The 112564-nt window shown below is 72.8% G+C and carries 104 protein-coding genes (2 of these 104 running past the window's edge); 61 read left to right on the top strand and 43 right to left on the bottom strand.

The window, feature by feature from the left end; all coding sequences use genetic code 11:
* The 3 genes from arfB to CRV15_RS12135 form a co-directional block, all read right to left on the bottom strand.
* A protein-coding gene (gene arfB / locus CRV15_RS12145) for an alternative ribosome rescue aminoacyl-tRNA hydrolase ArfB (RefSeq protein WP_003953449.1) crosses the window boundary here: on the bottom strand, positions 1-109 show its start. 320 nt of this gene lie to the left of the window's left edge; 109 of the gene's 429 nt are visible here — the first part of the coding sequence; it begins with the start codon at positions 107-109; the stop codon falls past the left edge of the window.
* A gap of 117 nt (positions 110-226) precedes the next feature.
* Positions 227-1699, bottom strand: a complete 1473-nt coding sequence (locus tag CRV15_RS12140; protein ID WP_003961299.1) for a M1 family metallopeptidase — start codon at positions 1697-1699, stop codon at positions 227-229.
* A gap of 199 nt (positions 1700-1898) precedes the next feature.
* Positions 1899-2456: a GlcG/HbpS family heme-binding protein gene (locus tag CRV15_RS12135; RefSeq protein ID WP_003953447.1), complete on the bottom strand. Its 558-nt coding sequence runs from the start codon at positions 2454-2456 to the stop codon at positions 1899-1901.
* Positions 2457-2748: 292 nt separating this feature from the next.
* Here CRV15_RS12135 and CRV15_RS12130 point away from each other — a divergent pair, with 292 nt between their 5' ends.
* The 3 genes from CRV15_RS12130 to CRV15_RS12120 all read left to right on the top strand — a co-directional run bounded on the left by CRV15_RS12130 (position 2749) and on the right by CRV15_RS12120 (position 5287).
* Positions 2749-4077, top strand: coding sequence for a sensor histidine kinase (locus tag CRV15_RS12130; protein ID WP_009997142.1), 1329 nt, complete (start codon positions 2749-2751; stop codon positions 4075-4077).
* A complete protein-coding gene (locus CRV15_RS12125) occupies positions 4074-4697 on the top strand; it encodes a response regulator (RefSeq protein WP_003953445.1) in 624 nt (207 codons plus the stop codon). The genes CRV15_RS12130 and CRV15_RS12125 overlap by 4 nt, the downstream gene beginning before the upstream one ends.
* A gap of 179 nt (positions 4698-4876) precedes the next feature.
* Positions 4877-5287 carry a RidA family protein gene (locus CRV15_RS12120; RefSeq protein ID WP_009997144.1) on the top strand — a complete coding sequence of 137 codons (411 nt, stop codon included), beginning with the start codon at positions 4877-4879 and terminating at the stop codon, positions 5285-5287.
* Positions 5288-5380: 93 nt separating this feature from the next.
* Here CRV15_RS12120 and CRV15_RS12115 read toward each other — a convergent pair whose 3' ends face one another.
* Entirely contained in the window at positions 5381-6007 is a 627-nt protein-coding gene (locus CRV15_RS12115) for a VOC family protein (protein WP_009997146.1), read from the bottom strand.
* Between the two features lie 377 nt (positions 6008-6384).
* Between CRV15_RS12115 and CRV15_RS12110 the strand changes: the two genes are divergently transcribed.
* The 3 genes from CRV15_RS12110 (at position 6385) to CRV15_RS12100 (ending at position 10204) form a co-directional block, all read left to right on the top strand.
* Positions 6385-7662, top strand: a complete 1278-nt coding sequence (locus tag CRV15_RS12110; RefSeq protein ID WP_003953442.1) for a Clp protease N-terminal domain-containing protein — start codon at positions 6385-6387, stop codon at positions 7660-7662.
* A 193-nt stretch (positions 7663-7855) separates the two neighbouring features.
* Positions 7856-8491 (top strand): gamma subclass chorismate mutase AroQ, encoded by a 636-nt coding sequence (aroQ, locus tag CRV15_RS12105; RefSeq protein ID WP_009997148.1) that lies wholly within the window; start codon positions 7856-7858, stop codon positions 8489-8491.
* A 264-nt stretch (positions 8492-8755) separates the two neighbouring features.
* A complete protein-coding gene (locus CRV15_RS12100; protein ID WP_003961303.1) occupies positions 8756-10204 on the top strand; it encodes an aldehyde dehydrogenase family protein in 1449 nt (482 codons plus the stop codon).
* On the opposite strand, the gene CRV15_RS12095 is transcribed toward CRV15_RS12100, so the two are convergent.
* Genes CRV15_RS12095 through CRV15_RS12085 form a run of 3 tightly spaced genes read right to left on the bottom strand, consistent with a single transcriptional unit; the run spans position 10194 to position 14112 of the window.
* Positions 10194-11870, bottom strand: a complete 1677-nt coding sequence (locus tag CRV15_RS12095; protein ID WP_003953439.1) for a PTS transporter subunit EIIC — start codon at positions 11868-11870, stop codon at positions 10194-10196. The two genes, CRV15_RS12100 and CRV15_RS12095, sit on opposite strands and share 11 nt — an antisense overlap.
* 34 nt (positions 11871-11904) lie before the next feature.
* Positions 11905-12996, bottom strand: coding sequence for an N-acetylmuramic acid 6-phosphate etherase (gene murQ / locus CRV15_RS12090; protein ID WP_003953438.1), 1092 nt, complete (start codon positions 12994-12996; stop codon positions 11905-11907).
* 39 nt (positions 12997-13035) lie between these two features.
* Positions 13036-14112 carry a MurR/RpiR family transcriptional regulator gene (locus tag CRV15_RS12085; protein ID WP_106428601.1) on the bottom strand — a complete coding sequence of 359 codons (1077 nt, stop codon included), beginning with the start codon at positions 14110-14112 and terminating at the stop codon, positions 13036-13038.
* Positions 14113-14199: 87 nt separating this feature from the next.
* Between CRV15_RS12085 and CRV15_RS12080 the strand changes: the two genes are divergently transcribed.
* Together CRV15_RS12080 and CRV15_RS12075 are read left to right on the top strand one after the other, a co-directional pair.
* Entirely contained in the window at positions 14200-14556 is a 357-nt protein-coding gene (locus CRV15_RS12080; RefSeq protein WP_003961306.1) for a hypothetical protein, read from the top strand.
* Positions 14553-14819, top strand: a complete 267-nt coding sequence (locus CRV15_RS12075) for a DUF4031 domain-containing protein (RefSeq protein WP_003953435.1) — start codon at positions 14553-14555, stop codon at positions 14817-14819. The genes CRV15_RS12080 and CRV15_RS12075 overlap by 4 nt, the downstream gene beginning before the upstream one ends.
* A gap of 215 nt (positions 14820-15034) precedes the next feature.
* Here CRV15_RS12075 and CRV15_RS12070 read toward each other — a convergent pair whose 3' ends face one another.
* Together CRV15_RS12070 and CRV15_RS12065 are read right to left on the bottom strand one after the other, a co-directional pair.
* Positions 15035-16273, bottom strand: coding sequence for a Cmx/CmrA family chloramphenicol efflux MFS transporter (locus CRV15_RS12070; protein WP_003953434.1), 1239 nt, complete (start codon positions 16271-16273; stop codon positions 15035-15037).
* A 294-nt stretch (positions 16274-16567) separates the two neighbouring features.
* Positions 16568-17278 carry an HD domain-containing protein gene (locus CRV15_RS12065; protein ID WP_003953433.1) on the bottom strand — a complete coding sequence of 237 codons (711 nt, stop codon included), beginning with the start codon at positions 17276-17278 and terminating at the stop codon, positions 16568-16570.
* 135 nt (positions 17279-17413) lie between these two features.
* Here CRV15_RS12065 and CRV15_RS12060 point away from each other — a divergent pair, with 135 nt between their 5' ends.
* On the top strand, positions 17414-17794 hold the full coding sequence (locus CRV15_RS12060) for a DUF6479 family protein (RefSeq protein ID WP_009997152.1): 381 nt from the start codon (positions 17414-17416) through the stop codon (positions 17792-17794).
* A 172-nt stretch (positions 17795-17966) separates the two neighbouring features.
* Here the strand turns inward: CRV15_RS12060 and CRV15_RS12055 are convergent, their stop codons facing one another.
* Positions 17967-20180 carry a heavy metal translocating P-type ATPase gene (locus tag CRV15_RS12055; RefSeq protein ID WP_003961308.1) on the bottom strand — a complete coding sequence of 738 codons (2214 nt, stop codon included), beginning with the start codon at positions 20178-20180 and terminating at the stop codon, positions 17967-17969.
* A gap of 373 nt (positions 20181-20553) precedes the next feature.
* Between CRV15_RS12055 and CRV15_RS12050 the strand changes: the two genes are divergently transcribed.
* Both CRV15_RS12050 and CRV15_RS12045 read left to right on the top strand, forming a co-directional pair.
* The gene (locus CRV15_RS12050; RefSeq protein ID WP_003958569.1) at positions 20554-21252 is read left to right on the top strand and encodes a copper homeostasis protein CutC; all 699 of its coding nucleotides are present in this window, start codon (positions 20554-20556) and stop codon (positions 21250-21252) included.
* Between the two features lie 173 nt (positions 21253-21425).
* A complete protein-coding gene (locus CRV15_RS12045) occupies positions 21426-21833 on the top strand; it encodes a VOC family protein (RefSeq protein WP_003961309.1) in 408 nt (135 codons plus the stop codon).
* Between the two features lie 69 nt (positions 21834-21902).
* Here the strand turns inward: CRV15_RS12045 and CRV15_RS12040 are convergent, their stop codons facing one another.
* A complete protein-coding gene (locus CRV15_RS12040; RefSeq protein ID WP_003958567.1) occupies positions 21903-23099 on the bottom strand; it encodes an alpha/beta hydrolase family protein in 1197 nt (398 codons plus the stop codon).
* Between the two features lie 733 nt (positions 23100-23832).
* Between CRV15_RS12040 and CRV15_RS12030 the strand changes: the two genes are divergently transcribed.
* The 4 genes from CRV15_RS12030 to CRV15_RS12015 are packed head-to-tail and all read left to right on the top strand — an operon-like array spanning position 23833 to position 25300.
* Positions 23833-24675, top strand: coding sequence for a helix-turn-helix domain-containing protein (locus CRV15_RS12030; protein WP_003958565.1), 843 nt, complete (start codon positions 23833-23835; stop codon positions 24673-24675).
* Entirely contained in the window at positions 24659-24865 is a 207-nt protein-coding gene (locus CRV15_RS12025; RefSeq protein ID WP_003958564.1) for a DUF397 domain-containing protein, read from the top strand. The genes CRV15_RS12030 and CRV15_RS12025 overlap by 17 nt, the downstream gene beginning before the upstream one ends.
* 16 nt (positions 24866-24881) lie before the next feature.
* Positions 24882-25082, top strand: a complete 201-nt coding sequence (locus CRV15_RS12020; RefSeq protein ID WP_003961312.1) for a DUF397 domain-containing protein — start codon at positions 24882-24884, stop codon at positions 25080-25082.
* A 17-nt stretch (positions 25083-25099) separates the two neighbouring features.
* Positions 25100-25300: a DUF397 domain-containing protein gene (locus CRV15_RS12015; protein ID WP_003958562.1), complete on the top strand. Its 201-nt coding sequence runs from the start codon at positions 25100-25102 to the stop codon at positions 25298-25300.
* Between the two features lie 54 nt (positions 25301-25354).
* Here the strand turns inward: CRV15_RS12015 and CRV15_RS12010 are convergent, their stop codons facing one another.
* Positions 25355-25558 carry a hypothetical protein gene (locus CRV15_RS12010; RefSeq protein WP_230864152.1) on the bottom strand — a complete coding sequence of 68 codons (204 nt, stop codon included), beginning with the start codon at positions 25556-25558 and terminating at the stop codon, positions 25355-25357.
* 148 nt (positions 25559-25706) lie between these two features.
* Between CRV15_RS12010 and CRV15_RS12005 the strand changes: the two genes are divergently transcribed.
* Positions 25707-26294 (top strand): RNA polymerase sigma factor, encoded by a 588-nt coding sequence (locus CRV15_RS12005; RefSeq protein WP_003958560.1) that lies wholly within the window; start codon positions 25707-25709, stop codon positions 26292-26294.
* Positions 26291-26968, top strand: a complete 678-nt coding sequence (locus CRV15_RS12000; protein ID WP_003958559.1) for a hypothetical protein — start codon at positions 26291-26293, stop codon at positions 26966-26968. The genes CRV15_RS12005 and CRV15_RS12000 overlap by 4 nt, the downstream gene beginning before the upstream one ends.
* Positions 26969-27019: 51 nt before the next feature.
* On the opposite strand, the gene CRV15_RS11995 is transcribed toward CRV15_RS12000, so the two are convergent.
* Positions 27020-27856 (bottom strand): hypothetical protein, encoded by an 837-nt coding sequence (locus tag CRV15_RS11995; RefSeq protein ID WP_003958558.1) that lies wholly within the window; start codon positions 27854-27856, stop codon positions 27020-27022.
* Between the two features lie 192 nt (positions 27857-28048).
* The gene (locus tag CRV15_RS11990; protein ID WP_003958555.1) at positions 28049-30352 is read right to left on the bottom strand and encodes a HelD family protein; all 2304 of its coding nucleotides are present in this window, start codon (positions 30350-30352) and stop codon (positions 28049-28051) included.
* Positions 30353-30626: 274 nt separating this feature from the next.
* On the opposite strand from CRV15_RS11990, the gene CRV15_RS11985 reads away from it, so the two are divergent.
* Positions 30627-30812, top strand: a complete 186-nt coding sequence (locus tag CRV15_RS11985) for a hypothetical protein (protein ID WP_003958554.1) — start codon at positions 30627-30629, stop codon at positions 30810-30812.
* A 131-nt stretch (positions 30813-30943) separates the two neighbouring features.
* Here the strand turns inward: CRV15_RS11985 and CRV15_RS11980 are convergent, their stop codons facing one another.
* On the bottom strand, positions 30944-32581 hold the full coding sequence (locus CRV15_RS11980; protein WP_003958553.1) for a DNA repair helicase XPB: 1638 nt from the start codon (positions 32579-32581) through the stop codon (positions 30944-30946).
* Between the two features lie 360 nt (positions 32582-32941).
* Between CRV15_RS11980 and CRV15_RS11975 the strand changes: the two genes are divergently transcribed.
* Positions 32942-33196, top strand: a complete 255-nt coding sequence (locus CRV15_RS11975; RefSeq protein WP_231405994.1) for a hypothetical protein — start codon at positions 32942-32944, stop codon at positions 33194-33196.
* Positions 33197-33216: 20 nt separating this feature from the next.
* On the opposite strand, the gene CRV15_RS11970 is transcribed toward CRV15_RS11975, so the two are convergent.
* On the bottom strand, positions 33217-35898 hold the full coding sequence (locus CRV15_RS11970) for a helicase C-terminal domain-containing protein (RefSeq protein ID WP_003961313.1): 2682 nt from the start codon (positions 35896-35898) through the stop codon (positions 33217-33219).
* A 138-nt stretch (positions 35899-36036) separates the two neighbouring features.
* On the opposite strand from CRV15_RS11970, the gene CRV15_RS11965 reads away from it, so the two are divergent.
* From CRV15_RS11965 to CRV15_RS11955, 3 genes are all read left to right on the top strand, one after another.
* Positions 36037-37266 (top strand): hypothetical protein, encoded by a 1230-nt coding sequence (locus CRV15_RS11965; RefSeq protein ID WP_003961314.1) that lies wholly within the window; start codon positions 36037-36039, stop codon positions 37264-37266.
* 869 nt (positions 37267-38135) lie between these two features.
* On the top strand, positions 38136-38459 hold the full coding sequence (locus CRV15_RS11960) for a hydrophobin family protein (RefSeq protein WP_009997172.1): 324 nt from the start codon (positions 38136-38138) through the stop codon (positions 38457-38459).
* Between the two features lie 590 nt (positions 38460-39049).
* Positions 39050-39670: an HAD family hydrolase gene (locus tag CRV15_RS11955; protein WP_003961316.1), complete on the top strand. Its 621-nt coding sequence runs from the start codon at positions 39050-39052 to the stop codon at positions 39668-39670.
* Between the two features lie 13 nt (positions 39671-39683).
* Here the strand turns inward: CRV15_RS11955 and CRV15_RS11950 are convergent, their stop codons facing one another.
* On the bottom strand, positions 39684-39923 hold the full coding sequence (locus CRV15_RS11950; protein ID WP_003958996.1) for a hypothetical protein: 240 nt from the start codon (positions 39921-39923) through the stop codon (positions 39684-39686).
* 189 nt (positions 39924-40112) lie between these two features.
* Between CRV15_RS11950 and CRV15_RS37400 the strand changes: the two genes are divergently transcribed.
* Positions 40113-40496 carry a cold-shock protein gene (locus tag CRV15_RS37400; RefSeq protein WP_003958997.1) on the top strand — a complete coding sequence of 128 codons (384 nt, stop codon included), beginning with the start codon at positions 40113-40115 and terminating at the stop codon, positions 40494-40496.
* 199 nt (positions 40497-40695) lie between these two features.
* On the opposite strand, the gene CRV15_RS11940 is transcribed toward CRV15_RS37400, so the two are convergent.
* From CRV15_RS11940 to CRV15_RS11925, 4 genes are all read right to left on the bottom strand, one after another.
* The gene (locus CRV15_RS11940; RefSeq protein WP_003958998.1) at positions 40696-41535 is read right to left on the bottom strand and encodes a 1,4-dihydroxy-6-naphtoate synthase; all 840 of its coding nucleotides are present in this window, start codon (positions 41533-41535) and stop codon (positions 40696-40698) included.
* Positions 41532-42278, bottom strand: coding sequence for a futalosine hydrolase (locus CRV15_RS11935; protein ID WP_009997173.1), 747 nt, complete (start codon positions 42276-42278; stop codon positions 41532-41534). The genes CRV15_RS11940 and CRV15_RS11935 overlap by 4 nt, the downstream gene beginning before the upstream one ends.
* A 76-nt stretch (positions 42279-42354) precedes the next feature.
* Positions 42355-42831, bottom strand: coding sequence for a hypothetical protein (locus tag CRV15_RS11930; RefSeq protein WP_003959000.1), 477 nt, complete (start codon positions 42829-42831; stop codon positions 42355-42357).
* A 141-nt stretch (positions 42832-42972) separates the two neighbouring features.
* Positions 42973-44325 (bottom strand): MFS transporter, encoded by a 1353-nt coding sequence (locus tag CRV15_RS11925; protein WP_003961319.1) that lies wholly within the window; start codon positions 44323-44325, stop codon positions 42973-42975.
* A 316-nt stretch (positions 44326-44641) separates the two neighbouring features.
* Between CRV15_RS11925 and CRV15_RS11915 the strand changes: the two genes are divergently transcribed.
* Positions 44642-45541, top strand: a complete 900-nt coding sequence (locus tag CRV15_RS11915) for a DUF3027 domain-containing protein (protein WP_003959003.1) — start codon at positions 44642-44644, stop codon at positions 45539-45541.
* A 921-nt stretch (positions 45542-46462) separates the two neighbouring features.
* Complete coding sequence (locus CRV15_RS11910) at positions 46463-49702, top strand: sacsin N-terminal ATP-binding-like domain-containing protein (RefSeq protein ID WP_003961321.1); 3240 nt, start codon at positions 46463-46465, stop codon at positions 49700-49702.
* A 1018-nt stretch (positions 49703-50720) separates the two neighbouring features.
* On the opposite strand, the gene CRV15_RS11905 is transcribed toward CRV15_RS11910, so the two are convergent.
* From CRV15_RS11905 to CRV15_RS11895, 3 genes are all read right to left on the bottom strand, one after another.
* On the bottom strand, positions 50721-53294 hold the full coding sequence (locus CRV15_RS11905) for an RHS repeat domain-containing protein (RefSeq protein ID WP_230864153.1): 2574 nt from the start codon (positions 53292-53294) through the stop codon (positions 50721-50723).
* 360 nt (positions 53295-53654) lie between these two features.
* Positions 53655-56552, bottom strand: coding sequence for an HAD-IC family P-type ATPase (locus tag CRV15_RS11900; RefSeq protein ID WP_003961323.1), 2898 nt, complete (start codon positions 56550-56552; stop codon positions 53655-53657).
* 95 nt (positions 56553-56647) lie between these two features.
* Positions 56648-56935 (bottom strand): DUF2530 domain-containing protein, encoded by a 288-nt coding sequence (locus tag CRV15_RS11895; RefSeq protein WP_003957796.1) that lies wholly within the window; start codon positions 56933-56935, stop codon positions 56648-56650.
* Between the two features lie 151 nt (positions 56936-57086).
* Between CRV15_RS11895 and CRV15_RS11890 the strand changes: the two genes are divergently transcribed.
* Positions 57087-58535, top strand: coding sequence for an NCS2 family permease (locus CRV15_RS11890; protein ID WP_003957795.1), 1449 nt, complete (start codon positions 57087-57089; stop codon positions 58533-58535).
* A 195-nt stretch (positions 58536-58730) separates the two neighbouring features.
* Here CRV15_RS11890 and CRV15_RS11885 read toward each other — a convergent pair whose 3' ends face one another.
* The gene (locus CRV15_RS11885) at positions 58731-58913 is read right to left on the bottom strand and encodes a hypothetical protein (protein WP_003957794.1); all 183 of its coding nucleotides are present in this window, start codon (positions 58911-58913) and stop codon (positions 58731-58733) included.
* 116 nt (positions 58914-59029) lie between these two features.
* Between CRV15_RS11885 and CRV15_RS11880 the strand changes: the two genes are divergently transcribed.
* The 5 genes from CRV15_RS11880 (at position 59030) to CRV15_RS11860 (ending at position 62865) form a co-directional block, all read left to right on the top strand.
* Positions 59030-59497, top strand: coding sequence for a MarR family winged helix-turn-helix transcriptional regulator (locus tag CRV15_RS11880; protein ID WP_003957793.1), 468 nt, complete (start codon positions 59030-59032; stop codon positions 59495-59497).
* 24 nt (positions 59498-59521) lie between these two features.
* Positions 59522-60862: an MFS transporter gene (locus tag CRV15_RS11875; protein WP_003957792.1), complete on the top strand. Its 1341-nt coding sequence runs from the start codon at positions 59522-59524 to the stop codon at positions 60860-60862.
* Positions 60863-60971: 109 nt separating this feature from the next.
* Complete coding sequence (gene thpR, locus CRV15_RS11870) at positions 60972-61556, top strand: RNA 2',3'-cyclic phosphodiesterase (protein ID WP_003961325.1); 585 nt, start codon at positions 60972-60974, stop codon at positions 61554-61556.
* Between the two features lie 359 nt (positions 61557-61915).
* Entirely contained in the window at positions 61916-62281 is a 366-nt protein-coding gene (locus CRV15_RS11865) for a beta/gamma crystallin domain-containing protein (RefSeq protein ID WP_003961327.1), read from the top strand.
* Positions 62282-62418: 137 nt separating this feature from the next.
* Positions 62419-62865, top strand: a complete 447-nt coding sequence (locus tag CRV15_RS11860; RefSeq protein ID WP_230864154.1) for a hypothetical protein — start codon at positions 62419-62421, stop codon at positions 62863-62865.
* A 118-nt stretch (positions 62866-62983) separates the two neighbouring features.
* On the opposite strand, the gene CRV15_RS11855 is transcribed toward CRV15_RS11860, so the two are convergent.
* A complete protein-coding gene (locus CRV15_RS11855) occupies positions 62984-63973 on the bottom strand; it encodes an aldo/keto reductase (protein WP_003957787.1) in 990 nt (329 codons plus the stop codon).
* Between the two features lie 165 nt (positions 63974-64138).
* On the opposite strand from CRV15_RS11855, the gene CRV15_RS11850 reads away from it, so the two are divergent.
* From CRV15_RS11850 to CRV15_RS11835, 4 genes are all read left to right on the top strand, one after another.
* The gene (locus tag CRV15_RS11850; RefSeq protein ID WP_003957786.1) at positions 64139-64633 is read left to right on the top strand and encodes a hypothetical protein; all 495 of its coding nucleotides are present in this window, start codon (positions 64139-64141) and stop codon (positions 64631-64633) included.
* A gap of 276 nt (positions 64634-64909) precedes the next feature.
* Positions 64910-65974, top strand: coding sequence for a hypothetical protein (locus CRV15_RS11845; RefSeq protein WP_003961329.1), 1065 nt, complete (start codon positions 64910-64912; stop codon positions 65972-65974).
* Positions 65971-66555, top strand: a complete 585-nt coding sequence (locus CRV15_RS11840; protein WP_003957784.1) for a hypothetical protein — start codon at positions 65971-65973, stop codon at positions 66553-66555. Before CRV15_RS11845 ends, CRV15_RS11840 begins: the two co-directional genes overlap by 4 nt.
* A complete protein-coding gene (locus CRV15_RS11835; protein ID WP_003957783.1) occupies positions 66552-67286 on the top strand; it encodes an ATP-binding cassette domain-containing protein in 735 nt (244 codons plus the stop codon). The genes CRV15_RS11840 and CRV15_RS11835 overlap by 4 nt, the downstream gene beginning before the upstream one ends.
* Before the next feature lie 79 nt (positions 67287-67365).
* On the opposite strand, the gene CRV15_RS11830 is transcribed toward CRV15_RS11835, so the two are convergent.
* The 6 genes from CRV15_RS11830 to CRV15_RS11805 all read right to left on the bottom strand — a co-directional run bounded on the left by CRV15_RS11830 (position 67366) and on the right by CRV15_RS11805 (position 70508).
* Complete coding sequence (locus tag CRV15_RS11830; protein ID WP_003961330.1) at positions 67366-67758, bottom strand: hypothetical protein; 393 nt, start codon at positions 67756-67758, stop codon at positions 67366-67368.
* A 289-nt stretch (positions 67759-68047) separates the two neighbouring features.
* A complete protein-coding gene (locus CRV15_RS11825; RefSeq protein ID WP_003961332.1) occupies positions 68048-68440 on the bottom strand; it encodes a hypothetical protein in 393 nt (130 codons plus the stop codon).
* A gap of 283 nt (positions 68441-68723) precedes the next feature.
* Complete coding sequence (locus CRV15_RS11820) at positions 68724-69113, bottom strand: hypothetical protein (RefSeq protein ID WP_009997194.1); 390 nt, start codon at positions 69111-69113, stop codon at positions 68724-68726.
* 171 nt (positions 69114-69284) lie between these two features.
* On the bottom strand, positions 69285-69470 hold the full coding sequence (locus CRV15_RS11815) for a DUF397 domain-containing protein (RefSeq protein WP_003961334.1): 186 nt from the start codon (positions 69468-69470) through the stop codon (positions 69285-69287).
* Between the two features lie 14 nt (positions 69471-69484).
* Entirely contained in the window at positions 69485-69682 is a 198-nt protein-coding gene (locus CRV15_RS11810) for a DUF397 domain-containing protein (RefSeq protein WP_003957779.1), read from the bottom strand.
* Positions 69672-70508: a helix-turn-helix domain-containing protein gene (locus tag CRV15_RS11805; RefSeq protein ID WP_003957778.1), complete on the bottom strand. Its 837-nt coding sequence runs from the start codon at positions 70506-70508 to the stop codon at positions 69672-69674. The genes CRV15_RS11810 and CRV15_RS11805 overlap by 11 nt, the downstream gene beginning before the upstream one ends.
* A 120-nt stretch (positions 70509-70628) precedes the next feature.
* Here CRV15_RS11805 and CRV15_RS11800 point away from each other — a divergent pair, with 120 nt between their 5' ends.
* From CRV15_RS11800 to CRV15_RS11760, 8 genes are all read left to right on the top strand, one after another.
* A complete protein-coding gene (locus tag CRV15_RS11800) occupies positions 70629-70961 on the top strand; it encodes a hypothetical protein (protein ID WP_003957777.1) in 333 nt (110 codons plus the stop codon).
* A gap of 383 nt (positions 70962-71344) precedes the next feature.
* Positions 71345-72199 (top strand): methionyl-tRNA formyltransferase, encoded by an 855-nt coding sequence (locus CRV15_RS11795; RefSeq protein WP_003957775.1) that lies wholly within the window; start codon positions 71345-71347, stop codon positions 72197-72199.
* Positions 72200-72324: 125 nt separating this feature from the next.
* Complete coding sequence (locus tag CRV15_RS11790; protein WP_003957774.1) at positions 72325-72594, top strand: hypothetical protein; 270 nt, start codon at positions 72325-72327, stop codon at positions 72592-72594.
* On the top strand, positions 72587-73225 hold the full coding sequence (locus CRV15_RS11785; protein WP_003961335.1) for a DUF6879 family protein: 639 nt from the start codon (positions 72587-72589) through the stop codon (positions 73223-73225). The genes CRV15_RS11790 and CRV15_RS11785 overlap by 8 nt, the downstream gene beginning before the upstream one ends.
* A gap of 25 nt (positions 73226-73250) precedes the next feature.
* Complete coding sequence (locus CRV15_RS11780) at positions 73251-75677, top strand: ATP-binding protein (protein ID WP_003961336.1); 2427 nt, start codon at positions 73251-73253, stop codon at positions 75675-75677.
* 189 nt (positions 75678-75866) lie between these two features.
* Positions 75867-76250, top strand: a complete 384-nt coding sequence (locus CRV15_RS11775; protein WP_230864155.1) for a hypothetical protein — start codon at positions 75867-75869, stop codon at positions 76248-76250.
* A gap of 559 nt (positions 76251-76809) precedes the next feature.
* Positions 76810-77892, top strand: coding sequence for a glycosyltransferase family 2 protein (locus CRV15_RS11765; RefSeq protein WP_003961338.1), 1083 nt, complete (start codon positions 76810-76812; stop codon positions 77890-77892).
* Positions 77892-79409 carry a DUF6056 family protein gene (locus tag CRV15_RS11760; protein WP_003961339.1) on the top strand — a complete coding sequence of 506 codons (1518 nt, stop codon included), beginning with the start codon at positions 77892-77894 and terminating at the stop codon, positions 79407-79409. Before CRV15_RS11765 ends, CRV15_RS11760 begins: the two co-directional genes overlap by 1 nt.
* A 36-nt stretch (positions 79410-79445) precedes the next feature.
* Here the strand turns inward: CRV15_RS11760 and CRV15_RS11755 are convergent, their stop codons facing one another.
* Positions 79446-80132: a GDSL-type esterase/lipase family protein gene (locus CRV15_RS11755; protein WP_003957767.1), complete on the bottom strand. Its 687-nt coding sequence runs from the start codon at positions 80130-80132 to the stop codon at positions 79446-79448.
* A gap of 129 nt (positions 80133-80261) precedes the next feature.
* Between CRV15_RS11755 and CRV15_RS11750 the strand changes: the two genes are divergently transcribed.
* The gene (locus CRV15_RS11750) at positions 80262-81248 is read left to right on the top strand and encodes an SdiA-regulated/phytase-like domain-containing protein (RefSeq protein ID WP_003961341.1); all 987 of its coding nucleotides are present in this window, start codon (positions 80262-80264) and stop codon (positions 81246-81248) included.
* Positions 81249-81363: 115 nt separating this feature from the next.
* Here CRV15_RS11750 and CRV15_RS11745 read toward each other — a convergent pair whose 3' ends face one another.
* The gene (locus tag CRV15_RS11745) at positions 81364-82338 is read right to left on the bottom strand and encodes a TetR/AcrR family transcriptional regulator (protein WP_003957765.1); all 975 of its coding nucleotides are present in this window, start codon (positions 82336-82338) and stop codon (positions 81364-81366) included.
* Positions 82339-82525: 187 nt separating this feature from the next.
* Here CRV15_RS11745 and CRV15_RS11740 point away from each other — a divergent pair, with 187 nt between their 5' ends.
* Together CRV15_RS11740 and CRV15_RS11735 are read left to right on the top strand one after the other, a co-directional pair.
* A complete protein-coding gene (locus CRV15_RS11740) occupies positions 82526-83605 on the top strand; it encodes a daunorubicin/doxorubicin resistance ABC transporter ATP-binding protein DrrA (RefSeq protein WP_009997199.1) in 1080 nt (359 codons plus the stop codon).
* On the top strand, positions 83602-84621 hold the full coding sequence (locus CRV15_RS11735) for an ABC transporter permease (protein ID WP_003961343.1): 1020 nt from the start codon (positions 83602-83604) through the stop codon (positions 84619-84621). Before CRV15_RS11740 ends, CRV15_RS11735 begins: the two co-directional genes overlap by 4 nt.
* Positions 84622-84673: 52 nt before the next feature.
* On the opposite strand, the gene CRV15_RS11730 is transcribed toward CRV15_RS11735, so the two are convergent.
* The 3 genes from CRV15_RS11730 to CRV15_RS11720 all read right to left on the bottom strand — a co-directional run bounded on the left by CRV15_RS11730 (position 84674) and on the right by CRV15_RS11720 (position 87383).
* Complete coding sequence (locus CRV15_RS11730) at positions 84674-85291, bottom strand: Uma2 family endonuclease (protein ID WP_003957761.1); 618 nt, start codon at positions 85289-85291, stop codon at positions 84674-84676.
* 168 nt (positions 85292-85459) lie between these two features.
* On the bottom strand, positions 85460-86578 hold the full coding sequence (serC, locus tag CRV15_RS11725; protein WP_003961344.1) for a phosphoserine transaminase: 1119 nt from the start codon (positions 86576-86578) through the stop codon (positions 85460-85462).
* A gap of 193 nt (positions 86579-86771) precedes the next feature.
* Positions 86772-87383 (bottom strand): GTP-binding protein, encoded by a 612-nt coding sequence (locus CRV15_RS11720; RefSeq protein ID WP_009997200.1) that lies wholly within the window; start codon positions 87381-87383, stop codon positions 86772-86774.
* A gap of 206 nt (positions 87384-87589) precedes the next feature.
* On the opposite strand from CRV15_RS11720, the gene CRV15_RS11715 reads away from it, so the two are divergent.
* The 6 genes from CRV15_RS11715 to CRV15_RS11680 all read left to right on the top strand — a co-directional run bounded on the left by CRV15_RS11715 (position 87590) and on the right by CRV15_RS11680 (position 96428).
* Positions 87590-90595 (top strand): FAD-binding and (Fe-S)-binding domain-containing protein, encoded by a 3006-nt coding sequence (locus CRV15_RS11715; RefSeq protein ID WP_003961346.1) that lies wholly within the window; start codon positions 87590-87592, stop codon positions 90593-90595.
* A gap of 377 nt (positions 90596-90972) precedes the next feature.
* Positions 90973-91356, top strand: coding sequence for a hypothetical protein (locus CRV15_RS11710; protein WP_003961348.1), 384 nt, complete (start codon positions 90973-90975; stop codon positions 91354-91356).
* Positions 91357-91462: 106 nt separating this feature from the next.
* Positions 91463-91852, top strand: coding sequence for a hypothetical protein (locus CRV15_RS35905; protein WP_003961349.1), 390 nt, complete (start codon positions 91463-91465; stop codon positions 91850-91852).
* 157 nt (positions 91853-92009) lie between these two features.
* Entirely contained in the window at positions 92010-92729 is a 720-nt protein-coding gene (locus CRV15_RS11700) for a response regulator transcription factor (protein ID WP_003961350.1), read from the top strand.
* Positions 92726-94375 (top strand): sensor histidine kinase, encoded by a 1650-nt coding sequence (locus CRV15_RS11695; RefSeq protein ID WP_003961351.1) that lies wholly within the window; start codon positions 92726-92728, stop codon positions 94373-94375. Before CRV15_RS11700 ends, CRV15_RS11695 begins: the two co-directional genes overlap by 4 nt.
* Positions 94376-95078: 703 nt before the next feature.
* Positions 95079-96428 (top strand): NsdA family TPR-like regulatory protein, encoded by a 1350-nt coding sequence (locus tag CRV15_RS11680; protein ID WP_009997203.1) that lies wholly within the window; start codon positions 95079-95081, stop codon positions 96426-96428.
* Between the two features lie 471 nt (positions 96429-96899).
* On the opposite strand, the gene CRV15_RS11675 is transcribed toward CRV15_RS11680, so the two are convergent.
* The gene (locus CRV15_RS11675) at positions 96900-97862 is read right to left on the bottom strand and encodes an EamA family transporter (protein ID WP_003961355.1); all 963 of its coding nucleotides are present in this window, start codon (positions 97860-97862) and stop codon (positions 96900-96902) included.
* A gap of 138 nt (positions 97863-98000) precedes the next feature.
* Between CRV15_RS11675 and CRV15_RS11670 the strand changes: the two genes are divergently transcribed.
* Positions 98001-98864, top strand: coding sequence for a LysR family transcriptional regulator (locus tag CRV15_RS11670; protein ID WP_009997205.1), 864 nt, complete (start codon positions 98001-98003; stop codon positions 98862-98864).
* A 63-nt stretch (positions 98865-98927) separates the two neighbouring features.
* Here CRV15_RS11670 and CRV15_RS11665 read toward each other — a convergent pair whose 3' ends face one another.
* Positions 98928-99377, bottom strand: a complete 450-nt coding sequence (locus tag CRV15_RS11665; protein WP_003961357.1) for a hypothetical protein — start codon at positions 99375-99377, stop codon at positions 98928-98930.
* A 3-nt stretch (positions 99378-99380) separates the two neighbouring features.
* Positions 99381-100196, bottom strand: a complete 816-nt coding sequence (locus tag CRV15_RS11660) for a hypothetical protein (protein WP_009997206.1) — start codon at positions 100194-100196, stop codon at positions 99381-99383.
* 546 nt (positions 100197-100742) lie between these two features.
* Between CRV15_RS11660 and CRV15_RS11650 the strand changes: the two genes are divergently transcribed.
* The 6 genes from CRV15_RS11650 (at position 100743) to CRV15_RS11625 (ending at position 107254) form a co-directional block, all read left to right on the top strand.
* The gene (locus CRV15_RS11650; RefSeq protein WP_003953418.1) at positions 100743-102140 is read left to right on the top strand and encodes an NsdA family TPR-like regulatory protein; all 1398 of its coding nucleotides are present in this window, start codon (positions 100743-100745) and stop codon (positions 102138-102140) included.
* Positions 102137-103093, top strand: coding sequence for an NAD(P)-dependent oxidoreductase (locus CRV15_RS11645; protein ID WP_009997207.1), 957 nt, complete (start codon positions 102137-102139; stop codon positions 103091-103093). Before CRV15_RS11650 ends, CRV15_RS11645 begins: the two co-directional genes overlap by 4 nt.
* 100 nt (positions 103094-103193) lie before the next feature.
* Positions 103194-103820: a hypothetical protein gene (locus CRV15_RS11640; RefSeq protein ID WP_009997208.1), complete on the top strand. Its 627-nt coding sequence runs from the start codon at positions 103194-103196 to the stop codon at positions 103818-103820.
* 28 nt (positions 103821-103848) lie between these two features.
* Complete coding sequence (locus CRV15_RS11635) at positions 103849-105261, top strand: peptidoglycan-binding domain-containing protein (protein ID WP_003961362.1); 1413 nt, start codon at positions 103849-103851, stop codon at positions 105259-105261.
* Positions 105262-105284: 23 nt separating this feature from the next.
* The gene (locus tag CRV15_RS11630) at positions 105285-106046 is read left to right on the top strand and encodes an ABC transporter ATP-binding protein (protein WP_009997210.1); all 762 of its coding nucleotides are present in this window, start codon (positions 105285-105287) and stop codon (positions 106044-106046) included.
* Complete coding sequence (locus tag CRV15_RS11625) at positions 106043-107254, top strand: ABC transporter permease (protein WP_003953414.1); 1212 nt, start codon at positions 106043-106045, stop codon at positions 107252-107254. The genes CRV15_RS11630 and CRV15_RS11625 overlap by 4 nt, the downstream gene beginning before the upstream one ends.
* Positions 107255-107273: 19 nt before the next feature.
* Here CRV15_RS11625 and CRV15_RS11620 read toward each other — a convergent pair whose 3' ends face one another.
* The gene (locus tag CRV15_RS11620) at positions 107274-107756 is read right to left on the bottom strand and encodes a hypothetical protein (RefSeq protein WP_003961364.1); all 483 of its coding nucleotides are present in this window, start codon (positions 107754-107756) and stop codon (positions 107274-107276) included.
* A gap of 9 nt (positions 107757-107765) precedes the next feature.
* Positions 107766-109205 carry an NsdA family TPR-like regulatory protein gene (locus CRV15_RS11615; protein WP_003953412.1) on the bottom strand — a complete coding sequence of 480 codons (1440 nt, stop codon included), beginning with the start codon at positions 109203-109205 and terminating at the stop codon, positions 107766-107768.
* A 154-nt stretch (positions 109206-109359) separates the two neighbouring features.
* Between CRV15_RS11615 and CRV15_RS11610 the strand changes: the two genes are divergently transcribed.
* A complete protein-coding gene (locus CRV15_RS11610) occupies positions 109360-109596 on the top strand; it encodes a DUF7848 domain-containing protein (protein WP_003953411.1) in 237 nt (78 codons plus the stop codon).
* A gap of 1026 nt (positions 109597-110622) precedes the next feature.
* The gene (locus CRV15_RS11600; RefSeq protein WP_003961366.1) at positions 110623-111483 is read left to right on the top strand and encodes a glycosyltransferase family 2 protein; all 861 of its coding nucleotides are present in this window, start codon (positions 110623-110625) and stop codon (positions 111481-111483) included.
* Positions 111484-111588: 105 nt separating this feature from the next.
* On the opposite strand, the gene CRV15_RS11595 is transcribed toward CRV15_RS11600, so the two are convergent.
* A protein-coding gene (locus tag CRV15_RS11595; protein ID WP_003953407.1) for an amidohydrolase family protein crosses the window boundary here: on the bottom strand, positions 111589-112564 show its 3' portion. It continues 263 nt past the right edge of the window; the window shows 976 of its 1239 coding nt (coding positions 264-1239); its start codon lies beyond the right edge, outside the window; it ends in the stop codon at positions 111589-111591.

Below are 112564 nucleotides of genomic sequence, written 5' to 3'. Positions count from 1 at the left end.
CACTGGTGTTGACATGCTGGCCGCCGGGCCCGGACGACCTGGAGAAGCGCCAGATCAGCTCGGCCTCCGGGAGACAGACCGAGCCTCGGATGACATAGGGACCGGACATGCCCCTATGGTCCCGTGTCCGAGATGTTCATGTCATCTCGGTTTCACGGGAAACCAAAGATCTTCTCCGGGAACGGGGGCGGAACGGGGGCGGGGCCCGGTACTCGGCTCAGTCCGCTCAGTCCGCGTCGGCGGGGCGCTCGGCGCCGTACAGCCAGACGTCCCACACCGCGTCCAGGCTCCGCCCCGCCGCACGTTCCGCGTACGCGGTGAAGTCCTCCGTCGACGCGTTCCCGTGCCGGTGCTCCGCCGCCCAGCCGCGCAGGACGCGGAAGAAGACGGCGTCCCCCACGGCCCGCCGCACCCGGTGCAGCACCATCGCGCCCCGCCCGTACACCGGCGCGTCGAAGAGACGGGCGGCGGAGGGCGGTTCGGCGGGCGGGAAGGCCCAGTTGGCGCGGTCGGCGAACGCCTTGTCGAAGCTCCGGCGGACCGGGACGCCCTCGTTCTCCTCGGCCCACAGCCACTCCGCGTAGGTGGCGAAGCCCTCGTTGAGCCAGATGTCCCGCCAGCTCCTCGGGGTGACCGAGTCGCCGTACCACTGGTGGGCGAGTTCGTGCACCACGGTCAGAGGGGTGTAGTCGCCCACCGGGAACACCGGCCGGGACTGGGTCTCCAACGCGTACCCGACCATGTCGTCGGGGACCACGATCGCTCCGGCGGCGGCGAACGGATACGGGCCGAAGACCCGTTCCGCCCAGCTCAGGAACGCGGGGATACGCGCGGACAGCCGCCGGGTCGCGGCCCGGTCGGCGGCGGGCGCCACGGCGGTGACGAGTGGCAGCCCCGTGCCGGTCCGGGACCGGGTGAGCGCATACGGGCCGATCGCCAGCGTCGCGAGATACGTGGCCATCGGCTCCGGGGAGCGCCAGACGAAGGTGGTGCGGGCACCGCGGGTGGTCTCGCGGGCCAGGACGCCGTTGGAGACGGCCTTCAGCCCGCGGGGCACGGTGACCGTGAGTTCCTGACTCGCCTTGTCCACGGGGTGGTGATTGCCGGGGAACCAGGTCATCGACCCCGCGGGCTCCCCGACCGCGAGCGCCCCCGCCCGGGGGTCGGTGAGCCAGCCCTCCCGGGAGCCGTCCGCGTCGGTGAGGGCGCGCGGGGTGCCGCTGTAGCGGACGACGGTACGGAAGAGGGCGCCCTCGCCGAGGGGCGCGCGCGGACGGACGATCAGTTCGTCCCCCGAGCGGCGGGCCGTGGCCGGGGCCCCGTCGACGGTGACCTCCGAGACCGTCAGCCGGTCCAGATCCAGATGGAACGAGCCGAGCCCGGCGGTCGCGCGCGCCAGGATCTCGGCCGTGCCCTCGATGTGCCGTCGCCGCGGGTCGTACTCCAGGGCGAGGCGGTAGTGGCGGACGTCGTAGCCGCCGTTGCCGAGCCGGGGGAACAGCCGGTCGCCGACGCCCGCGCCGCCCTCCCGCCCCTGGACACCGCCGCCCCCGCCCCCGCCCCCGCCGCCGGTGCACCCCGCGAGCAGGGCCAGCGCCAGGGCGGCGGGCGTGAGCGTGCGTGCGAGACGTGCGAGACCTGCGGTGCGCGTGGTGCGCGCGGTGCGCGTACGGGGTGACGCGGAGGGTGACCGGCCCACGCGGCGATCCTAGGCGCGCGGGCCGCCCGTGCGAAGGGTGCCGCGAGGGCAGGCTGCCGCCGACGGGGCGCCGGCGGTCAGCGGGGCGTCGGCGGCAGCGGGACGGCGGCCGGTGGGGCGACGGCCCGCGGCGGGGGTGCCGTCGGCGGTGGGGTGGCGGCCGGTGGCGCGGGCGCTGTCGGCGGTGGGGTGGCGGCGGTCAGCGGTTCAGGGCCGCGATGCCCGCCTTCGCGAACTCCTCGTCCTGGGCGCCGCTGGGCGCGCCCGCCACGCCGATACCCGCGATCGGTGCGCCCTTGACCTGCACCGGGGCACCGCCCGGCAGGAAGAGGGTGCCCGGGATGTCCTTCAGCGTCGGGGCCGACTCCAGACGCTTGACCAGCTCGGAGGTGGGCGCGTTCCAGGAGACCGCGGTGAACGCCTTCTTCTCGGCGGACTCGTACGACTGCGGGCCCGCGCCGTTGCCGCGCAGGGTCACCAGGGTGTTGCCGTTGCGGTCGACCACCGCGACCGACACCCGCTGACCGGCCCGCTCGGCGGCGTCCAGGGTGGCCTGCGCGGCCCTCGACGCGGCGTCGACGGTGAGGTGCGTGGTCTGCTGGAGGTGGCGGCTGGAGGTGTCGGACGTGACCGCCGCACGCGACTCGGCCGCCGGGGCGGAGGCGTTCGCGCTGACCGCGCCGAAGGTTCCGGCGCTGAGCGCGACGGCGACGGCGGTGCCGGTGAGGACGCGGGCCCGGGTGGAGAGCTTCTTCATGATCGTTCACTCCTGGCTGGGTGGCGGAGGGGTGGGTGACACCGGGGGTCGGTGACCTTCTGGAACGATCCTCGGCCCGTTCCCCGCCCCGTACGGTCGGCGTACCGGCTCCCCCGCGCAGGCATGATGGTGGAGCGCCGGGTCGGCCGAATGGCTGATGCGCCCGGGGTCCGGACAGGTGAGGATCGACAGAGGACCCAGGTCCCCGGAGGGCTCCGGGGAGCCGTCGGGCCGTGCCCCGCCCCGGACCGGGGCGCGCGAGACCCAGCAGGAGAGCCAGGAGAGCAGAGCGATGTCCCACCCCCCTCGGCCCGCCGCGGCGGGCCCGGACATGGCTCCGCCCGCCGGGGGCACCCATGGCGCCGACCGCGACGACCGCCGTCTCGACGCGGTCATGAACACCGCGTTCATCGCCCTGCTCGCCGCCGCCCTGAGCCGCTTCCTGACCAACCACTGGGGCAGTGCCGAGGCGCCCTTCGTGATCGGTCTGAGCGCCGCGCTCGCCGTGCTCCAGCTCGCCGGGCAGCACCCGGCGGTCCGCGCCCGCCCCGGGACGGAACGGCTCCGCTTCGCGCTGGTCGTCGGCTGCTGGGCGGTCACCGTCGCCCTCGCCCCCAGCTTCGCCTGGTGCGCCGTCCCGCTCATCTACACGGGGCTGCGCTCCCTGCCCACCCGCGCCGCCGTCGCCCTCGTCGCCGTGGTCTGCGTCTGGGTCGTGATCGCCGAGTACCGTCTCAGCCAGGCGTTCGACCCCATACTCTTCCTGCTGCCGCCCGTGGTCGCGGCGCTCGCCACCGCCGTCTTCGTCCATATGCGCCGCCAGGCCGACCGGCTGCGCGCGCTGATCGACGATCTGATCCGCACCCGCCGGGAGCTGGCCGCCACCGAACGGCGCGAAGGCACCCTGGCCGAGCGGCAGCGCCTCTCCATGGAGATCCACGACACCCTGGCACAGAGCCTGTCCAGCCAGCAGATGCTGCTCCAGGCCGCCGAACGGCTGTGGGACGCGGACCCGGCGCGGTCCCGGGAGCATGTCCGCACCGCCGAGTCGATCGCCGAGCGCAGCCTCGTCGAGGCCCGGCGCTTCGTCCACGACCTGGCCCCCGCCGATCTCGCGGAGGGCGGCGGGCTCGCGCAGGCGCTGCGGGCGCTCGCCGGGCGGGAGTCCACCGACGCGCTGCGGGTCCGCTTCCATCTGGAAGGGACGGCCGTGGCCCTGCCGGACCAGGCGCAGTCGGCGCTGCTGCGGATCGCCCAGGGCGCGCTCGCGAACGTACGGGAGCACGCGGACGCGTCGGACGCCGCGCTGACCCTCAGCCATCTGGACGACCAGGTCGTCCTGGACATCGCCGACAACGGCGGCGGCTTCGTCCCGGCGGAGGTCGCCGCCCCCGGCGCGCGCGGCCATGGGCTGGCCGCGATGCGGGCCCGGGTGCGGCAGCTCGGCGGCACGCTGACGGTCGAGTCGGCGCCGGGTGAGGGCACGGTCGTCTCGGCGGCGGTGCCGCTGGGGCGGAGCACCGACCACCCCCACCCGGACCCGGCCCCCACTTCGGACGCCGCTCCGGCTCCCGCCCCGGAGGCCGCCCCGGGCCCGGACCGTTCCCAGGAGGACCGATGACCGCCGTACGCATCCTGCTCTGCGACGACCACGCCGTCGTCCGCGCCGGGCTGCTCGCGCTGCTCGGCAGCGAACCCGATATCGAGGTCGTCGGGGAGGCGGGCAGCGGTGAGGAGGCGGTGGCGATGGCGGCCAAGCTGAGACCCGCCGTGGTCCTCATGGACCTCCAGCTCGGCGAGGGCATCGACGGTGTCGAGGCCACCCGCCGGATCGCCGCACTGGAGGTCCATGTGCTGGTGCTGACCACCTATGACACGGACGCCGACATCACCCGCGCCATCGAGGCGGGCGCGACGGGCTATCTGCTGAAGGCGGAGCGCCCCGAGGAGCTGTTCGCCGCGATCCGGGCGGCGGCCCAGGGGCGTACAGCCCTGTCCGCGCCGGTCGCCACCCGGGTGATGGACCGGATGCGGGGCGGGGGCCGCCCCTCCCTCACCGAGCGGGAGCTGGACATCCTCGGACAGCTCGCCCGGGGCCTCGGCAACCGGGAGATCGCCCGCGCGCTCTTCATCAGCGAGGCGACGGTAAAGACCCATCTCGGCCGGATCTATGCCAAGTTGGGCGTCGACACCCGGGCGGGCGCCGTCTCCGTCGCGAAGGAACAGCGGCTGCTGTCCTGAGGGCCGTGGAGCCGGTGCGGAGCGCGCGGGCCATGGCGGCGCGGTCGGCCTTACGGCTCCGTACGCCGCGCACAGCGGACGAGCGCACGGCGCGCACCCCGTCCGGCAGCGCTGCCGACGCCCCGGCCGTGCCGGGAAAAGCCGGTGCGGCCTGGGCGTTCTCCAGTGAGACTCACCGTATGAACCTCAGGATCGACCGCATCAACTCCGAAGGACTCCATCCCACCCCCGGCTATCACCACGTCACCGTCGTGGAGGCCGGACGTACCGCTTATCTCGCCGGTCAGTGCCCGCTCGACCCCACCGGCGCCGTCGTCGGACTCGGCGATCTGGGCCGCCAGATCGACCAGATCGCGGCGAACGCCCATGCCGCGCTGGCCGTCGTGGGTGCCCGTCCCGAAGATGTGATCCGTACCGTGATCTATGTGGTCAGCACCGATGTCGAGGTGCTGGCTGACGCGTGGCGACGGCTCAACAGCTCGGTCGTCGGCGCCGCGTTCACCAGCGCGAGCACCCTGCTGGGGGTGGCCCAGCTCGGCTTCCCCGGCCAGCTCATAGAAGTCGACTTCACGGCCGCGCTGCCCGACTGAGCCACCGTTCCCTCCGTATCCCTCTCCGTCTCCCGGTGTCCCTCGGTATTCCTCCGTATGCGCCGTGCCCCGGAAGAAGGGCGTCGGACCGGGTCAGATCCGGTCGAGCAGCAGGGCCGGACCCACCGCTTCGGGGGGACGCACCTCATGGACCACCGGCGTCTCCCGCACCCCGATGACCAGCCGCCAGCCCGGCCCGTCGCCGAGGACGAAGCGGTCGCGGGGTATCCGGACGCCCAGGGTCCCGTCGTAGAAGCGATGGGCGGCGTCCGGGTCCCCGGAGGTGTGCAGCGCGCGCAGCGGGGCGCCGGGGGTGCCCGGCGGGAAGGTCCAGCCGGTGAACTCCCGCGCCTCCCAGAGCGAGACCGCCGCCCCGTACGGGTCGACCAGGGTCGTCATCCGGCCCTGGTCGCCCGCGTCGAACGGCGGCACCACGAGCCGGGCCCCGGCGGCGACGGCGGCCTCGGCCCCGCGTCCGGCGTCGGCGACCGCGAGGTAGTGGGCGATGTGCGGTTCGGTGCCCGGCGGATAGACCGGCGCGGACAGATCGCTCACCCCGCCGATCCGGTACGGCCCCACCGAGATCTTGGTGGCGCGTCGCCAGTCGTTCTCGTCCACGGCGAACCGCCACCCCAGCGCCGTGCCGAAGAACGCGGCGGCACCGGCCGGGTCATGGGTCTTGAGATCCAGCCAGCAGAACCCGTCCACGGTGTCGTTCACGGCGACCCGCTCCTCTCCTCGTACCTCTGGTGATCCCGTGCCTTCGGCGATCCCCGTACCCCTGGCGATCCCGTACCTCCGGCGATCCCCGTACCGCTGGTGATCGCTCTCCGTCCGGCTGTCGTACCCCGCCCGGTCGGCGGGGCGCAAAAGCTTTCGGGAGCGCTCTGCCACCTTCGGGGGTGCTCTGCCACCGGGGCAGCGACTTTCGATGACGGCGGGCGCACCGGTCGTCTCCATCGGCGGATACGAAGGGGGACACCGGGATGCGACGTCGGACGGACGCGGCGACCGGCTCCGGAACGGGAGGGTGATGTCTGTCGACGGGGTGCCGCGGGGGTGCCACGGGGAGCGACGGCGAAAAGCGGGAGGGCACGATGGGGACGACGGCCACGGGGGCGGCGGACAGGGGCGCCACGTCGGACGAGGGGGATCCGGTCGTGGAGATCGGCCTGCGGGTGTCGGGCGTCCTGGGCGCGGCCTGGGGCGCGGTGCCCGACGGCGGCGACATCATCGGCACCGAGCAGTTGCTGATGGCGATCGCCGGGACCAAGTCCCCCGCGGGCCGGGCGCTCATCGCGTCGGGGGCGACGCTCGCCGCCCAGTCGGCCGTGGTCACCGCCCGTGAGACCGGCGACACTCCGGGCACCGGGAGTGAGGTGTGGGAGAGCGGGGACGACCGTGACGCGAGTGTCCCCTCGACGGAGGTACTGGGTGACGACGGCGACACGGGCCGCCGACTCTCCGGCGCGGCGGCGCGCGCCCTCGTCGCGGCGCTGGAACGGGCCCGGCGGGAGGGCGCCGCGAAGCTCACCGCCGAGCATGTGCTGCGGGGGCTGCTGGCCGACGGGGAGAGCCGGGCCACGGAGACGCTGCGGATCTGCCACACCTCGCCCGAACGGGTCGCGCGGCGGCTGGACGGGGGCGACCCGGGGCCGGAGGACGACGGTCTCGACCAGGCCCTGTGGCCGACGCGGGACCTGCTGCTCCGCCGGGAGCGGCCCCGTGACGCCCCGTTCTTCGAGGGGCTCGTCCTGAAGCTGGCCAAGGGCGGCAACATGGCGCGGCTGCCCGCGTACTGGATCACGCTGGACTGCCGGGAGCAGGCCCGGAGGCTGGCCCAGCCGAAGGGGACCGAGCACGTTCTGCTCTCCGTGCTCGCCACCCATGAAGTCGCCCTGGCCTACCCGCACATGGCGTACGCGGACACCGACGATGCGGCGGAGCGCTTCGCGGGCGGCGCCCGGCTGCTCGCCCGGGGGCTCGACTACGCGCTGGTCCGCCAGGCGCTGGAGGACCGCCCCGAACTGGGGGAGGACGACCGGGACGCCGATGCCTGTCTGGACGGGGTCGTCGAGCGCGACGGCGGGACCGGCCCGCTGGTGGACGCGCTGCTGCGGGGTGACACCCGGGCCCGTCGGCTGCTGGAACTGCTGCTCGGCGACGACAGCGAGGACGAGAGGGGCGACGAGGCGCGGGATTGGGCCGACGACCTGGCCGAAGGCGCGATCGTGAGTACGGAGGCGGTTTCGGCGGCGGGTTCCGGAAGCGGTGGGGCTGTGGAGGGAACCATCGCGGCGGTGGAATCCATCCTCAACGGTGGCATCGGCCTGGCCAGGCGGGTGGGCCGGACCCTGTTCGACACCTTGAACTGAACGGGACGGGACGGGTGGGACGGGTGGGGCGGAAGGGGGGGGGCGAGCCGTTCGCGCGTCCGCCCGTTCCGGCCGCCGCCCCGGACCCGACCGCATGACCGATCGCATGACCGACCGCATGGCTTGACGCACGACCGTACGCGCGCATGACCGCGTGGACGACCGCACGACGGACGCAAGGGGAACCACTCACGTGAAGCGCCGCACCTCCATACGCCTCTCCGCGATCGCCGCAGCCGCGGGTACGGCGCTGTTCGCCGGGGCGGCGCCCGCACCGGCCGCACCCGCTCCAGGTCCGTCGGACGTGGTGCGGTCCCAGGGCCACCACCCGGGTTCCCTCGCCCAACTGCGCCCGATCGCCGAGCTGTCCGCCGACCGGCTGGCCACGGCGGACCTGGTCGCCGCGTCCAAGTGGGGCACGGACAAGCCGATCGACGACCCCGAGCGGGAGCGGATCGTGCTCGACACGGTGCGGAAACAGGCGCTGGAGGCGGGCGCCGACCCCGAGGAGACCGTGCGGATCTTCCGCGATCAGATCGAGGCGAACAAGCTGGTCCAGCGGGGTCTGTACCGGCTGTGGACAGCCGATCCGGCCAAGGCCCCGGTCGAGCGACCCGACCTTTCTCAGGTGCGCGAGGAGATCAACCGCATCAACACCGCTCTGGTGCGGGCGATCGCGGACTCGGAGAACGCACGCTCCTCGGCGCACTGCCGTGGCGTTCTCGCCGTCTCCGCGTTCCAGGTGCGTCAGGAGAAGGGGCTCGACCGGCTGCACACGAGGGGACTGCTGCGGGCTGTTCCGTCGGTGTGCGCGGGTGACGACGACTGATCTCCCGTCCGTCGCCCGGCAGTGGTCCGGGGCCCTCCTTCCTTGGGCCCCGGACCACTGTCTTTTCGCTCTCGACGGCCGGCCCGCTCCGGCCGTTGACATGTCTTCAACGAGGGTTTTCCACAGGGGATTCGGGTTGCTTGACGGTCCGGATGCGCCGCTGAATCATCGTGTGTGTCCGGGCTCCAGGGATCGGGGGATCTTCCGCTCCGGGGGCGTGGGCGACGGTACGGCCTGTACGCACGGACTGGAGGAGCCTGCCCCATGACGACCCCGACACCCGAGCGCCAACCGCTGTTCATCGCCGGTGAGTACGGTGAGGGCACCGGCGGCGGGAGTTTCGCCGTCATCAGTCCCGCGACCGGTGAGCGGGTCGGGACGCTGCCGCTGCCCTCGGCCGAGGACCTCGACACCGCCGTGGCGGCGGCACACACCGCCCAGCGCGCCTGGGCCGCCGTGAATGTGTGGGAGCGGGCCGCCGTCTGCCACCGCGTCGCCGACGAGATCGACGCGCGCCGGGCGGAGCTGGCCCGGTTGCAGACGCTGGAGCAGGGCAAGCCGCTGGCCGAGTCGATCGCCGATGTCACCGAGGCCGCGCAGCTCTTCCGGCTGCACGCCGAGGACGCCGTACGGCTCGGCGGCGAGACCCTGCCCTCCCGCGACGGCTCCAAGCGGATGTTCACCTTCCATCGCCCGGTGGGCACCTGGGGGATCATCACGCCCTGGAACTTCCCGCTGCTGATGTTCGCCGAGTTCGCCGCCCCCGGGCTCGCCACGGGGAACGCCGTGCTGGTGAAGCCCCCGGCGCACACCCCGCTCACCGTGCTGCGGGCCATGGAGGCGCTGGTCGCGGCCGGGCTGCCCCGGGGGCTGGTCAGCGTGCTGCCCGGCGAGGGCGATTTCGGTGACGCGCTGGTGCGCCACCCGGGCATCCACGCCATCGGGTTCATCGGCTCCTCCGCCACCGGGGCGAAGATCGCGGCGGCGGCCGGGCTGAAGCGCTCCCTGATGGAGTGCTCGGGCAACGGCCCGCTGGTGGTCCTCGCCGACGCCGACGTGGACGCGGCGGCGAAAGCGGCTGTCGACGGGGCCTATCCCTGTGCCGGACAGGTGTGCTGTGCCACCGAGCGGGTCGTCGTCCACACCGAGGTCCACGACGCGTTCGTGGCGGCGGTGCTGCGCGAGTCGGAGCGGGTGGTGCTCGGCGACCCACTGGCCGAGGGGACGGTGCTCGGCCCGCTCAACAACGAGGCGGTGGCCCGGAAGATGGACCGCCATGTCGCCGACGCGCGCGAGCGCGGGGCGGATGTGCTGCTCGGCGGCGGGCGCCGGGCCGGGATGCCCACCGACCTCTACTACGAGTTCACCGTCGTGGACGGGGTGCCTGAGGACAGCCTGCTGGCGAAGGAGGAGTCCTTCGGACCCGTCGTCCCGATCATCACCGGACGGGACGAGGACGATCTGCTGCGGATAGCCAACGACGACGCCCTCGGCCTCCAGGGCGCGGTCTTCACCCGCAGCATGACGTCCGCCTTCCGCTTCATCGAGGAGATGGAGGTCGGACAGGTCATCGTGAACGAGACCAACAACTGGTGGGACATCAATATGCCGTTCGGGGGCGCCGGGGCCCGGTCCACCGGCTGGGGCCGCATCGGTGGCAAGTGGACGCTGCTCGACATGACCGACACCCGGACCGGGGTGATCAGTCTGTAGCCCGCTCCACAGGGGCGCCCGCCGGGCCCGCCGGGATGTCCGGCACGGTGCTCCCCGAAGCCCCCGAAGCCCCCGAAGCCCCCGAAGCCCCCGAAGCCCCCGAGGCATCCGGAGATCCCGGGGCCCGCAGGGCGTCGGCGGGCGCGGTGCGGCGCGGGCGCAGGCCGAACCAGTAGGTGATCAGGAAGCCCGCCGCGTAGCCGGTGAGCAGCCCGCCGCCGTAGACGGCGAGCGACGTCAGCGGCGAGCCGCCGCCGTGGAGAAGGGGGAAGAGCGCCCAGCCGGAGGGGCCGATCGCGGTCGCGCCCACCGGGTGGCCCAGCGAGTGGAAGAGCCCGACGAAGGCACCGCCGAAGGCCCCGCCCACGCACGCCGTCACAAAGGGGCGGCCCAGCGGCAGCGAGACTCCGTAGATCAAGGGCTCCCCGACGCCCAGCAGCCCGGCGGGGAGCGCCGAGCGGATGGTGGAGCGCAGGGCGCGGTCCTGCGGCAGCCGCAGATAGACGGCGACCGCCGCGCCGACCTGGCCCGCGCCCGCCATCGCCAGGATCGGCAGCAGCACGGTGTGGCCGTACTGCTCGATCAGCGTGGCATGGATCGGGATCAGCGCCTGATGCAGCCCCAGCATCACCAGAGGGAGGAAGAGCCCACCGAGGACGAACCCCGCGACCGCGCCGCCGCCGGAGAGCAGCGCCTGTGCGGCGGTGCCGATGGCGCGGGAGACCGCGCCCGCCGCGAACATCAGCCCGTAGACGGTGGCGAGCCCCGCGACCAGCACCGTCACCGCCGGGGTCACCAGGACGTCGAGGACGTCCGGGAGTCTGCGGCGGCACGCCTTCTCCACCTGCACGGCGAGCACGGCGGCGGCGAGGGCGCCGAGGACTCCGCCCTGGCCGGGGGAGAGCCGCTGGCCGAAGACCTCGATCTTCTCCACCCCGGGGAAGACCACGATCGCCCCGACCACCCCGCCCAGCACCGGGGTGCCGCCGAACTCCCGGGCGGCGCTCCAGCCCACGAAGACCGGAAGGAGCGTCATGAAGCCACCCGCCAGCGCGGCGATCACCGGGGTGAGGCCGGGCAGCAGACCGAGGTTGACCAGGACACCGCCGAGCCCGGCGAGGATGCCGCAGCCGATCAGGGCGGGGATCAGCGGGACGAAGACCCCGGCGATCCGCCGCAGCAGGAGTTTTCCGGGGGTCGCGTTGCGGGCCTTCCGCGCGGCCCGCAGCGCCGCGCCCCGCCGGGCGACCGCCCCGCCGGACGCCTCCTCGGGAGCACCGTGCGCCGCCTGTGACGCCTGCGCCGCCCGTGATCCAGGCGCCACCTGCGGGACCTGCGATGTCTGCGGCTCCTGCGGTGCCTCCGGCCCCCGTGCCCCCGGGGTGGCCGGCTGCGGGGACGCGGCGGCCCGGGTCAGCAGTGCCTCGAACTCCGGGGCGACCCGGGCGACCGTCCCCGGCCCCAGGACGATCTGGTACGTGTCGCCGCCCCCGACCACCCCCAGGACGGCGGGGAGCGCCCGTAGCTCCGCCTCCCGTACGGCGGACCGGTCCCGCAGCCCCAGCCGCAGCCGGGTCATGCAGTGGGCGACGGAGGAGACGTTCGCCGCGCCGCCGACGAGCGGAAGGATCGCGGCGGCGATGGCGTGGTGGGGGGTGTCGGCCATGGTGCGGTGCCTCGCTGTGCTGGGTGGGGGGTGGTTACTCCCGGGACACCCCGGGAGCGGGTCTGGTGGGCACGGTGGGGTCCGGTGCCGGGGCCGCCTCGGCGGATTCGGCCGCCGCCGCCCGCAGGGCGGCGCGCAGTTGCCCCCGGCTCTCGCGCAGCAGCCGGGCGGCGGCCGGGCCGTCGACGGAGCCGAGGACGATGAGGATCGCGTTCTTCACCTCGCCGTCGGCGGCGGCGAGCGCCCGCTCGATCTCCTCGTCGTCCGCGCCGGTGGCGAGGGCGACGATCCGGCGGGAGCGGGCGCGCAGCTTCTCGTTCGAGGCCCGGAGGTCGACCATGAGATTTCCGTAGGTCTTGCCGAGCCGGATCATGGTGGTCGTCGAGATCATGTTGAGTACCAGCTTCTGCGCGGTGCCCGCCTTCAGCCGGGTGGAGCCGGTGAGCAGTTCGGGCCCGGTGACGACCTCGATGCCGTGGTCGGCCGCCGCCGCGAGCGGGCTGCCCGCGTTGCAGGACAGACCGATCGTCAGCGCGCCCAGGGAGCGGGCGTGGGCCACCGCGCCGACCGCGTAGGGGGTGCGCCCGGAGGCGGAGATCCCCACGACGGTGTCGTCGGCGGTCAGCCCGAGCGCGTCCAGGTCGACGGTGGCGAGCCGTTCGCTGTCCTCGGCGCCCTCGGCGGCGCTGAGGACAGCGGTCGGCCCGCCCGCGATCAGTCCGACCACCTCGGTGGGCCCGGTGTTGAAGGTCGGCGGGCACTCGCTCGCGTCGAGGACCCCCATCCGCCCCGCCGTGCCCGCGCCCGCGTAGATCAGCCGTCCGCCGCGCGCCATCCGCTCGGCGGTGGCGTCGATCGCGGCGGCGATCAGCGGGAGCTGCGCGGCGACCGCGTCCGGCACGGTCCGGTCCTCACCGTTCATCAGCCGGACGATGTCGAGCGTCGGCAGCCGGTCGATGTCGGCGAGTTCGGGCCGGAACGCCTCGGTGGTGAGGACGTCGAGCTGGGCGCGGAGCGCTCCGTACGAGCCGCCCGGGGCGGCGGAGCCGTCCGGTCCATCTGGTCCGGACGGGCCGTCCGCGCTGCCGGGACCGTGCGAGCCGTACGAATACGAGGTGGAGGTCATCGAGCACGCTTTCTCTGAGGTCGTCCCGTCCGGAGGCCGTCAGCGGGTGTGGCGCGGGCTGTGCCGGTGGGCGAGGGCTTCGTAGGAGGCGGCGAGCGCGGGCGCGGCGGACGCGTAGGTCCGCTGGGCCACGCCTATGAACAGGCAGTCCACGACCAGGAGCTGTCCGGTGCGGGAGGACATGGCCGCGGGCCGCAGTTCGCTCTCCCGGGAGGTGGACGTGGTCAGCACATGGTCGGCGTACTGCGTCACCGGGCCGTCCGCGCGTCCGGTTATCGCGATCGTGGTGGCCCCGCGTTCGAAGGCGGCGCGCAGTGGCTCGATGACGTCGCCGGTGGAGCCGGAGTGGGTGATGGCGACGGCGACATCGCCGGTCCGGAGCTGGACGGCGTTGGTGACGGCGAGGTGGGGATCGGTGTGGGCGTGGGCGATCAGCCCGATGCGGAGGAGTTTCTGTGCCAGGTCGAGTCCGACGAGGGAGGAGGCGCCGACACCGTAGATGTCGATGCGGCGGGCAGTGGCGGCTGCGCTGACGGCGGCGGCGAGCGCGGCGGTGTCGAGGGTCGCGGCGGTGTCCGCGAGGGTCTGCTGTTCGTCGCGGGCGAGTTTGGCGACGACGTCCGGCAGGGGGTCGTCGACGGAGATGTCGGCGGTGACGCTGGGGGAGCGGCCCGACTGCTGATGGGCGGCGAGCCCGGCGAGGGCGAGGCGCAGATCGCGGTAGCCGGGGTAGCCCAGGAGACGGGCGGTGCGGACGACGGTCGCCTCGCTGGTGCCGGTGCGTTCCGCGAGCCCGGTGACGGTGAGCGCCGCGCAGCCCGCGGGGTCGTCGGCGACGGCTTCGGCGACGCGCTGCATGGAGCGGGTCATGGAGGGGACGAGTGTCCGGACCTTCGAGGCGAGGGCGGCGGGCGCGGGCGGTGCCTCGTTCTGCGGTGGCGAGGAGGGGGCGCCGGTGCCCCCGCCGGTACGGCGGCGGCCACCCGGTGCGGTCCGGCCGGAGGGTCCGGACGATCGGGTCGGTTCGGTGGCCCCGGCGGAGCCGCTGGCTCCGGTCGCCCGTGACGGACCGCTCGGTGCCCCCGTGCTGAAAATTTCCTTCACTGATTCGGTCACGCACTGGAAAGTATTTTCAACAGGGGGTGAGGTCAACCCCCACTGCTGCGGACGGGCGTGTGCCGGACAGCGGGGGACAATGGCTCCATGGCTGACACCAACCTCCTTGAGCAGGCCCTTCATACGGCCCGAGCCCTGGTTCTCGCCGATCTGGCCGCCCGGGATGTGGCTGACGCGGAGGTGGTGTCCCTGGTGGAGGAGTCGGTGACGCACCGCCGCTGGTGGGCCGAGCAGTGGCCGCAGGGACGGGAGTTTCTGACGGGGCTCGTCGCGCAGGACGTCCAGGACGCCCTGCTGGAACGGTACGGGCGCTGGCCGCTCTGCCCGGTCTGCGACCAGGGCGATCCGCATGCGCTGGAGGTCGAACCGGAGCTGGGTCCCGACCCCCGCTGGGTCTGTCACCGGGCGGGGGTCGTGGTCGCGCCCGTCGGGCGCCTGGCATGACCCTGTACATAGATCCGCCGACCTGGCCCGGGCACGGGCGGATGTGGTCGCATCTGATCAGCGATGTCTCGTTCGACGAGCTGCACGCGTTCGCCGTGTCGATCGGCTGCCCCCGCCGGGCCTTCGACGGCGATCACTACGACCTTCCGTCGCACCGCTACCCGGACGCGGTGGCGGCGGGTGCGGTCGAGGTCCCCAGCCGTGAGGTCGTCCGCCTCCTGGTTCACGCGGGCCTGCGCCGCCCGAAGCGCCGCCCCGCCTGACCCGAGCGCCCGTCTGACCCGGCCGTCACACCGGACCCGAGTGCCGCACGGCACCGAGCACTGGGCTCGGCCGTCCCGCCCGACCGGCCGTCGCACTGGACTCAGTGCCTGACCTGAGTGCCGCACGGGACCGGGCACCGGGCCCGGCCCGGGTGCCCGCGCCGGACCCGGTCATGCCCCGGGGCGGCCGGTGGGCGCGGCCCCGGGGCGCGGGGTCAGCGGGTGGCGGAGTGCTGCGCGCCCTCGGTCACAGCGGCACCAGCCGCACCCGTGGAGACGGGGACGGGGACGGAACGCGCCACCACCCGGGAGGCGCTGTGGAGCCGCAGGGAGAGTGCGAGGAGACCGAGCGCGAGCACGGTCATGGCCGCGCCGGCCCAGGCTGTTGCGGCATAGCCGAAGTCCGCGTCGATCACGGTGCCGCCGAGCCAGGGGCCGCCGGTGTTGCCCAGGTTGAACGCGGCGGTGGTGGTCGCGCCCGCGAGGGTCGGCGCGGCGCCCGCCACGTTGAACATCCGGGCGTTGAGCGCCGGAGCCGTCCAGAAGGCGGAGACGCCGAGCAGGAACGAGATCGTCACCGCCGCCGCCGGGGCCCCGCCGAAGAGCGCGAGCGCCACGAGCAGCACGGTGGAGGCCGCGGTACCGCTCAGCAGCACCCCGAAGAGGTGCGCGTCGGCGACCCGGCCGCCCACGGTCGTGCCGACCAGCGCGCCCAGCCCGAAGAGTCCGAGGACCCAGGGCACCCAGCTCTTGTCCATCCCCGCGACATCGGTCAGCAGCGGCGCGAGATAGGAGAACGCGCAGAAGACGCCGCCCGCCGCCAGGGCGGTGACCGCGACGGACAGCCAGACCTGCCGGTCGCGGTAGATCCCGAGTTCCCGCCGGAGCTGCGGGCGCTGCTCGGGCAGCGGAATCCGGGGGATCAGCGTGACCACGCCGACCAGGGCGACCGCGGACGCGAGACCGACCGCCCAGAACGCGGACCGCCAGCCGAACTGGTCCCCGAGGAAGGCCCCCGCCGGGACCCCGAGCACATTGGCGATGGAGAGTCCGCCGATCATCACGGCCATGGCCCGCGCCCGCGCGTTCACCGGCACCATCGCGATGGCGACGGCCGCGCCGAGCGCCCAGAAACCGGCACAGGCGAACGCGCTCACCACGCGGGACACGAAGAGGATCTCGTAGGTCGGCGCCAGCGCACCGGCCACCTGGCCGAGCCCGAAGACGGTGATCAGCGCGATCAGCGTGGTCTTGCGGGGCAGTCGCAGCGTGGCCACGGCCAGCAGCGGGGCGCCGACGACCATGCCGATCGCGAACGCGGATATCAGCAGTCCGGCCTGCGGGATCGAGACGTTCATGTCCTCGGCGATCGGCGGCAGCAGCCCGGAGAGCATGAACTCGCTGGTGCCGAGCGCGAAGACGGAGAGGCCGAGGATGTAGACGGCCAGCGGCATCCGGGAGCGGGAGCCGGAGGAGCCAGGGCCGGAGGGGCCGGAGGGGCCGGAGGGGCCGGAGGGGTCGGAAGAGTCGGGGGCGGGATCGGTCGGTGATTCAGCGGCGGAACGGGACATGCCAGGGGCAACAGCCCCGGACGCGCTGATCATTCCCGTTCCCGCCCCGTTCCCGCGCCCGTTTCGGACCCTGTAGCCGTAGCCGTAGCCGTAGCCGTAGCCGTAGCCGTAGCCGTAGCCGTAGCCGTAGCCGTAGCCGTACCGCTCCCGCCCCGCGCCCTCCCGGAGCGGGCGGTGTCACCCCAGGGTCTCCAGCTCCTCCGTCATATTGCGGCGTGCTCGCTCCTCCCAGTTCCGCCGCCCGTGCGGGGTGTGGAACAGCCGCGGCAGCGCGAGGAGTTGGCGCAGGACGCCCGCCCGTCCGGCGCGGAAGGCGTCGTCCGGGACGAAGCCGTACTCCTCCCGCACGGCCCCCGTGTACGCGGCGTATCGTTCCGGCTCCGCCGCCAGGATCGCGAGGTCCGCGTCGCACAGCACCGCGCCGTTGCCGTCGGACTCCCCGGGCGCGTGCGTGACGGTGAGCCGGACCAGCCGGGCGACCTCCGCCACGGCTCCGGCGGGCAGCCCCGCCTCGGTCAGCGCGCGCTCGGCGAGCCGCGCCGAGCGCTCCTCGTTCTCGGAGCGCTCCGGGAGGTAGACGGCGTCGTGGAACCAGGCCGCGAGCCGCACCAGATCCGGTTCCCCGGCGTGCGCGGCGAGGGTGTCTATGTGGTCGAGGACGGCGGTCAGATGCGCGGTCGTGTGATAGCGGCGCTGCGGCTCGGCCCAGCGGGCCAGCAGATTCTCGGCGTAGGGAAGCGGGTCGAGGGGAAGCGGATCGGGGGGAAGCCGATCGGGCGGCGTACGAGGCGGAAGCGGATCGGGCTCCTCCGCGAGGGCGCCCGTGAACGGGGCGGAGCGCGCGGAGAGCAGGGCCTCGGCCCAGCGGTCACGGAGATCGGGGCTCATACGCCGACTCTAGGTCGTGCCCCGCCGTGCCATACGGAATGCGCCGGGAGCGGCCGGGAGCGGCGGTAAAGACAGATCTCGCACCCCGCGAACCGCCCAAAAATGGAGAAATGGGGTAACACTGGGTTCAGGGAGATGGACGACGTCCCCCTGACGGATGTGTGCCATCCCTGTGACGGAGCGGAGGCAGCCACCATGGTCACCACGATCGTCATCTTTGGGCTCGTCATTGTGTTCCTGCTGACCGGGGCCATGTGGTGGGACTCGATCCGCAGGGAGAAGTACGTACCGCCGCGCCCCGATGAGCAGCCGCACAAGCCCGATCACCGGGAGCACATCGAGGAGGTCCGCGAGGCGGACACCGGTGACTTCCCGGAGGCGGGCGAGGACCGGCTGATGCCGTACAACCTCAAGGCCCACAGCACCCACAGCACGGGCAGGGGCCGCGAGGCCCGCCCGGACCACGGCCCGAATGTGGGCGGCGGGGCGTTCGGCAGCGGCGGCCTGGGCGGCTGACCACGCCGCGAGCACCAGAAAGCCGGACAGACACAGGCCCGGACAGACACAGGCCCGGACAGACACAGACACAGACAGAGACGGAGGCGGGGCCCGGGCATCACGCCCGAGCCCCGCCCCCTCCCGTCTGTCCGGTGCCGTCGGCCACGGCGGCCTGTCCGGCGCCGACGGCCTACGCGGCGGCCTTGAAGCGGCGGAGCCGGAGGCTGTTGCCGACCACGAAGACCGAGGAGAAGGCCATCGCCGCCCCCGCGATCATCGGGCTGAGCAGCCCCAGCGCCGCCAGCGGCAGGGCCGCGACGTTGTAGGCGAAGGCCCAGAACAGGTTCCCCTTGATCGTGCCCAGGGTCCGGCGCGCCAGCCGGATGGCGTCGGCGGCGGCCCGCAGGTCCCCGCGGACGAGGGTCAGATCCCCGGCCTCGATGGCGGCGTCGGTGCCGGTGCCCATCGCGAGCCCCAGATCGGCCTGGGCGAGCGCGGCGGCGTCGTTGACCCCGTCGCCGACCATCGCCACGCTGCGCCCCTCGGCCTGGAGCCGCTTGACGACGTCGACCTTGTCCTCCGGCATGACCTCGGCGATCACCTCGTCGATGCCCACCTCGGCGGCGACCGCCTCGGCCACGGCCTTGTTGTCACCGGTCAGCAGGATCGGGGTGAGGCCGAGCTTCCGCAGCCGTTGGATCGCCTCGGCGCTGGTGTCCTTGACCGCGTCGGCGACCTCCAGGACCGCACGGGCCTCGCCGTCCCAGGCCACCGCGATGGCGGTCCGGCCGGCGGCCTCGGCCTCCCGCTTGGCCCGGAGCAGGGCGGGCGGGAGATGGATCTCCCACTCGGCGAGCAGCTTCTCCCGGCCGACGAGGACGGCGTGGCCCTCGACGACGCCCTGGACGCCGAGTCCGGGGATGTTGGCGAAGTCCTCGGGGGCGGTCAGGGTCCCGACGCGCTCCCGGGCCCCGGTGGCCACGGCCTGGGCGATGGGGTGCTCGGAGGCGTTCTCCAGGGCCCCGGCCAGCCGCAGCACCTCGTCCTCGGTCGCGTTCTCGTCGTTGTGGACGGCGAGCAGGGTCATCTTCCCGGTGGTGACGGTGCCGGTCTTGTCGAGGACGACGGTGTCGACCTTGCGGGTGGACTCCAGCACCTCGGGGCCCTTGATCAGGATGCCGAGCTGGGCGCCGCGGCCGGTGCCGACCATGAGCGCGGTGGGCGTGGCCAGGCCGAGGGCGCAGGGGCAGGCGATGATCAGGACGGCGACGGCGGCGGTGAAGGCGGCGGCCCAGCCCTCGCCGGTGGCGAGCCAGACACCGAGGGTGCCGAGCGCCAGCAGGATCACGACGGGGACGAAGATCCCGGAGATCCGGTCGGCGAGCCGCTGGGCGGCGGCCTTGCCGTTCTGGGCGTCCTCGACCAGCTTGGCCATCCGGGCGAGCTGGGTGTCGGCGCCGATCCGGCTGGCCTCGACGACGAGACGGCCGCCCGCGTTCAGGGTGGCTCCGGTGACGCTGTCGCCAGGGGCGACCTCGACGGGCACGGACTCGCCGGTGAGCATGGAGGCGTCCACGGCGGACGAGCCCTCGACCACGACACCGTCGGTGGCGATCTTCTCCCCCGGGCGGACGACGAAGCGGTCGCCGACCTTCAGCTCAGCGGTCGGTATCCGGACCTCCTGGCCGCCGCGGAGGACGGTGACCTCCTTGGCGCCCAGCTCCATCAGGGCGCGCAGCGCCGCCCCGGCCTTCCGCTTGGAACGGGCCTCGAAGTAGCGCCCGGCCAGGATGAAGGCGGTGACACCCGCCGCGGCCTCCAGATAGATGTTCGACGCCCCGTCGGAACGGGAGATCGTCAGCTCGAACGGGTGGGTCATCCCGGGCATTCCGGCGTGGCCCCAGAAGAGCGCGTACAGCGACCAGAGGAACGCGGCCGACGTACCGACCGACACCAGGGTGTCCATGGTGGCGGCGCCGTGCTTGAGGTTGGTCCACGCCGCCTTGTGGAACGGCCATCCGGCGTAGGTGACGACCGGGGCGGCGAGGGTGAGGGAGAGCCACTGCCAGTACTGGAACTGGAGCGCCGGGATCATCGCCATCGCGATGACCGGGACGGAGAGGACCACGGCGGTGATCATCCGCTCGCGCAGGGTGCGCAGCTCGTGATCGTCCTCCTCCGGCTCACCGCCGTCGGCGGTGCCACCGGGGGCCGCCTCGGCCTTGGGCTTGGGCTCGGTGGCGCTGTAGCCGGTCTTCTCGACGGTTCCGATCAGATCCTGGACGGAGACGCCCTCGGCAAAGCTGACCTTGGCCTTCTCGGTGGCGTAGTTGACCGTGGCCTCGACGCCCTCCATGCGGTTGAGCTTCTTCTCGATGCGTGCCGCGCAGGAGGCGCACGTCATCCCGCCGATGGCGAGTTCGACCTCCTGGTGGGTGGCTGTGTCCGCCACGGTTCCTCCCTGTCCCGTGATTCATACCCCTGGGGGGTATCCCTTCTGGATTCATATATACCCCCTCTAGGTATGGAAAGCAAGTGCGGGCCCCTCATGCTTCCCTCCTGGGGGCCGGGCCCGCGTCCCTCGCACGTGTGGAACCTGTGCGCTTCTCCCGGGGTGATGGTGCGCTCGCGGTACGTGCGCACTAGTCTTGGCATTGGACTAGACCATCGCAGCAGTCCGTCAGTGCGGCGTGCCCGCCCCTGCGCAGCCGCCGCTGCCCCGGCGGGCACAGGCGGCACATCGGCGGTTCGTCTCCCACAGGAGGAATGGGGTTCCCATGAGCAATCGCGCTCTACTCGAAGTGATCGCTCTGGACGAGACGGACGCGGTCGCGGCGCAGTCCGGCGGCGCCGACCGGCTGGAGCTGGTCGCCGACATGGACAAGGACGGCCTGACCCCGTCCCGGGAGACCTTCGGACGCATCCGCGCCGCCGTGGACATCCCCCTGCGGGTGATGCTGCGGCTCGCCGACGGCTTCTCCGCGGGGTCCCACGAGGATGTGGAAGCGCTGGTCGGAGCCGCGCGCGAGCTGCGCGCGGAGGGTGCTGACGAGTTTGTCCTCGGCTTCCTGGACGAGGGCGGCCACCCCGACCTCGTCACCGTGGAGCGGCTGATCGCCGAGATCAACGGCTGCCACTGGACCTTCCACCGGGCGATCGACCGCGCCGCGGACCGGGACGCCCTCCGCAAGAGCCTCGCCGACCTGCCCGGCCTGGACACCTACCTCACCGCCGGTGCGGCGGCCGGGGTCGACGCCGGTCTCCCGACCCTCGTCGCCGAGGCCGCGCGCGGCGGCGAGCCCGGCTACCGGGCCCGGATTCTCGTCGGCGGCGGCCTCCGCCTCGACCATGTCCCCGAGCTGCTCGCCGCCGGGATCGACGGCTTCCACATCGGCGGCGCGGCCCGTCCGGCGGGCTGGTCGGGCCCGGTCGACGCGGCGGCGGTGCGCGAGTGGCGCGAGACGCTCGACGCCTGACGCTCGCGCCTGCCGTCTGCGGCTGGACGTCTGGCGTCCGACGGCCGACGGTCGACGTCCGGCGCCTGCGGCAGTGAACGCCCGACACCCGACGCCCGGCCCGCCGACCGCACCGACCGCACCGAGCAGTTTTGGATAAGTTTTCTTCAGGACTGCTCACTAACGTGGTGCACATGTTCAACGCAATCACGCACTCCGCGCTCTACGTCCTCGACCAGAACGAAGCCCTCGACTTCTACGTCGGCAAACTGGGACTGGAGGTCGCGGCCGATGTCGACATGGGCCTCATGCGCTGGCTGACCGTCTCCGTCCCCGGTCACCCCGAGCGCCAGATCCTGCTGGAGAAGCCGTCTCCCCCGGCGATGTCGGAGGAGACGGCGGAGCAGGTCCGCGAGCTGGTGACCAAGGGCGCCACGGCGGGTTGGCTCATCCTCACCACGGACGACTGCCGCAAGACGTACGAGACGCTGCTCGCGAAGGGCGTCGAGTTCACCGAGGAGCCCACGGAGCGCCCCTACGGCATCGACTGCGGGCTGCGCGACCCGTTCGGCAACCGCATTCGCTTCACCCAGCCGAAGTAACGATCCGGCGCCCCGCGCCCTGCCCGTTCAGGGACGTCCGCTCAGGGGCGCCCGCCCGGGGACGCCCGCTCAGGGACGGTGGAAGACGACCTCCGGGTGAGCGGGGGACGGGCCGTTCAGCAGGGGCTGCGGGACGCCCTTGAGGTGGAGGTCGAAGAAGGCGACCGCATGGGCGCGGGTGATCTCGGCGGAACGCCGGCCCGACGGGGTGCCCGGGAAGCTGGGGGCGCCGTCGGCCCCGTCCGCGAGAGCGGGGGCGTCGATGAAGCTGAAGTGATGGCCGCCGGTCACGGTCAGCCAGCGCTTCCAGCCGTCGAGGCGGGGCCAGGTCGCGTCCCAGGTCGGGTCTGTCCCGGGTGCCGCCCGCTCCGCTCCGAGCAGCAGGAACGGCCGCCCGTCCAGTCCCGTCGCGGGCACCTCGCCGAAGAACGACCCGTCCATGTTGATCCCCGCCCGCACCCGGCGGTCCTCCGCCATGGCGCTCGCGGCGCTGTTCCCGCCGATGGAGTGGCCCGCCATACCGATCCGGGAGCGGTCGATCATCCGGGCGTGCCGCCAGGCCGGGTCCCGTCCGGTGAGCCGGTCCAGCAGGAACGAGACGTCCTTCGCCCGGGTCTCGGGCACGGCGGAACGCGGCTCCTCCTTGGACTCGTCCACCTTCCGGCAGGCGGTACAGGGGAGGACGGCCTCACCGGGGAAGGCCGTCGCCTCGGATTCGTGGGCGTGGTCGACCGACGCCACGACATAGCCCCGGCTGGCGAGTTCGTCACCGAGCAGGCTCAGCGTCGTTCGCGGCAGCCCGAACCCGGGCGAGAGCACGACCAGCGGAAACCTTCCGTGCGCGGGCCGGGCCTCCACCCGCGCGTGGGTACGGGTCGCGGCGAGCCGGTCGGCGTTCCCCACGGGGATCAGCACCCCGTAACCCGTCCTCTCCAGCAGCGCCCGCGCCTCCTCGGCCGACATGGCCGCCTGCCGTGGCTCCCCGCCGCCCGGCCGCGCCGGGTAACGGATGTCGACGAGCAGTCTGCGCGGCCCGGAGGACGGCTCCCAGCGGTCGGGACGGTCGGTGTCGGTCAGCGGGAGAGTGGTGACGCCGACGGTGTACGGGCCGGTGGGACGCGGGAGTTCGAGCGGGACGACGGCCCGCGCCGCGATCCGCTCGGGGCCCGTGGCCGTGGGCCCTTCGGCCTGGGCGGGGGCGGTGGCAGCAAGAGGCAGGGACAGGGCGAGCAGCGCGGCGGCAGTGCCCCGGCGTATGGGTGTCATGCCTGGTGAACCTAGGCAACGGACGGCCTTGGGTCGTCGCCGGACAGGATGACGTGGCGTCATACCCGAGTCGGTATCCACCACTTCGTGTCCCCCGTTCGGCTGAATCACAAGGACGGAGCCCCGGCCGCAGGTGCGGGGGTACAGCCGGGGCCCCGTGACCCGGCCCGGAGCAGGAGACCGGCGGGCCGGGGGTGCCGTCCACCGGGGCGGGCACCGGATCAGTGCGAGGCGCGGGGCACTGACCTGGGCCACAGCCGCGGCGGACGGCGGCTCAGAGTCGTTCCAGCAGGCCCCATGCTATGAATCCGACCGAGAGTGAGCAGGCTGTCAGGGCGTTGACCACTCCGGCGAGGGGCTCGATTCCAGGACGACGGCGTTTCACGGAGATTCCTTCACACATTCTCAGCGACCGTAGTTGCCGAATTGATGGCGGCGTTGGATATCCTCCTGCATTCGGGCACGCAGGCTTGCGAGTACGGGGGACTCGGGGGGTCGGGGATTGGCCGATTTGAGCGTGCAATCGGGGTTGGGGCATTCGCAGGGCGGATACCTCAGCACGTTCAGATCGGTGTAGATGGCATTTCTTGGTGGGGGCTGGCTCACGCCCAACTCTCTTTGCTTCTCCCGGGGGCTGGCGCTTTCTCGATTGCACTGCAATCATCCCTCACGGTCCCTACGATGACCACCAGATCTGGTCCCAACATCCGCGCTGGGAATGGGGGTTGTGTACATGCCGCGTGCTAATGACCTGACACCTGATCGAAGTGCCCGACATTTGTTCGGGGCGAAGCTGAGGAAGTACCGGGAGGCCAAGAACTGGAAGCTGGAGGATCTCTCGAAGAGAGTGCAGGTCAGCAAGAGTCACCTGTCCCGCATCGAGAACGCGACGTTCATGCCGCCGCCGGACCTGCCGGCGAGGCTCGACGCGCTGTTCGGTTTGGACGGGACGTTCCAGGAGCTGTTCGAGATCGCGAGGAACGAGCTGCATCCGGATCAGTTCAAGCGCCGGAACGAGCTGGAGGAGAAGGCGACGGTCATCAAGGAGTACGCCTCGCAGATCGTGCCGGGTCTGCTCCAGACCGAGGAGTACGCCCGGGCACAGTTTCTGACGCACAACTACAAGGCGACGCCCGAGGAGATCGACAAGCTGCTGAACGGCCGGATCGCGCGTCAGTCGCTGCTGTGGGCGAATCCGAATCCGGACTACTCCATCGTTCTGGATGAGTCGGTGCTCCGCCGCTCGTTCGGTGGACCGGGGATACTGCGCCGACAGTTGGCGCACTTGATCGACTGCGCCCTCACTCGGCCTTCGCACACTATTCAGGTCATGCCGTTCAGCCACGGAGCACATGGACTGATGGGCGGCTTGCTCGCGCTCTGGACGCTCAAGGGCGGGCAGCACGTCGCGTACGAAGAGTCCATTACCACTGGCACGCTGCTGGAGGACAAGACAGTCGTCAGCGATCGTGTCCGGCGCTACGATCGGCTCAGTGCGGCTGCACTGCCCCCAAAGATGTCGGTGGACTTTCTCCGGTCCGTGATGGAGGCACTACCTGATGAGCACCACCCCTGACCTCGTGTGGGTCAAATCCTCGTACAGCGGTAACGGTGGCGGCAGTTGCGTTGAGTGGGCTCCGGCTTTCGCTCATGCGCAGGGTGTCGTTCCGGTGCGGGACAGCAAGCAGGAGAGCGGCCCGGTTCTGATGGTCTCTGCCGATGCGTTCGCGGGTCTGGTGACCCTTGCCCGGGGCGTTCAGCTCTAGCTATCAGGGAGGCACGATGCGTCCTGACCTCGTATGGGTCAAGTCTTCGTACAGCGGCAATGGCGGCGGTAACTGCGTTGAGTGGGCTCCGGCTTTCGCTCACGCGCGGGGTGTGGTCCCGGTGCGGGACAGCAAGCAGGAGACTGGCCCGGTTCTGATGGTCTCTGCCGATGCGTTCGCGGGTCTGGTGACCCTTGCCCGGGGCGTTCAGCTCTAGCTATCAGGGAGGCACTGATGCGTCCTGACCTCGTGTGGGTCAAGTCTTCGTACAGTACGAACGGTGGCGGCAACTGCGTTGAGTGGGCTCCGGCTTTCGCTCACGCGCGGGGTGTCGTCCCGGTGCGGGACAGCAAGCAGCAGAACGGCCCCGTCCTGATGGTCTCCGCCGACGCGTTCGCGGGACTCGTGCGGCTGGCCCGCGACACCCGCCCGTAGCGTCGCGCTCGGCAGAAGCCCCGTCCGGTTCCCGGGCGGGGCTTTCGCGTGTCGTCAGTGGAGCCCGGACGAGCACGGGCCCCGTTCGATCGACATCTGGTTTCCGTCGTCGTCGTACACGGTGGTGACCTTCACGGACCCATGGCATCCGGGGTCCGCACACGGCTCGGTGAGTTCAATGACAGCGCCCATCGTGCGCACCCGCTCCCAGGAGTGTCCGCAACGGCCACAACGGCCGTAGAAATAGATACCGACCATGCAGTGATCGCAGCGCCGCCCCGGGGCGGACCGGGGAGTCTGGCTCGGGTACATGGGGTTCTCCCTTCACTCTCACGATGCCCGCCCAGGGACCGGGTGAACGTTCGCGGGGGCTTCTCCGTCGTAGGGGAAACGAGAAGGGCGAGGGATGCGCGGACGACGCGGCGACACCCGGCTGAAAGTGGTCGACGGGGCCGCAGCCGAGGACGGGGCGGTGGACATCGGCCGGCTGCGGGCGGTCCTGCTCATGAGCGGGTTGCCCTGGGGGGAACTGGACGACGGAGTGCAGCAGGTCAGGCTCAAACTCCTGGAGGAGAAGGCCAGAAGAGGAGCGGACGGCATCCGCGACGAACGGGCGTGGACGTCCGTCGTCGCCTCGCGCGTCGCCATCGACTGGCACCGGCAGCGGACGCGTGAGACCGGTCTGCGTGAACGTCTCGCCGCGCGCTGGGCCGTCCGCCCGCCGGTGGAGCATCCGCAGGAGCACCGCGCCCTCGCGCTGTCCGTCGCCGACGGGCTGGCCCGGCTGACGGACAACCAGCGGCAGGCGCTCGTCCTCCGTTACTACGGGGATCTGTCCGTACGGGACATCGCACGGCTGCTCGACATCCCCGAAGGCACGGTCAAGAGCAGACTGTCGAAAGCGTCGGCGGCGCTGCGGAACGTCCTCGGGGCACAAGCCGCTGCGGAAACGGAAGCGGAACAGGGACGAGAAGGGGAGAGGAAGACGTCATGACCGGGCCCGAGGAGCTGAGCGGAGCGGAGCGGGAGCGCCTTCGTCTCGCGCTGCGGATGATCGCCGAGGAGGCGGACCGCCCCGAGCCCGTGGCGGCGGCGCCCCGGCGGGCACCGGGATGGCGGCGGAGGGCGGTGTTCTTCACCGCGGGCATGGCGGCGGCGGCAGCGCTCGCGGGGACCCTCGTCCACGAGAAGGTCAGGCCCTACGACGGGGGAGCCCGGAAGCAGGCGGCGCAGGCGGACGGGGAGATCGAGAACCAGCGAGGGGTGGCGTCGGGAGCGGAGCTGGACGAGACGCGGACGGGGTGGCGGAACGGCGGGGAGTTGAGCGACGCGGAGTGGGTGGCCTGTGCCCGGGTCGTCGTCGACGGTGAGGTGACGGCCGTCCGCAAGGGCGCGCGGGAGGGCCGTATCCGGGTGACGATGGACGTCCGCGAGTGGATCAAACCGGCGCGCGGCGGGAAGCGGCTCGAACTGGACGTGGTCGATCCGGCGGTCGCGGAGGAGGCCCAGGAGCCCTGGCGGCTTGGCCGGAACACGTTGGCCGTCGTACCGCAGCGGCGCGAGTCGGCGGCGGATGTCTTCCATGACGAGGAACGGACGTTTGCCCGTCGTGCCATCGACCGAGTGCTGTCCGCGCAGAAGGCCACCACCTGCCGGGGGGACAGGTAGCGGCCTTCAGCGGCTGTGCGCGGTCGGTGCGTCAGCGGACGTCAGTTGCCGTCAGTTGACGTCGATGTAGTCGCCCGCGGTGGTGACCGGCTTGGTGGTGGAGGTGCCCGCGAAGCTGTAGCGGTAGTAGCCGTCGGCGGTGGCCTTCACGGTGGTCTTCAGCTTGCCGACGCTGTCGGTGGTGACCGTCTTGACGGTGGTGTAGGTCTTGGCGTCCTTGGCGCGGTACTGGAGCTTGACCGGCTGGGCGGAGTAGCCCGTGTAGCGGTCGACGTCCCAGTTGGCGCGGGTGAGGGCGCCGGTGACGGTCAGGTTCGCGTTCTTCTTCACCGGCTCAGGGGCGGCGTCCACGGTCAGCCGGGAGTCACGCTGGACGTGGGTGTGGGCCGCCCGGAACTTCTGGACGAGGTTGCCGTCGTTGCCCACGGCGATGGCGAGGGCGTTCCAGCGGCCCGCGTAGGTGTTGCTGAAGTACGCGGGGTCGACGTTGACGGTCGCGGTGCAGGAGACCGAGCGGCCCGTGCCGCACTGCGCCAGCGTGTGGCTGCCGTAGAGGACCGCGTCGGGCCGGTTGAAGTTCGCGCCGCGCCACAGGGCCGCGCTGGCCCCCTCGATCCCGGACCGGTCCGAGACCTTGAACGTGATCGAGATCTTCTGGGTGCCGGAGAGCTTGACCACGATCGGTTTGCCGCCGTTGACGACGACGTCGGAGATGCGGATGTCGCCCTCCTGGACGTCGGTGATCCGCTGCTTCGACGCCGTGAGGGCCGAGGCGGCCCGCTCGGCCCGGTCGTCGGCCAGGGCGGCGGGCGCCGCCAGGGTGGTGACGGCCAGCGTGCCGCCGATGGCGAGGGCGGCGACGGAAGCGGTACGGCGAACAGATCTCATGAATCTCCTTGACGCATACGTGTGAGGCGCGGGGTACGAAGTACGAAGTACGAGGCACCGGAAAGGGCTGCGGGGGCGCGTGCCTGCGGTCTCCCCGCGTCCCGGCGGCCGTGAGCACGGAGGCGGTTTTCAGCCATGATCGCGCACACGTTCGTGCGAGCATACGGGGTGTTGATCAACACCCCAAGGGGATTACGGGGTGACGGGTGCCACGGCCGGGAGGTCGTCCATCCGCCTGGACTCGGCCAACTGCTCCGGCAGCCGCCGCGCGTGCACCACGGTCAGTCCGGAGACCGCGCGGGTGAGGGCGACGTACAGCCGCCGCAGACCGGTGCGTTCGTCGGGTTCGCCCGCGACGACGGCGGCCGGTTCGGCGAGGACCACGTAGTCGTACTCCAGGCCCTTCGCGAGCGACACCGGCACCAGGGTGAGCCGGGAGACGGCGGTGGTCTCCTCGCCCGGGGCGAGAGGGGTGTGGCCCGCCGCCGCCAGGGCCTCGGACACCTCCGGGAGGAGGGCGTCCGGGACGATGAGGCCGATCGAGCCCTCGTGGCGGAGGGATTCCTCGCAGGCGGCGACGGCGGCGGCGACCAGGGCGCCCACACCGTCCGAATGCTCCGGGGCGGGCGCCTCCACCTCCGCCGGTACGGCTTCCGGAGCCCCCGTCTCCGCCGGTACGTCCTCCGGAGCCGCCGCCTCCTCGCCCGCCGCCGCCTCCTGCGGCACGGCTTCCTGCGGCACGGTCTCCTGCGGCACGGCTTCCGCCACCGCGCGGATCTCCAGGGAGCCCGGGGACTCACGGACCGAGGTGACCTCCGTCAGCCCGGGAGACATGTACGGCAGCAGCCGGGACGCGTACGCGATCACCTCGCGCGGCACCCGGAAACCGGCCGTCAGCTCCTCCACCGCCGCGTCCGGCTTGCCCAGATGCGCCAGGGCCTCGGTCCAGCTCCCCGTGGCCCAGGGCGTCGTGCCCTGCGCGAGATCGCCGAGGACCGTGGCCGAACCCGTCGTACAGCGCCGTCCCACGGCCCGGTACTGCATCGGCGACAGATCCTGCGCCTCGTCCAGGACCACATGGCCGAGCGAGTGCGTCCGTTCCACGAGATCCCTGGCCTCGTCGATGAGGACCGCGTCCGCGGCCGACCACTTCGCCGAGCGCACGCTCCGCGCGGGCTTCGCCCACAGGGCCGCCCGCTGTTCGTCCTCGTCGAGGACCCCGTCGGCGTGCTCGGCGAGGAACGCGGGGTCGGAGAGGAGCCGCAGCACCAGCTTCGCGGGGTCGACCGGCGGCCAGACCGCCTTCACGGCCGCCTTGACGGCGGGGTTGCGGGCCACCGCGTCCTGCACCCGGTCGTCAGGGGCCTCGCCCGCCTCCTCCATCCGGGTCAGGACGGCGTGCGCGATCCGCCGCGGCAGGGCCTCACGGGCCGCCCCGTACCGCATGTCGCGGGCGAGCAGCTCGTCGACGATCTCCGTCAGCTCGTGCACGGGCACCCGCCAGCGGCGGGAGCCGCGCACCACGACGACGGGTTCGGCGGGCGCGGTGACATGGGAACGGATCGCGCGCCGCAGCACCAGCGCCATCCGGGCGTCGCCCTTGACGACGGCGGTGGTCGCGTCGTCCGTGCCGCGCACCTCGACATGGGCCACCAGGTCGTCGACGGTGGCCTGTTTCACCTCCAGCTCGCCCAGCGCGGGCAGCACCTGCTCGATGTAGTGGAGGAAGGACCGGTTCGGACCGATCACCAGGGTCCCGGTGCGGGCCAGCCGCTCCCGGTGCGCGTACAGCAGATACGCCACCCGGTGCAGGCCCACGGCCGTCTTCCCGGTGCCGGGGCCGCCCTGGACGCAGACCGTGCCCGCGAGCCCGGCGCGGACGATCTCGTCCTGTTCGGGCTGGATGGTCGCGACGATGTCCCGCATAGGGCCCACGCGGGGCCGTTCGATCTCCGCCTGGAGCAGTCGGCTGGTGTACTCGCGTTCCTCCGCGTGCTCGGCGGGGTCGCTCAGATTCTCGTCCTCGTAGGCGGTCAGCTCGCCGCCGGTGTAACCGAAGCGGCGGCGCAGCTCCACCCCGAGGGGGTCCTTGCGGGAGGCGCGGTAGAAGGGCTGGGAGACGGGGGCGCGCCAGTCCACGACCATCGGATCGCCGTGGGCGTCGTGGACATGGCGGCGGCCGATGTAGAAGCGGTGGCCGTCCTCCTCGCCGTCGGCGCGGGCGGCGGGGAGGTAGTCGAGACGGCCGAAGAAGAGCGGGGTGTGGGCGAGGTCCGCCAGCTCCTTGATCCGCGCCTCCATCTGGGACCCCAGTACCGCCGCGTTGACCCAGTTCGCGGTGACATCGCGGAGGTCGAGGGCCTCGACCTGCTCGCGCATGGTGCGCAGCGCGGCACGGGAGGCGAAGAGGTGGGACTGTTCCCTGCCCAGCGGGCCGGTGGGGCTGTCGCTGTTGTCGTCGCTGGTCAGGGAGGAGTGGTGGTCGGGCGCGGACACGGAACGGCCTCCAAGCGGGGTAACGGGCGTTGGGGGGCCGGCCGGTTTCCGTCCGGGCGGCGGCGCTCCTCGGGGGAGGCGGGCAAGAGCGGCGATTCTAGCCAGCGGATGGAGAACGGGGCCACGGGGTTGTCCCCGATGGGGAGGAGACGGACCTCATCCTCAGGTGGTGGCTCCGGAGGATGACCCCTCTACCTGGAGTCGTAGGGGTACGGGCCCCGGTTTCCGTCCGTCGGCCGATGTGTCGGAGCGGCGGGAAACGCACCATGGACATATGAGCGCAACGACCTTCAGCCCCAGTGCCCGGACCCCCCGTACCGGGGGTGCCAACGGTTCCGACAACCACATTCCACAGCGGGACGGCGGACCGCTGCGCGCGGTCAGGGTCTTCGTGGAGACGCTGTTCAGCGTCGCCGTCCTCGGGGAGTACGCGGAGGACGCGGGGGTGCGCCGCCGCTGACTCCCGCCCGCTCCCTCCGAATCCCACCGGCTTCCACCGACTTCCACTGAGGGCTGTGTCACGCGGTTCGTCCTGCTTTGACCGTGTCACCCCAGCAGCTCGTCAGCGTGAGCCCGTCGGTTCAGTCCAGTTCAGCTCAGCAGCTCGTCCGCGTCCATGATCCGGTACGCGTATCCCTGCTCCGCCAGGAACCGCTGGCGGTGTGCCGCGAAGTCCTGGTCGATCGTGTCCCGCGCGACGACCGAGTAGAACCGCGCCTCGTGCCCGTCCGCCTTGGGCCGCAGCACCCGGCCCAGCCGCTGTGCCTCCTCCTGCCGGGAGCCGAAGGTGCCGGAGACCTGGATGGCGACGGTCGCCTCCGGAAGGTCGATCGAGAAGTTCGCGACCTTCGAGACCACGAGCACCGAGATCTCCCCCGCCCGGAACGCGTCGAACAGCTTCTCCCGCTGCGCGTTCGAGGTCTCCCCCTTGATCACGGGCGCGTCCAGATGCGCTCCCAGCTCGTCGAGCTGGTCGATGTACTGCCCGATGACGAGCGTCTGCTCCCCGCGATGCCGGGCCACCAGCGCCTCGGTCACCTTCCGCTTGCTCGCCGTCGTGGCACAGAAGCGGTACTTCTCCTCCGTCTCGGCGGTGGCGTACGCGAGCCGCTCGGACTCGGTCAGATTGACACGTACCTCCACACAGTCCGCCGGGGCGATATACCCCTGGGCCTCGATCTCCTTCCACGGGGCGTCGAACCGCTTCGGCCCGATCAGCGAGAAGACATCGGACTCCCGCCCGTCCTCCCGGACCAGCGTCGCGGTGAGACCGAGCCGGCGGCGCGCCTGGAGATCGGCGGTGAACTTGAACACCGGCGCGGGCAGCAGATGCACCTCGTCGTAGACGATCAGACCCCAGTCGCGGGAGTCGAACAGCTCCAGATGGGGGTAGATCCCCTTCCGCTTGGTCGTCAGCACCTGATAGGTGGCGATGGTGACCGGGCGGATCTCCTTCCGCGTCCCGCTGTACTCGCCGATCTCGTCCTCGGTGAGCGAGGTCCGGCGCACCAGCTCGTGCTTCCACTGGCGGGCGGAGACGGTGTTGGTGACAAGGATCAGCGTCGTCGCCTTGGCCTCGGCCATCGCCCCCGCGCCGACCAGCGTCTTTCCCGCCCCACAGGGGAGGACGACGACGCCGGAGCCGCCGTGCCAGAAGCCCTCGACGGCCTGCCGCTGATAGGGGCGCAGCGCCCAGCCGTTCTCCGCCAGCTCGATCGGGTGGGCCTCGCCGTCGACATATCCGGCGTGGTCCTCGGCGGGCCAGCCCAGCTTGAGCAGCGCCTGCTTGATCTGCCCCCGCTCGGAGGGGTGCACCAGTACGGTGTCCGCGTCGATCCGCGTCCCCACCAGGGGCTGGATCTTCTTGGACCGCAGGATCTCCTCCAGGACGGGCCGGTCGGTCGTGGTCAGCACCAGCCCGTGCACGGGGTGCTTCGACAGGGTGAGCCGCCCGTACCGGGCCATCGTCTCGGCCACGTCCACGAGCAGCGCGTGCGGCACCGGATACCGGCTGTACTCGACCAGCGCGTCCACGACCTGCTCGGCGTCGTGCCCGGCGGCCCGCGCGTTCCACAGCCCGAGCGGTGTCACCCGATACGTATGAATGTGCTCCGGCGCCCGCTCCAACTCGGCGAACGCCGCGATCGCCCGCCGACACGCGTCCGCCTGCTCGTGGTCGACCTCCAGAAGGAGGGTCTTGTCGCTCTGGACGATGAGGGGTCCGTTCACACCTGCGCCCTTTCCGCTTCCACTCGGGCCCGGGGACCACGGGGGGCCGGGGCCAAACCTCCAGTGTGCCGTACGGGGGCGGTCATGGGGTGCGGAGCGCGGTCGGAACGCATCTCGCACGTCCGATATCCCGGGCCGCGATGTCCCGGGCCGGGAAGCCGTCGCTCAGGGCCGGGGGAGGGCGCGGCCCTGAGTTCCCGCCCCCCTGAGTACCCGGCGCGGGCGCCCCGCGCGGAATGAGTACGCGTACGGTGCCCGGCCGTTCGGCGGGGGCGGTTGGGTGAGGGCATGGGAAGAAACGGATACGGGGTGTGGGCGCGGGACCGGTGGTGGTGGGCGGGGCCCGCCGGGGGGAGTGCGGTGGCTCCGATGGGGGTGTACGCCGACGCCGGTGTGTTCGGGTTCGACCTGCCCGCCGGGGTGTGGGGCGGGTATCTGCTGCCGCTCGGGCTGGTGGCGCTGAGCTGGTTCGGGGAGCGGACCGTGGGGCGCAGGTCGCGGCGGGTGGTGTGCGCGGGGGTCGGGGGTGTGCTGGCGTTCGGGGTGTCGGAGACCGCGATGGGGCTGTCGGCCGTGGTGTGGCTGGTGTCGGGCGTCGCCTCCGGGACCGGGTAGCCGGAGGCGACGCGTCCGTGTCAGGACAGCTCGTCCGCCAGTTCCGCCACGCCCGTGATCCGGTGCAGTGGATAGGTCCGGACCTCGTCCGCCGTGTGGTCGTACGCGGTGACGAAACCGCCCTCCACCCGCACCGGGGCGATCACCCGCTGGCTGGCCGAGCCCTCCGCGTTGAGGTAGCCGATCCACAGCGCCGAGCCCGTCATCACCGCCGCCTGCACGGTGGCCAGCGTCTCCGCCGACGAGGAGCGGGGGAGTTCGCCCGCGCGCAGCGGGGCGGCGTCGGAGGTCCGGTCGTCCGGTTTGCGGGCCACCGTCGCCGCCAGGTCGCCCGCGCGGATGGCGCGGACCGCGGCGCCGAGGAGCGTCGTGTCCGGGGGCGGCGGGCCGTCCGGGACGGGGACGGGCGGGGTGCGCGGGGGAGTGCGGCGGGCGTGGGCGCGGGCGATCAGGACATCGCCCTCCTCGGACTCCGCCGCAGGTGCGTACCCCATCGACCGCAGCCCCTCCAGCAGCGCCGGGGGCTCGGCCCGCGCCGCGAGCACCGTGGGCGCGAGACGGCGCAGCCCCAGGCCGTGGGAGCGCTTGTCGGCGAGGATCTCGTCGAGGAGCGCGTCGTCGTCGCAGCGCAGATACGCCGAGGCCGCGCCGATCCGGAGCCGGCCGTGGCGGCGGGCGACGTCGTCGATGAGATAGCTGAGCGGCTGCGGCACCGGCGTCCGCGAGTGCGCCGCGAGGAACGCGTGCAGTTCGGCCGCCGAACGGCCCGCGTCCAGCGCCCGGCGGACCGAGCCGGGCGTGAACCGGTACACCGTCGCCCCGCCCTTGGACTCGACGTCCGCGAGCACCGCCAGCGTCTCCGCGAGCGGCCGCTCCAGCGGGCCCGGGGCCACGGCCGTCAGGTCCGCCTGGAGCAGGATGTGGTCGAGCGGCTGCGGCAGCAGCGGCTCCAGCGCGGCAGCGGCGGCGGTCTGGGCCGCCCCGCGTTCCACCGTCGTCAGCGGGACGGTCTCCGGGGGGCCGGGGGACGGCCTGCCGCCGTTCACGGAGACCGGTCGGCGGTCGCCGTTCACGGACGCCTCCCCGGCACCGGACGCTCCCCGGCCGTAGGGCCCGGAGGCATCCCCCCGGCCCGCGGCGGACCCTGTGCCGCCGGGGCGGCCGAGCAGGGCCCGGCCGTGCGCCGACAGCGCGCCCCGGCCCGTCACTCCCAGCGCCTCCGCCTCGCTGAGCGTCCACGCCGCGATCCGCGAGCGCAGGTCCACCGGCACCCCCGGGGACACCGTCCGCACCGGGCGTTCCCAGCGCAGCCGGGTGAGGACACTCTCCGCCTCCGCCGCCGTCCCGGCGGGCAGCGCCGCCAGCAGCTCCAGCACCCCGCCCCGCACCTCCGGCGCCGCCGAACGGTCCAGACCGGGGCCCAGCGCCGACAGCGGGCGCCCCTTGGTGTCCTGACCGCCCACCAGACCCGGCACCCGCGTGGCCGTCAGCCAGGCGTCCGCGAGCAGCGCCCAGCGTTCACCGGCGGGCCGGTCCAGCCACTCGTCGTACACGGGCGTCGGGGCGTACCGCTCGTCCGCCTCGCCGTCCGACGCCAGCAGCCCCGCCGCGTACGCGACCTCCAGCCAGAACGCGGCCGTCGGCTCGCTCACGTCCAGCGCGACGGCGGTGCGCTTGAGGTCGCGCACCGCGAGGCCGCCCGCGCGCAGCACCGGGGGGCCGCCCTCGTGCCACTCCCGCAGCAGCTCCTCCACCGTCGACAGCGCGGTGAACGCCTGCCCCGCCGCCGCGCTGTCCACAACCTGTGGACGGCCGGTGCCGACCGTCGCCGCCGGGGTGAGCCGCGGCGGCACCGGCTCCGGGAGCCGGTGCGCCCGGCCCCCGCGCAGATGCAGCGCCGCCTCGCGCGGCAGCACCAGCGTGCGCGGCGACGCGGGCAGCAGCAGCCCCCGGTCCCGCAGCCAGCGCACCGGGGGCGCGGGGTCGGCGGTGACCTCCCCGTACGGCGGACCCCACACCAGCCGGTCCAGGACCGCCAGTGCCTCGGACGGGGCGGAGTCCAGCAGCGTCCCCATCCGCTCCCGGTCCGTGAACAGCGCCGTCAACGCGGCGACCGCCGACACCGGATCGTGCGTGCTCGGCAGCCCGGCGGCGGTCAGGATCTCCTGGAGCCTGCCCGGGGACATGCCCGCCGTGGCCTCCGCGACCGTCGGCCCCAGACCCGTCGGCGACGGGCGGCCCGGCGCGGGCGCCAGCAGCTCCCGCGCGGTGCGCACCAGCCGCAGCCGGTCGTCGCCGCCCCAGATCAGCGCCCGGTCCCGGAGCGTCGCCACCGCGCCCGGGAGCGCCGCGGCCACCGCCGGGTCGCCGTCGTCGCCCGCCAGCAGGGCGAGCAGCAGCGGATACGGGGCCGGGTCCGGGGCGACGGCCAGCGCCTCCGCCGTCTGGAGGGTGAACCGGTCCAGCCGCTCCAGGGCCCGGACGACCGAGGCACGCGTGCCCGCGCGGGTGGCGAGCTGGGTGAGGTCCCCGGGAACCGGGGCCAGCAGATCGGGCCGGGCGCGCAGCAGCGCCGCCAACTCCTCGTCACCGCGGGCGCGCAGGGCCTCGGCGAGGGTGCGCGGGCTGCTGCCGCCGCCTGTGCCGTCCGTGCCGTCAGCGGTCGTGTCGGGCGCGGCGGGTCCTTCGGGTGTTGTCCCCATCCGGCCCACGGTAGCCGCTGGAGTGCCCCGCGACAGTCCCCGGAGCAGCGTGGCCGCGCTACGGTCGGCAGGCAGCGCAACGCGGTGCGATGCGGCACGGCACGGTCCGGTGCGGCGTGGCGCCGCGCGTCGCGGGGAATGTCCGGCAGGCCGGTGAGCGTCAGGGGAAACGCCGTGGGGATCGAGAGCGACCAGCTCGTCTACGACTATCTGAGCCGGGTCGGGGACCTGGCCCAGCAACGGCACCTGCCGTCCGGCACGCGCCGCGAACTGGTCGCCGGGCTGCGCGACGAGATCGACCGGCAGCGCGCGAGGGCGACGGGGGACAGCCCGGCGGCGGTCCGCAGGATTCTGGGGCGGATCGGCACACCGGACGAGGTCGTGACGGCGGCGGGGACCACCCCCGCCGCGCCTTCGGCGGGAGCCACCCCCACCGCGCCTCCCGCAGGTGCCACCCCCGTGCCTCCGCCGACGCCCGCCGTCCCCCGGCCGACGCCGCAGTCACCGCCGGAGCCCGGACCCGGACAGCGGTCCGCCGCGCAGTGGATGCGCAGCCGCATCCCGGGCCCCCGCAAGGCAGCGCCGCCCGCCCCCGTGCCGCCGCTGCCCGCCGCGCCCCCGGCACCCGCCGCGCCGCCACCGCACCTCGCGGGCCTCGACCAACTCGGCGGCACCGGACAGGACGACGACACCGACTGGTGGAACGTCACCCCGCAGCCGTTCGGCGTGGGCGAGCAGGTCGCCGGGTTCACGGGCGGGGTCGAGATCCCCGAGATACTGGCACCGCCGCGCCCCGACGACCCTGAGGACGGAGACGAGGACGAGGGCGAGGACGGGAACGAGCGGGGCGGCGGGGGCGGCGCGGACGGGCACGGCCTCGCCGGCCTGTCCGTGGACAAGGAGGCCGCCGCCGACGCCGGGCGGGGCCCCGGACGCGCCCGGCGGCTGCTGACCGCCGCACTGCTGCGCCGCCGTGCCGCCCCCGGCCCCGTCGAGGACGCCCCCGCCGAGGAGACCGCCGCCGCGCCCGTGCCCCGCCTCGGCGCCGTCGTCCTGCTCCTGGCCGCCGTCCTGCTGGTCGCGGGCGCCGCCCTCGCCTCCTGGATCGCGCTCGGCCTCGGCTGGCTGCTCGCGTGGGGCCTGTGCGGACTCTCCCCCGCCGAACGCAGATTCGCGGTGCTCGGGCTCCCGGGCACCGCGGCGGCCGTCGCCCTGGTGTGGCTCTGGGGCCGCGAGGACGGGCGCTGGGGCGATCCCCTCCCCCCGGGCTCCATGGCCGACGCCCTCTCCGCCGCCGCCCCCTGGACCATCAAGGGCGCCGCCCTCGCCTCCGCCCTCTTCCTCCTCTGGCGCGCCCGCCGCACCTGACCCCGCCGTGCCCTGGCGACCCCCGCGCGGTGGCCTCCGGTGCGGCTGTCCCGCGCGGCTGCCGGTGCCCCGCGCCGGTGCCGATGCCCTGCGGGGTGGAGGCGTACGGGGCGGGGGACGGACGCCCCTGTCCGTCGCCGGTGCCCGCCGCGTCCGGACGTCGTACGGCTGTCGGTCGTGAGACGTGTACGGGTGCCGCTCGCTGCCGTCGGCGTGCACCGCTGGTCCGGGGCGCCGGGGGCCGCTGCCCTGCCGGGTGGAGGCGCGCGAGGGCAGGGGATACGGGTCGCCCCGTATCCGGTCCAGGTGCCTGTGCCGGTGCCTGCCGTGTCCGGGCGTCGTGCGGGTGTCTCCGGCGGGACGCTCCCGTGCGGGTGCCGTTCGCTGTCCTCGGCGTGCCGGTTCGGCCCGGCGGCGGCGGCGGTCGGGGAGGGGCGGGCGCCCGTGTCCGTCGCCGGTGCCCGCCGCGTCCGGACGTCGTACCGGTGCCGTACGGGTGCCGCGCGATGTCGTCGGCGGGCAGGCCGGGTGGCCGGTACTCATCGCCCGCGCGCCCGCCGCCCACGGCTGTCCCCGGTAGGGCCGTCCGGGCTCCGGGCAGGCGGCCGGGGCTCCGGGCCGCCGCCGTCCCCGTGCAGGCGGGCGCCGTACGGAGAGGCCGGGTACGGGAAACGGGTCCCGGACACGACCGGGTGACGGGGTGGACGTGACCGTTGGCCGGATGCCGCCATCGGGTGGTTTCCCGGGGGCGGGGGCATGAACGGGGTGGCGTCGGCGCAGGGTCCTCGTCGTCCTCACCGGTATGTGTCTACGTCTACCGGGTCCGCCACCGGGGCCCGTCCGCCCGCCTCCGTGAACAGGACAGCGCCATGCAGAAGACCGCCCACCGGCTCGCCGCCCCCACAGCCGCCGCCGCACTCGCCCTGGGGGCGGCCCTCGTCTCCGCGACGCCCGCGGCCGGGGCCGCCGCTCCCGAACCGCTCCGGTGCGAACGGGTCGGCGCGGTCGCCGAGGACCCCGCCATCGCGACCGTGGCGCGGCTGCTCGGGATCGCCGTCGAGGACGTCAGCGGACCCGTCGGTGTGAGCTGTACCGACGCGCGCGACGGCGACGCCGCCGTCAACTTCTGCGCCACCCGCAACTACGGCGTCCTCGCCGTCGGCCACCGCCCCGAGGGCCACCGCTGCCGCTGACCGAGGGGCGAACCGTCACCGGGACCCCGCCGACCGCCAAGAACCGCCCCGTACGGTGTGCCCGGCACCACGGGCGGGGAGCCGGTCACCGGCTCCGGGTCCGCACCGGCTCCGGGTCCGGGTCCGGGACCACGACCGGGTCCCGGCCGAAGACCTCCCGCACCGGCTTCGCACCGGCTCCGCCCTGGCGCCCCCGCCCGGCGGGCCCCCGCGCGACGGCCCGGCCGCCCTCCGCCGCGGTCAGGTGGTCCGCGCACCGCGCCGCCTGCTCGGGGCCGTGTCGCGCCCGCGCTCGTGGGCGAGCCGCCGCACCGGGGCCGGCACCTCCATCAGGGGGAGAGGCCGAGGAACGCCGGCGGCTCGCGGAGGAGCAGTACCCCGGTCTCCTGCGCGGGCGCCATCGCGACCCCACCCCGCTGCCGTCGGCCAAGGACGGTTGCCGGGGCACGGACGACTGAGGGCGGGCGCGGACGGCCCCGACCCCGTGGACGCGGGCGGCCCCACCCCATGGACACCGGCGCGCCGGACCAGGTCGGCCAGGTGGACACCGGCGCGCCGGGGTGGCCCGGCCGGATCGGCACAATGGCGGGATGACCTCAGCGTTCACGGTCGGATTCGACCTCGACATGACCCTGATCGACTCCCGGCCCGGCATCCGCGCCGCGTTCCTGGCGCTCTCGGCGGAGACCGGGGCGTGGATCGACGCCGACCTCGCCGTCACCCGGCTGGGCCCGCCGCTGGAACAGGAGCTGGCGCACTGGTTCCCTGATGATCAGATTCAGGCCATGGGCGATCGTTACCGCGCGCTGTACCCCGAGTACGCGATCACTCCGAGCCCCGCGCTCCCCGGCGCACGGGAGGCGGTGGCCGCCGTGCGCGCGGCGGGCGGCCGGTCCATCGTCGTCACGGCCAAGTACGCGCCGAACGCCCGGCTCCATCTGGACCACCTGGGCATCGCCGCGGACGAGGTGATCGGCTCGCTCTGGGCGGAGGGCAAGGCCGAGGCGCTGCGGGCGCACACGGCGGGGGTGTACGTGGGCGACCACATCGGCGACATCCGCGGGGCGCACGCCGCGGGCGCGCACGCCGTCTCCGTGCCCACCGGCCCCTGTACCACCGCTGACCTGCGGAAAGCCGGTGCGGACACGGTACTCGCGGACCTTGTGGAGTTTCCCGCGTGGCTGCGGGAGCACCGGGCCCGGCGCGGCTAGCCGGGCCCGGTGCTCAGGAGGAGAGGGACTTCGCGGTGCGCCGCTGGGCCGCGATCGAGCGCAGTACGCCCACGCCGGAGATCAGAAAGCCGACGCCCATGAGCATGCAGACGCCGTAGGCGATCGGCGGGAACGGGTCCGTCCCCAGGAACAGTGGGGCCATGGTGACGAGAGTGGCCACCGCGCCGACGATGAAGACGACGCCGCCGACGCGGACCAGCCCGTCACCCGGGGCGTCAGGAGTAGCAGTCATCCAGCCAGGGTAGTTCCCCTCGAAGAGGAACCGATCGGCGACGTCTTGTCAGCGGCCCCTGGACCATTAGCCTTGGGTGGTGCGGGTCAGTCGGCCCGCTGTGGTGCTTCCGGAGAGCCGAGACCCGAGACCCGTCGACAGGCTTCCGGCGGCCCAACGCCCCAACGAGTACGAATGACGAGGACAGACGTGCCTACCGGCAAGGTCAAGTGGTTCAACAGCGAGAAGGGCTTCGGCTTTCTCTCCCGCGACGACGGCGGCGACGTCTTCGTCCACTCGTCAGTGCTGCCCGACGGGGTCGACTCCCTCAAGCCCGGCCAGCGCGTCGAGTTCGGCGTGGTCGCCGGTCAGCGCGGCGACCAGGCCCTGTCCGTGGTGGTGCTGGACCCGACCCCCTCGGTGGCGGCGGCCCAGCGGCGCAAGCCCGACGAGCTGGCGTCCATCGTGCAGGACCTGACGACCCTCCTGGAGAACGTCACCCAGCAGCTTGAGCGCGGGCGCTACCCCGACAAGGCCCATGGCGCGAAGATCGCCAACATGCTCCGCGCGGTGGCCGACCAGCTCGATGTGTGACCCCGTCCCACCAGGTGTGACCCCGTCCCACCAGGTGTGGCCCCGTCCCACCAGGTGTGACCACGTGTGATCCCGTGTGATCCGCCGCCGCGCGGGCCGGTGACGGCGGTGCCGCGCCGGGACCTCCCGCCGGGCGCCGGGACTTGCCGCCGGCCGCCCGACCCGGGCGAGGCCCGCGCACTCCTCGCGGTCCTCCGACTCAGACGAAGTCCAGGGCGCCCGGTGCCAGCGGCGGCACCAGACCCTCCGCCGCGGCCCGGGTGAGGAGCCCCCGGACGGCCGCGTAGCCGTCCTCGCCGAGGGCGGCGGTGAACTCATTGACGTAGAGACCGATGTGCTGGTCGGCGACGGCCGGATTCATCTCCTGCGCGTGCTCGCGCACATAGGGCCGGGACGCCTCCGGGTCGTCCCAGGCCATCCGGACGGAGGTACGGATGGACTCCGCGAGCCGCCGCAGCTCCGGGGCGCCCAGGGAGCGCCTGGCGACGATCGCGCCGAGCGGGATGGGCAGCCCGGTGACGTCCTCCCAGTGCTCCCCCATGTCGGCCAGACAGTGCAGCCCGTACCCCTGATAGGTGAAACGGGCCTCGTGGATCACCAGACCGGCGTCCACCCGGCCGTCCCGGACCGCGGGCATGATCTCGTGGAACGGCAGGACGACGACCTCGCCGACCCCGCCCGGGACCTTCTCGGCGGCCCAGAGCCGGAACAGCAGATACGCGGTCGAACGCTCGCTGGGCACCGCGACCGTCCTCCCGGCCAGCTCAACACCGGGCTCCCGGGTCAGCACCAGCGGGCCGCAGCCCCGGCCCAGGGCGCCGCCGCAGGGCAGCAGGGCGTACTCGTCCAGAATCCACGGCAGCACCGCGTACGAGACCTTGAGGACGTCGCCCTCGCCGCGCTCGGCCATCCCGTTGGTGAGGTCGATGTCCGCGAACGTGACATCCAGCGCGGGCGCGCCCGGGACCCGGCCATGGGCCAGGGCGTCGAAGACGAACGTGTCGTTCGGGCAGGGCGAGTAGGCGATCCGCAGGGTCACAGCGACTCCTCGTCGACATCGGGGTGCCCCGGCGCGGCCGGGTGCGCCGCCGTCCGTACGGGCGCTCCGGCGGCCTTGGGGAAGGCCGCTTCGAGAACGGGGGCGATGCCGGCGAAACCGGTGCGCAGCGCGCCCAGGGCGTCGCCGATGCGCCAGGCGGCGCGGTCGCGCGGGCCGACCGGGTTGGAGATCCCGCGGACCTCCAGGACGGGCACCGCGGCGGCGGTCGCCGCCTCGGCGACCCCGAAGCCCTCCATCGCCTCGGCGGCGGCACGGGGGTGACGTCCGCTCAGCGCGGCGGCGCGGGCGGCGGTCCCGGTCACCGTGGAGACCGTGAGGACCGGCGCGAGGAGCGCCCCGGCCGCTTCGGCGGCGCGCGCGGCCAGCGCGGCGGGCGGCCGGTGGGACGTCCGGCCGAAGCCCAGCTCGTCCAGGGGGAGGAAGCCGTCGGGGGAGTCGGCCCCGAGGTCGGCGGCGACGATCGCGTCCGCGACCACCAGCGAGCCGACGGGGGCGTACGGGGCGAAGCCGCCGCCGATGCCCGCCGAGACCACCAGGTCGTAGGGGGTGCCCGCGGCGGCGGCGAGCGCCAGCTCCCGCGCGGTGGACGCGGCGGCGGCGGCCGGTCCGACCCCGCCCGCCAGCGTGCGCGCGGACAGCGGGACCGGCGCGGGGCCCGCGCCCAGCCCCGCCGCCACGGCTTCCGCTTCCGCCGCCACGGCGGTCACCACCAGTACGCGCACGCTCCGCCTCCCGGGGTCCGGGCCCACCCGGCCCGGAACATCACTCGGCACGTCGCTCAGAGCACCGCTCGGAACGTCACTTCTTTTCGAGCGTGAAGGTCCAGATGCCGATGAGCTTCTTGCCGCTGGTCTCGACGATGCTGACCTTCGTCTTGTCCGGCGCCTGGCCCGTCTGCGAGGTGAAGAAGGCGCTGGCCGGGATGGAACGGTAGGTCTTGGTGTACGGCTCCTGCTCGGCCGGCTGTCCGCCGATGAAGAGGGTCCAGCCGTTCTCCGCGATCTCCGGGTCCACACCGAAGCGGATCTTGTCGTCCAGGGCGACCTTCACGGTCTTGCCCGCCTTCTCGTTCAGGCAGTCCTGGATCAGGGACTCCTTGATCGCCTTGCCGTCGTTGTAGCAGGCGGCCTCGGAGTTCACGGACTCCGTCCCGACCGTCACGGTCGCGAGCGGCGTCGGCTTTTCGCAGGCCGAGAGGGTGAGGAGCGCGGCCGATACAGCACCGATGGTGGCGGCGGTCCGGCGGCGCTTGCCGGAGAAGAACGCAACGGTCATGGCCAGAAGGCTATCGGTCCCGCCCCGCCAACCCACGCGGGGGTCCGGCGCGCCGCGGGCTCCGGTCACCTCTGGGTGGCTTTGGCATGTTCGCCCCGTCTGCGCCTCCGGCGGCGGGTGGGGACAGGTGTCCGGACGGGCTCAGGCCACCCGGGGCCGGGGGTGGCCGCCGCCGTGCCGGGCGGCGGCGAGCAGCCCCCGTACGGACACCGCCGCGCCGGTGCAGACGATGGACGCGGCCACCGTCATGCCCAGTACCCCGTTCAGCGGCAGCACGATCCCGATCGCCCCGCCCACCACCCACGCCATCTGGAGCAGCGTCTCGGAGCGTGCGAACGCCGACGTCCGCACCTCCTCCGGCACGTCCCGCTGGATCAGCGCGTCCAGCGACAGCTTCGCCAGCGCCTGGCAGAGCCCCGCCGCGGCCGCCAGCACCGCGACCATGCCCGCCCCGAAGAACACCGCCGCCAGCACCGCCGCCGCCAGCGCCACCCCGAGCACCGTGGCGATGATCGCCTCCGGTCCCCGGGCCTTCAGCCACGCCCCCACCGTCGTCCCGCAGGCGTTGCCGAGCCCCGCCGCGACGCCCACCACCCCCAGCGAGACCGCCGCGCTCTGCCCCGCCACCGGATGCTCCCGCAGCAGGAACGCGAGAAAGAAGATGAGGAAGCCGGAGAGCATCCGGAACGCGACGTTCGCCTGGAGGCCGTGCAGCACGGAGGGGCCGACCGTGCGCAGCCCGGGGCGGCGCCGGGGACCCGCCAGCATCAGCGCCTTGTGCTCGCCCTTCGCGGAGTCCACCTTCGGCGGCAGCCGCAGCGCCCAGAAGGTGCCCAGCGCGAACAGCGCGCACGCCCCGTACAGCGGCCACTGGGGGCCGATGTGGTGCAGCCCCGCGCCGATGGGCGCCGCCGTCCCGGTGGCGAGGAGCCCCGCGAGCGTCACCCGGGAGTTCGCCTTGACCAGCGAGATCCGCGGCGGCAGCAGCCGGGGGACGACCGCGCTGCGGATCACCCCGTACGCCTTCGACGCGACCAGCACCCCGAGCGCCGCCGGATACAGCTCCAGGCCCCCCGTCGCCACCGCGCCCGAGAGCCCCAGCGCCAGCACCGCGCGGGCCAGCATCGCCGCCGCCATCGCGGCCCGGCGGCCGTGCGGGATCCGGTCGAGCAGCGGACCGATCACCGGGGCCAGGACGGCGAAGGGGGCGAGCGTGATCGCCAGATAGAGGGTGACCCGGCCCCGGGCCTCGTCCGTGGGGACGGAGAAGAAGACCGTCGAGGCCAGCGCCACAGTGATCATGACATCGCCCGCGCCGTTCACCGCGTGCAGCTCGATCAGCCGTCCCAGGCCCGACTCGCCCGCGCCCTGGGCGTTGGTCGCCCGCCGGATGCCCCGGGCCGTGCCCGTGAACGGTCTGCGCAGGGCGCGTCCCACCGCCCGGCACGCTCGTGCGAGCGCTCCGGGCCCGTGCGACGACCGGGCGGCTGCCATTTCGCCATAGTGCCCCAAGGACCGCCGGGAGGAGGTGTGATGTGCTCCGGAGGGCCGTCCGTTCCCCCCCTGGTCGGTGCACGCAGGTGGGCTCAAGGCGGCGAACGGGGTAGCGTGCGTAGCGCGTCACCGGCGACTGTGCCCGGCCGCGCGCCTCTTCGGCATCCCGCAGAATGGATGACGGTAGGTGTGCCCGGGACGGCCCGGTCCGGGCGCGGACGTCGATGCGGCCCTCCGGTCCGCTCCGCCTGCGCCCCGGACCTCACGATTCGGCAGGCGCACCACATGAGACGGCGTAGGAGAGAAGCGAGACCCTGTGAGTGCTGCGACGACGCGAAGCCGTACCCCCGACCGTCTGTGCGCCGAGGCGGTGGACCTGGCCCGGGCCGCGGCGCAGGAGACGGCGGCACCCGGGAGCGTGGGTGAGCACGTGTCCCTCGTCCCGGAGGGGGACCGGGTCGTCACCCACTTCTTCGACTGCTCCGAGCCCGGCTACCGGGGCTGGCGCTGGGCGGTGACCGTGGCGCGGGCCTCCCGCGCGAAGAACGTCACCGTCGACGAGTCCGTGCTCCTCCCGGGGCCCGACGCGCTGCTGGCACCCGAGTGGGTGCCGTGGAGCGAGCGGCTGCGCCCCGGCGACCTGGGGCCGGGCGACCTGCTGCCCACGGCCGCGGACGATCCGCGCCTGGAGCCCGGCTACACCGGCGAGGACGTACCCCCGCCGAACTCGGTCATCGCCGAGACCTCCCACGACCTCGCCGAGCGGGTCGAGGCGGAGGACGCGGAGCTGACCGACCGCACGCCCGCGGACGCCGCCGGGAACAGCCGCGGGGAGATCGCCGCGCTCGCGGAGGAACTGGGCATGCGGCGGGCGCGGGTGCTCTCCCGCTACGGGCTGCGGGGCGCGGCCGACCGCTGGGACGAGGCGTTCGGCGAGCGGACGCCGATGGCGCAGGCGGCGCCCGCGTCGTGCGCGTCGTGCGGGTTCCTGGTGCCGGTCGCGGGATCGCTGCGGCAGGCGTTCGGGATCTGCGCGAACGAGTTCGCTCCGGCGGACGGGCGGGTCGTCTCGCTCTCCTACGGCTGCGGAGGCCACTCCGAGGCCGCCGTTATGCCGAAGCCGCCGCAGCCCGCGCCGCCGGTGCTCGACTCACTGGCGCCGGACGCTTTTCCGCTGGACGACGCGGGCCCGGACGAGGACCTGGGCCACGCCTGACCTGGATAAATCCAGCCCCTGGTCCCCAGGGGCTGCTTTTCCGGACACCTGAGCGACGGACGCCCGCCCCACGCCTGCGCCGACCACGGGCCCGCCCGCCCCGCGCGGGCCCGTGGTCGGGGGCCGGGCCCCCGTTCCTCAATCTCCCCCGGAGGGGGCACCCCCACGGGGCTGAATCTTGAGCCTTGATCCCCCAGAGGGGGCACCCCAAGGGGCTTAATGGTGCGGGCCACCCCTCCCGGGGGCTGAATTTCGGGCGGGGCTGATGTGAGCGGGGGCATGTTCCGGGGGAAGGATTGTGCGCCCTCCCGCACCCGGGTGGGCCGTCTGCCCGTGGTGGGGGGTGCAGGGTCGTCCCCGGAAGGGACCGGCGGAGAATGGCCCGCGTCCGGACGACGGACGCTCGGTCTGCCGGCCCTGAGGAGTCGAGCCCGGAGGCCCCCACTCCCGCACCCATACGGCTGACCCGAGCACACCAAGCCTGTCCGGCGATTGAGGACGGACCCCGCGTCCCACGCAAGGCTGACGCGTAAGCCGACGGACCCCCGCGCGGCCCCGTTGTCGGGGGCCAGCCCCCGAGCCCCCGCTCCTCAATCTCCCCCAGAGGGGGCACCCCCAAGGGGCTGAATCTTGAGCCTCGATCCCCCCGGAGGGGCTGAAATGGGCACCCCCACGAGGCTGAAATTTCGGGCACCCCCACGGGGCTGATGTGGTGCGGCCCCCCGAGGCTGGAATCCCCCACCCGCCGACGAACCTGAATCCAGGTGAGGAGTTTGCGGACAAACCGGGCCCACCATGGGTGGACGCACAGACCACCCCCACCCACGGGGTACCTTCGCCCCGGCGGCGGACAGGCGCACGCCGACAACGCGCCGCGCCGCCCGAGCCGCCGCAGGACAACGCGAGAGAGCGGAGCACACCGTGAGTGTCACGAGGACCGAGCCGGCCGACCCGTTTGGGACCGCCCGGCTGCGCCGAGGCGTGCTCGACGCGTGGGGCGCGGGACCGGCCCGGTTCCGCGAGGACGCCAACGCGGAGGAGGACCTCGTCCTCGGCGGCTACCGCGACCGCCTCGTCGTCGAACTCGCCCAGAACGCCGCCGACGCCGCCGCCCGCACCCGCACCCCCGGCCGGCTCCGTCTCACGCTCCGTCCGCCGACCGCGACCTCCCCCGCCGTCCTCGCCGCCGCCAACACGGGCGCCCCGCTCGACGCGGCGGGCGTCGAATCCCTCAGCACCCTGCGGGCCTCCGCCAAACGGGACACGCAGGACAGCAGCGTGGGCCGCTTCGGCGTCGGTTTCGCCGCCGTGCTCGCGGTCAGCGACGAACCCGCCGTGCTCGGCCGCCACGGCGGGGTCCGCTGGGCGCTCGCGGAGGCCCGTGAGCTGACGCGGGAGGTGGCGGCGCACAGCCCCGGCCTCGGCGAGGAGCTGCGCCGCCGTGACGGCCATGTCCCGCTGTTGCGGCTCCCGCTGCCCGCCGAGGGCACCGCCCCGGACGGCTACGACACGGTGGTGGTCCTCCCGCTGCGCGACGGCGCGGCCGTCGACCTCGTGGAGCGCCTGCTCGACGGGGTGGACGACGCGCTCCTCCTCGCCCTGCCGGGCCTCGCGGAGGTCGTCGTCGAGACCCCGGAGTCGGTCCGCACCCTCCGCCGCGAGGCGGACGGGGCAGGCGGGACGGACGGGACAGCCGGGGCAGGCCAGCCGGAGGAGTCAGGCCAGACGGACGGGGCACGCGGGGCGGACACGACCCGCATCCACGACTCCGCCCGAGGCACCACCCTCTGGCGCACCGTCAACCACACCGGCACCATCGACCCCGACCTCCTCCGCGACCGCCCCCGCGAGGAACGCCTCCGCCCCTACTGGACCGTCACCTGGGCCGTCCCCGTGGACGCCGACGGCACCCCCGCCCGCCCCCGCACCGCCCCCGTGGTCCACGCGCCGACCCCCACCGACGAACCCCTCGGCATCCCCGCGCTGCTCATCGCCTCGCTGCCGCTGGACACGACCCGTCGCCACCCCGCCCCCGGCCCCCTCACCGACTTCCTGGTGCGGCGCGCGGCCGAGGCGTACACGGAACTGCTCGGCGGCTGGCAGCCGGTCACCACCGGCACGATCGACCTCGTCCCCGGCCCGCTCGGCAAGGGCGAGCTGGACGGCGCGCTGCGCGCGGGCATCCTGGAGCTGCTGCCCCGTACCGCCTTCCTGGAGCCCGCCGCCCCCCGCCCGGGGGACACCGGACAGGACGAGGAGGAGACCGGACTCCCCGGCCGGGAGCGCCCGCCCGCGCTGCGCCCCGTCGAGGCGGAGGTGGTCGAGGGCGCGGGCACCGACACCGTGCGGGTGCTCGCCGAGGTGCTGCCGAGCCTGCTCCCCGCCGGTCTGGAGCGCCGGGCCGAACTGCGCACCCTCGGCGTCGCCCGTGTCCCGCTGACGGAGGCGATCGACCGCCTCGCCGGTCTGGAGCGCGCGCCCGCCTGGTGGCGCCGCCTCTACGACAGCCTCGCGGGCGTCGACCCCGACCGCCTCTCCGGACTGCCCGTCCCGCTCACCGACGGCCGGACCGTCATCGGCCCCCGGCAGACCCTGCTGCCGCTCGCCGAGACCCCGCCGCACCTCACCCGCCTCGGCCTCAAGGTCGCCCACCCGGACGCGGCCCACCCCCTGCTGGAGAAGCTGGGCGCGCTGCCCGCCACGCCCCGGGCCGTGCTGACGACCCCCCAGGTCCGTACGGCGGTCGCCGCCTCCCTCGACGAGGGGGAGACCTGGTTCGACGACACGGCCGACACGCTCGACGCGGACGAGCTGGCGGAGACCGTGCTCACCCTCGTCCGGGACGCGGAGCTGGACCCCGGGGACGAGCCCTGGCTGGGCGCTCTCGCCCTTCCCGACGAGGACGGCGAGAGCGTCCCCGCCGGGGAGCTGGTCCTGCCCGGCAGCCCGTTCGCGGAGGTCATGCGCGAGGACGAACTCGCCTTCGTCGCTCCCGCGCTCGCCGAACGCTGGGGCGCCCAGCCGCTGGCCGCCTGCGGGGTCCTCGTGAACTTCACCCTCGTCCGCGCCACCGATGTCGTCCTCGACCCCGACGAGCTGGAACCCCGCGACAGCGACTACGCCGAACCGGACGACGCGGGGCTCCTCGACGCGGTCGACGTCTGGTGCGAGGACGTCCTCGACCGGCTCCCCGAGACCCCGGTGCCGCCCGTCGCGACCGAGATCACCGCCGTGCGGGACCTGGACCTCGTCGACGACGACCACTGGCCGCAGGCGCTCGCCCTGCTCGCCCGGCCGCCGCTGCGGGACGCGCTCACCCAGCCCGTGCGGGTGCTGCTGCCGGACGGCACGACGGAGACGGTGCGCCCGTACACCGCGTGGTGGCTGCGCGACCACCCGGTCCTGGACGGCCGCCGCCCCGCCGGACTGCGGGCCGCCGGGGGCGACTCCCTCCTCACGGGGCTGTACGAGGCCGTGGACGCCACCGGCTTCGACGACGCCCTCGTCCTGCGGGCGCTGGGGGTGCGCACCACGGTGGCGGACCTCCTCGACGAGCCCGGCGGCGCTGCGGAGCTGCTGTCCCGGCTCGCCGACCCGGAGCGCCCCGTCCACGCCGCGCAGCTCCACGGTCTGCACACGGCGCTCGCGGACCTCGACCCGGAGCAGGTGACGCTCCCCGACGAGCTGCGGGCGGTCGTCGACGGCGAGGTGTGTGTCGTGGACGCCGCCGACGCGCTCGTGGTGGACGCCCCCGACCTGCTGCCGCTGGCGGCGGGCCGCGCGCTGCTGCCGGTCGCGCCGGAGCGCGCCGCCGAGCTGGCGGAACTGCTCCAGGTGCGGCGGCTGAGCGGGGCACTGCCCGCCCCGGTGACGACGGAGGGCGAGGTCCACCCCGTTCCGGACGCGGTCCGGGTGCTGCTGGGCCCGGCGACCCCCGAGACGTACACCGAGCACGACGAGTTGATCGTCGACGGCGTCGAACTGGAGTGGCGCCGCACCCCCGACGGCACGGTCCACGCGGCGACGGTGGAGGGCGTCGCGGCGGGCCTCGCCTGGGCGGCGGGCCAGTGGCCCCGGCGCTTCGAGGTCGCGGCACTGCTGGAGGACCCGTCCCGCACGGAGGAACTGGCCCGGGACCGCTGGTTCGACCCGCTGCCGTAAGCCCCGCCCGGTCCGGGCCGCCGCCGCATCGGCCGGTGGCCCGTTCGGGGAAGGTCGGCCGGGTGTCTCCGGTCCGGGCCGTCGCACCGGGCCCCTCCGGGGTGGACCACCGTCGCACCGGCCGGGGCTCGTCCCCCCGCCCCGGCCCGGTGGCGTCGCAGCCCGTCCGGGAGGCCCGCAGGCCACCGTCCGGGACGACCGGTCCCCGGGATGGCGCGGCGGGCGGGCGGCGGGTGCCCCGTCCGGGCCGGAACGCCGGGCACGGACGGGTCGCCCGGGGCGGTGGTCCGGGTGCTGCGGCGCGGCCGGTCCGCGGGGCGCCCGGGGCGGGGCGCCGTTCACCGCGAGGCCGCATCGTCTTCGTACCGGCCGGTGGCCCGTTCGGGGGAGGCGCCGGGCGTCTCCGGGCCGGGCCGCCGCCGTACCGGCCCGGTGGTGTCGTGGTGGCGTGGGCGGGGCACCGTCCACCGTGAGGCCGCCGCCGTACCGGCCAGTGGCCCGTTCGGGGAGGTGCCGGGCGTCTCCGGGCCGGGCCGTCGCACCGGGCCCCTCCGGGGTGGACCACCGCCGTACCGGCCCGTGCGGCGGTGGGGTGGCGAGGGCGGGGCACGGTGTGGAGTGCCGTCCCCCCGCCCCGGCCCGGTCGCCGCCGGGATCCGTCCGGGAGGCCCGCAGGCCACCGTCCGGGACGACCGGTCCCCGGGATGGCGCGGCGGGCGGGCGGCGGGTGCCCCGTCCGGGCCGGAACGCCGGGCACAAGACGCACCGCCCAGGGCGGGGCACCGTCCACCGCGTGGGCGTGCCGTCGCCCGCACCGGCCCGGTCGCCGCCGCCCCCCAAGGCCCCGGACCGGACCGTCGCCCCGGACACGGACACGGACACGGAGACAGAGACAGCGACGTGCCCGGGACGGCCGAGTGCCGGTCACCACGGCGGCGACCGGCACTCCTCCACCTCCCGGCGCCCTCGGCGCGTACCGGCCGCGTACCGACCGACACCGGCACCGGCACCGACAGGCTCAGCGCACGTCCACGAACACCCTCGGCGACGTCCTCGCCGCCGTCCCCGACGCCACCGGCAGCACCCAGCGCCAGTACCCGTCCCGGGTGGCCCGCTGGGAGATCCGCAGCCCGCCCCGGGAGTCCGTCGTCACCCGGCCGACCGTCAGATACTCGCGTTCGCCCCGCGCCCGGAACTCCAGCCGCGCGGAGCGCCCCGGCAGCGCGACCGGCAGCCCGGTGGCCCAGTCGGCGGCCCGCGCGGTGCCGGTCAGGGTGAACGAACGGCCCGCGGACACCTTCCCGTCCGGCCCGTCGGAGGTCAGCTTCGTCGCCCGCAGGATCTGCACCGTCCCCGCCCGGCTCCGGCTGGTGAGGCTCGTGCCGCCCGCCGAACGGGCGTACGCGGCGGCCCGCCACTCGCCCGCGAACGCGTTCCGCCCCAGCTCGGTTCGGGCGTCGAGGGAGAAGTACGCCGTGCACACGGAGGTGTCCGCGCTCTTGCGCGCACAGTGCGGCGTGCTCGTCGGCAGTACGGCGTCCGGCCGGTCGAACGCCCCCCGGTAGAGCCGCACCCCGCTGCCCGCGACCCCCGTCGGATGGGTGACGGTGTACGTCACGTCGTACACCCGGTCGGCGTCGCCGAAGCCCTCGCCGACCGCCGGTACGACCGTCCTGCTGCCGTTGACGGTCACGTGCGAGACCTTGATCCCACCGGCCTGCTCGTCCGCGAGCGGCGCCGGGCCGCCGAACGCCCGCAGCAGGGTCCGCGTGAGCGTCGTCCCGTCCGCCGCGGCCGCCCGCGCGCGCAGCGAGACATAACGGGCGCCGGACGGCACGGTGAACCGGGCGCTGCGCCGGTCGCCGCCGCTGCCGGGGGTGAGGTCCGCGGTGCCGCTCAGCCGCAGCGGGTGCCAGGTGCCGCCGTCGTCGGTGGAGTACTCCAGGGAGGTCGGCGTGGCGGTGACGCGCCCCGTCCGCGAGGAGGCGGTGAGATGCACGGTGACGGGCGCGCTGCCCGCCGTGTTCCGGTCGCTGAGCCCGGAGACCCGCATCCGGACGTCGGACAGCGGCAGTTCACCGGGGCGCGCGCCCGGCCCGCCGGGGACGAAGGTCCACACGCTGTGCTGGGTACGGGTGTACCGGCGGGGGCTGTCCGTGTGCCGCACGGTCTGGTACAGGGTGTGCGGCACCCCCGTCTCCTTCAGGGTGACCGACCACGGCGCCCCCAGCGCCCGCCCCCGCTCCCGCGCGACCAGCGCGCCCCGCGAGGTGAGTTCGAGGTCTTCCGTCGCGTCGCGGTCGAGCCCCTGATGGCCGTAGCCGTCCCCGTACGCGCAGGGCTCCGCGAAGGTGAGCCGGGTGCCGCGCAGTTCGCTGGGCTCGCTCTGCGGCAGCGCGCAGGCGCCCGCCCCGAACGGGGCGGCCCCGAGGACGTGCCCCGTGCTCCCGCCCGCCGCGGGCAGCCGCCGCCCGGTCGTCAGCGCGGGTCCGTCGGGGGAGTCGAGCGTGTGCCGGACGGCGATGCCGGGGGTCGCGTACTCGGTCACCCGCGCGGGCAGCCGGACCGGGGTCGCGACCGTGGACGAGGTGTTCCCGCGCAGGTCACGGGAGCTGGACAGCCAGCCGATGGTGTCGAGTCCCGGGGAGCGCAGGGTGAGCACGGTCCGCGCCAGGCCGGCCGTGCGGACGGTGGCCCGGGGCGTGGCCGGGACGGTGTCGCGGAACTCCTTGACCAGCTCGTACCGGTAGGGACTCGGGACGTTGGCGGTGGTCCCCTTCTTCACCTGCACCTCGTGCACCCGCAGCGAGATGCCCTTCAGTGTGAACGGGGTGACCAGCACCCGCTGTCCCCGGCCGCCCATGAAGCCGACGACCTCGCCGTTCGGCAGCCGCAGCGACACGGCGGCACCGGCCCGGCGGGCGGTGCTGTCGTCGGTGGTGACGGCGGTCTCGCGGGCGGCGCGGGCGTCCATGGCCACGGTCAGCGCCCGGTCCCGGACGGTGAAGGCGCGGGCGAGGAGATGATCGGCCGCCGGGCCGCCGTACATGCCGACGGCGAGATAGTCGCCCGGCGGCAGCCACACGGTGCCGTCCGCGCCCCGCGTACCCACGGTGACCTCGTGGTACGCCCAGGTCGTACGGTTCCAGACCTGGACGACGGGGCCGTTGGCGGTGGCGCCCGTGAGGACGACACCCACCTTGAACGGGCCGCCGCGCGCACCTCGTCCGGCGGCGTTGCCGGTGGGGGTGCCCCCGGTCGTGGTGCTCCCGGTCGTGGTGTTCACCGTGGTGGCGGGCAGGGCCCGGGGGAGCCCGGCCGGACGGAGCGTCAGTTCGCCGCCGCGCTGGGTGTACGCGTACCGCCCGGGCTGTTCCTGTCCGGCGAGGGGGACGAGACGGACGGCGGGGGCCGCCGCTCCCGGGGCGGCGGCGGGCTCCACCCGGTCACCGGTGGGGAGCACGGCCGAGCCCGCCCGCGCAACGGGGGCCACGGGCAGCACGGGAGCCACCGGCTTCACCGGCTTCACGGGCGTCCCGGCGGTGGCCGGTGCCGCGCCCGGTGCCAGCAGCAGGGAGGCGGCCAGCGCCACGGCCAGGGCACCCCCGGCGGCCGCCCGCACCGCGGCCCGCCCCCGGCCGCCGCGCGGACCACCGTCTCGCTGCCGACACCCGCCCTGCGTCCACCCGCCCTGCGCCTGCCCGTCGGGTGTCGGTTCGTCGGGTGTCGGTCCGTCCCAGGTCGGATCGTCCTGGGTCGGTCCGTCCGGCGCCTGCCCACCGGGCGCCTGCCCGCCGGGCGTCCGCCCGTCCCGTATCCGTCCGTACCGCATGGCTCAGCGGCCCCCCTCGTTCCCCGGGGCCGTCCGCCGCGCCGTCGGGCCACCCCCGACGCCTGGTCCGAAAACGCCCCTGACCTGGGGGCACAGTACCTTCAGCGGGTAGCCGCCCGGTCAGGCGGGGAAGCGCCGGTCCACCCATCGCCAGGCCAGCTCCACCAGGCCCGCCGCCACCACCGCGATCACGACCGCCGTCCACGGCATGGTGGTCCCCACCAGTTTCAGCGCGAAGAAGTCCTGGAGCCAGGGCACGGTCACGACCACCACGAAGCCGAACCCCATGGCCGCCACGAGCACGATCCGCCACCAGGTGTAGGGCCGGGCGATGATCGCGAGCACCCACATCGCGATCAGGAACAGCGTCAGGGTCGCCACGCTGGTCTCCGCGTCCAGCGCGTTCGGCCCGCTGTAGTGGGCGCGGGCCAGCAGATACGTGGTGAAGGTGCCCGCCGCCGCGATGGTCCCGGCCGGGATCGAGTACCGCATCACCCGCCGGACGAAGTGCGGTTTCGCCCGTTCCCGGTTGGGCGCGAGCGCGAGGAAGAAGGCGGGGACCCCGATGGTCAGCGTGGACAGCAGCGCCAGATGCCGGGGCAGGAACGGGTACTCCACCTGGCTGCACACGACCAGGATCGCCAGCAGCACCGAATAGACGGTCTTGGTGAGGAAGAGGGTGGCGACTCGGGTGATGTTGCCGATGACCCGGCGCCCCTCGGCGACGACCGACGGCAGGGTGGCGAAGCTGTTGTTCAGCAGCACGATCTGGGCGACCGCCCGGGTGGCCTCGGAGCCCGAGCCCATCGACACCCCGATGTCGGCGTCCTTCAGCGCGAGCACGTCATTGACGCCGTCGCCGGTCATGGCGACGGTGTGCCCCCGGGCCTGGAGCGCCCCGACCATGTCCCGTTTCTGCTGCGGGGTCACCCGGCCGAAGACGGCGTGGGCGTCCAGCGCCTCCCCCAGCGGCCCCGCCTCGGTGGGAAGGGTCCGCGCGTCCACCGCGCGCTGGGCGCCGGGCAGTTCCAGTTTCGCGGCCACCGCGCCGACGGAGACGGCGTTGTCGCCGGAGATGACCTTCGTACGGACGTCCTGTTCGGCGAAGTACCGCAGGGTGTCGGGGGCGTCGGGGCGCAGCCGCTGCTCCAGCACGACGAGGGCGGCCGGACGCAGCCGCAGCCGCTCCCCGGCGCCGGGGGTGTCCAGCGGTCCGTCCGTCCGGGCCAGCAGCAGCACCCGCAGCCCCTGCTCGTTGAGGCGTTCGGTCTCGGCGAGCGCGGCCGACCCCCGTTCCAGGAGGACGTCCGGCGCCCCCAGCAGCCAGGCGGACCGGGCCCCGTCCGCCTCGGTGAAGCTCGCGCCGCTGTACTTGCGGGCGGAGGAGAACGGCAGGGTGTCGGTGACCGTCCACCCGGCGCCGTCCGGGCAGGCCGCCGCGATGGCCTTCAGGGAGGCGTTGGGACGCGGGTCCGAGGCCCCCAGCGCGCCGAGCACCTGCCGGGCGTACCGCTCACCGGTCCCGTTCAGCGGGCGCACCTCGCTGACGTCCATGCCGCCCTCGGTGAGCGTCCCGGTCTTGTCCAGGCAGACGACGTCCACCCGGGCCAGCCCCTCGATCGCGGGCAGCTCCTGCACCAGGCACTGCTGGCGCCCCAGCCGGATCACTCCGATGGCGAAGGCGATGGAGGTGAGCAGGACCAGCCCCTCGGGGATCATCGGCACGATGCCGCCGACGGTCCGGGCGATGGAGTCCTGGAAGTCGGAGTTCTTGACCACGAGCTGGCTGATGATCAGACCGATGGCGGTCGGGACCAGCATCCAGGTCACATATTTGAGGATGACGCTGATGCCGTTGCGCAGCTCCGAGTCGACGAGGGTGAAACGGGACGCCTCCTCGGCGAGCTGGGCCGCGTACGCCTCGCGGCCGACGCGGGTCGCGGTGAAGGCGCCGCCGCCCGCGACGACGAAGCTGCCGGACATCACCGGGTCGCCGGGCTGTTTCAGCACGGGGTCGGCCTCGCCCGTGAGCAGGGACTCGTCGATCTCCAGCCCGTCGGCCTCGACGACCTCGCCATCGACGACGGCCTTGTCCCCGGGGCCCAGCTCCACCAGGTCGCCGAGGACGATGGCGGAGGTGGAGATCCCGGCGGACCGCCCGTCGCGCCGGACGGTGGGCCGGGCCTCGCCGATGACCGCGAGTCCGTCGAGGGTCTTCTTCGCGCGCAGCTCCTGGACGATGCCGATGCCGGTGTTGGCGATGATGATCCAGCCGAAGAGGCTGTCCTGGATCGGAGCGACGATCAGCATGATCACCCAGAGGACGCCGATGAGGGCGTTGAAGCGGGTGAAGACATTGGCCCGGACGATGTCGGCGGTGGAGCGGGAGGAGCGGACGGGGACATCGTTGACCTCGCCGCGCGCGATCCGCTCGGCGACCTCGGCGGTGGTCAGCCCGGTGGCGCTCCGGGCCCCCGGCCCGACGGCGGACGCCCCCGTGCCCGCCCCGTCGTCCGGTTCGGCGGACGGCCCCGTGCCCGGCCGGGTGTCCGCCCCCGTGCCCGGCCCGGCGGACGGTCTCGTGGGCGGTCCTGCGGACGGTCCCGTGCCCGGCCCGGCGGACGGTCTCGTGGGCGGTCCTGCGGACGGTCCCGTGCCCGGCCCGGCGGACGGCCCTGTGCCCGGCCCGTCGTCCGGTCCTGCGGACGGTCGCGTGGGCGGCCGCGCGGGCGGTCGCACCGGATGGACGGGGTCCAGCTCCGCGCCCGCGTCGATGAGCCGCCGGGGCGGTTTGACGGGGTGGACGGGGTCCAGCTCGGCGCCCGCGTCGATCCGGGGGCCGCACCGGGCCGCCGCGCCCGTGTCCTTGGGCCGGGGCGTCCGGGCCGTCCCCGCCCGGCGCCCGGCCGCGTCGGCTCCGGCCGTCCTGTCGCGCCCGGCCGCGCTGTCGTGTCCGCCCGCCGACGGGCCGTCCGGCTCAGGGCCGCCGTCCGTGTTGATCCCTGCCCGCTGGGTCATGATTTGTACGGTACGGGCGCAGGGGTCGGCTCACCCCTTGGACTGGCCTGAAATGAGTGGTGTCGATCCCGGACCCCGGGCCGGGCGGGTCGGTCCTACTCGCGCTCGGCGGGCTCCGCCCGCTCCTCGCGTTCCCCCGCGGCCTCCGCACGCTTGAGCGCGGCCTCGCGCCCGCGGACGTACCAGATGCCGATCAGCCCCAGGCCGGCACCGGCCAGACAGGTCCAGACCCACCACATCAGGCCGCGTTCCTCGAACCAGCCGTAGAACGGGATCTGCACCAGGAAGAGGACGAACCAGATGATCGTGCCACCGGTGATGGTGCCGACGACAGGCCCCTCCAGGGGCTCGGGCGCCTCGTGCTTGGGGGTCCACTTCGCCATGGTCACCAGTCTAGGCAACCGGCCGTCCCGGCCGTCCCCCCAAGGGTCTACGCGCGGAGATGGCGATCTTTCCCCTATATCTTCATACTGAAACGGTTTGCTTTTGACCTGAATGATTCGTAGGAACATCCAAGCTGCAAATGAGGACGGAATGACCCCGACGGCCTCCGCCGCCGCCCCCGAGCATCAGCCACAGGGCCCCCTCAGCGGTCTGGACCGCTTCTTCAAGATCTCCGAACGCGGATCGACGGTCGCCCGCGAAGTGCGGGGAGGTTTCGCCACCTTCTTCGCGATGGCCTACATCATCGTGCTGAACCCGATCATCCTCGGCAGCGCCGTGGACATGAACGGCCACCGGCTCGACAACGCCCAGCTCGTCACCGCGACCGTGCTGACGGCCGCCTTCTCCACCCTCCTCATGGGTGTGATCGGCAATGTCCCGATCGCCCTCGCGGCGGGCCTCGGCGTCAACACCGTGGTCGCCCTTCAGCTCGCCCCCCGGATGACCTGGCCCGACGCGATGGGCATGGTGGTCCTCGCGGGCTTTGTGGTGATGCTGCTGGTGGCGACGGGGCTGCGGGAACGGGTGATGAGCGCCGTCCCGAACAGTCTGCGCAAGGGCATCGCGATCGGCATCGGCCTCTTCATCATGCTGATCGGCCTGGTGGACGCGGGCTTCGTCTCCCGTATCCCGGACGTCGCGCAGACCACGGTCCCGCTCACCCTGGGCCAGGGCGGTCACCTCATGGGCTGGCCGGTCCTCGTCTTCGTCCTCGGCGCGCTGCTCACCCTGGTCCTGATCATCCGCAAGGTGCAGGGCGCGATCCTGATCTCCATCGTGGCGATGACCGTCCTGGCGCTGATCATCGAGGCGATCGCCGAGCTGCCGAAGGGGAGCTGGGGCCTGACCACCCCGCAGTGGCCGGGCAACCCGCTCTCGACGCCCGACTTCGGTCTGGTCGGCGAGGTCAGCCTGTTCGGCGGCTTCGAGAAGGTCGGCGTCCTCACGGGCTGTCTCTTCGTCTTCACCGTGCTGCTGTCCTGCTTCTTCGACGCGATGGGCACGATCCTGGGCGTCGGTGACGAGGCCAAGCTGCTGGACAAGGACGGCAATCTCCCCGGCATCAACAAGGTGCTGATCGTCGACGGCATCGCCGTCGCCTCGGGCGGTGCCACCTCGTCCTCGGCGACGACCTGCTTCGTGGAGTCCACGGCGGGTGTCGGCGAGGGCGCGCGCACGGGTCTCGCCTCGGTGGTCACGGGTGCGCTCTTCTCGGTGGCGCTCTTCCTCACCCCGCTGGCCACGATGGTCCCGTCCCAGGCCGCGACCCCGGCCCTGCTGGCGGTGGGCTTCCTGATCCTGGCCGGTTCGATCCGGGACATCGACTGGACCGACTGGACGCTCGCCGTCCCCGCGTTCCTGGCCATGGTGATGATGCCGTTCACCTACTCGATCACCAATGGCATCGGTATCGGCTTCATCACCTTCTGTGTGCTGCGGCTGGCGGTCGGCCGGGGCCGTGAGGTGCCGATGGCGATGTATGTGGTCTCGGCGGTCTTCGTCTTCTACTACGCGATGCCCGCGCTGGGGCTGACCTAGCAGCGGGAACCAGGCCGGGCACCGTGCGGTGCCCGGGAGAGACCGGAAGCCGCCCGCGTCCAGGGGCATCAAACGGGACGCGGACGGCTTCCGGCCGTTTCGGGGGAGACGGGAGACGGGAGACGCGGGGGGCGGGGTCCTGAGGTCCCGGCCAGGGGGCGAGGGGCCTCAAGGCCCGGCCAGAGGGCGAGGGTTTCAGGCCCGGCCGTAGAGGCGCTCCGTCTCCTCCAGCGCCGCACGGAACCGTTCGTCGAAGTCGTCCTGTTTCAGCGTCCGCAGGACGTAGTCCTGGACGCTCATCCGGCGGTGGGCGGCCCGCAGCCGGATGCGTTCCAGCAGCTCACCGTCTATCCGCAAGCTGAGCACAGTCGATCCCATTCGCCCAGGGTCCCCCGACTCGTGCCGTCCGGACAGATTTCCCTACCCATCTCACCCGTACGGGTGAGAACAAGCCGATTGGTCTTTAGGAAGGGTAATGAGTTATGCTAACGAACATGTCAGACCAGTCCCCCGGCGGCGCCGACCACGCCGCCCGCGCGGAGGCCGAGGACGCCGCCGCGATCAACGCACTGCGCTCTTCCGTGATGCGGCTCGGCCGCAGGCTGAAGCACCAGCGCGTCGATGAGTCGCTGAGCCCCACCGAGATGTCGGTGCTCGGCACGCTCGCCCGCTGTGGCTCGGCCACCCCGGGCGAGCTGGCCCGCAAGGAGCATGTCCAGCCGCCGTCCATGACCCGGATCGTGGCGCTGCTGGAGGCCAAGGGGCTGGTCCGGCTGGAGCCGCACCCCGACGACCGCCGTCAGAAGGTCGTCAGCCGGACCGAGCGGGCCGAGGCCATGCTCGAAGAGAGCCGCCGCAAGCGGAACGCCTGGCTGGCCGACCTCGCCGAAGGTCTGGACGAGGACGAATGGGCCAAGCTGCGTGCCGCCGCCCCGGTCCTGGAGAAGCTCGCGCACCTGTAACCCACCACCGAGGAGGCGACCCTTTTGCGTACGGGACCCGGAGCAGACTCCGCACCCGCACCCGTCCCTACCACCACGTTCGGCTCACTGAAGATCCGGAACTACCGGCTCTTCGCCCTGGGCGCCCTCATATCCAACACCGGCACCTGGATGCAGCGCATCGCGCAGGACTGGCTGGTGCTGACGCTCACGGGCTCCGCCTCCGCCGTGGGCATCACCATCGCCCTCCAGTTCCTGCCGATGCTGCTCTTCGGCCTCTACGGCGGCGTCCTCGCCGACCGGCTGCCCAAGCGCCCGCTGCTGCTCGCCACCCAGTCCGCCATGGGCCTGACGGGTGTGGCGCTCGCCGTCCTCACCCTCAGCGGCCAGGTCGAGGTCTGGCACGTCTATCTGACCGCCTTCCTCCTCGGTCTCGTCACCGTCGTCGACAACCCGGCCCGGCAGACGTTCGTCTCCGAGCTGGTCGGCCCCGCCCAGCTCTCCAACGCGGTCAGCCTGAACTCCGCCAACTTCCAGTCCGCCCGGCTCATCGGGCCCGCCGTCGCCGGTGTGCTGATCACCGCCGTCGGCAGCGGCTACGCCTTCCTCTTCAACGGAGTCTCCTTCCTCGCCCCGATCGTCGCGCTGCTGCTGATCCGCCCCGCCGAGCTGCACCGCTCCGAGCGGGCGCCGCGCGGAAAGGGACAGCTCAGGGAGGGGCTGCGCTATGTCTCCGCCCACCCCGAACTGATCTGGCCGATCGTCCTCATCGGATTCGTCGGCACCTTCGGTTTCAACTTCCCCATCTGGCTCACGGCCTTCGTCCACGAGGTCTACGACTCCGGCGCCGAGACCTACGGCCTGCTCAACACGCTCATGGCCGCGGGCTCCCTCGCGGGCGCGCTGCTCGCGGCCCGGCGCGGCACCTCCCGGCTGCGGTTCCTGGTCGGCGCGGCGCTGCTCTTCGGCGTCCTGGAGGTCCTGGCCGCCCTCGCGCCCGGCTTCTGGCTCTTCGCTCTGCTGATGGTCCTGGTCGGGATGGTCGGGCTGACGGTCAATGTGACCGCGAACTCCAGCGTCCAGACGGCGACCGACCCGGCGGTCCGCGGCCGGGTGATGAGCCTGTTCATGATGGTCTTCGTCGGCGGCGCCCCGCTCGGCGGCCCGCTCTTCGGCTGGCTCACGGACGCCTACGGCCCGCGCGTCAGCCTCGCCGCGGGCGGCGTGATCTCCTTCCTCGCGGCGGCGGCCGTCGGCCTCCTGCTGGCCCGCGCGGGCGGCCTCCGTCTCCGGGTCGACCTCCGCAGGGGCCACAAGCACCTCGCGTTCGTCCCGAGACAGCGCGAGCCCCGACCGTCCCGGAAGCCGCTGACGACGGCGGCCTGACCCCGGCCCGGGGGCCCGGCACGGGCGGCTCGCCATCACCCCGTGATGGCGGGCCGCCCCCGCCGGGGAGCCCACGCTCCCTGGGGGCCGTGTGGGCCAGACTCGGCGCATGAGACTCTTCGCCGCCGTACTGCCCCCGCCCGGCGCGACGGCCGAGCTGGCCGACGCCGTCGCCCGGCTCCGGGGGCTGCCGGACGCCGGTCGGCTGCGCTGGACCGGGCGGGCCGGGTGGCACTTCACGCTCGCCTTCATGGGAGAGGTCGACGGCGCCGTGCTGCCCGAGCTGAGCGCACGGCTGGCGCGGGCCGCGCGGCGGACGAGGGCCTTCGGGGTGCGGCTGCACGGCGCGGGTCAGTTCGGCGGGCGGGTGCTGTGGACCGGGGCGGCCGGGGACATCGACGGGATGCGGATGCTCGCGGAGCGCTCGTACGCGGCGGCGGCCCGGTCCGGTGTCCCGATGGAGGAGCACCGCGCCTACCGCGCGCATCTCACGGTCGCCCGCAGCCGGGAGGACGTGGATCTCGCCCCCTTCGTCGCGGGGCTGGCCCCCTTCGAGGGCACCCCCTGGGACGTGACCCGGATCGCACTCGTCCGCAGCCGTCTCCCCACCGGGGGCACCCCCGGTGAGCAGCCCCGTTACGAGACCGTCGGCGCCTGGGACCTGGGCTCGGGGACGTCCGGGCCCGCGGGTTAACCTCGTGGTGTGAACTCCAAGACCAGAAACCAGATCATGGCGGCCGTCCTTGTGCTGATGTTCGCGGTGGTCGCCATCGCCGGGGCCCTCGGCCAGTAGGCCCCGTTCCGCCCGGGCGAGCCCCGGCCGACAGGCCCCGTTCCGCCGGGCGAGTCCCGGTCGACAGGCCCGTTCCGCCAGGTGCGCACCCGGCCCGGTGGCACTGGCACGGGGCTGAACCCGTGGCCGTACCTGCCCGTGGAAGTGGTTGGCCCGCCTGGGGCCGGCGCCCCCTCGCACCCCGGCGTCCCCACCCACTTCCGGAGGTCCGGTCAGAGATGTTCCGGCGATCCACACCACGACGGCGATCGACAGGGCTCATGGCGGTGGCCGCGGGCCTGGCCCTGGCCCTCGGCGCCGGTGGCACGGCCGAAGCCGCACCGCGGACCACCCGCGTCGGCAGCGGCGAGTATCTGATGGCGATCGTCTTCGAGCACGACTACTTCCGGGGCGCCTACCTGGAGCTGTGGGCCGAGCTGTGCTCCCCGTCGACCCATCTCCAGTACTTCCGGCTCCCGCCCTCCTGGAACGACAAGGCCAGCTCCATCCGGGTCCGCCGGGGCTGCGACGTCTACGCGTTCGAACACAGCGACATGAACGGGGGCCGGCTCCACGTGGGCAGCGATCAGGCGTATCTCGGCGTGTGGAACGACCGGATCAGCTCCTTCACGGTCCAGTACCCGTGACGGAGTGAGGCACCCCCGCGACGGCCCGCAACGCCGACCGCCACGGGGTGGCCCCGCCGAACCCCTCGCACTCGCCGTGCTCGCCGTACTCGTCGCCGTGCTCGTCGTCGTCTGCGTCGTCTTCATGGAGGGCAACCATGTTCCAGCGCATCAGGACCATCCGTCGCCACGGCCGATCGCCCGGGTGTACCGGACGGACGGGTCCGGCCGCGGTGCTCGCGGCGGTGGCGAGCACCGTGCTCGCCCTCGGCACGGCGGGCACAGCGCAGGCCGCGCCCGCGACCGCCGTCGTCGGCAGTGGCGACATCGTCATGGGGGTCGTGTACAAGGACGCGTACTACCGCGGCGGGGCGATCGAACTCCGCGGGCAGAGGTGCAGCGCGCAGGTCCCCGCGCAGCTCGTCAGGACGCTTCCCTGGAACTGGAACGACAAGATCAGCTCGATCCAGGTCAGTGACTCCTGCGACACCATGATCTACGAGCACGGCTTCAACGTCGGTGAGCGCTTCCGGGTGTCGAGCGATCTGCCGATACTCGGCCCCTGGAACGACAGGATCAGCTCCTTGGCCTTCATCCCCAAGTAGCCCGGCGCCCGTTCCCGCGCACGGCCCCCGTTCCCGCCCCCGTTCCCGACACCGCCCCGTCCCGGCGTGCGCCGAACCCGCCGGGACGGGGCGGTGTGGCTCCGGTCCCCGGCCGGGACTACCAGGCGAACGCCTCCGGGGACGCCCCCGGGCCCGGGAAGATCGCGTCCAGCTCGCCGAGCAGCTCCCCGCTCAGCTCCAGCCCGACCGCGCGCACCGCCCCGTCGAGCTGCTCCACCGTCCGCGGCCCGACGATCGGCCCCGTGACCCCGGGCCGGGTCAGCAGCCACGCCAGCGCCGTCTCGCCCGGGGCCAGCCCGTGCCTGTCCAGCAGCTCCTCGTACGCCTGGACCTGCGCCCGCACCCCCGGCAGCTCCAGCCGGTCCAGCGCCCGCCCGGCCGCGCGCCGGCCGCCCTCCGCCTGCTTCTTGAGGATGCCGCCGAGCATCCCGCCGTGCAGCGGCGACCAGGGGATGACCCCCAGTCCGTACGCCTCGGCCGCCGGGATCACCTCCATCTCCACGCGCCGCTCCGCGAGGTTGTACAGACACTGCTCGCTGACCAGGCCGAACGAGCCCCGGCGCCGGGCCTCCTCGTTCATCTGGGCGATCTTCCAGCCGGGGAAGTTGGACGAGGCCGCGTAAAGGATCTTGCCCTGCTGGACGAGGGTGTCGACCGCCTGCCAGATCTCGTCCACCGGCGTCAGCCGGTCGATGTGGTGGAACTGGTACACATCGATGTGATCGGTCCCCAGCCGCTTCAGACTGGCGTCCACCCCCCGCCGGATGTTCAGCGCGGAGAGCTTCCCGTAGTTGGGCCACGGCTCGCCCTCGGGGCTCATGTCCCCGTACACCTTGGTCGCGAGCACCACTTTCTCCCGGCGCCCGCCGCCCCGCGCGAACCAGCTCCCGATGATCTCCTCGGTGCGGCCCTTGTTCTCGCCCCACCCGTAGACGTTCGCCGTGTCGAAGAAGTTGACCCCCGCCCCGAGCGCGGCGTCCATGATCGCGTGACTGTCGGCCTCATCCGTGAAGGGCCCGAAGTTCATCGTCCCGAGAACGATCCGGCTGACCTTGAGCCCTGTCCGTCCGAGCTGCGTGTATTCCATGAACGCCCACCCAATCCCGTGGAGCCCGCTCCAGGCAAGGGCCCTCGCCGGGCGGCGGTGCCACCGGTCGGGTGCACCGGGCCGGCCGAGGCGGCAAGCCGATGGCCCCCCTGCCCGAGGAAAAGACATCGCCGCAGGTCACGGCCGGGACATAGCCTCCGGTCCATGACGTACGACATCAGTTTGGTCCAGGTGGGCCCCGGCGAGGGCAGCGCGCGGGAGGCGCTGGAGCGGCAGGTGGCCGGGATGGGTCCCGATGCCGAACTGGAGCCGTTGCGGCTCAGCGGTCAGGAGCGGGACGCGTGGGAACGGGTGCTGCTGCGGGTGGGGCGGGAGATCGCGCCCGTCGAGCCCGAGGAGTTTCCGTACAGCCTGGGGTTCTGGTACCAGGGCCCCCTGGGGACCGTGCACTGCTCCTACTACGGGGACTCCGCCGACATCGAGGTCCCGTACCGCTACGCCGGGGCGGAGGCCCTCGCCGTGATGGAGCTGGCGTACCGCGTCGCGCACGTCATCGAGGAGGAATGCGGGCTGACGGGCCACGACTTCGAGGTGGACCAGCCGACGCGCACCGGCGATCCCGCGCGGGCCGCCGCCCGGCTGGGCGGTGTGGGCGGCCTGGTGCGACGGGAGGTCGCCGCGAGGGGGACCGGCGGATGACGCCGCGCCCGCGCACCTGACGCTCCGCGCGGATCGGGCCAGGAACGGGTATCACGCGAACTGACGCGCCAGGAACCGGCGTCCCTAGCAGGCAGACCGGGCACCCTGCCGCCGCTCGCCGCGCCCCGCGCGCCGAATTCCTGGATATACCGTGCCACTTCGCTTCATCGAATCTCCTCTTCCGCTACCGCTGAACGGAAGACACCGCCTCCCTCCCGGGTGCCGCCTTCCCCTGGTCGACACGGCCCTGAGCGGCACCGGGACGAGGCGGTATCTGTGCGCTTAAAAACCAGTCTGCGGATCAGCTGCGTCCCCTGGGCGGCTCCCGTCGCCGTAGCTCTGTCGCTTTTCTACTTCTTCTACGCCACCGGCATAGCCGGGGACCGGCTGTACGGCTACGCGCCGAGTCTGGTGTCGGCCGCTCTGGAGGTCCTCTACGCCTTCGCCTACGGCTTGGCGGCAGGGCTGGCGGTATGGGAGAGCGGCCGGATGAGAGCCGCGGGCGTCTGGGCCATGGCCCCGGTCCGCTCCCGTTACCGGGTGGCGTGGAACGGGATCGCCCCCGCGGTCTACTGCGCCTGGCTGCTGCTCGTTCTGCCCGTGACCGTCGCCCTCGTCGGCGCGCGCACCCTGCCGACCCTGCCGGGCCTGGCGCCCCTGCTCCTGGCGATGGTCCTGTGCGTGGCGCACGGGGCCATCGGATTCGCCGTCGGTCTCTTCGTCCCGCGTCTGGTCGCGGCCCCCGTCATGGCCACGGCGGTCTGGCTGCTCGTCGCCTTCACCGTCGCGAGCGACGCGTTCTGGAAACGGCATGTGTCCGGCCAGTACCCCACGGCTTTCGAGTTCGGCGAAGCGGCCGCCTACGGGTCCTACCTTCCCCATCTGCTCTTCACCGGCGGAATCGCGGCCGGGGTGGCCCTGCTGTGGATTCCCCTCCGGCCCAGGGCCGTCCGCGCCGCGCTCGCCCTCGCCGTGATGGCCGTCCTCCCCTTCATCGCTTATCAGAAGGTGAAGACCTGGGGCCCGAACCCGCCTCTGCTGTCCCAGCAGGCACCCCTGGAGTGCATGGGCGAAGCACCGGAGGTCTGCGTCCCGGAGACCGGTCCCACCCCCGCGAGGGAGGTCTGGAAGGAAACGGTCCAGGTCCTCGGCGAACTCCGGTGCGCCGGAGGCCCGGCCCGGCCCGGGAGGATCGTCGACCGTATGACCGACGGCCGTGCCGCCCCGCCGTCGACACGGGACGTCTGGCGGCTCCACCTCACCTACGCGGTCGGCAAGGGCGAACTCCGGCAGCGGCTCACCGAAGAGGCCGCCGCCCACGGCTGTCGGCGGACCTCATGACGTGGTGGCTCAAGGCGCGCCGCGTCCATCCGGTCCTGACCGCCGCGTTCGGGGCCTTCCTCCTGCTACTGATGGTCTTCCGGAGCGACTCCGTGGTCCTCCCCTCGCTGGTCGCCGGGAGTACGCAGGTCGCTCTCTCGCTGTTCGTCCCGGTCCCCCTGGTCGCCGGGCTGGCCCTGTGCCTGGAATCCCGGCTGCCCGCCGCCGAGACGACGGGTGTCCGCCCGGTCTTCGGTCTGGACGCGGCGCTCGCGGCAGGCGTCGCCGCGGTGGCGGTGGCGGTGAGCGCGCTCGCCGGAGCGGTCATCGGTGACACGGTCACCATGGCGGTCGGACGCAACACGCTCTTCCTCACCGGCCTCATGCTCATCGCCCGCGCCCGGTTCGGCCAGCCCGGCACCCTGCTGCCGATGGCCTGGATCATGCTCGTCTGCCTCACCGGCTTCCGCCCCGGCAACGACGCCTACCCCTGGACCGTCATTCCGGAACCGCTCGGCGCCCCGCACGCCGCTGCCGCCGCCGTGCTGATGTTCGCCCTCGGACTCACCGTCCAGATCCGCTCCGCGAGGAGAGCCCGATGACTCTTGAACTGTCCTCCTGCACCTACGCGTACGGGCGGCGCAAGGCGGCCGTCCTCACCGACTTCAGCTACCGCCTCCCGCCTGGCCTCACGGTCCTCCTGGGACCCAACGGGGCGGGCAAGTCCACGGTGTTGAAGCTCGGCGCCTCGGTCGCGCGCCCCCACCGGGGCGATGTCCGCTTCGGCACCACCCCCAGCACCGCCAAAGCCTTCCGCAAGGCCGTCGCCTGGATGCCGCAGGACATCGTCGCGATGCCCGGCATGACCGCACGCGAGTATGTCGCCTACGCGGGCTGGCTGAAGGGCATGAGCCGCGCGGACGCCTGGTGCCGGGCGCGGCGGGCACTGGCGCGGGTGGAGCTGACCGACAGGAGCGACAGCAGGACGAACGATCTCTCGGGCGGCCAGCTCCGCCGCGTCGGCGTCGCCGCCGCCCTGGTGCACGACGCGCAGATTCTGTTGCTGGACGAGCCCACCGCCGGGATGGACCCGCGCCAGCGCCGCGTCTTCCGGGACCTGCTCGGCCGACTCACGGACGAGGTGAGCGTCCTCATGTCGACGCATGACGTCGCCGACCTCGCGGAGGAGGCCGACCACGTCACCGTGCTCGCCGGGGGCCGCGTCCTGCACTCCGGGACGACGGACACCTTCCTCGCCCACGCCCCCCAGGACACGCCCCCCGGCCGACTGGCCGAAGCCGCCTACACGGAACTGCTCGGACGGTACGAGTGAGCCGTACGCGGCAGGGGGCCGACGCCTCGCCCCGCTCCGCAGGCCCCCGCCGCACCGGGACGGGGGCCTGCGGGCGTGCTCACATCCTGAACGTGAACGACACGGAGCTGGTGCGGTCGTGCCAGTCACCCAGGTCCGCTACGTCGTCCCTGATGCTCCTGCGGGGCCCGCCCAGCCAGGTGTGTTCGAAGAGGACGATGAGACATTTGTGCTCTGTGTACAGGTCGATCGAGCTGATGCGGTCGTTCCAGCCGTCGTACAGCTCGTTGATGTTCTCCGGCTTGCTGAATGCTTTGCACGGCGGGGCGTAGAGGTAGTACGCCTCGCCTTCGTAGTTCGCGTGTTCGTACACGACTGCGATGAGCTGGTAGTCGGCTTTCGGGTCTGCCTCGGCGGTGGACGCTGTGCCGAGGGCGAGTGCCAGGCTCGCCAGGGCCGCGACGAGTTTTGCCGGACGTAATCGTTTGATCATGGTCGTCTCCGGGGGAGTCGGACAGCACGATTCTTCGTCGGCTCCAGCGCGCGCGTACTGGGCCTGCCCCTTCCCACGGGGCCGCTGCGTCATGGGTTCATATTGTTTGGGAAGAAACGAATGGCCCCGGGCGGTGGACTCCACCCGGGGCCATGCGTGTTCAGGGGTACGTCACATGGTCAGCTCATCGATGAACGCGTTCCAGCAGGCCGAACGGAAGACGCGGACGGGGACGAGGCCCCTGCCCCGCAGGTCCCTGCCGCACCGGGGCGGGGGCCTGCGGGCGTGCTCACTGGCCCAATGTGAACGACAGGGAGCTGGTGCGGTCGTTCCAGTCACCCAGGTCCGCTACGTCGTTCCTGATGCTTTTGCGGGCCCCGCTCGCCCAGGTGTGCTCGAAGAGGACGACGAAACATTTGTGCTGCGTGTTCATGTCGATCGAGCTGATCTGGTCGTTCCAGCCGTAGTACAGCTCGTTGATGTACTCCGGCTGGCTGTAGGGCTTGCACGGTGGGCCGTAGAGGTAGTACGCCTCTCCGCCGTAGTACGTGTCCTCGTACGCGATCGCGATGAGCTGGTAGTCGGCTTTCGGGTCTGCCTCGGCGGTGGACGCTGTGCCGAGGGCGAGTGCCAGGCTCGCCAGGGCCGCGACGAGTTTTGCCGGACGTAATCGTTTGATCATGGTCGTCTCCGGGGGAGTCGGACAGCACGATTCTTCGTCGGCTCCAGCGCGCGCGTACTGGGCCTGCCCCTCCCCACGCGGTGGCTGCGTCATGGGTTCATATTGTTTGGGAAGAAACGAATGGCCCCGGGCGGTGGACTCCACCCGGGGCCATGCGTGTTCAGGGGTACGTCACATGGTCAGCTCATCGATGAACGCGTTCCAGCAGGCCGAACGGAAGATGAGACCGACGCCCCGCCTCGCAGGCCCCGCCGCACCGGGGCGGGGCCTGCGGGCGCGCTCACTAGTTGAACGTGAACGACAGGGAGCTAGTGCGGTCGTTCCAGTCCTCCAGGTCCGCCGTGTCCCTCCAGATCTTCTTGCGGGCCCCGCTCAACCAGGTGTGCTCGAAGAGAGTGACGACACAACTGTGCTGTTCGTACAGGTCGATCGAGCTGATGTGGTCGTTCCAGCCGTAGCCCAGCTCGTTGAGGCTCTCCGGCCGGTTGTTGGACTTGCACGGCGGGGCGTAGATGTAGTACGACTCGCCGTCGTAGTCCGCGTGTTCGTACACGACTGCGACGAGCTGGTAGTCGGCCTTCGGGTCCGCCTCGGCGGCGGATGCGGTGCCGAGGACGAGCGCCAGGCTCGCCAGGGCCGCGACGAGTTTTGCCGGACGTAATCGCTGGATCATGGTCGCCTCCGGGGGAGTCGGACAGCACGATTCTTCGTCGGCTCCAGCGCGCGCGTACTGGGCCTGCCCCTCCCCACGCGGTGGCTGCGTCATGGGTTCATATTGTTTGGGAAGAAACGAATGGCCCCGGGCGGCGGACTCCACCCGGGGCCATGCGTGTTCAGGGGTACGTCACATGGTCAGCTCATCGATGAACGCGTTCCAGGAGGCCGAACGGAAGACGAGGACGGGGCCCTCGGGGGCGGCCTTGCTGTCGCGGACGGGGACGATGCCGGGGAGGTCGTAGACGATCTCCAGGCAACTTCCTCCGCTCGCGCCGCTGTAGCTGGACTTGCGCCACCGCATGTCACTGAACATGTGCGTACTCCCCACTACTTGGTCAGATCGCTGAGGAAAGCTGCCCACGCGGAGCCACGGAAGACGACGGCGGGGCCCGCCGTGACCTTACTGTCGCGCACCGGTACGAGCCCGGGGAAGTCCTCGGTGACCTCCAGGCAGTCGCCGCCGCTCCCGCCGCTGTAGCTCGACTTCCTCCACTGCGCTCGCTGAAGGGCGTGCTCACTGATCACCTTCGAACTCCTTTGCCACGTGCTCCAGCAGGGCCAGCGACGCGTCCAAGGGCAGAGCGTCGCCCAGGGCGAGAGCGTAGGACGCCTCGCAGTCGTCCACGGTAGCGGGGTTGTCGATGATCCGCCCGGTCTTCAGCCCCTCCACGTAGGCGATGGGAGGAGCGTCCTCGAAGCGGAAGAGCATCAACATGCTCTCCATCATGGAGTGCGCTCCCACGCTGAACGGAAGCACATGCACCCGGACCCGTCCGGAGCGCCCGAGGGCGGCGATATGCCTCAACTGCTGGGCCATCACGGCCGGTCCGCCGACGGGCCGTCGGAGTGCGGACTCGTCAAGCAGCGCCCAGACTTCGGCCTCACCCTTGAGTAGCTTCGCCCGCTCTATCCGGGTCTTCACGCTGCGCTCTATGTCGTCGACGATGTAGTTGACGTTGGCGGCCTTGAAGACGGCGCGAGCGTAGGCGGGGGTCTGAAGGATGCCGGGGATCAGAGCGGACCCGTAGAGCCGCATGACCTGCGCCAGTGATTCCATCTCGGCCGCCGCGGCGAAGTGATCCGGATACCGCCCCTCGTCCAAGGACTCACGCCAGCGGTGGAAGAAGCCATCGGTCTCCAGGATCTGGTCCAATCGCTTGGCGTCGTCGGGCCGGGGCCGTCGGCGCCCTGCCTCGAAGTGGGCGATCATCTGCGGCGAGATGACACACATCTCGCCCAGTTTGGCCTGGGTGTAACCGGCCTTGTTCCGCCGTCGGGCCAGCTCGTCGCCGTAGAACTCCTGGGGCGACCGGGGCCGGCTCTGATTCTGGTTCTGGTTCTTGTCAGCCATGACGAACTACACCTCTCTCCACCGTTGCTTGGAGGGGCCTGGACACTTCCGCAGGCTAGCGGCTGGGGGTGACGATGTAGCCACGTTCCGCAACAAGCACCCCGAAGGAGGTGAAGTTTCGTGTTCCCCCCGAACTACCGTGTGCACGAGACCTCTCCGCTGCTGTCGTCGCCGACCCGGCACGAGGCCCTGGCCGCCTGGGCCGTCAACCGCACCCTGGGCAGCCGCGTCGAACTGGTGGACTTCCCGGACGACGACGGGCCCCAGGTCTATCTGCCGCTCACGGTGTCGGACGGCAGCATGGGCCGCCCCACCGGCCTGTATCTGGCGACCCACGAGGCGGAGGCCCTGGCCTCGGAACTGATCGAGGTCCTGCGCGCCGCGAACGAGAGCCGCCGCAGGCCGCGCGAGTTCCGCCGCAACCAGGCGGCACCCGGGCCAGCGGACGAGTGATCCGCTCCCGCCGCCGTCGCCGCTGCATAGCACTGCTGTACGCGGTGGTCTATCTGGGCTCCGTCGCTTTACTGCTCACCGGCGTGCTCCGCCCGGGCATCTACGGCGCCGTGCCCCACCTCGTTTAACGCCGTTTAAAAATGCCCCCGGTCCCGCCGGTAGGCCGTCCTCTCCGCAAGGGACAGGCCCCCGGGCCCGGGCCGCCCCGACCGGCCACCACGCCCCGCCGGTCGGGGCACCCCCGTCGCTCCACCGCGGAATCGGTCCCGCCGGAGCGACACCCCCGGGGGCCCCGGGTCTCGTACAGGTGACCCAACGGCCCCCGGGGGAACCGACCTCTCTGGCAGTCTGGCGGCCACCCCTACCCGGAAGGCGGCGGACCGTTGCGCATCGTCCTGGTGTCCTACTCGGCGGAGGGCTTCGCCCATCTGCACCGCGTCTGCGAGGAGGCGGGCCACACCCCCGTGGCCTACGTCCACAGCCGTTCCCTCACCCCGCGCGGTCCCAGCAGGCCCGGCGCGGGCGAGGTCGTGGCCGGGATCGTCGGCTCGATCCCGGCGGGGATGGATCTCCTGCTGCCGGGCAGTACCGCCACCCTCGCCCATACCCTCCTCGGCTACGAGGCCGATCTGCTCCTCTGCTACGGCTTCCCGTGGCGCTTCCCCGGCTCCGTTCTGCGCGCGACCCGGCTCGGCGCCGTCAACGTCCACACCTCGCTGCTGCCCCGCTACCGGGGGCCGCTGCCGGTGCACTGGGCGATCCGCAACGGCGACCCGGAGATCGGGGTGAGCGTCCACTGGATGGACGAGCGCTTCGACACCGGGAACCTCCTCGCCCAGGAGGGCGGCGTCCCGCTCCCCGACGACGTCCTCGGCGCCGAGTTGTTCCCCGTGCTCAACCAGGTCATCGCCCGCCTGCTGCCCACCGCTCTGGCGCGGGCCGCCGCCGGTGACCCCGGCGATCCGCAGTCCGCCGACGGAGCCTTCTACGGGGGGTGGATGGAGCCGGAGTTCTCCCGGATCGACTGGGCGCACTCCGCCCGGGACATCCACAACCAGGTCCGCACCGTCCGTTTCCGCACCTCGGGGAAGTCCGGGCCCACGGCGACGCTGGATGGCGGCGGGGTCACCGTGCTCCGGACCTCCCTCGCGCCGGTGGACGGCGCTGTGCGGGTCGAGTGCGGCGACGGGCCGCTGTGGCTGATGGATTTCAGTCCGGCCGAAACGCCCGTTGCGTAGCTCCACCAGGCGTGTTGGAGAGCCTGCCGCCACGGTCGCACGTGTCCGGAATGTACCTTGACGTACGATTCTTAAGGCTATACGTTCCGTGACGGACTCTGTCGGCTCGCCCTGGAGGTACCGCCATGGAACGTGCGTGGGAAGCAGATCCGTCAGCCGAGATGTTGCGTCGACTCGGCAAGTCGGCAGCGGAGTTGGGGCAGACCGGCGGTGATGACGGCTGCCCGGACATCTGGGAGCTGGACAACGGCGATGTCGCCGTGATCGGCCGCGACCTGACGGAGAGTTACGCTCGTCGGCTTCCCGACGGGGTCACCCTCGCGCCCGACGAGCGATTCGTCGTCATCCCCCGTGCCACCATCGTCGCAGCGAAGGCCGACATCCCTGATGCGTGAACGTCCCCATCTGAACCACTCCACCGGCGAACGTCTGGAACTCGACGTCTACCGCGCCGACTTCCAGCAGTACTTCTGGAACATCGGCGATCTGGGCTTCTGGAAACTCGAACGGCAGCAGCACTTCCAGGAGCCCGGGGTGGAGAGCTGGGAAGCCTTCCACCGGGGCGACTGGGAGGAGTCGCTGCGGCTCCTCGCCGGGCCTGGCGGGCACTACCAGGAGCATCTGAAGAAGGTCGCGGACCACGGCTTCGCCCTGCACCGGGTCCGCGTCGTGGAAGAGCCCATCGTGCCCTACCTCCAGTGGGAGCTGAACCTCCTCAAGCTGAAGGCCGAGTGCGGGGAGCGGACCCGGGTCATCGGGCCCGAGCGGGTGCGCGGCCTGGAGGACGAGGGGCCGCTGCCGGAGATCATCGTTCTCGCCGACTTCGTGCTCTACGAGATCGTCTACGACGCGGACGGCATCCTCGCCGGCGGTGTCCGCCACAAGGAACCGGCCACCGTCTCCGCGTGGCGGGAGTTCATCAAGAACCTGCACGCCGAAGGCGAGGAGATGGTGGAATTCTTCCGCCGCCGTGTCGCCGACCTGTCCCCGCCGGACGTGTCGGGCCCGTCAGCCGCACACCGCTGAACCAACGAAGGGGCTGTTCAGACACATGGGGACACCGGAAGAGCCCGTGGAGTCCGACGGCGGCGGGCAGGACGGGAGCTCCCACGCCGAGTTCTCCGGCGGCACCGCCACCCATGTCATCCAGGCGCGGAGCGTGCAGGGCGGAGTCCACTTCCACCGCACCCCCGCCGTGGTGGACCCCCCTCGGCAACTCCCGCCCGGAGTCCGTGGCTTTACCAACCGGGTGGCGGACCTGGCCCGGCTCGCGGAGCTGTTGGAGACCGAGGGGGAGGAGACCGAGGCGGTCACCCTCGCGGTGATCGCGGGAACCGCCGGGGTCGGCAAGACCTCGCTGGCGGTGCACTGGGCCCACCGCATCCGCGACCACTTCCCCGACGGGCAGCTCTACGTGAACCTGCGCGGATACGACCCCGTTCCGCCGGTCGGACCGGATCAGGTACTGGACCGCTTCCTGCGGGCCCTCGGGGTTCCCCCGGCGCGCATCCCCGCCGACACGGACGACAAGGCCGCCCTCTACCGGTCCCGGCTGGCCGGGCGGCGGCTCCTCGTCCTCCTCGACAACGCCGCCACCGCGCAGCAGGTCCGGCCGCTGCTCCCCGGCACCCCGGACTGTCTGACCGTCGTCACCAGCCGCAACCGGATGTCCGGTCTGGTGGCCAGGGACGGCGCCCGCCGGGTCACCGTCGGTGTCCTGGACGAAGCGGAAGCCGTCGAACTCCTGCGCAGGACGACGAAGGAGTACCGCCGGGGCGACGACCCGGCCGAGCTGACCGAACTCGCCCGGCTCTGCGCGTATCTGCCACTGGCGCTGCGGATCGCGGCGGAACGGGCCGCCAGCAGGCCCTGGATGCCGCTGCGGGAGTTGATAGGGGATCTGCGCGACGAGTCTGCGCTGTGGGACGCGCTGACCGCCGAGGAGGGCGAGGAGGCCGACGCGGTGCGCACGGTCTTCGCGTGGTCCTACCGCGCGCTGTCCCCGGACGCCGCCCGGCTCTTCCGGCTCCTCGGACTGCACCCGGGTCCCGAATTCGGGGCCCCTGTCGCGGCGGCCCTCATCGGCTGCGGCACAAGCGCCGTGCGGCAACTCCTCGACACCCTCGCCGGGGCGCATCTGCTGGAACAGACCGCCTCCGGCCGCCACCAGTTCCACGACCTGCTGCGTGCCTACGCCGTCGACCAGGTCAACCAGGAGGAGAGCGGCGAGGACCGCACGGAGCTGCTGCGCCGCCTGCTGCTCTGGTACCTGCACACCGCCGACGCGGCGGCAGGCGCCGGGTACCGGCCGCACCGGACGTCACTGCCCCCGGCGGAAGCCGCCGGGGCCGGGATCGAACCGCTCGCCTTCCGCGACGAGCACGAGGCCGTCGACTGGCTCACCACCGAGCAGACCAACCTCGCCGCCGCCGTCCGGGCCGCCGCCGACGCCGGTTTCGACGCGATCGCCTGGCGGCTCCACGCCGTGCTGCGCTCGTTCTACGCGCGCCAGAACCTGTTCGCCGACTGGTTCGCCACCGGCGGCATCGCGCTGGACGCGGCACGCCGTGCGGACGACCGCCACGGCCAGGCGGAGATACACCACAGCCTGGGGGCGGCCCACACCCAGTCCCAGCGGCCCGACCGGGGCGCCGAGCACCACACGGCCGCCCTCGCCCTCCGCCGGGAGACCGGTGACCGGCTCGGCGAACTCATGTCGCTGAACGGACTCGGCCTGACGGAGCTGCGCCGCCGTGGGCTGCCGGAGGCACGTACCGCCTTCGCGCAGGCCCTCGCGATCGCCGGGGAACGGGACGACCGGCACTGGCGGGCCGTGATCCTCTCCAACATCGGCCAGGTACACGGCGAGCTGGAGGAGTACGAGGAGGCCCGGGAGCATCTGACCGAGGCGCTGGGCATCCTGCGCGAGCTGGGCGCGGAGGGCAGCGAGGGGAACGCGCTGCGCTGCCTCAGCGTCGCCCAGCGCGGCCTGGGCGACACCGAGGGCGCGCTGGACTCCGTCAGCCGCGCTGTCGACATCGCGCGCGAGCACGGGAACGCGATGTGGGAGGGGTACTGGCTGCTGGAGCTGGGCCACGTCCACCTGGCCCTGGACCGGCCGGACGAGGCCCTGGCCGCGTTCCAGAAGGCCGGGGCCCAGCAGCGCAGGCTCGGCGACCGCAGCCGCGAGGCACGCGCACTCGACGGCACGGGTGAGGCGTATCAGCGGCTCGGCCGCCCCGAGGAGGCCACCGGCTTCCACCGCCGCGCCGTCGCCGCCCACCGCGAACTGCGCGACACCTGGTGGCTCGCGCTCGCGCTGGAGAACCTGGCGCGTGCGCTGGACGCCATGGACTCCCCGGCGGACGCGGCAGCCACCCGCCGGGACATCCTGGCGCTGCCGTTCCACCCCGGTGACCGTGCGGCCGTCCGGCTGCGGGACCGGGTCGGCTCCGTCGTCCGGGCGAAGACAGGGTGATCGCGGGGCCGCCGCACCCGTCTTGTCATCCCGTGCACATTTGCTTGTTGATATGTGCAAGTGCCTTCCGGAGGTCCCGGCCCGCCCGCCAAGGTGGTGCGTGGGCTCAGCCCCGGCGGTCCGGCTCAGGGCCGCCGACGGCACGGCATGACCTGAGGACACGTCGGAGTGTCCAGAACGGAGTGCACTGTGAACCGACAGAGGACCAGCACCCGGATGATGGCGGCGACCCTGAGCGCGTTCGCACTCGTAGCGGCATCGAGTGGGGTGGCCATCGCCCAGTCGGAGCCCTCGGGGCAGAGCGGAGCGGGGCAGCGGGCGCCCAGTTTCTGCGGGACCGGGCTGATCGAATCGCTCGCCGTCAACAACCCGATCCGGGTCGCGCCCAATATCTCCTCCGCTGTGCACGACACGTTCCAGCGGGGCCAGCGGACCTTCTGTGTCCAGGACACCTATGTGCTCGGCGGCCGGTACACCGCGTGCGGCACCACCAACGCCAACGGCTGGCTGCAGATTCCGCTGTACCCCAGCGGGATCGGCTACGCGTACATGACCTGTTGGAAGGACGTCTGACACCACCGGAAGGACCAGCGCTCCGGGCACCGCACCACGGTGCCCGGAGCGCTGTTCTGTGCCCGGCCGTCCTCGGCCCGGCTCAGTCGCGCGGGAACCCCGGGAACTCAGGGAACTCCGGGAACTCGGGTACGGGGCCGATCCCGTGGAGTCGGTCGTATGCGAGGGCCATCCCGGCGCTGCCTCCCCGCTGCCGCCCTCGAATGCAGACAGTCACCTCGTACCACGATACGCACGCCCCGAGGTCACGCTCCGGTGACTTTCCCGGCCTCGTACATCCTTCGTGACCCCAATGGAGTCTGCGGAGGGTGACCGGATCGTGAAAGGAGACGTCCTCCAGGAGAAGCGTGAACAGTGGTGGCCTTGGTGGACCGGGAGGGTCAACGACCATGACCCCGGGGGATGAGCCGCGCCGGGACGGCGCTGTGTCCCCGGTTCCCAGCGAGGCAGCCGCGCACTATGGAGCTCTCACGTCACAGCGGGGGCGGTGCGCCCGCCGGACCGGGACGGACATCCCGGCCGACCGGGCTCACGGCGAACCAGAGCTAGGAAAGCAGCGATGTCACAGATTTCGATCGTCGTTCCGTGCTTCAACGAGAGTGAGGTGATCCAGACCTTCCACACCACCCTGGTCGACGTGCTCGAACCGGCGGGCAAGGAGTACGAGATCTGCTACGTCGACGACGGCAGCAGCGACCACACCCGCGCCCATCTACAGGAACTCGCGTCGGCCGACCCCCGTACGCGGTACACCTCGTTCAGCCGCAACTTCGGCAAGGAATCGGCGATGCTGGCGGGGCTGCGGATGTCCCGGGGCGAGGTCGTCGTCCTGATGGACGCCGACCTCCAGCACCCGCCGGGGCTCATCCCCCGGATGCTGGAACTCCACGGGCACGGCTACGACCAGGTCGTGGCCCAGCGGGACCGCTCCGGGGAAGGGCTGGTCCGGACGCGGCTGAGCCAGGCGTACTACCGGCTGGTGCGGCGCTTCATGGACGTGGAGGTCATGGACGGCGCCGGTGATTTCCGGCTGCTGTCGCGGCGGGCCGTGAACGCGCTGCTGTCCCTTCCCGAGAGCAATCGGTTCTCCAAGGGGCTGTTCTCCTGGATCGGGTTCGACACGGTCACCTTCCAGTACGAGAACGTGCAGCGCGCCGCAGGACAGTCCAAGTGGGGCGGCCGCCGACTGCTCAACTACGGCATCGACGGGCTGCTGTCGTTCAACAGCCGTCCGCTGCGGATGGCGATCCACGGCGGGCTGTGGCTCTTTCTCTCCGCCCTCGCCTACGCCCTGTGGATCATCGCGAACGTGCTGGTGGACGGGGTCGAAACACCCGGCTATGCCACGTTGATCGCGGTCATCATCGGCATGAGCGGGGTGCAGATCGCGACCCTCGGTGTGATCGGCGAGTACGTCGGACGGATCTACCACGAGGCGAAGAGACGGCCGCACTATGTGGTCCGCGAGACCGATCAGACCGGTGAGGCCGGTGAGACCGGTGAGGTCGGCGGGATCGGTGAGGTCGGCGGGATCGGTGAGAGCGGCGATCAGCACGGCGCACGGACGAACACGAGCGCGAACACGAGCGCGAACACGAGCGCGAACAGCACGAACAGCACGAGCGGGACAGTGGTGACCTGATGACCATAGGAACGACCGAGACCGCCTCCGCCGCCCCCGCCCCCGAACCGGGCGGGGGCCGCCCCGGGCGCCCCTCCGGCCTCCGGGACTCCTGGCCGCTCGCCCTCGCCCTGCTGCCGCTCGCGCTGCTCGCCCTCGCCTCCTCGTTCGGGCGCCATGTGCGGCCCAGCGCCGACGAGTGGTGCTTCCTGCCGCACGTCCGCGACGAGGGCGGCGTCCTCGGGCTGATCGACAAGTTCTACTTCACCGACAACGGCCGGCTGGGGAACGGGCTGCTCGTCGGCGCCTACGCGGAGTTCCCCGTCGCCGGACACCAGTGGTACGCGCCGCTGAGCGCCGCCGTGATGCTTCTGCTGCTGTGGGCGGTCACGGCCGCCCTGCTGCGGCGCGCGGGCGCCGAGGTGCCGCGCGGGCTGCCGCTGCTGGTGGCGGGGCTCGTGACGACGGTCTTCCTCTTCGCCACGCCCAACACCTACAAGACGTTCTACTGGCCCGCCGCCTCCGTCTCCCACACCCTGGCGCCGGTGCTCTGCCTCGCCGCCGCGATCCCGCTGCTGCGGGCGCACGGCCGCCGTGGCCGGATCATTTCGCTGGTGACCGTCGCCGCGGCGGGTGTATTCATGGGGACGCTCTCCGAGGAGGCGTCGGTCGTCTCGCTGGTGGTCCTCGGCGGGGTCGTCCTCTTCGCCCATCTCCTCTTCGCCGAGCGCGTACGGCGTCCGCTGCGGATCTGGGCGGTCACGGGCGGCGCGGGCATCGCCGTCGGCACCCTCGTCCTGATCACCTCGCCCGGCTCCCGCAACCGCCGCGAGCGCTTCGACGCCGAGCGGATGTCGATGGTCTCCCCGGAGGCCCTGGAAGGCTCCCTCAAGGGCTATCTGGAGATCCTGGGGATCGTCTTCACCAGTTGGGGGTACATCGCTGCCCTCGTGGCGGGGCTGCTGCTCGGGCTGTTCACCCGCTGGGGGAAGGGGCGCCCGGCCGACCCCGCGAACGCCGTGCTGCTCCCCGCGCGCGCCGGGGTGGTGCTGCCGCTGGTCGGCGCCGCGTTCCTGGTGTCCGGTTTCCTCTGCACGGTGATCACGTACCCCGTCTTCCAGGAGCGGGTGGTCACCACCGAGCGCACCTGGAACGACTATCTGCTGGTCTGGGTCCTCTTCCTGGTCGCCGCGGGGGCCTTTCTCGGCCACTGGCTGCGTCGGCAGGGGGCGCGGGCCTCCGCCGCCGCGTGTGCCGTCGCCGTCGTCGGGTGCGTGGCGACCATGACCGGTATGGCCGGTCCGCTGCTGGTCCTCGGGACGAAGATGGAGACCCGGGCGGAACGGTGGGACCGCCAGGACGCGTTTCTGCGCGAGGGCGCGGCGCGCGGCGAGACCGTCATGCCGTACACACCGACCAAGGTAGGACGCATGCTGGAACCCTTCGGTCAGAAGGGGAAGAAGAAGTGGCCCGCGCAGTGCGTCGCGGACTGGTACCACCTGGAGAAGGTGACCTACGCGCCGAAGCCGCAGTGGTGACCCCGCCCCGGTGACCGGGCGCCCGTACCAGGCGCCTCAGACCGCCTGGTACGGGCCGCCGACGCCCCACGCCTGGTGCATCGCCGTCGCGAACGCGCCCGCCAGCTTGTGTTCGCCCGACGGGCCCGGGTGGGTGCCGTCGTAGGTGTCCCCGTCCAGCTCGTACCCGGTGGGCGGGGAGGCCAGCAGCAGCGGGGACGCGGCGGTGTCGAGGTCCGCGACCGCCTTCGCCAGCAGCTCGTTGAAACGTTCGCACTCGGCCGCGAAGGGCGCGTCCACCCGGGCACGGACGTTGGGTATCACCGGCAGCAGCACCATCCGCACCCGGGGCGCCGCCGCACGCGCCCCGGCGACGAACGCGCGGACGTTCACCTCCGTCTGCGCGCTGTTGGTGTAGAAACCGAGGTCGATCAGGCCCAGGGAGACCAGGAGGACATCCGCGCGGTGCTCGGCCACCACGTCGCCGATCACCGGGGCCATGTGCAGCCAGCCCTCGCCCCAGCCCGCGAGATGGCGGCGCGCGTCCGCCGGGAAGCCGTCGGCGGCGGCGTACGCCGCGGAGACGGGGGCGGCGGCCCGGACGTCGTACAGCTCCGTGCGCGGGCCGACGATCGCGTACCGGCCAGGGAGGGTCGACTCCAGGTGCCGCCACATCCGATAACGCCAGGTGAAGTCGCCTGCGCAGCCGATGGTCATGCTGTCGCCGACGAAGAGAAAACGCATATGCGCCATGATCGCCGACGGTGGCGCGCGGACGGGACGCGGGGCCGGTCCCGTCCTGAACGGCCGGCCGGTCCCGTCCTGAACGGCCGCTCACGGCGAGCGGACGGGCGGGATGGCAGGCTGGGGGCCATGCGTTCGTATCCGTACGTCACCGGTGCCGCCACCGCGCTGCTGCTCCTGTCCGCCGCCGCTGTGCCCGCGTCCGCCGCCGAACACGGCGACTTCACCCTCCAGGACCCGAGGATCAAGGAGTCCAGCGGCCTCGCGGCCAGCCGGGCCCACCCGGGGGTGTACTGGACCCACAACGACCAGGACCAGGCGCGGATCTTCGCCGTCGACGGGAAGACCGGGAAGACGGTGGCCACCGTCACCTTCACCGGTGTCGGCGAACCCCGGGACATGGAGGCCATCTCGATCGGCCCCGACGGACGGATCTACATCGGCGACATTGGCGACAACTTCAAGGGTCGCTGGCAGCATGTCTGGATCTATGCGTTCCCGGAGCCGAAGACGCTGGGGGACACGACCGTCCGCGCCACGCAGTACACCGTCCAGTACGCGAACGGGCCCCGGGACGCCGAGGCGCTGATGATCCACCCCAAGACCGGCCGCGCGTACATCGCGTCGAAGGAGGAGAACGGGGGGCAGCTCTACGAGGGGCCCGCGAAGCTCGCCTCCACCGGGACCAATGTGTTCCGGCCGATCGAGGGGGAGGTGCCGTGGGTGACGGACGGCGCCTTCTCGCCGGACGGGACGGAGCTGGTGCTGCGGACGTACATCAGCGCCCGCAAGTACCCCTGGAAGGACGGGAAGCCGGGCACCGACGAGCGGGTCAAGGTGCCGATCCAGGGGCAGTCGGAGTCCGTCACGTACACCCTCGACAGCTCGGCGATGATGTTCGGCTCGGAGGGCACGGGCAGCGAGGTCCAGGCCATCGCGACCGGTGAGGGCGGCGACGGCAAGGGCTCGGGCGGCGGCGCGGACGCGGGCGCGGACGGTGACGGTGACGGTGACGGGATCACCGAGCGGAACACGTTCACGAATGGCGCGCTGGCGCTGGGAGCGGTGGTGCTGCTGTGGTTCGGGCTGCGGAAGGTACTGCGCAAGAAGGGCTGACGGCGGACGGCCGGCGGCCGACGGCTGAGGAAGGGCCGACGGGTCTGCTGTCGGCCCCGGGGTGCGACGGGCGGGGCGGTCGTCCGGCGCGGACACCGCCGGGGCCGCCCCCGTGTCATGCGGCCGGGTCGGCGGGGCCGCAGCCGGCGGCCTTCTCCGTGATGGTGCGCCCGCCTGCCCCACCTGCCCTGTCTGACCCGTCCGCACCGCTTGACGCGTCGGTCCCGTCTGACCCGCCTGCACCGTCTGAGGTGTCGGTCCCGCCCGATCCGCCTGCATCGTTTGACGCGGCGGTCCCGCCCGGCCCGTCGGCCGCACCGCTCGCGGCCCGCTCCGCCCGCCTCCGTTCCACCAGCGCCTCCAGACCGTCCAGCAGCCGTTCCAGGCCGAAGGTGAAGTAGTCGAGGCCGGTGTCGCTGAAGGCGTCCTCGCTGAGCGAGGCCGTCAGGGGGTACACGCCGGAGCGCATGGCCCGTTCCAGATAGGGCGACTGCTGCGCCCAGAACTCCTCCTCGGTCTGGCCGGTGGCCTCCAGCGCCTCGGCGGACTCGGCCTGTGACCGGGCGATGCCCGTGACGAAGCTCTGCACCATGACGATCACCGAGATCTGCTCGGGGTCGCGCAGCCCGGTGGAGCGCAGCCCGGCCAGTGCCAGTTCCAGACTGCGCAGCCCGCTGGGGCCGAGGACGGTCCGGGCGTTGTTGACCTTCAGCATCCAGGGGTGGGCCTGGTAGAGGTCGAGGAAGCCCCGGGCCAGGACCCGTACGGCCTGCCGCCAGTCGTCCGGCCCGCCCGGCCGCTCCGGGGGGACGGGGCCGGGGTCGGTGACCCGGTCCAGCATCAGATCGAGCAGCTCGGCCTTGCCGGGCACATAGCGGTACAGGGTCATGGTGCCCGTGCCCAGCTCGGTGGCGATGCGGCGCATCGAGACCGCGTCCAGGCCCTCCGTGTCGGCGACCGCGACGGCGGCGGCCACGATCCGGTCGAGGCTCAGCCCGGGCTTGGGGCCCCGGGTCGGGCGCTCGGCGGTGCCCCACAGCAGCTCCAGGGTGCGGCTGAGGTCGCCGGTGCCGCTCGTCTCGGTCGTCATGACGTTCAGCCTAAGCCCCGGTCCACGGCCGTTCGAGGCCCCCGCGTTTTAAAACTGGGTACGCTGTACTCTCATTGGGGTACGGCGTACCCAGTTTTTAAGGAACTGGGTCCGTTCTGTCATGAGCCGATGAGTCATGCCCTTATTCAGGGCGATATATGGCGTTGTGCTAGCGATGGAGGAAAACGTGACCAAGTCTGAGTCCCGTTCCGCGGCCGGTTCCGGGGCCGTGATCGGTTCCGGGTCCGGTTCCGTGGCCGAGTACGCCGTCCACGCGGAGGGGCTGGAGAAGAGGTACGGCGAGAAGCGCGCTCTCGACGGGTTCGACCTGGCGGTCCGCCGGGGCACCGTGCACGGGCTGCTCGGGCCCAACGGCGCGGGCAAGACGACCGCGGTGCGGGTCCTGGCCACGCTGCTGGACTTCGACGGCGGGCGGGCCCGGGTCGCGGGCCTCGATGTGGCCCGCGACCCGCGTGCGGTGCGCGGCCGGATCGGGCTCACCGGCCAGTACGCCGCCGTTGACGAGGTGCTGACGGGGCGCCAGAACCTGGAGATGTTCGGCAGGCTCTTCCATCTGGGGGCCCGGCGGGCCCGCCGCCGCGCGGACGAGCTGCTGGAGCAGTTCAGCCTGGCGGACGCCGCCGACAAGGGCGCGGGCACCTACAGCGGCGGGATGCGGCGCCGCCTCGACCTCGCCGCGTCCATGATCCTCGCGCCCGATGTGCTCTTTCTGGACGAGCCGACCACCGGGCTCGACCCGAGGGGCAGGGGCGAGGTGTGGGAGTCGGTCAGGGAGCTGGTCGCGGGCGGCACCACCGTACTGCTGACCACGCAGTATCTGGAGGAGGCCGACAAGCTGGCCGCCCGGATCACCGTGATCGACCGGGGCCGGGCCATCGCCGACGACACCCCCGACCGGCTCAAGACCCTGGTCGGCGGGGACCGGATCGAGGTGGTCGTCGCCGACCGGGCCGACCTCGACGGCGCGCTCGCGGCGGTCGCCCGGGTCTCCGACACCGTTCCCGACTGCGACCCGTTCGAACGCACGGTCCACGCGCCGGTCGCGGACCGGATCGCGGCGCTCACGGACGTGGTCCGCACCCTTCAGGACCAGGGGATCGCCGTGGAGGACATCGGGCTGCGCAGGCCCAGCCTGGACGACGTCTTCATGCGGCTGACCGGGCATGCCGCGACCACGACGGCGCATGCCCCGGACCCGAGCGTTCCGGACTCGACCGTTCCGCAGGCTGAGGAGGCCGCAGCATGAGCAGCAGCACGAGCGACGCCCCGAGCACGAGCGACGCCCTGAGCACGGGCGAACTCCCGGGCACGGGCGAACTCCCGGGCACGGGCGAACTCCCGGGCACGGGCGAACTCCCGGGCGCGGGCGGCGCCCCGGGCGCGGGCGATGTCCTGGAGAAGGCCGTTCCCCCGCCGTCAGCCGCCCGCTCCGGCGACCGGGTGGACCTGACCATCCCCGACCCCGCCGCGCACCGCGTCCGCTGGGCGTTCGTGGACGGCTGGAACGTGGTCCGCCGGGGGCTCCTCCACTACCGGCGCCAGCCGATCATGATCGTCTGGCAGCTCGGCTTCCCGATCATGTCCGTGCTGCTGTACGCGTATGTCTTCGGCGGGGCGATGAAGCCGCCGGGCGACGGCGGCGACTACAAGGACTTCCTGATGCCGGGCATGTTCGTGATGACGATGGCCTTCGGTCTCATGAACACGGCGATCGCGGTCGTCAACGACGCCACCAAGGGAGTGATCGACCGCTTCCGCTCGATGCCGATGGCCCCGTCGGCGGTCGTCACCGGGCGCGGCGGCAACGACATGATCGTCGCCGCGGCCGAACTGACGATCCTCGCCGCCACCGCCTTCGTCACCGGCTGGCGCTCCGACGGCGGCGTCCTGGGCACCCTCGGCGCCTTCGGCCTGCTGCTCCTGCTGCGTTTCGCGCTGATCTGGATCGGCATCTGGCTGGGTCTGCTGCTCCCCAACGCGGAGGCGGCGGGCGCGCTCTATGTGGTCGTCTTCCCGCTGACGATGATCTCCAGCGTCTTCGTGCCCCCGTCCTCCATGCCGGACTGGCTCGGCACCGTCGCCGCCTGGAACCCGATCTCCTCCACGGCCACCGCCACCCGCGAACTCTTCGGCAACCCGGTCGCCTCCGACGGGAGCTGGGTCCAGGAGAACGCCGTCCTGATGGCCATGGCCTGGCCGCTGCTCCTCACCGCCGTCTTCCTGCCCCTGGCGGTCCGGCGCTTCCAGCGGCTGAGCCGCTGAGCCACTGAGCCCTGTGAGGGGCCTCGGACGCGTGTCCCGGGCCCCGGTCGGCTCAGTCCTGCCTGCGCCCCGCCGCCTTCAGCACGGCCTCGACATCCAGCTTGACCTCGGCGCCGATCGAGTCGGGGAGCGTGACGTGCTCACCGGGGGCGTGCACCTGGTGGTGGGTGTAGTCGCCCGCTTCCGGGCCGGTCAGCACATGCAGCCGCTGGTGCTTGCGGTCGACGATCACATAGACCGGGACTCCGGCCTCGGCGTAGGCGTTGACCTTCTGCTTGAGGTCCATCTGGTAGTTGCTGGACGTGACCTCCAGGACGAGGCGGAAGACGGCGGGGTCGTAGCAGTTGTACTTGATGTGGTGCTCGACGAAATCGGCGTCCACCACGGCGAGATCGGGGATGGCGAAGTCGTCTATGCCGGTCGGGAGCCAGAGCCCGATGGCTTGGACGACCTCACTTTCCTCGCTCACCAGCCCTGCCGCTCCGAGCAGGAGCGTCAGGCGGGTGAGAGCCACGCTGTGCTTTCCATCGGCTGGTGGGGCCACGGTGACGCTGCCTCCGATGATCTCGACGCGGTATCCGGGAAGCCGCTCGCTCAGGCGGTCTGCCAGTTCGAGCAGCGTTTCCTGCGGTTCGCCGTCACAGGGGTACTCGACTGCTGCTGCAGACATAGGGGCCTCCTGAGGGCTGTTGTCGAGACCATCATGGTAGGCCGATGGGCCTGGCCGTGTCCCGTAACCGATCGATCACCCGTACGAGTGAGGGCCCTCGCGGCAGCGTCCGCGGGGGCCCTCGTTCTCGTCTCGTTTCAGCAGGTCACAGCCCTGTCAGGGGGATGTTCACAGCCGCTCGATGATGTAGTCCACGCACGCCGTCAGCGCCTGCACGTCCGCCGGGTCGACGGCCGGGAACATCGCGACGCGGAGCTGGTTGCGGCCCAGCTTGCGGTAGGGGTCGGTGTCGACGATGCCGTTGGCGCGGAGGGTCTTGGCGATCGCGGCGGCGTCGATGTCGCTCTCGAAGTCGATCGTGCCGATGACCTGGGAGCGCTTCGCCGGGTCGGTGACGAACGGGGTCGCGTACTTGGACTCCTCGGCCCAGCCGTACAGCGCGCGCGCCGAGGCGGCGGTGCGCTCGACGGCCCAGTCCAGACCGCCCTGGCCGTTGATCCACTTCAGCTGCTCGTTGAGGAGGAAGAGGGTCGCGAGCGCGGGGGTGTTGTAGGTCTGGTTCTTCAGGGAGTTGTCGATCGCGGTCGGCAGGCTGAAGAACTCGGGGATGTGCCGGCCCGAGGCGTGGATCCGGGCCGCCCGCTCCAGCGCCGCCGGGGAGAAGACGCCGATCCAGAGGCCGCCGTCCGCCGCGAAGGACTTCTGCGGGGCGAAGTAGTAGACATCGCTCTCGGTGATGTCCACGGGCAGCCCGCCCGCGCCGGAGGTCGCGTCCACCAGCACCAGCGCGCCCTCGTCGGCGCCCGCGACCCGGCGGATCGGGGCGGCGACACCGGTCGAGGTCTCGTTGTGGGTCAGCGCGTAGACATCGACGCCCGCCTCGGCGACCGGCTCCGGGTGGGTGCCCGGGTCGGAGGCGACGACGGTGGGGTCGGCCAGCCACGGGGCCAGCTTCGCGGCCTTCGCGAACTTGGAGGAGAACTCGCCGAACGACAGATGCTGGGACTTGTTCTCGATCAGGCCGTGGGTCGCGATGTCCCAGAAGGCCGTGGAGCCGCCGTTGCCGAGGATCACCTCGTACCCCTCGGGGAGCGAGAACAGCTCCCGTACACCGGTACGGACCTCTCCGACCAGGTTCTTGACCGGGGCCTGGCGGTGGGAGGTGCCCAGGAGGGATGAGCCGGTGGCGGCGAGGGCGTCCAGCGCCTCCGTCCGCACCTTGGAGGGGCCCGCGCCGAAACGGCCGTCGGCGGGCTTGATGTCAGCGGGAATCTGGATATCAGCCACGAACGGGAGCGTATCCGGTGCCCGGGGAACGCGGTCACGCGGTCCGTCGGCTGAGACGCCCGGTCCACGGATGACGCGTCGGCGGAGGCCGGGTCCACGGATGACGCGTCGGCGGATGACGCGTGCACGGATGACGCGTGGGCGGAGGCCGGTCTACGGAGGCACGCTCCGTGGACCGGCCCCGGCGCCCCGCTCAGCCCTTCTGGTGCAGCGCCAGCGTGTGCAGATGCTCCACCAGCGCGATCAGCACGAACTTGCTGGACGAGTGGTCCCGCGCGTCGAATTCCACCAGCGGCACCTCCGGCCCCAGTGCCAGCGCCTGCCGGATGTGCTCGTCGCTGTGGAGCGGTCCGCCGAAGTCGTTCACGGCGACGATGAACGGCATCCCCTGCTGCTCCAGCCGGTCCAGCGCGTACCAGGCGTCCGTCAGCCGCCGGGTGTCCACGAGGACCACCGCGCCGAGCGTCCCCGACAGCAGCCGCTCCCACAGGAACCAGAACCGCTCCTGCCCCGGCGCGCCGAAGAGATACAGGATGTTCCGGTCGTCGATCGTGATCCGGCCGAAGTCGAAGGCGACCGTGGTGGCGTTCTTGGTGGAGACCCTGCTGATGTCGTCCACCCGGCGACCCGCGCGGCTCATGACCTCCTCGGTGTGCAGAGGCCGTATCTCACTGACGGAGCGCACCATCGTCGTCTTGCCGACCCCGAAGCCGCCCACGACGGCGATCTTCAGGGCGCTGTCCGTCAGCCCGGGAGGTACCGGGCAGTGCTCGGCCGCGGGGGCCGCTCGCGTGTCGCGGGTCATCGCTGGTGGGCGGTGCCGGTCATCGAGTGTTGCCTTCCAGGGGTGGCGGGGGCATAACTGGAGCCGCATGTTCCTGATCAAGTGTTCGTCACTATAGGAGAGTTGGCGATCACTTTGGGCGCCGCACCCGCGCTTTGCCAAGGGTCGTACGGGAACCAGGATCACGGCGGCCGTGTTGACCCGACGTAAGGGACCCGGTGCGGGGCATGCTGACACCCATGTCCGATCATCCTCAGCGGGCCGGAACGGCGGGGCTCCCGGCCGCGTTCGCGCGCGCGATCCGGGGCGACGCCGACTTCTCCGTCACCGCCCGAGCCCTGACCACGATGGACGCGTCCAACTACCGGCGGGTGCCGGTCGGGGTGGTCGCCCCGCGCGACGCGGAGGACGTGGCGGCGGCCCTGGAGGTCTGCCGTCGGTACGGTGTGCCCGTCGTGCCGCGCGGCGGGGGTACGTCCATCGCGGGCCAGGCCACTGGTACGGGTGTCGTGCTCGACTTCACCCGCCATATGAACGCCGTGGTTGACGTGGACCCCGAAACCCGGACCGCCGTGGTCCAGCCCGGGGCCGTCCTGGACACCCTCCAGCGGGCCGCTCGCCCCCATGGACTCGTCTTCGGACCCGATCCTTCCACCCACTCCCGCTGCACCCTCGGCGGCATGATCGGCAACAACGCCTGCGGCGCGCACTCCGTGGCCTGGGGAACCACCGCCGACAACGTCCGCTCGCTCTCCGTGGTCACCTACCGGGGCGCCGTCCACCGGCTGGAACGGGCCCCGGCCCGGGACGCCTCCGGCCGGGGCACCCCCGCCCGGGGCGCTTCCGGCCAGGGCCGGGAACGGGACACCGGGGGCGGTCCGCCCGGCGTGCGGGAGCTGGTCGAAGGACACCTCGCCGCCCTGCGCACCGGCTACCCGCCAGGGCTGCCCCGCCGCATCTCCGGCTACGCCCTGGACGCGCTGCTCCCCGAGAACGGGCCCGACCCGGCCCGCGCCTACTGCGGCAGCGAGGGCACCCTCGCCGTCCTCACCGAGGCCACCGTCTCGCTGGTGGAGGCCCCCGCCGCGCGGGCGCTCGCCGTCCTCGGATACGCGGACGAGTCCGACGCCGCCGACGCCGCGGCCGGGCTGCTGCCGCTGGGCCCGCTCACCGTCGAGGGCATGGCCGACGACCTCGTCCCCGGCGGGCACGGGGGGCTGCCGCGCGGCCGGGCCTGGCTCTTCGTCGAGACCGGCGGCGCCACGCCCGCCGAGGCCCGCTCCCGGGCCCGTGCGGTCGTGCGTGCGGGCGGGGCACTGGACGGCACCGTCGTGGACGACCCGGCCGGGACCCGGGCCCTGTGGCGCGTCCGTGAGGACGCGGCGGGGACCGCCACCCGCACCCGGGACGGGGCCGAGGCGTGGCCCGGCTGGGAGGACTGCGCGGTGCCGCCCGCCCGGCTCGGCGCCTATCTGCGGGACTTCCGGGGACTGCTGACCGCGCACGGGCTGCGGGGGACGCCGTTCGGGCACTTCGGGGACGGCTGTGTCCATGTCCGGATCGACTTCGACCTCGTCAGCGAGGCCGGGGTGCGCCGCTTCCGGGCCTTCTCGGAGGAGGTCGCGGCGCTCGTCGTCGCCCACGGCGGCTCCCTCTCCGGCGAGCACGGCGACGGACAGGCCCGCGCCGAGCTGCTGCCGAGGATGTACGGGGACGAACTGGTCGGACTCTTCGGCCGGTTCAAGGATCTGTGGGACCCGGACGGCGGACTCAACCCGGGGATACTGGTCCGTCCGCACCGGCTCGACGAGAATCTGCGCTTCGCCGTGCTGCCGCGCGAACCCGTCGACGTCGTCTTCGGCTATCCCGAGGACGGCGGCGACTTCGCGGGCGCGGTGCGGCGCTGTGTCGGCGTCGCCAAGTGCCGTACGGAGGAGCCCGGTCCGTCCTCGGTGATGTGCCCCTCGTACCGGGTCACGGGGGAGGAGGCCCACTCCACCCGGGGCCGGGCACGGCTGTTGCACGAGATGCTGGCGGGGGAGCTGGTGCGGGACGGCTGGCGCTCGCGGGAGGTACGGGACGCGCTCGATCTCTGTCTGGCCTGCAAGGGGTGCCGCAGCGACTGCCCCGTCGGCGTCGACATGGCCACGTACAAGGCGGAGTTCCTGCACCACCACTACGCGGGGCGGCTGCGGCCCCGGGCCCACTACGCGCTGGGGCGGCTGCCGCAGTGGCTGCGGCTCGCCTCGCCGTTCGCGGGGGCGCTGAACGCGCTGGGGCGGGCCCGGCGGCCCGCCTCGCTGGTGCTGCGGGCGGCCGGACTCACTCCGGAGCGTCCGCTTCCGCCGCTGGCGCGGGTCACGTTCCGGCGGGGCGCGGAAGCCGATGACGGGGTGGCGGACGCGGAGCGCCTGGGCGGGGGCGTTCCGGACGGGAGTCTTCCGGGCGGGGGGCTCCCTGGTGAGGGCCTTCCCGGTGAGGTCCTGCCGCTTCCGGAACAGGGTGCTCCGCCGCCGGGCGGGGGCGCTCCGGTGGTGCTGTGGCCGGACACCTTCACCGAGTACCTGGCCCCGGAGGCGGGCCACGCGGCCCTGCGGGTGCTGCGGACGGCCGGACTGCGGCCCGTGCTGCCCCGGGGCCGGGTCTGCTGCGGGCTGACGTACCTCTCGACCGGGCAGCTCGACCGGGCCCGCCGGGTGCTGCGCCGGACCCTGGACACCATGGAGCCCTGGCTCGCCCACGACGGACTCACCGTGACCGTGCTGGAGCCGAGCTGCGCGGCGGCGCTCCGCTCGGATCTGCCCGAGCTGCTGGGCGACGACCCGCGCGCGGCCCGGCTCGCGGGCGCGGTGCGGACCTTCGCCGCGACCCTGGAGGAGTCGGCACCGGACTGGACCCCGCCCCGGCTGGACCGCGTGATCGCCGGTCAGACCCACTGCCATCAGCACGCCGTCCTCGGTGACGCCGCCGAACGCCGACTGCGTGAACGGGCCGGTCTGCAAGGCGGACTCAGCGGCGGCTGCTGCGGTCTCGCGGGCAACTTCGGTTTTGAGAAAGGTCATTTCGGGATCTCGGCGGCCTGCGCGGAGGAACAACTCCTTCCCTCGGTCCGCTCGGCCGAGCCGGGCACGGAATTCCTCGCCGACGGGTACTCCTGCCGTACTCAGCTCGCGCACCTGGCCGGGGTCAGGGCCCGGCATCTGGCAGAGATCATCGCGGACGCCCTGGAGTAATCCCGGCGCCGGAGCAGTGAAATGATCAATTCTTGTCGGGTGATGGACGGCGTGATGGCGACGGGTGCGCACAAGGCGGCAGCGACGCGTGTTCCGTTGGCGTATCACTCCGCGATAGCGCAGGTCAGCGTGGGTTCCCCAGAGGGCGGCAGGGGGATGGAACGCAATATTCCCTGCCGGGTGATGAAGAACCCGTGAAGTCGGTGGCGCGCCGGAGTCGAACAAAAGTCCTTTTCTTCGGGTCGGTCGGCAGGCACCGTATTCCTTGTCGCCGCGCCACTTCGGGAAGCGGTGACACCACTCGTTCCGTGGCTCCGGGCGGAATAGCCCTGCGCGGAATCGGTGCCCATCCATCATCACCATGGGGGAAAGAAACGATGAAGCGTCGTTACGCAACTCTCCTGCCCGCCGTCGCGGCCGTCGCCCTGATCGCCCCGGTCGGACTCGCCGCCCCGGCCACCGCCGCCCCGGCGGCCTCCACCACGGGGATCGCCGCCGCGCCGTGCGGCACCAATGTCGCCGACCGCGACGGCAGCTCCTGGGGGCGCACCGCTGACGGGGCCCATATGCGCAGCGGCTCCAGCACGAGCTGTGCCAGCAAGGGCATCGCCTACAGCGGCCACGTCCTCGACTACCACTGCTTCACCGGCGGATCGACCCACTCCTGGACCTTCGTCCGCAACGACACCACGGGTGTCCAGGGCTGGATTCGCGACGATCTGCTGAGCGACGGCGGGAGCTTCGAGCCCTGCAATCTCTGAGCCCGGGAGCTCCGTGCTCCCGTGTACGTCGGCTGAGTGAAACCTGATCACCGGGGGCGCCGGAAATCCCCGTTCGGCGCCCCCCTCGGCATCCGCAGGAGGCGACATGAGACAACGACGGACAGCGCCGGTGGCGGCGGCGCTCGCCCTGGCCGCTTCGCTGGGCCTCTCCGCCACGGCATCGGCGGCGGAAAGGCCCGCCGCGGTGGGCCCGGCCCCCGTGGCGGACGTGCCGTGCGGGGCTCCGGCGCCGCCGGACCGGGACGGTGCGCGCTGGACGGAGAGGTCCGGCCCGCTCCGGCTCTACGGCGGGACCAGCACGGACTGCGTCATCTACGGGATTCCGCTGCCGTCCCGGTACCAGGTGAACCACCACTGCTACACCAGGGACCGATCCGGCGTGAGCTGGACGTTCCTGCGTGTTCTCGCACCACCGCGGGCGGGCTGGGTACCCGACCATCTGCTGCCCGACGGCGGCGCCCTCTGGCCCTGCTGACCCCGCGAACAGCCCTCGGCACCCCGGACTTCTCCACGCGATAACACCGCCCACGGGTCGGCACGGGTCGTAGAGTCACCGGCAACAGCCCGGCGATTCACCGCCGTTCACCGCCGTTCACGGCCGTTCGCCGTCGTCCGCTGCCGAGGGGGTCCCGTTGAGTCCGCGCATCCTGGTCGCCGAGGACGACGTCAAACAGGCGCGGCTGATCCGGATCTATCTCGAACGCGAGGGCAACGAGGTCCAGATCGTCTCCGACGGGCGCTCCGCCATCGACCGGGCCCGGGCCACCCGGCCCGATCTCATCGTGCTGGACGTGATGATGCCCCACGTGGACGGCTTGGACGTGTGCCGAGTGCTGCGGACGGAGTCCCAGATACCGATTCTGCTGCTCACCGCCCGCACCACCGAGGAGGACATGCTCCTCGGGCTCGACCTCGGCGCCGACGACTACATGACCAAGCCGTACAGCCCCCGGGAGCTGGCCGCGCGGGTACGGGCGCTGCTGCGCCGGGCGCGGGCGGCGGCCGTGAGCGCCGGGGCCGGGGTCCTCGCGGTCGGGGAGCTGGAGATCGACCCGGCCAGGTACGAGGTGCGCGCGGGCGGGGAGCCCGTGGTGCTCACCGGCAAGGAGTTCGCCATCCTTCAGCTCCTCGCCGAGGAACCCGGGCGGGTGTTCACCCGGGGGCAGATCATCGACCGCGTCTTCGGGTTCGACCAGAACGTCCTGGAACGGACCGTGGACGCGCATGTCATGAATCTGCGGCGGAAACTGGAGGCCGACGGCCGACGGCCGCGGGTGGTCGAGACCGTCTACGGCCGGGGCTACCGGCTCTCCGGCGACCGGGCCCCCGGCGGCGGGGCCGGGGTCCGGTGACCTTCCGGCTCCGGGTCATCGGAGTGCTGGTGTTCGTGGCCGTCGCCGCGACCGCCGCCACCGCGTGGCTGACCTGGCGGCAGGCCACCGGCGCGGTCGAGCGGACCGTCACCGCCGGGCGGGAGGAGACCGCCCGGATCACCGACCGGCTCCGGGAGTACGGCTACGCCCACGGCACCTGGGAACGGGTCCCCGCGGTGGTGGACGAGCTGTCCCGGGAGACGGGCCAGCGCATCCGGGTCATCGCCGCGGGTGATGACCTCGTCGCCGACTCGGACGTCCTCGCCGGACGGGCCCCGCGCCCCGGGAGCGGTCAGCCGCCCGTCCTCGTGGACCCGCTGCCCCGGCTGCGGATGCCCGCCGAGGGGGCCCCGGCGGGCTGGCTGAAACCCACCGTGGTCGCGATCCGCGACTACCGGGCCACCGCGGTGTACGCGGCGTGCCTCACCCGGGCGGGCGCCGTGGTCACCGCCCGCCCCGACGGCTCCGGTATCCCCCTGGTCAGCACGGATCTCCGGCCCGCCGACTGCCGGCGGGACGTGCCGAAGGGACGGCCGCCGCAGGCCGACCTGCTGGCCGTGCGGCGCTGCGAGGACGAGAGCCGGGAGCGGGCCCCGGCCTGCCTCCAGCGGGCGTTCCGCGAACGGACCCGGGGCGTCACCCCGCCCCGGCTCGAAGTCCACCTCGGGGTACGGGACGAGTCCCCGCCCGCCCTCGCCGCCGCACCCACCGTCGGTGTCGCGGCGGGTGTCGCCCTCGCGGTCGCCCTCGCCGCGCTGCTGCTGAGCCGGGCCGTGCTGCGGCCCGTCCGCGCGCTGACCGTCGCCACCCGCTCACTCGGCGAGGGCGACCTCGCGCGACGGGTGCCCGTCACCGGGCGGGACGAGATCGCGGAACTCGGCCGCGCGTTCAACCGGATGGCCGGTTCCATCCAGGGGGCCGAGGAGCGGCAGCGGCGGCTCACCGGGGACATCGCCCATGAACTGCGGACTCCGCTGGCGAATCTGCGGGGCTATGTGGAAGCGCTCCAGGACGGCTATGTGGAGCCCACGCCCGAACTGCTGGACTCCCTCCACGAGGAGGTCATGCTCCAGCAGCGGATCGTCGACGACCTCCAGGACCTGGCCCTCGCCGAGGCCGGGGCGCTCACCTACCACCGCGTCGACGTCGACCTCCGCGAACTCCTGGAGACCTGCCGCACCGCCCACCACGCCCGCGCCGAGGCCGCCACCGTCACCCTGACGACCGCGCCCCCGGCCACCCCCGTCCTCGTCCACGCCGACCCGGACCGCCTCCGCCAGGTCGTGGGCAACCTCCTCACCAACGCGATCCGCGCCACCCCTCCCGGCGGCACCGTCACGCTCGCCCTCGTCCCGCATGGCGAACTCGCGATCATCCACGTCCACGACACCGGCACCGGTATCTCCGAGGACGCGCTTCCGCACCTCTTCGACCGCTTCTGGCGCGCGGATGCCGCACGGGGGCGGCAGACCGGGGGGAGTGGGTTGGGGCTGGCCATCGTGCGGCAGATCGTGCGGGACCACGGGGGGACGGTGGGGGTGGAGAGCACGGTGGGGGTGGGGACGACGTTTACGGTGACCTTGGCCTTGGGGTGGGCGGGGGGTGCGCCTTCTGTGGGAGCTTGAGGCGCGGGGGTTCGGGGGCTGGCCCCCGACAACGGGGCCGCGCGGGGGCGGTCGGCTTACGTATAAGGCTTTGCGTTGGACGCGGGGTCCGTCCTCAAACTCCCCCAGAGGGGGCACCCCCAACGGGCTTGTTTTGCTCGGGTCGGTCGTCGGGTGCGGGATGTGGGGGCCTCCGGGCTCGACTCCTCAGGGCCGGCAGACCGAGCGTCCGATGTCCAGAGGCGGGCGGTTCTCCGCCGGTCCCTTCCGGGGACGACCCTGCACCCCCCACCACGGGCAGACAGCCCACCCGGGTGCGGGAGGGTGAATCAGGCCCCAGCGTAGAGCCGCTCTCGCGCGATCCCGGAGGCGATGATTCCCACGGCGATGACCCATAGGGAAAAGATCACCAGGGCGCTTGCTATGGAGTGCTTGGACTTTCGGAATCGCACGGAAACCCTTTCGAATCCGGTGGCGGCTCGGCCTGAGGGGGAGGGCTCGGCTTGAGCGGGCAATCGATCTTGGGGCAGTCGCAGGGGCCGAAGTCGAACGGGTTGAACTCCAGCTCCATGCGGTAGGGCTGACTCACTGTCAATCTCCAGTCGGGGTGGTGCAGGCTTGCGTCGCGCGGCGGCGTTCGTAGAGCTAACCGCTCAGGGTCCCGGTGCGGGTACCGTAGAGAAGGCGGCGCAGCATAAAACCCATAAATGTGTGGGGAGATGACGTGGCTGAAACGTCCGGCAGGCAGCGGAACGAAGCGCTCCGCGTCTTGCTCGACCAGGCAGACTGGTCAGAGGCAAAGCTCGCGCGATCCGTCAATCGGCTGGGCACAGAGGCAGGCATGAACCTGACCTACAGCCAGCCGTCGGTTGCCGCGTGGATCAGGGGGTCACAACCGAACAAGCGGGCCAGACCGCTGATCGTTACGGCGTTCGAACGTCGGCTCGGCCGTCCGGTCACCTACGCGGAAATCGGATTCACGCCGCCGAATTCAAAGGAGGGCGACGAACCGCGTGACATTGTCGAATCGCTGCTTCAGCTCGGAAAGGACGATGTGAACCCCTCCCGGCGCAGTGTTCTCGCTACGAGTCTCTACTCGGTCGCGCTCCCCGTTCCGCTCTTCACCGAGGTGATGAGCGCGGATGACCGAGCGCACATCGCCGGGCCCGCCGGGCGCATCGGACGGGGTGAGGTCGATGTCGTCCGCAGGATGACCGAGAAGATCGCAGATATTCTCGACGAGTTGGGCGGAGGGCATGCCCGCCCGATGGCGGCTGCCTTTCTGGTGAACACCGTTGCTCCGTATCTCAGAGCCCGAGCGACCGAGGAAGTCCACCGCGACGTGTTGTCGGCGGCCTCGGATCTCACCTATCTCACCGGCTGGATGGCCATGTACGAGCGGGCTCATGGGCTGGGTCAGAAGTACTACCTTGCGGCACTCAAACTGGCCGGGGAGTCCCAGGACCAGCTCACGTACTGCCGGACACTCCGGGGTATGAGCTTGCAGGCGTCCAGCCTGCGCCATGGGCGCAAAGCCCTGGAACTTGCCGATTCCGCGGCTGAGGCGGCGCCCAAGGCCGGTCCTCGACTTGTCGCTTTCCTCCGTGGGCAGCAAGCGCACGCAGCGGCCATGGTGGGCGACCACAGAGGTGCGTCCATCCGGCTCCGGGAGGCGGAATCCGCGCTTTCGCGGGCGGATTCCCGTCGCGAGTCGATCGGAGGATACGACCGGGCGGCGTATCTCTTCCATGTCTCTCATGTCCACTATGAGGGGCGGGACCTCCCCTCATCGATCAAGGTGTTGAAGCAGTCGATCAAAGCCATGCCGCCTCAGGAACGTCAGGGCCAACTGCATGCCAACGCGGTGCTGGCGCAGAGGCAGTTCGAGCTGGGGCACATCGAGGAAGCGTGTGCTTCGTGGGAAGTGTTCCTGGACGACTACATGGTCCTTTCCACCGCTCGGGGGGACGAGCACTTCGAGAAGATGCGGAAGAGTCTGGCTCTGCACAGAAGGGTTCGGGCCGTCAGAGGAATGGACGAGAAGGTGCGGCTGGTGGCCGAGCTGAAGGCGTGAGTCGAGCCACGGTCAGCTCTACGCCGCGGGGTTCTTTGTCTCCCACCGGGCGGGGGTGTGCCCACTTCCCGCACCGGGTGGGCTGGTCCCTGCTGGTGGGGGGTGCAGGGTCGTCCCCGGAAGGGACCGGCGGACGCTGACCCGCCTCTGGACATCGGACGCCCGGTCTGCCGGCCCTGAGGAGTCGAGCCCGGAGGCCCCCACATCCCGCACCTGACGAGCCGCCCGCACCCCGAACCCCCGGGCACAGACGGACCCGCACAAAAACCAGCCCGTCCGGCGCTTGAGGACGGACCCCGCACCAGCGGAAAGCCTCACGCGCAAGCCGACGAACCCCCGCGCGGCCCCATCGTCGGGGGCCAGCCCCCGAACCCCCGCTCCTCAAACGCCGGAGGGGCTTGGGTATGGACGGCCCCGTCGCCGGCGGCCGGCCCCCGAGCCCCCGCGCCCCAAGCTCTCCCAGAGGGAGCCCTACGTCGCGTCCGCACCCGGCGCCCGGGTGCGAACCGCCCCCAGGCTGGCGGCGATGACGAGGACGATCGCGAGCGCGTCGGTGGCGGAGAGGGCCTGGCTCAGGACGAGGAAACCGGCGGCGGCGGCGACCGCGGGTTCGAGGCTCATCAGGATGGCGAAGGTTGACGCGGGGAGGCGGCGGAGGGCGAGGAGTTCGAGGGTGTAGGGGAGGACGGAGGACAGGAGGGCGACGCCGAGGCCGAGGAGGAGGAGTTCGGGGTCGAGGAGGGTCGTGCCGGACTCGGTGAGGCCCAGCGGGAGGCTCAGCACCGCGCCGACCGCCATCGCCAGGGCCAGACCGTCGGCCTGCGGAAAGCGCCGGCCGGTGCGGGCGCTGAAGACGATGTACGCCGCCCACATCGCCCCCGCGCCCAGCGCGCACCCCGCGCCGACCGGGTCGAGCCGGTCGAATCCGCCCCCGCTGAGCAGCACCACCCCGGCGAGCGCAAGACCCGCCCAGACCAGGTTGATCAGCCGCCGGGACACGAACACCGAGAGGGCGAGCGGCCCCAGCACCTCCAGGGTGACCGCCGCGCCCAGCGGAATCCGGTCGGCGGCCTGGTAGAAGAGGATGTTCATCGTGGCCATGGAGAGGCCGAACGCGACCACCGTGACCCAGTCGGCCCGCGCGTACCCGCGCAGCTTCGGACGGCAGACCGCGAGCAGGACCACCGCCGCGAGCACGAGCCGCAGGGTCACCACCCCGAACGCCCCGGCACGGGGCATCAGCAGCACCGCGACGGCCGCGCCGAACTGCACGGAGAGCGCCCCCGCGAACACCAGGCCGACCGGGCCGAGCCGCCCCCCGAGCCCTCCTGCGGCCGGAGCGGCCGGAGCCGCGCCACCCGGGGACACGGCGCCCGGGGACACGGCGGCCCCGGCTCCGGCGGTTTTGACGACCGCGCTGCGGGCCTCGTCCACACCCTGCTCCTGATCTCGCGACGACGGGCACTCCCACCCACGCTACGGGCGTCTGTTCGAGCAGGGAAATGCCGATCGCGCCTGCGGTTATGCCGATGAGGTATAACCATGCGCCCACCCCGGCTATGCTCCGGCGCCATGGGCATCGAACTGCGCCACCTCCGCTGCTTCCTCGCCGTCGCCGAGGAGTCGAGCATCACCAGGGCGGCGCAGCGGCTGCGCCTGAGCCAGCCGACCGTCTCCCGCACCCTGGCCGCGCTGGAGCGGGACGTCGGCGCCCGGCTGGTGGACCGTTCCACCCACCATGTCTCGCTCACCCCCCAGGGTCGGATCTTCCGGGAGAAGGCGACAGCCGCCGTCGCCGCGTTCGACGAGGCGCTGACCCCGGGACGCCCCGGGCGGCCCCGTCCGCTGCGCCTCGGGCACGCCTGGTCGGCGCTGGGCGCGTACACCACCCCGTTGCTGCGCCGCTGGGAGCGGGAGCTGCCGGACACCCCGCTGGAGCTGCTGCGCATCGACGACCGCACGGCGGGCCTGGCGCGCGGCGAGGTGGACGCGGCGGTGCTGCGCGGGCGGATCGAGGCGCCGGGGCTGGTGGCCGAGACGCTGTACCTGGAGGAGCGGGTGGCGGCGGTGACGGCGGACGGGCCGCTGGCGGCGCGCGACCGGCTCACCCTCGCGGATCTGGCGGGGGTCCCGGTCGTCATCAACGAGGTCTCCGGGGTGACGGCCCTCGATCTGTGGCCGCCGGGGGCCCGCCCCCCGGCCACGGTCGCAGTCACCACCACCGACGATTGGCTGACTGCGATCGCGGCGGGCCGGGGGGCGGGCGTCTCGGTCGTCTCCACGGCCGAGACCCATCCGCACCCGGGGGTCGCCTACCGGCCGCTGCCGGACGTCCCCCGGGTGCCGGTCCTGCTGGCGTACCGGGCCGCCGCCGCCCATCCCGCGCTCCCCAGGCTGCTGGAGATCGCCCGGGAGGTCACCGCCGGCGCCGGGTGAGCCCGTTCCCGTTGCATCGAAGAGCCCGTTTCCATCGAACGACGGTCACGGCGACGGTCACGGTCACATCGGGGCGTGGCCGGATTCATATGCGTACACATAGGGGTGGCAACCGCCGGTCTCGGGGTCGGCGCAGTGGTAGCTGTGCACGCCGGGATGCCCCTCGTACAGGGCGCACGCCTCGTTGGCGCCGCCGGGCTCACCGTTGTCGACGGGGCAGTCCGGCAGCAGACAGACGCACTCCGGACGGCTGCCCTCCTCCCACAGGGTCCAGACGGCGCCGCTGTCGGGGCGGCCCGGTTCCCGTACGAGGTCGAAGTGGGGTCCCCCGGTGTGCCGTTCCAGCGCGCAGCGCAGATCGGTCGCCACCTCCAGGGGGTGCCCCGGGAGCCGGGGGGTGATCTCCAGGGCCAGGGTGATGAGCTGGAGCGGGAGGGTGACGGGGGCCCCGCACACGTACCGCGCGGCGGGCGCGGACCCGCCGCCGGGCCCCGGGGGCGTGGGGAACGGCATGGCTCACCCGCTCCCCGTCGCCGGAATCCGGGCCTCGGCGGGGACCTCGCCCGCCGTGTCGGCTCTCGCGCGGGCCGTGGCCCCGGCCCGCGCGAGAGCCGCGCTCAGGATGTCGCGCCGCAGCCGGTCGGCCCGTTCCCGGGACCACATCCGGCGGGGGCACAGCGCGCCGTCGGCGGTGTCGTCGGCACCGGCGGCGGCACGGCCCGCGCGGACGGCGGCGAGGACGGAGGTCAGGGGGCCGGTGTCCGCGCGGCCGGGCAGCAGCCCGTTCAGCAGGCCGGAGGGCAGCAGACCGGAGGGCAGGGGCTCGGGCGGCAGCGCGCCGGACGGTACGGGTGCCGCGCGCAGCAGCTCGCCGAGTCCTCCGCCCGGCCTCCCGCCCGCCGCCGGGCCGGCCGGGTCGCTGTCCCGTTCCGCCCGGCTCGCCGGGCCCGTCGGCCCTGGGTCCGGCCCGGTGTTCCGCTCCGCCGTGTCCGGGTGCCCGCTCGGCTCCCCGAACGGCTCGTCGGGCGCGTCCCGGCGCGGCTCCCCGTGAGCGTCGTCGCCGGTCTCCCGCGCCGGAGCGGACCGTTCCGACGGTACGGGCGCGGACCGTTCCGACGGTACGGGAGTGGACCGTTCCGGCAGTACGGGCGCGGACCACTCCGGCGGTACGGGCGGCGCGGGCAGCACCGGCGTCAGGTCCTCCGGCAGCGCGTCCCACTCGCGCCCGCCCCGCAGCGGACGGAGCTGGACCCGCCCGCCGACATGGCCCATCACCCGGCCGACCGCCGACGTCGCCGCGTCCCGGACCACCTGCCCCACCTCGGGGGTCACCACACCGCTCCGTCCCCGGCCGCGGGCCGGGGCAGCCGCCGCGGGCCGGAGTCCGGCTCTATGCGCGGCACGGGGAGGGCCGCCCCGGGGGCGGGGGCGGCCCCGGGACGGCCCGGCGGGGGGAGGGGGTTCAGCAGGGTCCGACAGGTCGGACGCGTCGGAAGGGTCGACGAACTCATGACTCCTCATTCGGTCGTGCGCGGGTCGAGGGAATCCGGCCAGGTCCCGCGCTGCCCGGGTGCCGAGCGGCTCACAGCGGGCCGAGCGCGGCTCACAGCGGCCTCCTTCCGGCCGGACACATGGCACCGGCCCATGGGCATGAACGATCCGCCTTCCCCGGTACGGCGGTACCGGGGAAGCAGCGTGCCCCCGCCCCTGTGGTCCTGGCGAGTGTCCTGAAAGCGACGTGTCGCGCCGTCTTGCGTCAGCTCTGTGTCGTGTCGTCGCCGGACAGGTGACACGAGTGGATACAGCGTTTCCCAGGGCGAGTTGATGTCTAGCGTGACCCCACGCAATCGGCGGACCGAAAGGGCCAAGGGGCTAGCGATGGAGCTTTCCAGCTCGACTCTGTTCCAACAGTTGATCACCCAGCGCGGCTGGCGGGACCCGGATGTGTTCCTCCGCCGCTACCAGGAGGCCGCCCGGGAGCTGGCGGCGCTGGAGGGACCGCAGAACCTGGCCACGGCGACGATCGAGAGGCGGCAGTTCATCCGCTGGGCCCGGGGGGAGATCAAGGGGCAGCCGAGGAAGGAGGCCCGGCGCATCCTCGCGCACCTCTTCCGCCCCGTTGGCGTGGAGCGGCTGTTCGTCCCCCCGCCGTCCGGTGGCACGGCGCTGTCCGAACGTCGGCACACCGGGGACTTCGCCCACGGCTGCAGCCATGTCGCCGCGGTCGTCGACCGCGACGGCGACGAGTCCGGCGAGGACGTCGTGATGGCGGCGGCCAACGAGTCGGCCGACTTCGCGGTCCGGGTGGACGGCAGCAATGTCGGCCCGGCCACGCTGGAGCAACTGGAGGCGGACATCCGCCGGATGGTGCTCACCTATCCGCACCGCCCGGTGGGCCCGCTGTTCACCGAGGTCCGCAGGTTGCGCAACCGCGCGTTCGAGCTGATCGAGGGCCGCCAGCCGCCCCACCACACCGTGGATCTCTATCTCGCCGCCGGAATCCTGTGCGGGGTGCTCGCGAACGCCAGCTTCGACCTCGGCCGGTACGAGGCCGCCGACACCCAGGCGCGCACGGCGTTCCTCTGCGGCCAGGCGGCGGGCCACAACGGGCTGCGCGCCTGGGTACGGGGGCTCCAGGCGCTGATCGCGTACTGGGACGGCCGCCCCCAGGACGCCGTCCGGCTCGCCGACGCGGGCGGGCACTTCCGCCCCGAACAGGGCACCGCGGCCGTCCGGCTCGCCGCCATCAAGGCCCGGGCGCACGGACAGCTCCGGCAGAGCAGCGAGGTGATGACGGCGCTGAAGGAGGCCGATCTGCTGCGGGATCGGGCCCGTACCGGTGATGAACTCCCGGGCGGGATGATGGACTTCCCGCAGGAGAAACAGCTCTTCTACCGGAGCAGCGCCCAACTCTGGCTCGGCGGGCGGCAGCAGCTCGCGGACGCGGAGGCCGCGGCGGCCGAGGCGGTGCGCGGCTTCGAGTCGGCCCTGCCGGAACAGCGCAGACTGGGCGAGATGTCCCTGGCCCGGCTGGACCTGGCGACGGCCCGGATGGGCCGGGGGGATCTGGAAGGCGCGGCGGTGCAGGTGCACGATGTGATGGTGGTCAACTCACGCCGGGGCACGGAGAGCGTACGCAAGCGGCTGGCGCAGTTCGCCCGCCGGCTCGCGGGACACCCGGGCGCCCGTTCGCCGATGGCCGTGGGCCTTCAGGAAGCGCTCGCGGCGCACCAGGAGCGGTTCGTCCTCGAACTGCCGCCGGGGGACGCCGCGTGACGGGCGTCATACTGCTGCACCCGGGAGCGATGGGCGCCCCGCTCGCGGGCCATGCCGTGGCGCTGGGCCACCGGGTGCTGTGGGTGTCGGCCGGGCGCAGCGCGCGGAGCAGGCACCGGGCCGAACGCGCCGGTCTGGTGGCGTGCGACTCCCTCGGCCGCGCGCTGGAGGAAGGCGGAACCGTTCTCTCCGTCTGCCCCCCGCACGCGGCGGAGGAGGTCGCGGCCCAGGTCGCGGCGGCCGGCTGGACCGGGATCTATGTGGAGGCCAACGCGATCAGCCCGCAGCGGACCCTGCGGATCGCACGCTCGCTGCCCGGGTGCGCGGTGGTGGACGGCGCGATCATCGGCCCGCCCCCGTCCGGCGGGCGTTCGGCCCGGCTCTATCTCGCGGGCGCGACCTCCCCGGTGGCGCGGGTGGGGGCGCTCTTCGCCGGTACGGGGGTGGTGGTCCGCGCCGCCGGTGAGGAGCTGGGCGCGGCCTCGGCCCTGAAGATGGCCTTCGCGGGCTATCAGAAGTCGGCCCGCGCCCTCGCCGGGGTGGCGCACGCGCTCGCCGCCCACCACGGAGTGGGCCGTCTCCTCCTCGAAGAGGCGCACACGACGACCTCGGCGATCCTGTCCGACCCCGGCTATCTGCCGAGTGTCGCGGCGCGGGCCTGGCGCTGGGGTCCGGAGATGGGCGAGATCGCCGACACCCTGCGGGCGGCGGGGCTGCCGCCGGAGGCGGCGGAGGCGACAGGGCGCATCTACGAGCGCTGGTCGGGGGACAAGGACCAAGAGCTGTCCCTCGACACCGTGCTGTCCCATCTGTACGACCTCGGGGACGCGGCGGCCCTCGGGAGCGCCGCGGACGCGGGAGGCACAGTGGACGCCGGGAGCACCGCCGACGCCGGGAGTGCTGCGGACCCCGGGGGAGCAACCGGCAACGGGGCCTCCCGGAAGGGTTCTTGACGGCTTCTTCATCGGTTCTTCAAAGGCCCGGCCCTACCGTCCTCACCAGCCCGGGAGCGACCGCGCCGGGCGGGGTCGAGTCCCATGAGGAGTCCTGGGGATGAACGCGCGTCGGTGGTACGGGAGCCGGTGGTACGGGGGCCGTGTGCTGGTCGGAGTGGCCGCGGCGGTGGTCCTGTCGACGACGGCGACGGCATGCGGCGACGGCGGCTCCGACAGCAAGGACGACATCGCGACCGGCGAGCGGACGAAGCCCGGGGAGGGGTCCGGCGACGGACCGGCCAAGAACCCGGGGAACGCCCTCGACCAGTACATCGAGAAGAAGCGCGGGTGGGTCACGTGTCTGCGGACGAACGGGATCGAGGCGCCGGACCCGGACGCCAAGGGGCAGGTGGACCTCGCGTCCATCAGCGACGGCGCGGACCTGAAACGCGATCCGAAGTACACCAGGGCCCTGGAGAAGTGCGCCGATCTGAACCCGCCGGTGCCGGTCGACGTCGAGAAGGCCCAGCAGCCCAAGCTGTCGAAGGCCGAGATCGCCAAGCGCACGCGGTACGCGACCTGTATGCAGGAGAACGGCGCCGCCGACTTCCCCGACGTCGACGAGGACGGGTACTCGGCGGATGTCGTCTGGGACTCGACCACCCCGGAGGCCAAGCGGGCCATCCGCACCTGTGGGTCGATCATCGGCAGCCCGGACGAGGCCACGGTCCAGCCCCAGGGCTGACGACGACGGAACGGGACCGGAGACAGCCGTGAAGGATGTGGACGCGTCGTACCCGCCGCCCGACGAGCCGTACGAGCCGTACGAGCCGTCCGGGACGGACGCGGTGGACGCAGACGGACAGGACAGCGGCGGCGACGGCGGCGGGCGGCGGGCACCCCGGCGGCGGGGCCGCGGCCCGGTGCTGGTCGGTCTGGCCATCGCCCTCGTCGCCGGGGTCAGCGCGGTCGCGGCCCTCGGCCTGGGCGGGGACGACGACGGCACGAGCGACGGGACACCCGCCCGCAGCAGCCGGACGGTCGAGGTCACGAGGACCACGCTGGTCGACCAGACGGAGATCGAGGGCGCGCTCGGGTACGGGCCCGAGGTGCCGTTCCCCATCAGGGCCGAGGGGACGGTGACCTGGCTGCCCGAGGGAGACAAACGGGTGGAACGCGGGGAGGCGGTGCTCCGCGTCGACGACCGGCCGGTGGTGCTCCTGTACGGCAGTCTCCCCATGTACCGGGAGCTGGGGACGGTCACGGAGGACGAGCCCCCGGCGGCCCCGGGCGGGACGGCCGGAAGCAGCGGGAGCGGGGGGAACACGACCGCCCCCGGCGACGACAAGGGCACAGGCGGCACCGGCACCGACACCGGCCGGGCCGCGGGCGGCAGCCGGGCCGACGGCAACCCGACCCCGGCACCGGCCCCCAGCCCCCGTGCCCCCCGTCCCCTGCGCGGCCTCGACGTCAAGCAGTTCGAGACCAACCTCAGCGCCCTCGGCTACACCGGCTTCACCGTGGACGACTCGTTCACCGAACTGACCGCGCGGGCCGTCAGGGCCTGGCAGCGGGACCTCGGCCTCCCCCGGACCGGCCGGGTCGGCATCGGCGACGTCGTCTACGGCCCCGGCGGGGTCCGTGTCGCCTCCGCCGCCGTGCGCGTCGGCGACCGGGTCTCGGGCAACCCGGTCAGCTACACCAGCACCTCCCGCATGGTCACCGTCAACGCGCGCGCGGACCGGCTCGGCTGGGCCCGGCGCGGCGGCCGGGTCACCGTCGACCTCCCCGACGGACGTGCGGTCACCGGCACCGTCGCCAGCGTGGGCAGGGACGCGACAGCACCCGAGCGCGCGGGCGGCGACGGCGGGGACGGGGGCGGCGCGGGCGAGGCCACCGTCGCCGTCGTCATCACGTTCGCCGACCAGAACTCCCTGGGACGGCTGGAGAGCGGCCCCGTCTCGGTCCGCTATGCCTCCCAGCGGCGCGCGGACGTCCTGGCCGTGCCCGTGGCGGCCCTGGTGGCGCTCGCGGAGGGCGGCCACGGCCTGGAGCGGGCCGACGCGGAAACCTCCGGCGCCGGGAGCCGCTTCACCCCCGTGACCACCGGACTCTTCGCGGACGGCAAGGTCGAGGTCAGCGGGGACGGTATCCGCGAGGGCACGAAGGTGAGGATTCCCCGGTGACCCCAGGGACCCCAGAAGCCCCGGTGACCCCCGGCGCACGGCGGGGCCGCACCCGGCACGAGGACCGAGGGCCCGTGGTCGAGTTCCGGGGCGTCTCGAAGACCTACCCCGGCCGGGTCACCGCCGTCCGCGAGATCGATCTGACCGTCGACTACGGCGAACTCGTCGCCGTCGTCGGCCAGTCGGGCTCCGGCAAGTCCACCATGCTCCACCTCATGGGCACCCTGGACCGCCCCTCGACGGGCCGGATCACCGTGGACGGCCACCGGCTCGACCGGCTCTCCGACCGGGAGGTCTCCGCGTTGCGCGCCCAGCGGATCGGCTTCGTCTTCCAGCAGTTCCACCTCGCGGTCGGGGTCCCGGTGCTGGACACCGTCGCCGACGGGCTGCTGTACGCGGGCGTACCCCTGCGGGAACGGCGGCGCCGGGCGGCGCGGGCCCTCACCCGCGTGGGTCTCGACCACCGGACCGCCCATCTGCCGCACCAGCTCTCCGGCGGCGAACGGCAGCGGGCCGCCGTCGCCCGCGCCGTGATCGGGGAACCGGCGCTGCTGCTCGCCGACGAACCCACCGGCAACCTGGACTCGGCCTCCGGCACCGCCGTCCTCACGCTGCTGCGCGAACTGAACACCGCCGGGACCACGGTCGTCGTCATCACCCACGACCGGGAGATGGCGGCCGGGTTCGACCGCCGGGTGGAGATCCGCGACGGCCGGATCGTCGCCGACAGCGCCCGCCCCGGGCCGGACGTCCGGCCCGTCGGGGACACGGGGGCGGCCCGATGAGCCGCCGACACCGCACACCGGCCCTGCGCCCGGCCCGGCTGGGCCCCGCCGACCTGGTGCGCCTCGGCGGCACCGGGCTGCGGACCCGTCCGCTGCGGGTCTTCCTGTCCGCCCTGGGCATCGCCATCGGGGTCGCCGCGATGATCGCCGTCGTCGGCATCTCCAGCTCCAGCCGCGCCGAGGTCGACCGGCTGCTCGACGGCCTCGGTACGAACATGCTGCGCGTCGCCCCCGGCGAGGCCGCCTCCGGCGGGAGCGCCGAGCTGCCCCGTGAGACCGTGCCGATGATCCGGCGCGTCGGGCCGGTCCAGCAGGTCACATCGATCGGCGCGGTCGAGGGCGCCGCCGTCTACCGCAACCAGCACATCCCGACCGGCCGGACCAGCAGCGTCGAGGTGGCCGCCGCCGGGCCGCGGCTGCTGCCCGCGATCGGCGGGGAGGTACGGATCGGCCGCTGGCTGGAGTCGGCGACGGAGCAGTACCCGGCGGTCGTCCTGGGCGCGCAGGCGGCCCGCCGCCTCGACGCCGATGAACCGGGCACCAGGCTCTGGCTGGGCGACCGGTGGTTCTCACTGGTCGGCGTGCTCCGACCGGTGCCGCTCGCGCCCGAGATCGACAACACGGCCCTGGTGGGCTGGGACGCCGCCCGCACCTATCTCGGCTTCGACGGGCACCCCTCCACGGTGTACGTCCGGGCCCGCGACGACCGGGTGACGGCGGTGTGGAACGTCCTCGCCGCGACCGCCAACCCGGAGAACCCCGGCGAAGTCCTCGTCTCCCGCCCCTCCGACGCCCTCGCCGCCCGCGAGGCCACCGAGTCGGCGCTGACGGGCCTGCTCCTCGGCCTCGGCGGCGTCGCCCTCCTGGTGGGCGGCGTGGGGGTCGGCAACACCATGGTGATCTCCGTCCTGGAACGGCGCCCCGAGATCGGCCTGCGCAGGGCGCTGGGCGCGACGAGCGGCCAGATCCGGGGCCAGTTCGTGGCGGAGTCGCTGCTCCTGTCGGTCCTCGGCGGCCTCGCGGGAACGGTCCTGGGCACGGCGATCACGGCCGGTTACGCGGCCCTCCGCGGCTGGCCCACGACCGTCCCCCCCTGGTCCGCGGCCCTGGCCGTCGCCGTCACCCTCCTCATCGGCGCCCTGGCGGGCCTCTACCCGGCCGTCCGCGCGGGCCGCCTGCCCCCGACGGAGGCGCTGACGTCGGCGTGAGGCCGGGCCCGGCGGTCGCTCACCCTCTGCGGGCGGCGCTCTCCGGCCAGACCACGTCCACGGGCACTCCCGCGGCCCGCGCCCCGGCGACCGTGTCGGCGGTCCCGCCCCGTCCCGCCGGAGGGGAACCGTCCCAGACCGCCACCAGACGGTCCGCCCGCCGGAGAAGCTCGGCGTTGGCGGCCTCGTAGGCGGCGCGGTTCGCCGTCGGGTGCGCCAGGGTGACCACCTCGGCCGCCGCCGACACCAGCAGGTCGAACACCGGCGCGTGATCCGGCTTCACCTTCGCCTCCCGGTAGTCCAGGGAGGGGATCACCACCACCAGACGCCCGCCCGCCGCCGTCACCTCCTCCGCGAAGATCGTGTCCGCTCCGACGGCGACGCAGGACACTCCCGTCAGCCCGGGCCCGTACGGCGCCAGCAGATCGCGCAGAGCGGCCCGGACCAGTGGGACGCTCTCCTCCGTCAGGTCCATGTGTCCCGTCACGGCGAGTGCCGTCATGTCCACTCCTCAGCTCGACAGAAGGTCGCGGATACTATCCCGCGCCTCCCGCAGGGGCTGCGAGGCCGATCGCACCGTGTGGGGGTACAGCTGACCCAACTGGGCACGCACCCGTCCGGACCACATCTGGCGGGCCGCCTCGACGGCGATCATCGTCTCCTCCGCGGCACCACGGGCATCGCCCATCAGGAAGTGGCACTCGGCCAGGCCGATCCGGTCCAGCACATGTCCCCGCCCGGCCTGTGGCCCCCGGGCCGACAAGGCATGTCGGATATGGTCTGCGGCCCGATCCACGTGCTGTCGCGGGTCCCGCCGGGCCAGGTCCAGAAGCCGACCCCCGGTGACACCCGCCAGCTCAGCGTCGTCGAAGTAGGTGATCCAGTAGGGCTCTTCGTCGTCCGACTGTGCCTTCGCCAGCATGTCGCGCGCCTGCCCGGTCGCCCTCTCGAACCCCGCCCGGCGGCCGAGGGCGGCATACGCCCATGCCTCCCGGGTGTGGAGCATGGCACGCACTCTGGGCCCCATCGCGCCCCGGGCCCCTTCCTGGGCGAGCTGGATCAGCTGGAGGGCGTCATCAGGACGGTCGCAGTAGAGCATCTGCCGCGCCATCCCGGCCAGGACGTTGGCCCCGAAGGCAAGATCTCCACCCACGTGTGCCGCTCTGAGCGCAAGGCGGTAGTAGTCCTGTGCCCGGCGGTGAAGACCGGTGTCCCATGCGGTCGTGGCGGCAGTCCCGGCGAGCTGGGCCATGACTCGGTAGAGGCCCCTCTCGACCGTCGGCGTCTGGCATTCGTCCAGGGCTCCTGCGACTTCGCTGAGCTGCCCGACGACCGCCTTGCGCCGTAGGCCACCGCCGTACCGGCGGCTCCAGTGCCGCAGTTCTTTCGCCGCGACCTCCAGTTCGATCACGTCACGAGCCCCGAGCCGCCCTCTCCGTACGGGCATGGTGACCGTCGCTGACGGTTGCATCCAACCTTCGAGCGGATCGAGCAGCGCACTACCGGTGGCAACTGCCCCAGCAAGGGCGCGTGCTATTGCGCGTCTGTCCATCAGGAGGTCACTCCTCGTCAGGTCGGCTGCGAGACGCACCGTGGCGTCCGACCGCCATGGAAAGCTGTCTGCGGGTGGACCATCCGAGGGCGCGGGCTCCGGCTCGACGGTGGATTCCCAGGTACGTGGCGCCAGGCCCAGCAGGTGCCCCGGAATACGGAGTCCGTCGGAGATTCGGCAGACCACCTCAAAGCTGGTGATGCGGTGGCTCCCACTGATGACGTTGGACACCTTGCCAGGCGTGAGCTGGCAGGCCGCGCCGATCTTGTTCTGCGACAGGCCGCCCCACTTCTTGATCAGAGCAAAGGCGGCGGCGAAGTCGTGCTCAGTCAGGGCGGCCCGTAAGTCTTCTCTGTCGAGCAGACCGGAGGGCAGCGGGCCTCGGGTGTAGGCGTCCAATTCGACTTCCTGAGCGTGATCTTTTCACAACGGAGCGTCTGTCGAGAACTCCAACGACTCTATTACCGAGTCGGTAACCCCTCGCGGATATGGCCCCGTTGGTTGCCCAGGCCGACGCTATGACTGTCAATGACCGACTACGTGGAGATACGCGATGACGCAGAGAGACGTGCTGGTACCTACAGACGGTGCTCCCACCACCCGGATGATCCAATGCACGGAGTGCGAGGAGAGGTCGCCGCTCGGCCCGCCGCTGGCGGCCTTCGCCCGCTGGGCCCTCGGCCACGCCGACGTCACCGGTCACCGCGAATTCCAGCAGGTCACCACCGAACTCCTGCATGCCGTGTTGCCTGTCGTCGCCGACCCTTCGGCGCCCACCGCGGCACCGTGATCCACCCGCCCCTGACATGGAAGCCGATGATGCGCCAACCCTTGAGCCAGAGGTCTGAGCTGAACCCGTTCGACTTCGGTCCCTGTGCCTGCCCCCGCCCGGACTGCAAGCTGAAGAGGAAGCCCTCCGCCGATACCCCAGAGCGCTCTGTGCCTCGTGAGGAAATCCACGTGGAAGATCATCACCGAACGTCGACCGAATCTCTGAGCGAGTGACGAGGGCCTGTGCGAAAGCGGAACGCAAAAATATCCGTCTTGGGCGCGGTCATGATCCTGTTCTTGTGGACCATATCCGTGGGCGTGATCGCCTCGGGCGTCGCCCGGGACCTCGAAACACTCCGAATCCCGGCGTGACGAGGACCACCCCGAGCTCCCTCGCGGTCGAAGGCGGCACCTCTTGAGGTTTTGAGGAAAAGGGGAGCGTCCCGCGCCTGTGCTCCCTGGTCCCGGCCACTCGGCTCCCGCCCCGAGGCGGCCGGGGCACCACCCGCGCTTACCGCTCTTACAGACTGGTGAGTGCCCGGCTCTTGCGCATCTGTGCCATCGCCCCCTGGGGAACAGGGATTGCCACGTACATCCCGCACCCGGGTGGGCCGTCTGCCCGTGGTGGGGGGTGCAGGGTCGTCCCCGGAAGGGACCGGCGGAGAATGGCCCGCGCCCGGACGACGGACCTCGGTCTGCCGGCCCTGAGGAGTCGAGCCCGGAGGCCCCCACATCCCGCGCCATACGGTCGGCCCGAGCACACCAAGCCTGTCCGGCGTTTGAGGACGGACCCCGCGTCCAACGGAAAACCTCACGCGCAAGCCGACGGACCCCAGGCCCCCGCACCGCGCGGGCCCGTTGTCGGGGGCCAGCCCCCGAGCCCCCGCTCCTCAATCGCCGGAGGGGCTGAATTGCGCGCCCCCGCCGCTGAACATTCAAACGCCCCCCGGTTACCTGCGGCACACGCACGGATGACCACTGGGTAGCATCGCGCCCGGAACCAACACAGTGGCTGGAGTGGAGTCGAGGCGTGACGCGACCGCGTATGGGTGTGGCCGTACTGACCATGGGCAACAGGCCCGTCGAGCTGAGGGCCCTGCTCGACTCCGTGGCGGCGCAGGACGAGAAGGCGGTCCGGATCGTCGTCGTCGGGCAGGGCGCGCCGCTGCCCGAGTTGCCCGAGGGGGTGACCGCCGTCCAGTTGCCCGAGAACCTCGGGGTCTCCGGTGGGCGGAACGTGGCCATGCGGCGGCTGCGCGAGTTCGGTGACGTCGATGTTTTGATCGACCTGGACGACGACGGCCTCCTCGTGGAGACCGACGTCTTCTCCCGGCTCGCCGATCTCCACGAGGCCGACCCCAAGCTCGGCATCGTCTCGTTCCGGATCGCCGACGAGCAGGGTGAGACCCAGCGGCGGCACGTCCCCCGGCTGCGGGCGAAGGACCCCATGCGCCGGGGGCTCGTCACCACCTTCCTCGGGGGCGGGCACTCCCTCTCCATGGCGATGCTGGAGCGGATCGGCGGCTGGCCGGACGAGTTCTTCTTCACCCATGAGGAGACCGACCTCGCCTGGCGCGCCCTCGACGACGACTGGAAGATCCTCTACGAGCCCGCCCTGCTGCTCCAGCACCCGAGGACCAGCCCGGCGCGGCACGCCGTCTACTACCGGATGACCGCCCGCAACCGGGTCTGGCTGGCGAAGCGCCACCTGCCCGCGCCGCTGGTGCCGCTCTACCTGGGGACCTGGACGGCGATGACGGTGCTGCGCACCCGCGACCCGAAGGGTCTGAAGGCGTGGTTCGGCGGGTTCGTGGAGGGCGTGCGGCAGCCCTGCGGCCGACGGCGGCCGATGCGCTGGTCCACGGTCTGGCGGATGACCCGGCTGGGACGCCCCCCGGTCATCTGACCCGGCCCCGACGGGGAACGGCGGGGACCGCAGGGAACGCTGGGGAGCGGCGGAATACGGGGGCATCCGCCAGGGCAACGGCGGGAACGACGGGGCCCGGGGCCTTCAGGCCCCCGCCCCACCCCCGGCCCCCGCCCACAGCCCCTCGGCCGTCAGCCCCAGCACCTCGATCGCGTTCCCCCGGACGATCCGCTCCACCACCTCGTCCGGAAGGTGCCCCATCTGCGCCTCCCCGACCTCCCGCGACCTCGGCCAGGTCGAGTCCGAGTGCGGATAGTCCGTCTCGTACAGCACGTTCCCCGCGCCGATGGCGTCCAGGTTCCGCAGCCCGAAGGCGTCGTCGAAGAAGCACCCGTAGACATGCCCGGCGAACAGCTCGGACGGCGGGCGCAGGACCTTCTCGGCCACCCCGCCCCAGGCCCGGTTCTCCTCCCACACCGTGTCGGCGCGCTCCAGGATGTACGGAATCCAGCCGATCTGTCCCTCGGCGTACATGATCCGCAGCCCGGGGAAACGCTCGAACTTTCCGCTCAGCAGCCAGTCGACCATCGAGAAGCAGCAGTTGGCGAACGTGATCGTGGAGCCGACCGCCGGGGGAGCGTCCGCCGAGGTCGAGGGCATCTTCGAGGACGAGCCGATATGCATGGCGATCACCGTGCCGGTCTCGTCGCAGGCGCGCAGGAAGGGGTCCCACCCGTCGCCGTGGATCGAGGGGAGCCCGAGGAACGGCGGTATCTCGGAGAACGCGACCGCGCGCACGCCCCGGTCGGCGTTGCGGCGGACCTCGGCGGCGGCGAGTCCGGCGTCCCACAGGGGGACGAGGGTGAGCGGGATCAGCCGTCCGCGCGCCTTCGGCCCGCACCACTCCTCGACCATCCAGTCGTTGTACGCGCGGACCGCGAGCAGCGCCAGCTCGCGGTCCTTGGCCTCGGTGAAGGTCTGCCCGCAGAAGCGGGGGAAGGTCGGGAAGCAGAGCGCGGACTGGACGTGGTTGAGGTCCATGTCGGCCAGCCGTTCCGGGACGCTGTAGGAGCCGGGGCGCATCTGCTCATAGGTGATGACCTCCAGCTTGATCTCGTCA

The sequence above is a fragment of the Streptomyces clavuligerus genome (genome assembly GCF_005519465.1).
Taxonomy (GTDB): Bacteria; Actinomycetota; Actinomycetes; order Streptomycetales; family Streptomycetaceae; genus Streptomyces; species Streptomyces clavuligerus.
This window is presented reverse-complemented; position numbering and strand designations above follow the sequence as displayed.

What these genes read in the sequence shown, in the direction of transcription:
- CRV15_RS12135 (WP_003953447.1), bottom strand. Translation starts at nt 2,456, where the DNA reads ATGAAGAAGCTCTCCACCCGGGCCCGCGTCCTCACCGGCACCGCCGTC.
- CRV15_RS12130 (WP_009997142.1), top strand. Translation starts at nt 2,749, where the DNA reads ATGTCCCACCCCCCTCGGCCCGCCGCGGCGGGCCCGGACATGGCTCCG.
- CRV15_RS12125 (WP_003953445.1), top strand. Translation starts at nt 4,074, where the DNA reads ATGACCGCCGTACGCATCCTGCTCTGCGACGACCACGCCGTCGTCCGC.
- CRV15_RS12120 (WP_009997144.1), top strand. Translation starts at nt 4,877, where the DNA reads ATGAACCTCAGGATCGACCGCATCAACTCCGAAGGACTCCATCCCACC.
- CRV15_RS12110 (WP_003953442.1), top strand. Translation starts at nt 6,385, where the DNA reads ATGGGGACGACGGCCACGGGGGCGGCGGACAGGGGCGCCACGTCGGAC.
- CRV15_RS12100 (WP_003961303.1), top strand. Translation starts at nt 8,756, where the DNA reads ATGACGACCCCGACACCCGAGCGCCAACCGCTGTTCATCGCCGGTGAG.
- CRV15_RS12095 (WP_003953439.1), bottom strand. Translation starts at nt 11,870, where the DNA reads ATGGCCGACACCCCCCACCACGCCATCGCCGCCGCGATCCTTCCGCTC.
- murQ (WP_003953438.1), bottom strand. Translation starts at nt 12,996, where the DNA reads ATGACCTCCACCTCGTATTCGTACGGCTCGCACGGTCCCGGCAGCGCG.
- CRV15_RS12080 (WP_003961306.1), top strand. Translation starts at nt 14,200, where the DNA reads ATGGCTGACACCAACCTCCTTGAGCAGGCCCTTCATACGGCCCGAGCC.
- CRV15_RS12075 (WP_003953435.1), top strand. Translation starts at nt 14,553, where the DNA reads ATGACCCTGTACATAGATCCGCCGACCTGGCCCGGGCACGGGCGGATG.
- CRV15_RS12070 (WP_003953434.1), bottom strand. Translation starts at nt 16,273, where the DNA reads ATGCCGCTGGCCGTCTACATCCTCGGCCTCTCCGTCTTCGCGCTCGGC.
- CRV15_RS12065 (WP_003953433.1), bottom strand. Translation starts at nt 17,278, where the DNA reads ATGAGCCCCGATCTCCGTGACCGCTGGGCCGAGGCCCTGCTCTCCGCG.
- CRV15_RS12060 (WP_009997152.1), top strand. Translation starts at nt 17,414, where the DNA reads ATGGACGACGTCCCCCTGACGGATGTGTGCCATCCCTGTGACGGAGCG.
- CRV15_RS12055 (WP_003961308.1), bottom strand. Translation starts at nt 20,180, where the DNA reads ATGACGTGCGCCTCCTGCGCGGCACGCATCGAGAAGAAGCTCAACCGC.
- CRV15_RS12050 (WP_003958569.1), top strand. Translation starts at nt 20,554, where the DNA reads ATGAGCAATCGCGCTCTACTCGAAGTGATCGCTCTGGACGAGACGGAC.
- CRV15_RS12045 (WP_003961309.1), top strand. Translation starts at nt 21,426, where the DNA reads ATGTTCAACGCAATCACGCACTCCGCGCTCTACGTCCTCGACCAGAAC.
- CRV15_RS12040 (WP_003958567.1), bottom strand. Translation starts at nt 23,099, where the DNA reads ATGACACCCATACGCCGGGGCACTGCCGCCGCGCTGCTCGCCCTGTCC.
- CRV15_RS12030 (WP_003958565.1), top strand. Translation starts at nt 23,833, where the DNA reads ATGCCGCGTGCTAATGACCTGACACCTGATCGAAGTGCCCGACATTTG.
- CRV15_RS12025 (WP_003958564.1), top strand. Translation starts at nt 24,659, where the DNA reads ATGAGCACCACCCCTGACCTCGTGTGGGTCAAATCCTCGTACAGCGGT.
- CRV15_RS12020 (WP_003961312.1), top strand. Translation starts at nt 24,882, where the DNA reads ATGCGTCCTGACCTCGTATGGGTCAAGTCTTCGTACAGCGGCAATGGC.
- CRV15_RS12015 (WP_003958562.1), top strand. Translation starts at nt 25,100, where the DNA reads ATGCGTCCTGACCTCGTGTGGGTCAAGTCTTCGTACAGTACGAACGGT.
- CRV15_RS12010 (WP_230864152.1), bottom strand. Translation starts at nt 25,558, where the DNA reads ATGGTCGGTATCTATTTCTACGGCCGTTGTGGCCGTTGCGGACACTCC.
- CRV15_RS12005 (WP_003958560.1), top strand. Translation starts at nt 25,707, where the DNA reads ATGCGCGGACGACGCGGCGACACCCGGCTGAAAGTGGTCGACGGGGCC.
- CRV15_RS12000 (WP_003958559.1), top strand. Translation starts at nt 26,291, where the DNA reads ATGACCGGGCCCGAGGAGCTGAGCGGAGCGGAGCGGGAGCGCCTTCGT.
- CRV15_RS11995 (WP_003958558.1), bottom strand. Translation starts at nt 27,856, where the DNA reads ATGAGATCTGTTCGCCGTACCGCTTCCGTCGCCGCCCTCGCCATCGGC.
- CRV15_RS11985 (WP_003958554.1), top strand. Translation starts at nt 30,627, where the DNA reads ATGAGCGCAACGACCTTCAGCCCCAGTGCCCGGACCCCCCGTACCGGG.
- CRV15_RS11970 (WP_003961313.1), bottom strand. Translation starts at nt 35,898, where the DNA reads ATGGGGACAACACCCGAAGGACCCGCCGCGCCCGACACGACCGCTGAC.
- CRV15_RS11965 (WP_003961314.1), top strand. Translation starts at nt 36,037, where the DNA reads ATGTCCGGCAGGCCGGTGAGCGTCAGGGGAAACGCCGTGGGGATCGAG.
- CRV15_RS11960 (WP_009997172.1), top strand. Translation starts at nt 38,136, where the DNA reads ATGCAGAAGACCGCCCACCGGCTCGCCGCCCCCACAGCCGCCGCCGCA.
- CRV15_RS11955 (WP_003961316.1), top strand. Translation starts at nt 39,050, where the DNA reads ATGACCTCAGCGTTCACGGTCGGATTCGACCTCGACATGACCCTGATC.
- CRV15_RS11950 (WP_003958996.1), bottom strand. Translation starts at nt 39,923, where the DNA reads ATGACTGCTACTCCTGACGCCCCGGGTGACGGGCTGGTCCGCGTCGGC.
- CRV15_RS11930 (WP_003959000.1), bottom strand. Translation starts at nt 42,831, where the DNA reads ATGACCGTTGCGTTCTTCTCCGGCAAGCGCCGCCGGACCGCCGCCACC.
- CRV15_RS11925 (WP_003961319.1), bottom strand. Translation starts at nt 44,325, where the DNA reads ATGGCAGCCGCCCGGTCGTCGCACGGGCCCGGAGCGCTCGCACGAGCG.
- CRV15_RS11900 (WP_003961323.1), bottom strand. Translation starts at nt 56,552, where the DNA reads ATGACCCAGCGGGCAGGGATCAACACGGACGGCGGCCCTGAGCCGGAC.
- CRV15_RS11895 (WP_003957796.1), bottom strand. Translation starts at nt 56,935, where the DNA reads ATGGCGAAGTGGACCCCCAAGCACGAGGCGCCCGAGCCCCTGGAGGGG.
- CRV15_RS11890 (WP_003957795.1), top strand. Translation starts at nt 57,087, where the DNA reads ATGACCCCGACGGCCTCCGCCGCCGCCCCCGAGCATCAGCCACAGGGC.
- CRV15_RS11885 (WP_003957794.1), bottom strand. Translation starts at nt 58,913, where the DNA reads ATGGGATCGACTGTGCTCAGCTTGCGGATAGACGGTGAGCTGCTGGAA.
- CRV15_RS11880 (WP_003957793.1), top strand. Translation starts at nt 59,030, where the DNA reads ATGTCAGACCAGTCCCCCGGCGGCGCCGACCACGCCGCCCGCGCGGAG.
- thpR (WP_003961325.1), top strand. Translation starts at nt 60,972, where the DNA reads ATGAGACTCTTCGCCGCCGTACTGCCCCCGCCCGGCGCGACGGCCGAG.
- CRV15_RS11865 (WP_003961327.1), top strand. Translation starts at nt 61,916, where the DNA reads ATGGCGGTGGCCGCGGGCCTGGCCCTGGCCCTCGGCGCCGGTGGCACG.
- CRV15_RS11860 (WP_230864154.1), top strand. Translation starts at nt 62,419, where the DNA reads ATGTTCCAGCGCATCAGGACCATCCGTCGCCACGGCCGATCGCCCGGG.
- CRV15_RS11855 (WP_003957787.1), bottom strand. Translation starts at nt 63,973, where the DNA reads ATGGAATACACGCAGCTCGGACGGACAGGGCTCAAGGTCAGCCGGATC.
- CRV15_RS11850 (WP_003957786.1), top strand. Translation starts at nt 64,139, where the DNA reads ATGACGTACGACATCAGTTTGGTCCAGGTGGGCCCCGGCGAGGGCAGC.
- CRV15_RS11840 (WP_003957784.1), top strand. Translation starts at nt 65,971, where the DNA reads ATGACGTGGTGGCTCAAGGCGCGCCGCGTCCATCCGGTCCTGACCGCC.
- CRV15_RS11835 (WP_003957783.1), top strand. Translation starts at nt 66,552, where the DNA reads ATGACTCTTGAACTGTCCTCCTGCACCTACGCGTACGGGCGGCGCAAG.
- CRV15_RS11830 (WP_003961330.1), bottom strand. Translation starts at nt 67,758, where the DNA reads ATGATCAAACGATTACGTCCGGCAAAACTCGTCGCGGCCCTGGCGAGC.
- CRV15_RS11825 (WP_003961332.1), bottom strand. Translation starts at nt 68,440, where the DNA reads ATGATCAAACGATTACGTCCGGCAAAACTCGTCGCGGCCCTGGCGAGC.
- CRV15_RS11820 (WP_009997194.1), bottom strand. Translation starts at nt 69,113, where the DNA reads ATGATCCAGCGATTACGTCCGGCAAAACTCGTCGCGGCCCTGGCGAGC.
- CRV15_RS11815 (WP_003961334.1), bottom strand. Translation starts at nt 69,470, where the DNA reads ATGTTCAGTGACATGCGGTGGCGCAAGTCCAGCTACAGCGGCGCGAGC.
- CRV15_RS11805 (WP_003957778.1), bottom strand. Translation starts at nt 70,508, where the DNA reads ATGGCTGACAAGAACCAGAACCAGAATCAGAGCCGGCCCCGGTCGCCC.
- CRV15_RS11790 (WP_003957774.1), top strand. Translation starts at nt 72,325, where the DNA reads ATGGAACGTGCGTGGGAAGCAGATCCGTCAGCCGAGATGTTGCGTCGA.
- CRV15_RS11785 (WP_003961335.1), top strand. Translation starts at nt 72,587, where the DNA reads ATGCGTGAACGTCCCCATCTGAACCACTCCACCGGCGAACGTCTGGAA.
- CRV15_RS11780 (WP_003961336.1), top strand. Translation starts at nt 73,251, where the DNA reads ATGGGGACACCGGAAGAGCCCGTGGAGTCCGACGGCGGCGGGCAGGAC.
- CRV15_RS11765 (WP_003961338.1), top strand. Translation starts at nt 76,810, where the DNA reads ATGTCACAGATTTCGATCGTCGTTCCGTGCTTCAACGAGAGTGAGGTG.
- CRV15_RS11760 (WP_003961339.1), top strand. Translation starts at nt 77,892, where the DNA reads ATGACCATAGGAACGACCGAGACCGCCTCCGCCGCCCCCGCCCCCGAA.
- CRV15_RS11755 (WP_003957767.1), bottom strand. Translation starts at nt 80,132, where the DNA reads ATGCGTTTTCTCTTCGTCGGCGACAGCATGACCATCGGCTGCGCAGGC.
- CRV15_RS11750 (WP_003961341.1), top strand. Translation starts at nt 80,262, where the DNA reads ATGCGTTCGTATCCGTACGTCACCGGTGCCGCCACCGCGCTGCTGCTC.
- CRV15_RS11745 (WP_003957765.1), bottom strand. Translation starts at nt 82,338, where the DNA reads ATGACGACCGAGACGAGCGGCACCGGCGACCTCAGCCGCACCCTGGAG.
- CRV15_RS11735 (WP_003961343.1), top strand. Translation starts at nt 83,602, where the DNA reads ATGAGCAGCAGCACGAGCGACGCCCCGAGCACGAGCGACGCCCTGAGC.
- CRV15_RS11730 (WP_003957761.1), bottom strand. Translation starts at nt 85,291, where the DNA reads ATGTCTGCAGCAGCAGTCGAGTACCCCTGTGACGGCGAACCGCAGGAA.
- CRV15_RS11720 (WP_009997200.1), bottom strand. Translation starts at nt 87,383, where the DNA reads ATGACCCGCGACACGCGAGCGGCCCCCGCGGCCGAGCACTGCCCGGTA.
- CRV15_RS11715 (WP_003961346.1), top strand. Translation starts at nt 87,590, where the DNA reads ATGCTGACACCCATGTCCGATCATCCTCAGCGGGCCGGAACGGCGGGG.
- CRV15_RS11710 (WP_003961348.1), top strand. Translation starts at nt 90,973, where the DNA reads ATGAAGCGTCGTTACGCAACTCTCCTGCCCGCCGTCGCGGCCGTCGCC.
- CRV15_RS35905 (WP_003961349.1), top strand. Translation starts at nt 91,463, where the DNA reads ATGAGACAACGACGGACAGCGCCGGTGGCGGCGGCGCTCGCCCTGGCC.
- CRV15_RS11670 (WP_009997205.1), top strand. Translation starts at nt 98,001, where the DNA reads ATGGGCATCGAACTGCGCCACCTCCGCTGCTTCCTCGCCGTCGCCGAG.
- CRV15_RS11665 (WP_003961357.1), bottom strand. Translation starts at nt 99,377, where the DNA reads ATGCCGTTCCCCACGCCCCCGGGGCCCGGCGGCGGGTCCGCGCCCGCC.
- CRV15_RS11650 (WP_003953418.1), top strand. Translation starts at nt 100,743, where the DNA reads ATGGAGCTTTCCAGCTCGACTCTGTTCCAACAGTTGATCACCCAGCGC.
- CRV15_RS11640 (WP_009997208.1), top strand. Translation starts at nt 103,194, where the DNA reads ATGAACGCGCGTCGGTGGTACGGGAGCCGGTGGTACGGGGGCCGTGTG.
- CRV15_RS11625 (WP_003953414.1), top strand. Translation starts at nt 106,043, where the DNA reads ATGAGCCGCCGACACCGCACACCGGCCCTGCGCCCGGCCCGGCTGGGC.
- CRV15_RS11620 (WP_003961364.1), bottom strand. Translation starts at nt 107,756, where the DNA reads ATGACGGCACTCGCCGTGACGGGACACATGGACCTGACGGAGGAGAGC.
- CRV15_RS11610 (WP_003953411.1), top strand. Translation starts at nt 109,360, where the DNA reads ATGACGCAGAGAGACGTGCTGGTACCTACAGACGGTGCTCCCACCACC.
- CRV15_RS11600 (WP_003961366.1), top strand. Translation starts at nt 110,623, where the DNA reads ATGGGTGTGGCCGTACTGACCATGGGCAACAGGCCCGTCGAGCTGAGG.